The following is a 115,343-nucleotide window of genomic DNA, read 5'->3' as shown; positions in this document are numbered from 1 at the left end:
AGGTGCTGCACATGCGGTTCTTCGAGAATCGCACCCAGGCCCAGATCGCGGCCGAACTCAACGTCTCCCAGATGCAGATCTCACGCATCCTGTCGCGGACGCTGGCGCTGCTACGCGCCCGCGCCCTGCGCGACTGAGGGCCGTGGGCGGCACCACAGCGGCCGAGCGCCGCGGGGCGATCACCTCGCGGCGCTCATTTATTTCAGCAGGCTGCCGGCATCGACCGGTAGCGGCAACCCGGTGACGTAGCGCGCCTCGTCGGAGGGTGACTGCGCCCCTGACCCCGCGCCGCCCCCGTGATGAAGGAGACTTCGCCTTCGACTCGCCCTGCCATGGCACACCTCGTCCTGTCGCATACCGGGCGCGGGCCGATGATCGGTGCGCCCTCGACCAAACACATTTGATCGATCGATCAAACTTTGAACAGCGTCGGCTACCGGTGTCGACGGCGAACAGATCCCACCTCCGGCGAAATGCCGAATCCGAGCATCCACTGGGCCGCAGCGGAATGCGCCGCCACAAGTGGTCGAGCAGCCGAGGAGAATCCCGGCTCCCTCGGGCCGGCTTACGGCCGGACCGAGGCCCGGATCACTCGCCGCGCGTCCGGGCCGCGCCGGGCGAGGGCAATACGTATTGCTTCATGAGCCCCTCGACGAACGCACGCAACTCGGCATGCCCCTGCCGCACCCCCACCGCCCCCTCGTTGCAGAGGATGCGGGCCGCGCCCGTGAGCAGCATCGAGACCACCACGGGCGGGAACCGCTCCAGATCGACACCGTGCGTCCGCAGTACCAGGGTGACAGCCGCGGTCTCGATATCCCGGACCCGCTCGGCATACGCCTTGAGCTCGACTCCGACCGCTTTGCGATGGTTGGCCAGCGCCATGAATTCGGTGTTCAACCGGGTGAACCGGTCGTCGGTATTGATCTCCCACAGCGCCTGGAGCGGGTCGGCCGCGGTGAGTACCTGCCGCATCCGCTCCAGGGCACGCTCGGCACCCGCCCGCATGACGGCGACGAACAGGTCGTCCATCGTGGGAAAGTAGTAGTAGACCAGCGCGGATCTCACTCCGGCCTGCGCCGCGACCCGGCGCGATGTGGCCGCGGCGTATCCCTCTTCACGGATGATCTGAGCGGTCGCCTCCATGAGCCGCAGCCGCGTCCCGGCGTCGTCGGTCCTGGTCGCCCGTTTCGCGGCCACTCAGCGACACCACCCGGACGGGTTCCCGACGACCGCCTTCGCGCGCCCGGCCACACTTCTTGACCGGCGGAAGGGGCGCATGGTAATCATGGTGCACCTTAACATTTTATCGATCGATCAAATTCGGCAGGTCCTCGGTCCGCCGATCTCGGTCGACCGGATCCACGAGGCGCCGCGGCATCCCGGCACCGGCCCGCGGGGATCGGCACGAAAGGCCCGCGAGCGAATGACCGACCTTGCCGCCCTGGACTTCTTCTCCGACGAAGCTCTCGCCCAGAACCCTTACGAATACCTGGCCTTCCTGCGCAGCCGGAACCCGGTGTTCCGCGAACCCCACTACGGCGTAGTCGCCGTCACCGGATACCGGGAAGTCAACGAAGCCTTCCGCGACACCGAGGCGTTCTCGGCCTGCGTTTCGATCGGCGGCCCCTTCCCGCCGCTGCCTTTCATACCCGCCGGTGACGACATCACCGGTCAGATCGCCGAGCACCGCCACCTGTTCCCGATCTTCGAGCACATGGTGACCATGGACCCACCGGAACACACCCGCGCCCGGTCACTGCTCAACCGGCTGCTCACTCCTCGCCGGCTGAAGGAGAACGAGGACTACATGTGGCGGCAGGCCGACCGTCAGCTCGACGAATTCCTCGCCACCGGTCGCTGCGAGTTCCTCGCCGACTACGCGAAACCCTTTGCCACGCTGGTGATCGCCGATCTGCTCGGTGTCCCCGAGCAGGACCGCGAAGTCTTCCGGCAGACCCTGGCCGGACACGATTACCCGGGCAGCAGGGTCGGCGCGCTGGACCACGAACCCGTCGGACTCAATCCGCTGGAATGGCTGGACGAGACCTTCGGCGCCTATATCGCCGACCGCCGCCGCGCCCCCCGGGCGGACGTGCTGAGTGCCCTGGCCGCCACCACCTACCCCGACGGAAGCCTCCCCGAGATCATCGAGGTGGTCCGGCCCGCGACCTTCCTCTTCGCGGCCGGCCAGGAGACGGTGACCAAACTGCTCAGTTCGGCCGTGCGCGTCCTGGCCGAGAAACCGGATTTCCAGCGGATACTGCGCGAGGATCGCCACCTCGTCGCCGGCTTCCTGGAGGAATCGTTGCGTACCGAGAGTCCCACGAAGGTCGACTTCCGCCTGGCCCGCAGGTCCACGGCCCTCGGCGGGGTGGATATTCCGGCCGGAACGGTGGTGATGCTGTGCATCGGCGCCGCCAATCGCGATCCGCGCAAATTCGACGATCCCGACGAGTTCCGCCCCGAGCGCGCGAACGCCCGCGAGCACATCGCCTTCGGCCGCGGCGTACACACCTGCGCCGGTGCACCGCTGGCCCGGGTGGAAGGGCGCGTCACACTGAATCGGATGCTGGACCGGATGACCGAGATCGCCATCGACGCCGGCGCGCACGGACCCGCCGGGCAACGCGACTACCGATACGAACCGACCTTCCTGCTCCGCGGGCTCCGCGATCTGTTCATCACCTTCACCTCGCCCGAACCGGGTAGGTGATCGGGGACGCCGCCCGTCGGCGGTACTCACCGTCCGCCGATTCGGCGCCCGCCCTCACTCCCGCGCACGGTGACCATCCGTCGCGCCCCGGCTCACCGCACCGGCGGTCTCCCGGGTTCAGATCATCGAGCGGTGCATACCCTGCGGTTCCCCACCCAGCTGCGTCAATGCCGAGGCGTGGAATATGGAGCCGGGCACGTGGATCGCGTGTGCCAGCCCGGCGTGCGCGTCGCGGAAGAAACGCTGCATGGGGAACCGGTAGTGCAGCGCCCCGCCACCGGACCTGGCGAAGATCTCGTCCACCGCGCGGACCGCGCGCCAGGCCGCCGCGGTCTGGGTGCGCCGGCCGATCGCGCGTTCCTCGAAGCCGATCTCCCGGCCCCTTTCCGTACTGTCCCAGAACCGGTCGACGTTCTCGAGCAGTGCCGCCCGGGAGGCGGCGATCTCGGCGGCCGCCTCGCCGATCGCGAACAGCACGTACGGGTCCTCCTTGATCGGGATACCGGTCACCGCGACCCGCTCGCGCTGGGCAGCGATATGGCAGGCCAGCGCGCCCTCGGCGATACCGATCACCGCGGAGGTGATACCCAGCGGGAACATGCAGGAGAAGGGCATCCGGTACAGGGTTTCGGTGCGACCCGCCCGGCGCACGGCGGTACCGTCCATGACTTCCGCGGCCGACAGTGTGCGATAGGTGGGCACGAACGCGTTCTGCACGATCAGGTCCTTGGAACCTGTACCGCGCAACCCGATCACGTCCCAGGAGTCCGCGACGATCTCGTAGTCCGACCTGGGCAGGATCACATGCAGCGAATCCGGGGGCAGCACCGGTTTCCCGGCGGCGTCACCGACCAGCGCACCGAGGAACGCCCACTGGCAGTGGTCGGTCCCGGAGGAGAACGACCAGCGGCCGTTGAGCAGGTAGCCGCCGTCCACGGGGGTCGCCACGCCCATCGGCGCGTACGGTGAGGCCACCCAGGTGTCCGGATCGGTGCCCCAGATCTCTTCCTGCACGCGGGGATCGGCGAAGGCGAGTTCCCATGGATGCACCCCGACGATACCGGTGACCCAGCCCGCCGCCCCGTCCATCGCGGCGATGGCCATAGTGGTCTCCGCGAATTCCCGGGGGTGGCATTCGAGTCCGCCGTGCGTTTTCGGCTGCAGCATCCGCATCGCACCGGATTCGCGCAGTCGGCGCACGGAGGTGTCGGCGAGGCGCATGAGCCTGTCCCCCTCGGTACCCGCGGCACGGATCTCTTCCGCGTACTGCTCGATCCGGTCCGTTACCTGACCCATGGCTTCAACTTCCTGTTCGATGTCCCGCGGTCCGGCGATGAGCGCTGTCCGCGGTTGCGCGTAGACGCCGTACGCCCACGCCTTACCGTCGCCGAGGCTGCCGGACGTTTCGCTGTTCTGTCGCAGCGCCTTCCGGTGAGCGAGACGATCATCGGAAGTCCGCGGCTCAGTGCGAGCCCAACGCCTCCAGCGGTCGAACGCCTGTGGCCGGCTCCGCCCGGTCGTCCGGGCCGGGAAACAGGGTGCGCGAGATCTCGCGGGACAGGTTCACCAGCAGCGGAGCGACCCGATCGAGCCGGGCGGTGCGCGCGTCGCCGCACAACGAGACCGCGGCGACCGGACCGGCGTCACCGCGCACCGCGGCGCCGACACAGGCCACTCCGGGCGCCGATTCGCTGTCGTCGAAGGCGAGCCCGCCGCGCAGCCGGATGCGGCTGAGTTCATGGTGCAGAATCGAGCGCTCGGCGATGGTGTTGCCGGTGCGGCGGGGCAGCGCCGGGCGGTAGAGGCGGTCGACCGACTCCGGTTCCAGGGCCGCCAGGATCGCCTTTCCACCGGCCGTGGCATAGGCCGGGGCAGATCCGCCCACCCGGGAGGGCAGCCGGGCCGCGAACCGCCCGCCGACCTTGTCGAGATAGACGGTATCGCCGCCGTCGAGCACCGTCAGATGCACCACCAGTCCGGTCCGCAGGTGCAGTTCGTGCAGCAGCGGCGCCGCCGCCGCCCGGATCCGGTCGTGCCCGTCACCGCCGAGACCGCGGGCGCGGCGGCCCAGCGTGTACCCGAGGGAGGTGTGCTCGACCCAACTGGACTCGGTGAGCTGATGCAGGATGCGGTAGACGGTGGAGCGCGGCAGCCGCGCGCGCCGCGCGACCTCCTCGAGGGACAGCCGCGAGCTCCGGGTGTCGAACGCATCCAGGATCCGGGTCATCCGCTCGACCATGGACAGCGGCAGGTCCGGCTTGCCGATCTGCTCGGCAGTGGCGTTCCCCGAATCAATGATGGTCATCGACTTCTCCAAAAGAGCTGCTCAGAAGCCTTTCATAGGCAAAAACTGAAATTGATTCTCGCACCACAGTAACACCCGTCGACCGCCGCGGAGCGGAAACGACGAGTTACCCGCGAGCACAGCTCGTGACCCGGTCCGGACCAGTCCGGCGGCCGCCGCGTACCTCTCCCCGTGGACCTGCCCGCGCCCTCAGGACCAGCGCGCCTGACCCCCGTCCAGCGGAATCGTCGCCCCGGTCAAATAGCCCGCATCCGGTCCCACCAGGAACGCGACCGCGCGGCCGATATCGGTTTCGCAATCACCGATCCGGCCCAACGGGATGGTGGCGACGAATTCGGCCGCCTCCTCGGGGTTGTGCTCGGTCCACCATTTCAGGCCCGGCGACAGGGCGTGCGGGGCAACCGCGTTCACCCGGATACCGTCGCGGCCCCATTCGCTGGCGGCGGTCCGGGTCAGCGAGCGCATCGCCTCCTTGGTGGCCGCGTACAGACCGTATCCGCTGGCATCCCAGCGCACCGCCGCCGAAGTGACCATGTTGATGATCGACCCGCCGCCCCGGGCCTTCATATACGGATAGCAGGCCTGCATCAGGCGCAGTGTGGCGACCGGGCCGGTGGTCAGCGCCTCGTTCATGCGTTCCGGCGTGATCTCGAGCAGTGGCCCGAGCGCACTCTGGTTGGCGTTGTTGATCAGGATGTCGACCCCGCCGAAGCGTTCGCCCACCTGCTCGACCAGGGGTTCCAGCCGGTCGGTCTCGCCGATATCGCACACCATCGGCACCGCCCGCCCACCGGCCGCACGGATATGGTCGGCGGTGGCGCGCAGTTTCCGCTCGGTTCGACCCACCACTGCGACCGCCGCACCGGCCGCGGCGAGCGCATAGGCGATCCCCTGTCCCACGCCCTGTCCGCTCCCGGTGACGATGGCCACCTTGCCCTCCAGAGAACCCATTGCCACCGTCTCCTACTCCTCGATATGACGCGAATCGACGCGGCGCGCCGCGATGCCCGGACGCTAGCCGCGGGGTCGCGCGGATCGAGGACGGTCGTCTCGCTCAGTGGCAACGACCGCCGGACTTCGCGGCGCGCCGTGAGAGGTTGTCAGCCGCTACGCACCGTGAACGAGAGGGTCGCCACCATGACGACACCGGCAGACGCACAGCAGCGCCTCAACGAAGTCATCACGCGGCTGACCGGTCCGGGTGGCCGGTTCGAGATCATTGTGGAAGACGTGCTCGGCGCCACCATGCCCGTCATGCGGCATCGCGGGCGCGCGGTCGGCGACCTGGTGGCCGCGTCCCGGGTATGGCAGGACCGCGACTACCTGGTGACCGCCGACCGCCGTATCTCCTATGGGCAGCACGCGGAGGCCGTCGCCGCGCTGGCCACCGCGTTGCGCGACGAGTACGGGGTGGGCCGGGGCGACCGGGTCGCGCTGCTGGCCGCCAACTGTCCCGAATGGGTGACGGCGTTCTGGGCCACGCAATGCCTGGGCGCCGTCGCCGTCGGATTGAACAGCTGGTGGATGCCCCGGGAGATCGAGTACGGACTCGAGCACAGCCGGCCGCGCGTGCTGATCGTCGATGCCAAGCGTGCCGCTCTACTGGCCGATATCGATACCGCGGATATCGCCGTGCTCACGATAGAGGAAGACCTTCCGCGGCTGGTCGCGGCCCACTCCGGCGCCGAACTGCCCCGGGCAGACGTCGACGAGGACGATCCATCGGTCATCCTCTACACCAGCGGAACCAGCGGCCGGCCCAAAGGCGCCCTGCATTCCCAGCGCAACCTGCTCGCGGTCGTCGACTACCACCGGTTCTCCGACGCGCTGGCGGCGGCGTTCACCGGGCGCGCCTACTCCGACACCGAGCCGAGCCCCCTGCGCTATCTACTGACCTCACCGCTGTTCCATATCGCCAGCCTGCACAACCTGGTCGTGCCGCGCCTGGCGACCGGGAGCACCGTGGTGATGTACCAGGGCGCTTTCGCCGCGGATAAAGTGCTGGGACTGATCGAACGGGAACGGGTCACGAACTGGGGCGCGGTGCCGACCATGGCGGCACGCCTGCTCGAGCACGGCGATATCGACAACTACGATCTCTCGTCGCTGACGGCGTTCGCGCTCGCCTCGGCCCCGTCGTCGATCGCACTCAAAGACCGGCTGCGGCAGCGGTTCCCGTTCGCCCGCAACGCCCTGGTCGACAGCTACGGGCTCACCGAATGCAGTACCGCGATAGCGGTCGCCACGACAGCCGAGCTCGAGCAGTATCCCGGTACGCTCGGCCGGCCGATTCTCACGGTATCGGTGGAGATCCGTGACCCTTTCGGGGAGCGGGTCCCCGACGGCACCGAGGGCGAGGTGTGCGTGCGCAGCCCCTTCGTCATGCTCGGCTACTGGGCGGACGAGGCGGCCACCGCCGCGGCGATCACCCCGGACCGTTGGTTGCGCACCGGCGATTTCGGTGTCCTCGAGGACGGTCGGCTGCGGTTGACCGGCCGCCGCTCGGATCTGATCCTGCGCGGCGGCGAAAACGTCTACCCCACCGAGATCGAGCAGTGCCTGGACGAGCATCCCGCGGTCGCGGAGTGCGCGGTCGTGGGTGTCGCGCACGAGGATCTGGGGCAGGAAGTGGCGGCGATCGTCGTGCTACGCCCGGGTGCGATCGTCGACGAGGCGCGACTGCGCGAATACGCCGCTACGCGGCTGTCGTATTACAAAGTGCCGAGCCGCTGGCGGATCACCACCGACCCGCTGCCGCGCAACGCGACCGGGAAGGTGATCCGGCGCGATCTCACCGCCTGAACGACTCCGGCCACTCCGCGAGCAGCAGATCGCACGCCGTCCGCAGGTCCGCTTCGGCGTCGGCGATGGTGATCCGGCCGTTGAGACACGACTGGATGATGCCGAAGACCGAATGGATCAGTACCCGCAGCAGCCGGGCATCGCGTTCGGTCACCTGCTCGATCCCCGCGGCGTCGTACAGCAGTTGCCGGAAGTTCCGGTCCACCCCGGCTGTATCCGGCACCGCGGACGCCCGCGCCGCGCTGTTGGATTGGATCATCGCGGTGGCCAGCAGCGGCCGGCCCAGCAACACGCGCACCACCTGGAGCAACCTGTCGTGGACCGCGTCGCGGGGGCTCTGTTCCGGGCCGGGCCGCCGGGCGTATTTAGCCCGCATCCGGTCGATCTGATCGAGCATGACCGCTACGAACAAATGGGTTTTGGACGGGAAGTACCGGTACAGGGTGGCGACCGCGACACCCGCGAGTTTGGCCACTTCGTGCATCTGGACGCGGTCGAGTTCCTTGTCGGTGGCCAGCGTCGCGGCGGCGTCGAGGATCCGGCCCACCCGGGCGCGCTGCTCGGTGGAACTCGGTGCCGCGGCATCGCGCGTTTCGGCGATCCTCGGCATAACTCCCCTTTCCCGTCCCACCACCCGGTATCCGCCCGACGGCACCGGCCGCCCGAGACCGGCAGCGGGCTTGTTCCTCGGGTGGGACCGCCCGCCGCGGACTCGACGCTACCGAGCCGCCACCGCCACCCGGCGGTCGCGGTCCCGGCCAGTGAGAGCGCCGGCCGCGGCGCCGGCCGCGCATCCCTACCGTGAGTGCCGCGGACCGCGCGCAGGCCGGGGCCGCACCCACTGCCGTGCGCGGGCCGCGCACCCGAGGAGGACACCGATGTCACAGGAATTCCAGGGCCGGGTCGCGCTGGTGACCGGCGCCGCACGCGGTCAGGGTCGCGCACACGCACTCGCGTTCGCCGAGCGCGGCGCCGATATCGTCCTGTGTGATCGTTGCGAGGACAGTGCCGCCCTGGACTATCCGCTCGCCACCCCCGCCGACCTCGCGCATACCGAGGAACTGGTCACCGCCCTCGGCCGCCGGTGTGTGAGCGTGCGGGCCGATACCGCCGATCGGGCCGCGATGGACGAGCTGGTGCGGCGGGCCGAAGACGAACTCGGCTCGGTGGATATCGCGGTCGCCAACGCGGGGGTGACGGGAGTGGCGCCGATCGGGGAACACACCACCGAGCTCTGGCACGAAGTGATCGGCAGCAACCTCACCGGGGTCTTCAACACGCTGGCCGCGGTCACCCCGGGCATGATCGCCCGCAAGTACGGCCGCATCATCACCACCTCGTCGATGATGGGACGCGGCGCGAGCCCGGCCATGGCCTCCTATGTGGCCTCGAAATGGGGCGTGATCGGTCTGACCAAATCGCTGGCGATGGAACTCGCCCCGCACGGCATCACGGTGAACTCCGTAGCCCCGGGCAATATCGCCACCCCCATGGTGCAGAACGACGCCATGTACCGCCGGTTCCGGCCCGACCTCGCCGATCCCGCCTGGGAGGATGTGGCGCCGATCCTCGCCGGTCTGACCCACCTGCTGCCCGTCGCGGCCCTCGAACCGGAGGAGGTCTCCCGGGTCGTGCTCTTCCTGGCCGCCGAGGCGAGCGCCCACCTCACCGGCATGGTCTTCCCGGTGGACGCCGGAGCCGGCGCGAAGGGCAACGCCTGAGCCGCCCGGAGTTTTCGGCTGCCACCTGTCCGCGCCGAACTCTCCACGGCGGAATCGCCGCCGCGCGCCGGCCGAGCCCGCCACGGGCTCTCACGATCAGAAGCGTGACCGCCGGAAACCGCCCTCGGAATCGAGCACCTGCCCGACCACCCAGCGGCCGCGTCGGAAACCAGCCATTCGATCGGCCGGGCCGGGTCGTCGGGACGGCCGGCCGGCCGCGGGGAAACGCGGAGTGCACCTGTTCGACGAATTCCGGGGGCAGGTCCGTGGTGTCCGGGGCGAGGAAGCCCGTGTCGACCGGGCCGGGGTTGACGGTGTTGAGCACGATGCCCAGGTCGATCAGTTCTTCGGCGACCGTTGCCGTCATCCCCGCCGGCACCGATTTCGCCGGGCCGTAGGCGATTTCGGCGCGCATCGGCGCCAGATGCCGGCCGGAGGTCATCCAGATCACCCGGCTGCGATCGGCGACCTCGCCACGATCGGGACGGAACTGTCGTGCGAAGGTCTGGGTGAGCGGCAATACCGAGCGGGCGTCCACGGCCCGGTGCGCGTCCACTATCGCGGCGTCGATCTCGAACGGTGTCCCGTCACCGCCGCCGCGGGCGTGATTGGCGATCAGGATGTCCAAGTGCCCGAATTCGGCGACCGCGGCGGCCCCGACCTCCGCCGGTGCGGCGGGGTCGGCGAAATCGACACTGTGGTCCACTACCCGTGGCGCGGCGGACAATCCGCGGCGGATCGCGTCGATATCGTCCGCGCCCCAGGGCTGTTCCTCGTCGTGGGGCCGCCAATGGGTCAGGTGTAGAGCGCGGCGCCCCGGTCGGCCGGCCGCCGGGCGATCGCGTAGCCGATCCCGGCCCGGCGGCCCACTCCGGTCACCACGGCCACCCGTCCGGTGAGGTCTCGTTCGGCGTGCATCGCCGGCCATTGCAACTGTCCACCCGCCGTCGACGCAAGTAATTTTCCCGCGTGTGTCCCCTCTCGGTCCTCGTTCCGCGACAGCGCCTTCCACACGGCCGTGCACAGTCGGTGCGATGATCAGTGTGCAGTGCCCGGGTTCCCGCGGGCACAGTCGGAGAACGGAGACCACCGGGTGGGTATCGGAATTTCCGGGGTGAGTGTCGGCCACTGGACCGACGAGGTGGGCCGGACCGGTTGTACGGTGCTTCTGCTCCCGGTGGGCACCGTCGCCTCGTGCGAGGTACGCGGCGGCGCGCCGGCCAGTCGAGAACTCGACGCGCTGTCCCCGGACAAAGCCCGTGGTCTCCATCGATGCCGTCGTACTGACCGGTGGGTCGGCCTTCGGTCTCGCCGCGGCCGACGGCGTCATGCGCTACCTCGAGGAACGAGACCGCGGCGTCCCCACGCCCGCCGGGCGTGTCCCGATCGTCCCCACGCTCGCACTGTTCGACCTGGGCGCGGGCGATTCCACGGCCCGGCCCACCGCTGAATCCGGTTACCTCGCGGCCCTGGCGGCCGGCGGGGAGCAAATCCTGGTGGGCCGTGTCGGCGCGGGCACCGGCGCCTACACCTCCCAGTGGCGCGGGCCGGAGCTGCGCCGGCCGGGCGGCCTCGGTTACGCCGAGCGCCGGCTCGGTGATCTGGTGGTCGGTGCGTTGTGCGCGGTCAACGCTTTCGGCGATATCGACCTCGGTGCGGCGGATATCTCGCTGGACGCGGTGTTGCGGCTCGAGGGCGGGTTCGATTTCGCGCGTACCCGCGACCACACCACCATCGGCGCCGTTATCACCAATGCCCGGCTGGACAAACCGGGCTGCCGCATCGTCGCGCAAGGCGCCCACGACGGTCTGTCCCGGGCCCTGACGCCGCCGCACACCCGCTTCGACGGAGACGGTTTCATCGCCGCCGCCACCGGCGCCGTCGACGCACACGTCGATACGGTGCGGCTGATGGCGCTGGCCGCCGTCGTCGACGCGATCCGCTCGGTCGCCACCCACGAAATCTGAACCGACTCGGACAGTTCGCGCCAAGCGCGCCGCGGGACGTCAGCACCGGAAGCGGGCCGGGCGGCCGCCGCTGTGTGAATTCAGCGGCCGAACACCGTGTTCAGCACCTCCGCGGCGGCCCGGTTCAGCGGCAGGAGTACCCGGCGGTTCAGGAATCCGAGCGGGCGCACGACGACGAAGTCCCATACTGCCGCGAGCACACGCAGCACCGGCCGCAACACGGTCCGACAGACGAAAACACACGGCGCCACTACCAGCACCCGCACCACAGCGGTCGCCCCGCGCCAACCGTAGGACATGATCGTCGCGAAGAGCATCCCGCACGGCCGCAACACCCAGCGCCACAGCTGCCGCAGCGGCCACATCACACACCACCGCCACAGCCACTCCGCGGTCAACACGATCGCACCCAGCACCGGTCGCAGGACCCAGCGCCACAGCAGTTCGAGTCCGGGAAACAGCAGCCGCCGCCAGAGCCACCGTTCGATCGCGTGCCGCAGCGGCCGCAGCAGCAAGTCCATCAGCAGCGCCCCCAGCGGCGTGAGCACCATGCCCCACAGGACATGCTGGAGCGCCCACCCCCACACCACGTCCTTGACGAACAGCCACAGCGGCCGCACCACCCAGTACCAGAGGAACCGGCCCACCGGCACCAGTAGCCGTTCCAGTACATAGACGCCCGCCGCGACGACCGCCCGTCCGCACAACTTCACCCCCTCCCAGAGCAACCGCACCGGCACCAGCAGCACCACCGCCAAGGCCCGCGCGACCCATTCGCCGATCGACACCCGTGGCCGGGGTTCCCGTGGATCTGTCGAAGACATCGAATCCTCCTCCCGCCCGGAATCATCGCACCCCGGAGGACCTCCCGTTAACGGTTGGTTCCCTTGGGCAGTGGCCGAGTGCAGACCAGCGGGCCGGCGCTACCGGGGTCCCGGCGACGGCCGGCACCCGGGCCGCTCCACGCCTCGGCCGGTCGCCATCGACGCCGCGCCGGATTTGCAGGAGGCGGAGCGTCCGCGCGAATCCGTCGGCGAGCAGTTCGAAGGCGGGATCGGCGAGCGAGCGGCACAGCAGATGCACAGATATGGCGAGATGCCTGCATATCGGGCGCTACTGGACCGCGAGAACATCACCGACCCGGTCGAACTGGCCGTGATCGGTGACGAGCAGACCATGGCGGACGCGGTGTCTCGCCACGCCGAAGCCGGCGCCGACGAACTGATCTTCGCACTCACCGCCCTGGGTTCGGACCGTGACGAGGAGCGAACCTGGGCGTTACTCGGCGAGCTCAGCAGCCACTGAACACCCACTCCGGCCCCGGTGCGGTTCGCGGCTTCGAGAAAACCGTTGGCGCCGACCGCTGGAGTACGGGCGATCATGGCCGGTATGGACGTGCCGAATGTGGAAGATCCTGCCCGGATCGGGGAAACGAAGTTGCGAGACGGCCGCCGGTTGGCGTGGGCCGAGTGGGGCCCGGTCGACGGCCGCCCGGTTGTGTTCTGTCCCGGGGCAGGGTGGGGGCGCCGGCTCGGGTTCGGCTCCGGAGTGCCGGACCGGTCGGGCGTCCGGCTGGTCTCGGTGGAGCGGCCCGGTTCGGGGGAATCAACCGGGATGCCGGGGCGCACACTGCTGGATTGGGCCGACGATATCGAGCAATTGGATTTCGCCGACCCCGCGGTCGTGGGTTTCTCGCAGGGCGCCCCGTTCGCCCTCGCCCTGGCTGCGCGAGGGCTCACCTCCTCGGTGGCGATCGTGTCCGGCGGCGACGAACTCGCCTATCCGGGCACAACTCTGCCGGCGGAGGTCCGGCGGCTGGTCGAACTGGTGGCCGCCGACCCGGCCGGCGCCGAGCGCGAGTTCGCGCGTTTCGGGAGCGCCGAGACCCTGTGGCAGCTGAGCATCGAGGGCAGCTCCCGAGCCGACCGTGAGATCTACCTGCGACCGGACTTCGCCCGAGCCTTCCGTCGCGCGCTGGATGCCGGCTTCGCGCACGGCTCGGCCGGCTATGCCCGCGATACGGTTCTGCACTTCGCGCGCTGGCCGTTCCGAGTCGAGGAGCTGACTGCCCGCGTTCACCTCTGGTACGGCGGGCAAGACGGCAACCCCACCCATTCTCCCGACCACGGCGCCACTCTCGCCGGCCGGATCCCCCACGCAATCCGGCACTACCTGCCCGACAGCGGCGCCGCACTGCTGTGGACACACGGCTACGAGATCCTCGAACAACTCGTGTGATCGCCCGAGACCACGGGGTGGCCACCGTCGACCGGTCCCGCAGCGTGGACGTCGGCCCTGGGGCAGCCGGTGGAGTTCCACCACGCGGTGGCGGACACCACCGCGCCCGAACCATTTTCCGCGGCGGCGAGTTGCACGACAGTTTCACCACCGGCGAGATCCTGGCCTACGAAGCGCTCGGCCTCACCCCAAAGGGAACGGCGGAAAGGTTTGTCGTGGACGCGGCCAATACCTATAGCGGGCAGGTGGTGATCAATCCCTCCGGCGGCATGCCGGCCAAAGGCCATCCATTGGGTGCGACGGGAGTGGCGCAGTGTGCGGAGCTGGTCTGGCAGCTGCGCGGGCAGGCCGGTGCCCGCCAGGTCGACTACGCGAACCCGGCCCTAAGCGCGATGTCGGCCTCGGCGGCGCGACGGTGATGACACTGTATGCGAACACCACATCGATCCATCGCCGAACCGCAGGTCAACGATTGCGCACCCGGACCAGTGTGCGCGGCGCCGCAGCAGCCATATGGCTGGACAACACCATCAGCGTGAGCACGGCGAACCCGGCGGCAGCCGTCGCGTAGACCATCATGGGGAACCTCCTCGTACAGTTTCCCGGTCCACCTTTCCCGCCGAACCTGGCAACAACCTGTGCGCCGCTCGGCAATGCCGTGTGTGTTCAGTGGTGGCGGATACCCTCGCTGCTGACGAAGCTCGCTTCTTCCGGGCTGACCAGGCCCAGCAGGGTGAGTGGGCGCGAGGCGAACGCGTTGGTCAGATAGGTCAGCGTGATCGCCCAGCGGTTGATCCCCCGGGGTAGGGCGTAGGTGTGATAAGCGCGGGTCACCGCCTTGGCGGGCAGGCCGGAGAGCGGAATGCCCAGCGGATTCGCGACGGCGAACCCGGGCCCCAGATCCACGACCAGCCCCATATCGCGGTGTTTGTACACCGTCTGGGTGCCGATCCCCATACTGGCGGCCACATTATGGGCGAGGACCTTGCCCTGGCGGGTGGCGTGCTGCGCGGTCGGCGGGGTGATCTTACCCGGTTTCGTCAGGTCGGGAACGGCGGCCGCGTCACCGCCGGCGAAAACGTCCGGGTGACCGGGCACTCGCAGATCGGCGTCGACGGTCAGCCGCCCGCGTTCCATCGGCAGCCCGAGGGTGCCCAGCACGGGCGCGCCGGTCACACCCGTCACCCACGCGACCGTGTGGGTCGCGATCCGCGTGCCGTCGGTGAGCACGACATGGTCCTCAGCGAGCTCCTTCAGCGACATGCCGAGCCGGATATCGATACCGCGGTTGCGCAGCACGGTCAGGACCTTGTCGCTGAGCTTCTCGCCGACCTCCGGCATCACGCGGTCCGCCATGTCGAGCAGCACGAAACGAACCTCGGCGGGGTCGAAGCCGCGGCGCCTGGCATAGGTGTCGGCAAGGGCCCGCAACTGCGCGACGAGCTCGGTACCGGCGTAGGAGGCGCCGACCACGACCACTGTCCGGCGCGCCCGGCGTAGCTCCGGGTCTTCCTCGTGGTCGGCCAGCTCCAGCTGCCGCAGCAGCTGTTCCCGCAGGTACAACGCCTCGGCGACCGTTTTGAGGCCGCGGCCGTGCTCGGGGAGGCCGGGAATGTCGAAGAGCCGGGTCACCGACCCCGGGGTCAGCACGAGCCGATCCCAGGACAACTCCCGCGGAGCGTGGTGCTCACTGGTCACCGTGACCGTCTTGCCGGCCAGATCGATCGATTCGGCCGTGGCGACGACCAGCCGGACCCGGGGCAGGGCGTCGGCCAGCGACACCGCCACGAACCGCGGGTCGATGAGACCGCCGGCCACATCCGGCAGCAGCGGCGTGTACAGCATGTAGTCGTTGGGCGTCACCAGCACGACCTCGGTATCGCGTTCCTGCTTCGCCAGCAGGCGGCACAGGTTGCGAGCACAGGTGAACCCGGCGAAACCACTGCCCACGATCACCACCCGCTGCGGCCCGCTACTGCGTTCGACGGAGCTCTCGACGTCCGGCACGGCCACCTCCTCCTTCGTCTCGGTTCCCTCCGCGGTTCCCGCGAGATCGCCGCCGAAACATGCGGCGGCGACCCGGGCGGCAGCGCATATCAGTCGGTCTCGGCGAATTCGAACGGCAGGGCGTCGATCGCTTCGCGATAGCGCCGCTCCAGCTCGTCCGCATCGGGCGCACCGATGTAGAGGGTGGCGAGCTTGTACCGGTAGGCGTCCTGGTTGGGGAGTTCGGAGAGCCGGTCACCGGGCTGGACCTCGATATGCACCACCGTCCCCGGGAAACGGCGCTGCAATGCGGCGATATCGGCCTCGCCGGGCACCGCGCGCACGATCCCGTCCTCGTACCGGGGCACCATGCACTGCGCCGCGACCGCGAACTCACCCTTGCGATGGGGCATCCGCGGCCGGTCGCCCAGAGCGATATCGATGGCGACACCGTGGTTGGAGCTACCGTCGACCTTGGCGAACAGGTCGCTGTGCGACTGCGAGATACGCGTGTTGACCTCGATCAACCACAGTTTCCCGCTCTCGGAATCCCACATGAACTCCGAGTTGAAGCAGCCGTTGTCGTATCCGGTGTGCCGCAGATAGCGCTCGGTGACATCGATCATCCGCTGCTGGACGTCCTCGGGGACGGTCCGCGCCGGATAGTCCAGGTGATCGAAACTGTGCCCGGCCGCGTCCTTGCGCATATCGAAGACGCCGTGCACATGGAATTCACCGCGGAACATCGTGCCCTCCGGAGCGGCCTGGGTGCCGGTGACCACCTGCTCGGCGAGGCAGGTGCGTCCCCCCGCCACGCGGATCTCCTCCGGCAGGTCCACCCGCTCGAGCGCGCGGTCGAAGGGGTCGGCGATCCGGCCGATCTCGGCGCGGATCTGCTCGATGGCGGTGGCGAACACCTCGGCGTCGGTCACCTCGAATCCCAATTGCGAGGAATGGGATTTGATCGGCTTCACCCAGAAGGGGAACGGAATATCGATCTTGTCCAGCGCGTCGGGATCGAAGGGATCGAAGGCGCAGAAATCCGGTACACATTCCGGCACCGATTCTCGCTGCAATACCCGGCTCCAGTATTTGTGTTCGTTCTTGAGCACGCTTTCCAAACCGGGCGAGGGCAATCCGTATTCGGCCGCGAGGATCGGTACGAGCACACTGGTCGGGAAATCCCAGTGCGCGATGATCGCATCCACCCGGCCGTCGAAGGCGCGCAACTCCGCGCGGGCCCGATCGAGCAGCTCGTCGAAGTCGAACTCGTCGGCCGTGATCAAGGTGTCGTAATCGAGCAAACCGTGCAGAGAGAATCCACCCGGAACATCCACGGTCGAGATTTCATCGCGCTGGGAATCAGTCAGAGCAGGTACGAAAATATTTTTCCTCACGCAGACCGGCTAACCATATGTCCCGGACTCAAACACTTCGGCCGGTGAACGACAGTCGCGCCCTCGGAACCATCCGGCAAGCGAAGCGGCCGGGGGCACGAAGATCGTCACGACGGCGCACGATTCACGATTCGCACCAGGTCGCCCAGCGCCCGGCGGGCCTCCGGGATATCGGCCAGCGGCCAGGCATGGAACATTCCGGCGAATTCGTGATATTCGAGTGTGACGCCTTCGGCGGCACAACGCGCACGAAACCGGCGCGCGTCCGCGAGCAGGACATCCCTGGTGCCGATGAACACGCTCAACTCTCCGGGCGTCGCGGCCGGGGCGTACAGCGGACTGATCACCGGGTCGGTTCTGTCGAGGTCACCCGCGTACAGCCGGCCGGCCTCGGTCAGGCCCGCGACACCGAGGTAGGGGTCACTGGGATCGAGCTGCCGGGCCCACGGATCGGTCATGGTCACATCGAGCCAGGGGGAGATCAACACGACCTCCTTCGGCTCGTCCCCCTCCGCCGCGCCGATCGCACGGGCCAGCACCAGCGCCAGCGCTCCCCCGGCCGAATCCCCCATCAGCACCTTGTCCTGCGAGGAGGTGCCGGCGAATGCCTCGTCGTGCGCGGCGAGCACCATGGAGATGGTGTCGCGGGGGTGGTTGTCCGGGGCGAGCGGGTAGAGCGGAACCGTCACCGTGCATCCGGTCTCGTCGACCAATCGCGACAGGAATTTCCAGTGGTCGCGCTGGATCTGGTGGACGTAGGCGCCTCCGTGCAGGTACATCACGTGCCTGGAGGTACCCGCTTCCCGTGGCCGGATCGTGTAGACGGGCCGTCCGTGTATCTCCCGGCAGGTGACCCGGTGCCGCCGTCCCAGCGCGGCCGGCGGACGGTCCCGCGCGGGTCGCTGACTCTTGCGGATGCTCTCGCGCAGCGCCTCGGCGCTGGAGAACGGTTTACCGGCCCGGGTCAGCCGCAATGCGGCGATCAGCATCCGGCCTCGCAGACTCGTCGCGGCGGACTCCCGGGGAACCGCCGGCCGCACCTCAGACGTGGTCACGCGGGATCCTCCTGTCCCAGTTCCGCGAGAAGGTGCGCTGCTCGCCCTCGAAGCCGTCGAGTTCGGCGTGCACCAGGAAATGGGTGGGCGTACAGGTGACCCGGGTGCGGGTCTCGGTTCTGGTCCGCCACTCGCCGCGGCCGAAACTCATCGACCACGACGTTTCCGCGGTGGCCGAGCAGAAGTCGTCGGCCTGCCAGCCATAACGTTCCCGGACCTTGCGGTCCACTTCCAGCTCGTGCTCGTCGTAGCGGACCAGGCCGGCGTCCTTGACGATCTCCAGGGCGGACCGATAATCGACCAGGTCGCGGGAGACCGTCCATTTCTGATCACCGGGGCTGATATGGGTCACCGCCATCGGTTGCGCGCCCTCGGGCTCACCGAACGGCTGTACCGATCCCTCCTCGGCGCCCGCCATCGGCCGGATCGGCAGCCGCAGGCTGCTGCCCGCCGTGTGCACGGTGACCTGCGCCGGCTCCGGCGGCGGCCATGCCAGCGGCCAGTACGACGTGGACAGCGACAGCCGGATCCGGTGACCCGCCGGGAATGCCTGGGCCACGGCATTGAGCTGCACCGTGACGCGGTAGCGCTCACCGGGGTTCAGCGGCCGGGGATCGTCGTGACCGTCCCGGTGGGTCAGATTGAGCAGCCCATAGGTAACCCGTGTCGCCCGGCCGTCCGGCGCCACATCGGACAACCTGGCCGCGACCATGGCAACCGGTTTGTCCGCCGACACCTCGAGGCCCACCGTCGGCGCACCCAGTATCTCGCACCGCTGCGGGAGGGGGTCGGTCTCGAAGACCAGTGAGCCGCCGTCCTCCTCGCGCTGGTCGTAGGGCAGATCGGGCGGGGCGTTGTAGGACGCCCATTTCCCGGCGAATTGTCCCACCGACAGCGGCGATTCGACCGGCAGAGATACCTGCGCCACCTCCTCGCCGGGCTCGGCGATCCGGTACCGCCCCAGCGGGTATTCGGTGAACTCGATATTCGGCGAGGGCCATTCCGGCTCCCCCACCCACCGGCCGGGCCGGTCCTCGTAGGCGGTCGACGGCGGCACGCTCTCCTGCATCCAGGTCTGCAATACCGGTCCGTCCAGTACGCCGTTGTCGACATCCTTGAGCCAGTGATCCCACCAGCGCACGACTTCCTGGAGATATCCGATGGCGGGCCCGGGCTCGCCCAGATGCGGATACTTGTGCGACCAGGGACCGATCAATCCCTTCCGCGGGACGTCCAGATTGGCGAGCAGCCGGCCGACCGCGTTCGAATAGCCGTCGGCCCATCCGCTCGAGGCCAGGACCGGCACCTGGACGGCGGTATAGTCCTCACACACCGACGCCCGGCGCCAATAGTCGTCGCGCCGCTGGTGCTCGAGCCAGTTCGCCGCCCACAGACTGCAGTTCTCCAGCCGCTCGAACCACATATCGCGCCATCGGTCGCCGACCAGTGCCGGATCGGGCGGCAAGGTGCTGTAGGCGAACATGGTGGCGGATTCGGCGATATTGTCCGACAGCAGTGCGCCGCCCATGTAGTGCATATCGTCGGAATACCGGTCGTCGGTGAACGAGGAGATGACGATGGCCTGTAGGTGCGGCGGTTTACGCGCCGCGATCTGCAGCGAGTTGAACCCGCCCCAGGAGATGCCCATCATCCCGATCCGGCCGTCGCACCAGGGCTGCGCGGCCATCCATTCCATGACGTCCTCGGCATCGCGATGCTCTTGTTCGAGGTATTCGTCCACGAGTACGCCCTCGGACTCCCCCGTACCCCGCAGATCGACTCGGACACAGGCATATCCGTGGCCCGCCATATAAGGATGGTGGATCGAATCCCGTACCGCGGAGAGATCCCGTTTGCGGTAGGGGATGTACTCCAGGATGCCGGGGACCGGCCGGTCGTCGGCGGCGAGCGGCCGCCACACCTTGGCCGCCAGTCTGATTCCGTCCGACATCGGGATCCACAGGTGTTCGTCCACGGTGATCTGCTGGGGCAGCGATGTCACTGTCCGCATCGATCCTCCTCGTCGTGCTCACGATCCGCCCGGCCGCCGAACACGGCGACCCACCGCACGCGGACAGCGTCCCCGTGCGGTGGGCGGCGCGGATCTCCACTTCTCGTCGAACCCGCACACCGCCTACCCGCTCGCGCCCCCACTACGCAGGAGCACCGCGCGGCGTGCGCTGTAGCCGGTGCCGTCCCGGGCAGGACGGCACCGGCTACGACAACCCTCAGGCCGGGACGCTGTTGGTGTCCCGCTCCCAGATCCGGTGCCCCGCCAACAGGGTGGCGAAGGCTTCGGCGAAACCGTCGGACACCGTGTCCCCGCTGCGCAGTACACCGTCGGCGGGGGTGTCCGGCTGCGGAGGCTCGGCGATACCGCCTGCCCGCAAGACCTCGGTCCCCGCGCCCAGCACAGCGACCGGCTTCGCGTGCTTGTACGCCTCGGTGACGAAGTGCACGGCCGGGCCCGCCGCGGCCAGGGCGCGCGCGCACTCGTCGCCCCCGGCGACCACGACGGCGTCGTAGAGGACCGAGGCCATGGTCGCCAGGGTCCGGTCCACCGCCAGGGCACCCCCGCCCGATCCTCGCAGCTCGCCGCCGTGCGGGGCGAGGACCTCGGTGACGGCCCCGCGATCGGTGAGCGCGCTGCGCAACCGTTCCACACTCGCGGTATCCACGCCGTCGGCGGCCAGGATAGCGATCTGGCGGGTGGCGATGGTCTGCGGCGGATCCTTCAGTTGGGACAGCGCGGGTGAGACCGCGACATCGGACACCTCCCGTGCGGCCGGAGCCGGCAGTCCCAGCTCCCGCGCCACCCGGTCGCAGAGATCCGGATCGACCTGCACCAGCTCTTCCAGCACCCGGGTCCTGATCTCGACCTCTCGGCATTTACCGAGTTCGAAGGCGAACGCTTCGACGATATGGGTGGCCTCCGGCTCGGTCATACTGCGCCAGAACATCCGCGGCTGCCGGTAATACTCTTTGAAGCTCTCGCTGCGGGCCCGGACCGTCTCGCCCTCCACCCGGCGGGTGTAGTGGCGGTAGACATCCTCGTCGGCCAGCGCGGGGCAGCCGCCGCCGAGTGTGTTCTTGGTGTAGAACGCCCGGCCGTGCGGGATATCGTGCCGGCTGTATCCGTCCTGCTGGTGGGTGCGGACATCGGCCAGCGGGCGGTTCACCGGCAGATGCGCGAAATTCGGCCCACCCAGGCGGATCAGCTGAGTGTCCAGGTAGGAGAAGTTGCGCAGCTGCAGCAGCGGATCGTTGGTGAAATCGATACCGGGCACGATATTGGCCGTGTGGAAGGCGATCTGCTCGGTTTCGGCGAAGAAGTTGTCCGGGTTGCGGTCCAGCACCAGCTCGCCGACCGGGCGCACCGGCACCTGCTCCTCCGGGATGATCTTGGTGGCATCGAGTAGGTCGAAATCGAAATCGAATTCCTGCTCCTCGGGAACGAGCTGCACGCCCAGCTCCCAGCGCGGGAAATTGCCGGCTTCGATATTGTCCCAGAGATCGCGGCGGTTGTAATCGGGGTCGCGGCCCGCCACCTGCTGGCATTCGTCCCACAGCAGTGAATGCACGCCCAGGCTCGGCTTCCAGTGGAATTTCACGAAGGTTCCCCGCCCCTCGGCGTTCACCAGCCGGAAGGTGTGCACACCGAAACCCTGCATCATCCGATAGCTCCGCGGCAGCGCACGATCGGACATGAGCCACATGATGGCGTGCAGTGTTTCCGGCTGGGCGGCCACGAAATCCCAGAGTGTGTCGTGGGCCGACTGCGCCTGGGGGATCTCGTTGTGCGGTTCGGGCTTCACCGCGTGCACGAAATCGGGGAATTTGATGCCGTCCTGGATGAAGAACACCGGGAAGTTGTTGCCGACCAGATCGTAGTTCCCCTGCGGGGTATAGAACTTGGTGGCGAAACCACGCACATCACGAACCGTATCGGCGGAACCCCGGGAACCGGCGACCGTGGAGAACCGGACGAAGACCGGTGTGCGCAACCGGGGGTCGGTCAGGAACTTCGCGACCGTGTACTCCGCCATTGAATCGTCATACGGACGGAAATAGCCGTAGGCGCCCGCGCCGCGCGCGTGGACCACCCGTTCCGGGATGCGTTCGTGATCGAAATGGGTGATCTTCTCCCGGGCGTGGAAATCGTCGATGAGGGTGGGCCCGCGCTCGCCCACGGTCAGCGCGTCGTCGGTGTGGTCGACCCGCACCCCCTGCTGTGTGGTGAGATACCCGCTCTCCCGATCCTGCCGCAGCGGATCGAGCTGCCGCTGTTTCGGATCGTCACCCCCGCGCCCTTCGCCGAGCACCCGCTGCTGCGCATCGGATGCGGCAGGGTCGGCGGACGGCTGTGATGTTCGGTCCATAAGTGTCCTCCTCGCTGGCGGGATGACCTGGTCTCCCCGATCCGGGCGCAACTCGCCCTGGTCGGGCGGCTTCCCCGCAGCGGCCCCGCTAAACAGTGCCCGGTGAGCACCCGAATCCCTCGGTTCCCCGGGGCCGGGGCCCGGTCTCGCATGGCCGGGGCCCGTGCACCGCCCCGCGGCCGGGGTCAGTCGCTCGCGAGGCGCGCCCCGAAGGTCACCAGCGCCGCCCCCGCCACGGCGTCCAGCAACCGTCGCACCACCCGGCGGGCCAACCAGGGCCGGACCCGGTGTACGAATGCCGCCAAACACAGCAACCACAGCGAACCGAGCACGGCCACGGTGTAGGCCAGCAGCAAGGCGTGGGCGATACCGGAATCCGCGTGCAGGAACTGCGGCAGGACCGAGAGATACAGGGCCAGGATCTTCGGATTGGTGATATTGCTGAGGAATCCGGCCCGCAACGCCCGGTCACCGCCGCCCTCGGCCACCCATCCGGCACCATGTCCGCGGCAGGCCGACCACAGCGCCCGCGCCCCGAGGAAGCACAGATAAGCCGCGCCGAGCCACCGCAACGCCGTGAACACCGGTTGCGATCCGGTGATCAGCGCTCCCACGCCAAGCGCCGCCGCACTCCCCTGCACGAGACTGGCGGCGCAGATACCCGCCACCGCCCGGGCGCCACCGCGGAGCCCACCCAGCACCGAGTACTGGAGGGTGATCACCGTATCCGGCCCGGGCGCCACAACGACGAGGACCACAACCGCGAGGTAGCCGAAATATTCGTGCACTGTCACCTCGCCGGACTACCCCGGCAGGTGCGCACCGAATCGGCGACTCAGGAGACCTCTGGTGTGAGCAGACCGGATAAGTAATTCATCATTCTTCGCATTAAATGCTATTGAACAGGCTATATGCGTCACTATGTAAATACCTAATCCGTCGAGTGCAACCACCATGGATGCGGCCGCAGGCAGGCACCGCGGTGGAGTGAAGGACACCGATATGACCACCACGCCCGCCCCCGGTCTCGATGCCCGGCACGCCGATATCGTGCGTGCCACGCTGCCGCTGGTCGAGGCGCATCTCGACGCGATCACCGCCACCTTCTACCGCGACCTGTTCGAGCGGCATCCGCGGCTCGGCCGCGACCTGTTCAACCGCGGCGACCAGGCCCAGGGCACGCAGCCGCGCGCACTGGCGGCGTCCATCGCCCGTTTCGCCGCTCGGCTCGTCGATCCCGCCGCCCCGCAGCCGGATTCGATGCTCGCGCGGATCGGGCACAAGCACGCGTCCCTGGGGATCACCGCCGAGCAGTACGACGTGGTGCACGAACACCTCTTCGCCGCCATCGTCGCGGTCCTCGGCGCCGAGGTGGTCACCGAACCGATCGCCGCCGCCTGGGACCGCGTGTACTGGCTGATGGCCGACGCACTGATCGCCCTGGAGAACCGGCTCTACGCGGAGTCCGGGCTCGCACCCGGCGCGGTCTTCCGGGAGGCGCTGGTGACGGCCCGGGAGGACGATCCCGCCGGTGTCGCGGTGTTCACCGTCGAATCGACCGATCCGGGCCGGCCGTTCCCCGGATACGCTCCCGGCCAGTACATCTCGGTCGGCCTCCCGCTGGCGGACGGCGCTCGCCAGCTGCGGCAGTACAGCCTGCTGGGCCTGCCCGGCGACGGACGTCTCGTCTTCGCGGTGAAACGCGTCGATCCCGCGCCCGGGCGGCCCGCCGGAGAGGTCTCGACCCGGTTGTACGACCGGATCGGGATCGGTGACACCCTGACGGTCACACTGCCGTTCGGTGATGTCACGGTGGACCCCGGCGCCACGACACCCCTGGTCCTGATCTCCGCCGGTATCGGTATCACGCCGATGATCGGCATCCTCGAATGCCTGGCCGCCCATGCCCCGGACCGGCAGGTGCACCTGGACCACACCGACCGGTCCCCCGGCACCCGGCCACTGGGCAACCGGCTGTCCGCCCTGGCCGCCCGGCTCCCCGCGCTGGGCCTGCGCCGACGCTATCGCGACCACACCGATGATCTCGCACACGACAGGTTCGACCTCGATGTCTCCGCCTACCCCGGCGACGCCGAGTTCCTCCTCTGCGGCCCCACCACCTTCCTGCACACCGTCCGCGGCACACTGCTGGAGCAGGGCATCCCGTCCGGACGTATCCGCACCGAGCAGTTCGGCCCCACCGACTGGCGGGACGGCACCACGTAGCCGGACCGATCAGCCGTGCTCCGTCCGCAACAGCATGTGCAACGCGGCACCGGCCTCGAACAAAGCCGCGGACCGGGCGTCGAGTCCGGCGTCCCGCGCCGCCAGGGCCCGACCGATCTCGTCCCAGCCGTGGGCGCCCCGCAACCAGGGAATCAGTTCCCGCAGCGCGGCGATACCGTATCCGGCGAGGCGGAGCTGCTGGACCAGCCGCGCGATCCGGACGTCATCGGGCCGGTACCGGCGGGTCGCCCCCTCGGCACGCTGCGGCACGACCAGCCCCTCGGCGTCCCAGTGCCGCAGCGTCGAGGGCCGGACTCCGAGCGCGCGGGACAGTTCGGAGATGCTCATGGCATCGGCCGGCCGGATATCGCCGAGCGGCTCGCCGGCGATCGCCCGGGCAGCCTCCCGCGCGAACGCGAGGTCCCGGCGCTCCCGGTCCAGGCCGGCGTGCACGCGGTCGAGCAGCGCGAACAACCGGGACGGACCGTGCTCCCGCGCCTCGCGCAGAATCCGTTTCGCTTCGACCGGACCGGTACCGGCCGCCAGCGCGCGATAGGCCCGCACTGCCCAGAGATGGGTCTCGCCGTACATCCGGTACCCACCGGGCGTGCGCGGCACCGGCGGGAGCACGCCGTCACGTTCGAGGTTGCGGATCTGCTGAACCGAGTAGCCCGTGGTCCGGGCGATATCAGCGGTCCGCAGACCTGCGGAGTTGCGACTTCGGATCGCAGTTTCCGGCCATTTCACGCCACAACTCTCCATCAGCACTTCAATGTAACCCTCGAAGACATGACTTTCGACGAGATCATCGAATACCTCGGCGCCCGCGACGGCGTACTGATCCAGCAGCCCCGCCCCGGCGACGGGACCCCCGAGATCGCCTGGGGTGACGCGTTCTTCTACTACGCACCCGACGGCGCGGTCCCGGCCAACACCCAGCCCTTCGCCACCCTCGTCACCAAGAACTACCCAGGGGACGAACGGTCCCGGCTCGACCGGCCCGGCATCTTCCGGGTGAACATCCACGCCGGTAGGGAGTTGTTCACCACCTGGACCGGCCGCGCTCCCCGCGACCCGGAGCCCGCCGGCACCGACCCCGCGGTGACCGACACCGTGATCGCCCACCCGGTGTACGGCGAGCTCGGCTGGCTGGCGGTGGTGGCGCCGGGCCCGAACACCGCCGAAACCGTCCGGGAACTTCTGCAGGTCGCCTACGACCGTGCCCGGGCACGTAGCCACCGGCGGTCCGGGAACCGGTGACCTAACCGGCCGGGCTCGGAGGCGAGGGCGTCTGGAGGCCGTCGGCGTAAGCCTCGCGGCCTCACCGGCGCCACGCGGGCCCATCGACGAGACCAGCTGTCCCGGGCTCGGCTCGGCTCGGCTCGGCTGCCGCGGCTCCGGCGCTCAGGCCACGACCGGGCGCTGGGCGACGCCCACGACCGCGCCAGGTCGATCTGGACCTCAAAGCCGGTCGCCCGGCCGCGGAGCAGATCACGGCCGGTGCGTCCGGCATGCTGGGCGACCGCCAGGATCGCCGGAATATTGTCGCCGGGGTGGGAGTATTCCGCGGCCAGGAAGGAAGTACACACGGGCTCGACCCCTGAATTCTCTCCCCCTGAGTCGACCGCGAAAGTGGCGCGGGCTCATAGCCCGCTCGGACTATTCAGTGAGTACTGCTCGCCGGTGCATAGGGAGTATTCGCCGTACGGTTCTCGTCGGCCGCGAGCGGACGGCCGATCTGCGGGAACGCCCGCTGCGCGCACGCGGTGCGTTCACAGACCCGGCAGCCGGCACCGATCGGGACAGCGACCGCCGAATCGCCTACGGGAATCCCGTGCGAGTAGACGAGCTTTTCCGCGAAGGCGAGGTCGCAGCCGAGTCCGACGGCGAAATGCCTGCGGGCGACAGATAAGCGGAATTGCTCTCCCCGGTGGTGAGGGCCAGCCACAGATAGGTGCGCCCATCGGGCATCTCGGCGATCTGCGTACGGATCCCGCCCGGGGTCGCGAAGGCGTCGTGCACCACCCACAACGGACAACTCCCCCCGACCCGGGATAAGTGAAAAGCGGTAGCGGACTGCTGTTTCGAGATATTTCCCGCCCGATCGGTGCGGACGAGGAAGAACGGCACACCGCGTTGCCCGCGCCGCTGCAGGGTCGACAGCCGATGACAGGCCGTCTCGAATCCGACTTCGAATTGCGCGGAGAGCAGGTCGATGTCGTAACGCAACCGCTCGGCCGCATTCAGAAAACGCCCGTAGGGCAGACTCAGCGCACCGGCGAAGTAGTTCGCCAGCCCGATTCGCAGCCGCAGCGATTCCGCCGGTAGCGTCCCGGTCTCCGCGAGCAGTTCGTCGAGCACCTCGGACCGTGTGAGGAACGCCAGCTGAATGGCCAGCTGGAATGCCCGCCGGCCCGGAGTCAGCCGCCGCGCGAGCGTGAGGGTGCGGGCCTGCGGATCGTAAACTCGTTTGGGCCCGGGCCTGCCGGGATCCTCCGAACGGATCCGCACCGCCACCCCGACCTCCTCACGCAGCAGCCGCGCCAGCTGCAGATCCAACCCTGCGCACCGCGCACCGCGATGCCATACATCTTGTCCACCGCCGGCACCTTTCCTCGCAGAACGACTGACGAACCGCCCGAGACGGCGGTCCGGACGCAAACGACAGCGAGCCCGCGCCCATGGCACCGGCCCGCTCCGAAACCCAGGCGGCGCAGCCATCTTCCCGCCGAACAACTTCGAAGAGACCGGCACAGCGCACGCTCCATCGATAGCACCGACGACCACCACCCCGCGAACGCGCGACCGGACGCATCCGGGCCCGGCCCGGTGCGTAGAACGCCGGCATAACGCCCGATCCGCGAGGCGACAACCACCGGACACGGCGTGCCCGGCACAACCGGCAGGTCTTCGGACTCGCGGGCACCGACCTCACTCGGTCGACCCGGGTCCGCACCCGGGCTGCTACTACCACGCCGTCGCTTCCCGGACCCCGGCCCAGTGCGTGTGACGGCGGAGGCTCCCGCTCACCGCTGCGGGGCAGTCCCGGATTCCCACCGGGTTTCCTCTCACCCGCCACCCGGTGCCACCGACGCCGACCAACTGGCTTCGAAATCCCGCGGACACCGAAACAGCGCGGGATGAACCAGCTGCAACCGTCAGAATATGCCCGGCTCGAGCTGGGACCCGAGTGGGACGGCGGGCACCAACGGCCCCGGCGCGCACGGAACCACCCATCGGATGAGGTGGGGAACAGGGAGCTGACAGCGAAACGCCGCCGGGCAATGAGCCCAGCGGCGTCCGGTCGGGAAGTCGACGTCCAACAAGCGCCTCTCGGCGAGTGGTCGCTCGTAGCGACAAAGGGTGCGGCCCGGGGCTGTCCGGACGCCGACAGGGGATTCAACAGGCGGGGTCGGCGAGCTATTCCAGCGGACACGTGATGCCGACCACCAGCGATCCGAACGCGCGGAGAGTCGGCTGCCCGGGGCCGGACGGGGCAGCCCGCCGGTGAACCGACATCCGTCCGCTTCGGGAGAGCGCCCAGGGTTACGGCGCACGGGATGAGCCCCGATTCGCCGCGCCGATCTGCCCCGAGCCCTGAGCCGAGTAGCCGCGTCCGAGAACTACGGCCGAACCGAGAAGCAGCCGGGCCGGACGGGGCACATCACACGGCCGGAAGGCAGTCAGGAATCCGAAAACACCCCGGTCAACCTGCCGATTTCCTCTCTCGAACACCTCTGAGGTAATCTCATCGAGCGCCGGAACACACGGCGCAACGGGCTGTGGCGCAGTTTGGTAGCGCACTTGACTGGGGGTCAAGTGGTCGCAGGTTCAAATCCTGTCAGCCCGACACCTGAGAAAGCCCCTCTGACCAGCGTCGGAGGGGCTTTTCTCATCATCCAACCACCCGCAGAGCGGGACCAGAACGGGACCGCAGGTGCTTCGAGAGCTTGTCTCCTGCGCCGGTGATCTCCCGTTGATCGGGGTGTAGGTACCGCTCGGTCGTCCGGCTATCGGCGTGGCCGGCAATCTTCTGGAGCACGTGCAGGCTCACCCCGGCATCGGCCATCCACGTCAAACCGGTGTGCCGGAGATCGTGCCGACGCAGATGCTCATACCCGAGCGATGTGACGACCTCATCCCAGTGCGTGGCGTCCCGCAGGACACCGGTGGCGATTCGCCCTCCCCGTGGTCCGCGGAACAGGCGGGCATCGGGTTTGTCACGTCCGACCGCATCGAGCCGGTCGGATACCAGTTGCCGAACTTCTTCGATCAGCGGGACAGGCCGGGCACGGTTGCCTTTGGTGCCTTTGTCCTCCATGCCGCCCGGCGAGGGTGTTGTTTGACGCCGCACTCGCCACGTCCAGGTATCGGTGTCGATATCGCCGACGCGGCAGCCGGATACCTCGCCGATTCGGGAGGCCGTGCACGCGGCGAAGATCACCACGTCGCCCCACCCGCGATACCGATCTGCCGAACGCTGCACGAGGGCATCGGCCAGAGTCGTGAGGGCTGCCCAGTTCGGTAGCGCGAGGGCTCGCGGGTCGTCGAGTTCGTCCTCTATCCGCTGGTACAGCTTTTGCCAGCCACGCACCCGGGCCGGATTGGTCTCCCTGAGCCCATCCCGAACGGCTTGTTCCATCACGCGCACCAACACCGCGAGGCTGTTCTTCACTGTGGATTTCCCTGCACCGGCGTCGATCCAGCCCACCACCGCGCGATCCACTGCGCCATTGGTCAGCATTGCGACCGAGAGGTGCCCCAGCGTCGGCACCACCCGTTTGCGCCAACCCGCCATATAGGGGTCGGTGCTCTTCTTCTCCAGACCCCGCAGCGCCAGACCCATATTGGCCTCACCGTATTCGGACAACGTCATCGTGGCTGTCTTCGGGTCTACGCCCTGGGCCGCAAACCGGATCAGACGATCAATCCACGTCTCTGCTTCTTCCCGAGACTCGAACGGTTTTGAGAGCGAAGGCCGTTTCTTGGTGGCAGGGTCGATCCAGCGAACCCGAGCCTTGAACGGCCGCCGACCGTAATCCGATCGTTCTTCGATATCCGACGACAGCCGTACGCCAACAGGAATATTCACCCGGTCAGACATCATGCGGCCAGCTTGGCGGGGTCGGTTCGCTGCGCTCGAAGCCACACCTCGATATCATCCGCCGCGTATTTCACGACGCGAGCAGAAACCCGGACGAAGGCGGGCCCGTAGGGAGGGTTCGAGGTCCGCCACCGCCGCAAGCTCGACGCGTCGACACCAAGCAGCACAGCCAGTTCCGCGGTCGAGTACCAGCGACCATCGACCAGTTGAGGTTCCATAATGCCTTCCTATGCTGCTACCGGGATTGCTGAAATGTCTTGTCGTGCTGCGGGGCCGGCCTCGAGGAGTGCGCGGGTGTATTCCGCGCGCCAGGTCCTGCGCTGGGCGAGGGACGCCATGATCAGGTGATCTCGTGGCGGGGCGGAGCGGTCGCCGGGTTTGACCACCGACAGCTTCAGATGCGAGGTGTCGGGTTTGACGATCCCGACCGAGGCCAGCAGTTGCCGAACGAATTCGGCGCGGTCGGCCCGGTGATCGGGCAGGGTTTTGTTCGACCACTGCCGCGAGACCAGCACCCGCCGCCCGGGTAGCCCGAGGGTGTCTCGGCGATGCGCCTTGCCCTTGCAGCGGCCCGGGATCGTTTTCTCGTTGGCACCGACCGGGACGATGCCGTAGCGCAGCCAGACCGGGCACCGTTTCGAGCACGGGGTGTGCTGCAGCTCCGCGTGCAGGCGCGCGTAGTGGCGGCGGGTGCGTTCGGAGTCGGTGTCCAGCACCTCGGCGATGGACTTGGTCAAATATTTGGTGACATAGCCGACCGCCCGGTCGGCCTTCCGCCCGGGGACCAGGCCGCGGATATCGGCGCGGTCCATCTGCTGGCCGAACCGCACCACATGCGCCGGTGCCAAATCGTCCACATCCTCGAGGAGGTCTTGCGCATCGTCGAACCCGAGCAGCGCCGCCCCGGTGTCGGGGTCGACGAACGTCAGCTTGCTCGGGTCCCAGACCGGCAGCACGTCGCCGGGGTAGACCTCGCTGCCGCGGTCGTGCGGGGGCCACCACACCTGGTGATACGTGGCCGCCGTGACCTGGCGGATGATGTCGCGGGAGACGGTGCCGCGGATGAGGATGTGCAGGTGCGGGGCGCCGCGTTTCTGCGGTTCCACGGTGGCGAAGTATTGGATGTTCCAGCCCACCGCGCGGCGCAGGTTCTGGATCCACCGGTCGATCAGCGCGGAGAAGTGCACGATATCCCGCGCCGCCCGCTGATAGTCGTAGGACTCCGGGTCCCGGGGTGAGCCGTCGCCGATGGTTTCGCCCTTGTCGTTGACCGCGCCGTCTCGGTGGATCGCCCCATAAGACGGCATCGTCAACGTGATGAACATCGAGGGCCGATGCCCACCGGCGTATGCGCGGCCCACGGTGGTCTTTTCGACCTTGAGCCGCGGCAGGTTCGGCACGTCCTGGCGACGACGGGTGGAGCGGGTCCGCCGAGCCCGGGGCTGCGGGTCCAGGGCAGGGAGCCGGCCACGGAACCCGGACTCACGCATCTCGAGGTCGAGGTCGGCCACGACCTCCCGAACTCCGGCCATCAGCTCGTCGTCCCCGTCGGCTTTGGCCTGCTGGTAGGTGTCGAACAGGTCCGCCCGCGCCGCCAGCAACGCGGTTTGGGCCTCGGTGGGGTCGCGTTTGTCGGTGTCGGGTTCCCGGTCGAGGTGCCAGCCCTCGCGGCATTGGGTGATGCGCAGGAACCGGGCCTTGTCCGCGCACGCCGGGCACACCGAGGCGACGGTGGATTTGCACGGGGCGCCGATGTACTGCTCGGTGAGGGTTTTGGGGTCGTAGGCCAGCATCGGGATCGGCCGCACACAGATGTGTTCCTGTTCGGCCAGGGCATGGGCGACATCCCGGAAGTCCGGCAGGCTGCGACGCTCGGCCGCGGTCTGCCGGACCGGGACCCCGGCATCAGTCGAGGTAACAGGGTTCATCAGGCAGCATGTCCTTCCGGTTTGGTCCAGGAATCCACCCGCGGCAACAGCACCGTGTCGGCCATGGCGTCCCCGTGGCGGAAGCGCAGCTCGACGGTGGCGGGGCCGACGATCGAGGCGTGGCACTGCTCGGCTTTGAAGGCGTGGGCGATGGCCTCGGTGCGGTTCTCGTAGTCGGCGGGGCATTGGCCTTCCAGCATCCGCAGCCGCACCCGGTCGGTGCCTTCCCCGATGCCGACCGCCAGCAGTTTCGGGGCGACGGTGCGGGTGCCGAAGTTCGCGGTGAGGTGGCAGGCCTTCATCAACCGGGCCCAGTTGCGGCGATACCGCCACCAGGTCAGGAACCGGGTCCGGGCGCGGTCGGTGATCCAGCGGGCGAACGTCTCGGGGTGTTCGCGGCGCCACAGCAGCAGCAGCGCGGTGCACGCGATCGCGACCGCGACCCCGGACGGCCAGCCGACCAGCACCCCGACCCCGACCGCGGCGGCCAGCGGGACGGAGATGGGTGGGAACAAGATGGCCCAATGGATCGCGACCCCGGCCCCGATCACCAGATACCAGCCGGTGTTCAGGACCGCCAGGCCGAGCAGGTCGAACGGGTCGCGGCGCTGTTGGGCGCCGGTAGTGACGGTGGTCGTGGTCGAATTGCCGTGGTGGGCGGTGGACAGGGTCAGGCTCATGCCGCCCACCCCGAGCCGTCGCCGCCGTCGTCGTGGTAGGTGGTGAAGTCCCAGCCGGGGACATGGCCGGTTTCGGCGAGCAGGTGCACCGCCACCGATATCGGGTCGTGGCCGGCACGTTCCAGAGCGCAGCGGCGCCGGGCGGCCAGGTCGACCACATCCGCGGTAGCGGTGTGAGTACTGTTGCGGGTCATGGTTATTTCTCCGATCCATCGGCGGGGCGGGCAGGGGTGATCTCGGCGTAGATGCGGACGTGGCCGGTGCTGTAGCGGCTGGAATACATGGCCGAAGCGTCGATATCGGCTCCGAGAGCGGCGAGGTGGTCCAAAACGGCGGCCACCGATTCCGGGGTGCCGATCAACCGCATCTGAACCTGCGACCACTTGGCCCCCAGTCGAATGCTCATGCCGCCACCAGTCCCGGGTCGTCGTTGTCGTCGCCGAGGTCGTCGGGGTCGAACCCGGCATAGTCGGCCTGCGGGGCCAGGTCCGGTAGGGCCGGGGCGTAGGTGTCCACGATCCGGTCGGCGTCGGTGTCGGAGACCCAGTAGGCCCGCACCCGCACGAACTCCCGGGTCCCGTCCTCGCCGACATACCCGACGCCGGGGGTGTGTTCCGATATTTCGTCGCAGCGAGCCCCGCGGTCCCGGGCGCCTTGGCCGTGGACCATGGTGGTTTGGGTCGGCTCGTCCAACCGGAGCCCGATGCGGATCGGGAACAGCTGCCGGTTGGGCATGGTCTCCTTGGACGGGTCCTGCAACGCCGCGACCACCGACACCCCCGCGGCGCGGCCCTGGGACAGCAGCAGCCCGGTCAACCGGCGGAACTCGTTCTGTTCCTCGCGGGTGGCATACGCCGACAGGGACGCAGCCTCGTCGATGATGATCACGATGAGTGGTTCGTCCGCGGAGGGAACCAGCTTGCGCAGGCCAGCGGTCCGCATGCGGGAAAGCCGTTCCCGCATCACGTGTTCGGCCTCGGACAGCATGCCCAAAATGGATTCGGAGTCGACAGCGAAACGGACGAACAAGCGGTTCTCTCCGCGGCCGAACTCCGCGCCGCCCTTGGGATCGGCGAGCCACACATCCACGAGGCCGGCCTTGATGGCGGGGCCGAGACCGTTGAGCAGCGACCACAACACACTGCCCTTCCCGGAGCCGGTGGCCCCGGCCAGCAGGATGTGTCCATACAGGACTCGCAGCCGCCACACGTCGTGGTCCTCGGTGACACCGACCGGGACCGCTTCCAGGTCGACGCCGTAGGCCAGCAGGTCGGTCACCGGCGCCGGGTCGGCGAGGGTGTCGAGGGTGCGTAGGTGCAGGTGTACGAACCCCGGTGCCGGGGAGGTGACCAGGACTTCCGGGACCGCGAAGTAGTGCGCCAGCGCATCCCGGGTGGCGTCGCTGTTCCAGTCCCGCAGTGACTGGCCGCCCAGCATCTGAACCTCCACCAGCATCCCGAACCCGGTCAGGGTGGCGGCGGTGACGTTGGGGAACCCGGTTTCCCAGGAGCCCAGCCCGAGGGCGGGCCACATCACCGCCAGTTGGGCGGAGTCGGTGACGATCGCCACGGCCGGTTGCAGTTCGGGCGGGGCGGAGGCGGACCGGTCGGCGGGGTCGGGGTGCAGTACCCCGGCCGCGGAGCGCCAGCGCCACAGGGTGAATGCCGTCACCGCTGCCGAGCCGCTCCAGATCAGCACATCGGGCGAGATCATCACGCCTCTCCTTCCGGCTTGGCGAGCTCGCAGAACATCCGGCACCCCTGGGCATCGGCCGGAGGGGCGGGCGGCTCGGCGCAGAACATCGCGCAATCACCCGCGCTCGGCGGCCGGTCCTCGCAGAACATCGCGCACGGCACGGCCGGGGCGGATTTGGCCACGGCGTCGGCGGCCGGGACGGTGGCCAGCAGCGGCACGAGCACCGCGGTGGCCAGGACAGTGGTTTTGGACAACATCACAGACCCCCAACAGGGACAGCGATCGGCAGCATGGTTTGCGCCGGTCGCACGGAACGAACAGGAGGAGACGGCACCACGGGTGCCGGAACAGAAGGCGCCGCCACCGGATCGGCCACCGGCGCAGAAACAGGAACAGGAACAGGGGCAGGGGCAGGGTCGGGCGCCGGTTCGCTCACCGGTTCCGGAGCGGGAGCGTCCGGGGCGGTAGCCGCCGCGGGTGCGGGTACGGCCACCGGTTCGGACACGGGCTCCGGTGGTGCCTGGGCGTGGGCGCGTTGACGGGCCGCGACCCGGAACAACAGGGCCAGCCCGTGGGTATCGACCAGCAGCGAGACCGGGGACACCGCCGCCACCAACGCCGCCGCCCATCCGGGAAGCGGTTGGCCGGCCGCGACCGCGTGCACCGAGTTCCCGGCGACCGAGACCAAGGAACCGACGATCAGCACGCCGAGGAAGAAGCGGCGCTCACCCCGGTGGTGGGCACAGACCAGCAGCCCGAAGGTGGCCAGCAGGATCGTGCCATCCACGATCAGCGGGAACAACCAGGCATCGTCGGCGGGCATCCGCGCGAGGCGGGCGAGGTCTTCCAGGGTGGAAAACGACAGCCGGAACGCCGCCGCCCCCACCCCGAGGATGATCAGGGCGGCGGACCAGCGCGCCAGACGCATCCCCGCCGACTGATCCGCCGCCCGCATCACGCCGCCTTACCGGACGAGCGGGCCGCCCCCGGATCGGCCGGAGCTTGCCGCGCGCCGGAAGTGTCGCCGACGATGCCGGTCGCGCGGATGTTCCAGCCGATCGTCTTGAACTCGCCCTGCCCGGTGATCTTCGGCTTGACCTGCAAGCCCTCCAACACGATCGGCCGCATCCCCCGGGCCACCTCCGGCGCCGAGGGAACCGGCTGCACATCGGCGACGAACACCAGATCGAAACTGGCCTGCTTCGCGTTCGGCGCCGCCGGATCGGTCACCGTGGCCTTCCACAGGCGCTTGCCGGTGCCGTTGCCCTCGGCATCCAGGTCCAGACGCTGGCGCTTGGGGGCGTTGCGGTCGGAGTTGAACTCCGTCATCGGCGCGACCTCACCCAGCAGGAACAGTCCCATCGGGAACGCGTCATCGAACGAGGGGGTGAACCACAGATCCTTCATAGCCATCTCAATCACTCCTTGAAGTAGGCCAAATCACTTGACGACCAGTACTTTCCGGGAATTTCGATGTCATCAGGACCGCATACGTGGACTTCTAGGGACGTCATGGGTAACCTAAAGACGTCCCTGACGGTTCCCTGTGGTGGGAGATGAGATGGCAAATGAGCGACTGCGCGAAGCGCTGCTGAGGAACGGGCTCGACATCAGTCACGTTGCCGAAGCGACCGGTGTCGATCAGAAGACCGTTGAACGCTGGATCACGAAAGGGCGTGTTCCGTACCCGCGCCACCGGCACGCAGTCGCCGCGTTGGTGAAAGAGACCGAACGCTATCTGTGGCCCGATGCCATCGCGCCTGAGCGTCGGGAGGCTATTGCTGAATCGGAAGTCGTCAAGGTTTACCCGCACCGACACTCTGTGCCGAGCGACTTGTGGGTCCGGTTGCTGTCCAACGCGCATGACCGGATCGAAGTCTTGGTGTTGGCGGGGCTCTTCCTCGCCGAAGACCCGTCATTCGCCAAGTTGATCCGCCAGAAGGCGGCAGCGGGCACCTCGATCCGATTCCTGTTCGGGAACCCGGCCGCCGATGAAGTGGCCAAGCGCAGTAGCGAAGAGCGCTTAGCTGAAGGCACCGTTTCGGCGCGGATCAGGAACGCCCTGGCGCTGGTCGAACCGTTGGCCGGTATCGACGGCGTGGAACTGCGCTACCACGACACGACGCTGTACAACTCGGTGTTCCGGTTCGATGACGAGATGATCGTGAACATGCACGTCTACGGCCAGCCCGGCGCCTACGCCCCCGCGATGCACTTGCGGCGACTGGCAGGCGGGGACCTGTTCGACACCTACCTGACCAGTTTCGAGCAGGTCTGGTCACAAGCGGTGCCCAAGTCCGTGGCCGAAGGAGGCGCAGCATGAGAACCGATTACCTCAACGATCCCGCCGCACCGCCCGCGAACAGTCTCAAGGTCGCCGTCAGCGCCTTCGTCAAGGACGAGGCCGGCCGAATCCTGCTGATCCATCGCACCGACAACGACCTGTTTTCCCTGCCGGGCGGTGGGATGGAGGTAGGCGAAACAGTGGCCGAAGCCGTCGTCCGTGAAGTTGCCGAAGAAACCGGCATAGACGTACGTCCCATCGAAGTGGTAGGCATCTTCTCCGACCCTGGGCACGTTATCGCCTACACCGATGGCGAAGTCCGGCAAGAGTTCTCGATCTGCTTCGCAGCCGAACCGATCGGTGGGACCGCGCGAACGAGCTCCGAGTCGAAAGCCGTCCGATGGGTCGCCCCCGAAGAGCTGGGCGATCTTCACATTCATCCGTCGATGCGTCAGCGAATCGACCGCGGTCTCCAAGCGTCTGGTCGGACCTACTTCACCTGACCACTGAGCCGGTCTTCGGTACGTCGCGTCGCGGCACGGATGATCGGTTCGGCCTCGCGGATCGACCGAGCCACAATGTGTTCGGCGCCGTACCGGCGATAGATGTCGGCCAGCCGATCGTCCAAGGTGGTGGTCACGCCGTCCGCTGTAGTCGTCATATCCGCCCACCACAGCGCATCCCTCAAGGGACTCTTCTCGTCTTCCCAGCCGATCGTCAGTTCGCGGTTACGTGCCTCGATGCAGGCGCACGAGTGGTTCGCCACGAGCGCGCACAGTCGCTCAGACGCACCGATCGACTCGAGGAAGACCGCCCCATCAATCGGATGAAATCCGGTTCGCACCAGAGCGGGAGAGTAGCCGATGTCATGCAACCAACCGGCCGCTACCAGTAGCTCCGCGTCGTCTACCACCGGCCCCGCTAGCGCTGCACGATCCGCTACGCCCTCCACATGCCCCAGGCGCCGCGGCAGCACGGTCAGGTGCGCACGAGCAGTCTGCGCTGCCCAGCTAACGAGGTCCACAGCCATGACTCAACCGTATCGACCACATCTGATGAACGCTTCCACTGCCGAATTTCGCCATACAGAATCAAGAGCGGCGGCGCCTGCGCGCCGCCGCCACGCTACGGCGGGACCTGGCTGCGCTGGCGGCCCCACCGGCGCGTCGGCGGCACGCTGGCGCCACCCGCTTGCGACCCGAGATGGTTGATTTTCGATAACCGAGAAGTGTGGGCACGACGAGAGCCGTACCCGGCTTGCTCTCCCGCAGCCCGAGCACGAATCGGCCGGCAACGCCCGGGGTGACTGGCCGTGGTCCCGTCTCACCGAGTTGCCGAACACATGAACCGCCCAGTTCTTGAGGTGAGATGTGCGCGACCTCCGGCCGCGTGGCCCTGCTGACTGGCGGCCCGCATTGTGTTCCCGCGCCCCTCCACCCTCAAGGGCGCCTACGGCGTCAGCTCCGCTGATGGTTACGCCACCCTTGACCGCGGAGCCTCTACGCGAGAAAGGCAGGCCCTATGGGGCAGGCGGGGAAGCCAGGCCCTGTATGTGCAGACCACCACTCAGCAGAGCCAACGCGAAACGGCCCGTTGATCCGAAATATGCGAAGTGACAGCGGGACTTCAGGCGGATTCGTCATAATCCTAGGCTGTGAATCCCAGTGATGTCCCCATCCAGGTTCAGCAACCTAGTGGGAGGTTCTCGTGCGAGTGGTCCTTGCCCGATCCTGATGCAGACCAGGTACTTCGCCCTCACGGTGAAATATTCCTAGACGGCAGCAGGCCACCCGAGGGCACGGTATCTGGTGACGTTCCCGGTTCGCCGTTTGGCGGGTTCCCGAAGCGCTACGACTACGAGTTCCTGAATGGTCGCCTTGCTAACGGTGCTGGTGTACTGCTGATAAAACCCCGCTTGGAAGTCATGGGACATTTAGGATACTTCATGAACTTTCCCGCCGGTAATGCCAGAATATTTGCTGCAGCAGCGCTCGTGGGGCGCGGTGCGGAAGAAATCAGCGATACGCGAGTTTCCGAGATTCGCTTCCAGCTCACCCATCTAGATCGAATATTCCATACTTCTCCGATTGGAGAAAGAACTGCCCAACCCAGTCGATCGGATTCGGGAGAGGAGGAGTGGTCGGTTACGACCCGGCCGAGCGGACTTGAATGGCATGACGGCTCCACCCGGCTGGCCGTCACCTATATGCAGTCAAATACAGTGTTCTCAAGCTATGAATTCGGCATTCGGTTTACCCCAGTAATATGCATCAGTTTCGACGATCCTTTGGATTTTATGGAGGCCTACGATAAGTGGGTAAAGTCGATGTATCGAGTAATGTCCGTTCTCACCGGGAAGGAGGAGGATGTTTCGTATCTTGAGGTGAAGCCTGCGGGGGTAGAGCTGGCTAGATCACCTTTTCTGCAGGTATTCGCCAATACGGTTACCCAGTCTCCATACATGCCAGAACGTGGTCGAATTTCCCGTTTGAGCGATTCGGCTCTAAGGCTGGATGCAGATCAGGTTTCACTACTCGAACTGATCAAAGAATGGAATCGTCTTGAGGAGGAACAGAACCCGGTTGTGTACACCTACGAACCGTATGCCCTAGGGAATGAGCAGCATCCTCGCGCGCGATTCCTGCTATTGATTCAAGCTTTGGAAGGGATCTCTAATCGTGAGGCTAGATTGAACGATAGAGCCTCGTCGTTTGCAAGAAAGCGCGATCGAGCTATCAATGAGTGCATGAAATTCTTGACTGGGGCAAACAGGAAGTTTGTAAAGAATAACTTGAAGAAATCTCCGATCAATCTCGACGACCGCCTCAGAGACATGCTTGAATCCCTGCCCGTAGACCTCACCGAAAAGATCGGAAGCGCCACCTTGATCAAAAGGCTATGTAGTGAAAACAATTTAAAGCCGGAGAGTGCGCTCCGGTTGGTACGGAACGACCTGGCGCACGGAAATAAAACATACGACATCTACGAAATCGCTGAAATTGCGAAAACCTTGCAGGCTGTTGTGCGGGCTCACTGTCTTCGAATTCTAGGTCTCGACCTCGACATCCAACGGCGGGCACTGAATCTTGATGAGCTGTAGGTGAACAGGACTACCAGGCAATCTCGGCGGCGAAGAGTGACAGATCCGATCTGAAGGCAACGCCGACGACGGCGGATCCACTCACACCCTCCACGGCGCATAGTCTGGTCGCGGAAACGCCATGGTTGGCGACCCAGCCCGTGCCTGACAGTGTGGGGGCTGCGGAGAAGATTTTTGCAGGTGGAGAGCGGGACCAGAACGGGACCACACGATAGGAACGCAAGCGAACAAACCCCACGTCATTGACTTACCGCACACCATCAAAAATGGTCCGTGACCAGCTATTTCATCGCCCGGGCCGACCTGGGGGTCAAGTGGTCGCAGGTTCAAATCCTGTCAGCCCGACAAACAAAAACACCCTCCGACCTGCATCGGAGGGTGTTTTCGTCTCGCTGGAAGGCTCGTAAGGTGGGGCCGAATCGGGGCCAGTATCGCCGCGGAGATACCTGGACAACTTGATCGCGTCGGAGCGAATCGCCTCAATGTCGGATGGAGGCACCACTGGGTGATTCGGGGGTCGGCCTGGCCGACGACCCGCTGGAGCCGGCGCAGCTGCACACCGGCGTCGGAAACCCAGGCCAGGCCGGTGGGCCGGCGGTCGTGGCGACGGAGCTGCTCGTACCCGAGTTTTGTGACCACCTCATCCCAGTGGGTCGCGTCCCGAAGTCCGCCCGTCTCGATACGACCTCCGTCCGGCCCGACGAACAGTCGTTCGCCCAGATCACTCGCGCCGCTCGTGCTCGGTAGTGTTTTTCAGAGTCGGACCCGCGCACACTTGACTGAGCTGCGTTGATCCGACGCAGGACGAGTGGCCGGACCTTCTCTATGGGTGACGCGTTCGCGGCCCCACTGCGCCTGCATTCGGGCCTCGCTATCGAGCAGCCAGCGGTTCCGTCACAAGAAATCGTTCAAAGGACTGAGGCCGGTTCACCGGGCTCGCTCGTAATCCGGGCCGTCGCAACGTTCGAGCCACCACCATCCGCCGGTCAGCTCCATGGTGGGGCACACGGGAGTCCCGAAACCGTTGTATGGACCGGGTTCCGGAGTGCCGACGAAGTACCCGTAACCGTAGGTGTCCTCGAACACTTCGACGTAGTCGGCGATGTATCGGACCGGTGCTCCCTTGCTGTAGCCGAGTGTCGCGATCCGGCAGTTCGGTGCGACGACACACAAATGACCGGGCAGCCGGACACCGTAGAGGTCACCTTCGCCATGCTCGGGTACCTCCACCGCAGCCGCTGCGGCGAACGCCGGATACTCCGGCCAGAACCGCACCCTCCCGCTGGTCTTGGTGTCGACAAACAAGAACAACGACCCGCCGACACTCACGACCGCCAGCACCACCGCCGCGGCGACCGGCAATACCTGGGAGCCGCTGCGTGCAATAGCCCAGACCGACATGCCGGACACGATGGCCAGGAGCAGATATCCGAAGGCGAACAGCGGCAGGTACAGCACCCAGAGCCAGTGCAGGAAGAACTCGGCGTGCAGCGTCAGCACGATCGAGGTCACAGCGGTTACGGCGAGGACTCCCAGCGGCAGAGCCGGATGGGGCTTTTGACACGGCATCCCGGAAATCTAACTGGACGATCCGCGGAATAGGTGTGGGAAATGTGCAGATTCCGTGAGCCTGCGGGCACCGCACGCTACCTGCCGCCCCGCCATGACATCGGCGGTCTTCGAACGTAGTGTCCCCGAGCCGGCTGTCAGCGGCGCAGTCCGGCTCGTTGCCTCCGATCCACTTGCGGCACTACCGCGCGAGAAAGTGCCAGCCGACCCATGCCCACACGAGCACGCCGGCAATCCTCGCAACCCGACTCCGCGTGAGGTACGCGATTGTTTCGCCCAGAGGCGCGATCAGATCCCGGCGCACATACGTGAGCGCGACCATGCCGAGCGTGACCACCAGTATCAGCACGAACCCGACGATGACGATCACCCGATCGCTCATCTCGACACCAGCCACCGGCCGACGCCCAGCCACACCAGCCATCCGGCGAACCTCAACGGCCACTGCTCGAGTGCCGGATCCAACAGCGTCGACAATGTCGGGTGTACGTCGCTCGGCCGCATCCAATCCGGCTGCCGCGCAATGGCATACACTTCCCATATTGATGCAGTGACCAGCAGCGCCGACCAGACTGCCACTCCGCGCCGTAGCCGGTCGGTGTACGGAATCCGCTTGGGCCTCGCGCGGAACGCCAGCACCGACGCCACGACCGCCAACACCACCACCAGCAGGGTTGCCGACCAACCGAACGGTCGGGTGGCGGCCCCGCCCGCCGCCAGCACAGCACCGACGGCCAGCAGCGGCACCCGCCGCCGGAATGATCGCGCCGAGGGCTCCGGTTCCCCTGTCACATGGGCAGAATAAGGCCCTGAGCGCCGGAGCCGGGCTATCGGTCGCCCAGCGACGCCGCGACGATCTCGACCCGCTGCTCGACCGCACCGGATTGCTCGTCACGGTTACCCGGGTCGGAGACTTCGCCGACATCCCCGGCACCGAATATCCGAAGCCGATCCCCTAGAAGTGCTGAACGCGACCGCCGAGATGTACCCGACCCGTCTACCCCATCCAGCACCATCCCGACGTTCCACGCGCATGCCACAGTGTTGGGTCAAGCCACCGACCGCCACGGGAGCGATGTGGCCGAGCCAAAGCGAAGCCGATATCGACAAGTGATGATCGACGCAGACAGGCCGCAACAGGGATCGGAGTCAGTTGGTGAGCGACTGTCCTACCGATGCGATACGCCGGGAAAGTCTGGGTGCACGGTGCCGGGTGCGTCCAGTTGTAGATGGGGTCCTCCGTGCCATCCACTCTGTGCGGGCCGGCCCAGGCGGCTGTCGGCCGCCGGCACGCGCTGGTCGTCCAGTGTCGGGGGGGTAGCGCGCCGGGACGAGCTCGCGGACCTGGTACGCCACCGGCCTTCTTTGCTATGGCTGTAGCCGGGCGGGTGGTTCTGGATCACCTCAGAGATGTCGTGTCGTTGCCCCGATAGATCTACGGTGGAGATATGACCGCCTTGGGGCATCAGCCTTTGCTGGTCGTGCGGGACGTCGACACGGTGCGCATCACCATGAACCGGCCGGAGCGGCGCAATGCTCTCTCGGGCGAGTACCTGGCCGAACTGCTTACCGCATTCCGGGCCGCCGGCGAGACCGACGCCACCGGGATAGTTCTCGGCGCGAAGGGGCCGGTGTTCTCCGCAGGACATGATTTCGCCGACGTCGCGGCGCGCGACCTGCTCGGCGTGCGGGAACTGCTCACCCTGTGCACCGAGCTCATGTCGGCCATCGAGTCGGTGCCGCAGGTGGTGATCGCCCGGGTGCACGGTCTGGCCACGGCCGCCGGCTGCCAGCTGGTGGCCTCATGTGATCTGGCCGTAGCCGCCGAATCGGCCGGTTTCGCGCTTCCCGGCGGCAAGGGTGGCTGGTTTTGTCACACTCCCGCGGTTCCGGTGGCCCGCGCCGTCGGCCGTAAACGCCTGATGGAACTTGCCCTCACCGGCGACCCGATCGATGCCCGAACCGCCGAACAGTGGGGCCTGATCAACCGAGCGGTGCCGGATGCCGAGCTGGATACAGCCGTAGGCGAGTTACTCACCCGCGCCACCCGGGGCAGCCGGGCCAGCAAGGCACTCGGCAAACGCACTCTCTACAGCCAACTCGACCGCCCTGAAGCAGATGCCTACGCTCTCGCCCTGGAAGTCATGGCCGCCGCCGCTCAACTTTCCGGCGCCCGCGAAGGGATGGCGGCCTTCTTGGCGAAGCGCCCACCCGTTTGGCGCGATTAGCGCTGCCAGGACGCTCCCGACCACGTAGATCCCCGCGACTGTCGACCATCCTCTCGGCCGTCCCGTTCCACGCCTCCGGTTCGAAGGCGCTGCGGACGACCACTCGAAATCCACCATCATCGAACTCGGGTTCTGGCCCTTACCTTCGGGCTGGACTCCCGCCCACGTGCAGATCTCGTCGTAACAGGCTTGCGGGCGATCATGCCCGAAGCCGGTGCGGCGACCGGCATCGATGCGCAGAGTGGCGGAGTCGCCGTCGGGGTCGGCATTGACGAAGGGGCCATGGCAGGCAAATCGCCCCCAGGCGGTGGCGTCGGTGGCGTGTTCGGCGTGGCGACCGACGAGTTCGCACGGTACGGAGTCGCCGGATCCCGTATCGATCGGATCGCCAGGAGGGCGAAAACGAGCAAGGAACGGCTGTACGCGCACTTCCGCGGCAAACAGCAGCTCTATCGGTTCATCGCAGAACGCGAACTGGCCGCGATGACCGCCACCACCCGACTGGACGCCACCGATCTGCCCGGCTACGCCGGGCAAGTGCACGACCACTTCGTGGCCCATCCCGATCACCTGCGTCTGCTGCAATGGGGCCGGTTGGACATCGCCGGTATCGATGAATCCGATGATCCCTTCCACGATGCGGTGCGGCAGACCGTGCGCGAGGGTGTGGAGCAGTTACGGCAGGCGCAACTCGCCGGGTACCTGGACCCCGCGTGGGACCCGTTCGACATCATGGCCCTGGTCAATCAAATCGCGCTGACCTGGGCGGGAGCGCACGATCTCGTCGACATGGCGGAGGGACAGGTTCGCGACCCCTCCCCCGCCGCCCGCCGCGCCGCCGTCGTGGCGGCCGTTGCGGGCCTGTTTCCGGCGGTGGCCGCCGAGAGCGCACCGCCGACAATCCCTGGCACCGAGGGCACGACCTCGACGGCTGTGCACGGGGATCGAGGAGTTCGCTCATGCGCGAGTGGATAGTCAAGCTCAATACGATCGACGGCGGCGCCGCGGAAGCTCTGCGGGTGATCGAACGGAGCCCAGCAAATAGCTCACTCGATCATCGCCTTGGTGTCCGCGCCCACCACTCTGCCGGACGCGAGAGACTCCAACTCGCTGAGTGGCCAGCGAACCCACAGCGGGTCGCACACGGTATTCGTCCGCACATTCTCCTCGGGAGCCGGGGGTCGCAGCGGCTGCTTTTCGGCTGCCCACCGGGCTTCCGGAACCCCGCGGGAACGACTCGGCTGAAACTGTTGTGCATTCATGGGTGTTCCCCTACGGCTTTGCATGAGCTGATACTCAGCTTTGCGCACCGTCCGCCGATCGGCGACGGTAGATCCACGTATGCGGATACCTGTATTCAGGCTTCCACGTATCCGGTGTTTGCCGATCCAGAGCCCGGTCGCGCAACCGGGCGATCTGTTCGGTGGTCAGCGCCGGCGCGCGACCGGTGTAGGCACCGCGGGCCTTCGCGGCGGCAATGCCTTCGTTCCGGCGCTCCAGAATCAGGGCGCGCTGTGAGGGTGGTGGCCGCCCGGCGGTTGTGGTGGTGGACGACGAGGCCGTCCGGATCGGTATCGGTGGCGGATCCGGATGCGTCGAGCAGGATGCGGCCATCAGCCGCGATTTGCCAGTCGTTGTCCGGAAGCGTGGGTAGTCCGTCCGGCGGCGAGAACAGGAGCCGGGAATCGACACATGTGCTGCGGCCCGAGGACGCAGCCCCTCAGTGCATACCGACCGCGCGTTCGGCCCGCATATCGTGCTTACCGCGCCCGGACCAGGACCGGCACGCGCGATGGTGAACTCGTCCCGGAGTTCCGGGGGCAGAGGAATTGGGGGCATGTTCGCAGGGCCGCCGGTTGATAGCTTTTCGCCTGGATATCCGGCAGGTGATATCCAGGCGAGGACGGGCTGTACATGAGCGAGGAAGGTACCCCGCCGCATCCGGATCTGGTGGAGCGGCTGATGCGGTTTATCGGTGTGGTCACGGCCACCCGGCTGGGACCGGACGACGACTATTTCGATATGGGTCTGGTGAATTCGCTCCGGGCACTGGAGATCGTCGCCTATCTCGAGCGTACTTTCGACATCGAGATCGATATCGACGACCTGGATCTGGACAATTTCCGGACGGCGCGGCGCGCGGCCGCCTTCGTCACCCGCAAATGTGGTCCCACCGCCGGCCTCGGTGCGGGCAGGTGAGCCGACTGGAGTCTCTACTGCGCCGCGCCGCCGAGGGTGCGGCCGAATGGGACAGCACGGGAATGCCGCGTGAAATAATCGCCGTCGCAGCGGAAGCGGGCGTGCTCGGCATGGATCGGCCGGTGCGTTACGGCGGTCGCGGCGCGGATGCTTCGGCAACCGGCCGGACGGCCGCCGAATTGGGCGCGGTGTGCACGTCGCTGCGTTCGTTGTTCACGGTGCAGGGCCTGGTCGCTGCGACGATCGATCGCTGGGGCACCCCCGAGCAGCGTACGCACTGGTTGCCCGGGTTGACCGGTGGTGAGCTGGCCGCGGCTCTCGCGGCGACGGAATCCGGGGCAGGCAGCGACCTTTCGGGAATCAGCACCCGCTTCACGGGTACCGGGCCCGAGCGACATGTGTCCGGCCGCAAGCTATGGGTCACTTTCGGGGCGCTGGCCGATGTGGTGCTGGTGGTGGGGCGTTCGGACGACGGCCCGGTCGCCGCGCTGGTGGAGATGGATCAGCCCGGCGTGCAGGTGGAACCGGTGACCGATCAGCTGGGCATGCGAGGCGCGCGCCTCGCGCACCTGACCTTCGACGCGGCGCGGGTGCCCGCCGGGAACATACTCGGCCGAGCGGGTTTCGGCCTGTCGCATGTGCTGGGAACCGCACTCGACCACGGCAGGTACACGATCGCGTGGGGCTGCACCGGCATGGCGCGGGCGTGCCTGAACGACGCCGCGGCGCATGCGTACGACCGGACCCAGGGCGATGTCCGTCTCGCCGACCATCAATCGGTGCGTGCCGTGCTCGGACGCAGCTGGGTGGACGTGGCGGGGGCGGAGGCGCTGTGCACCCGCGCGGCGGGTGACCGCGACGACCGCGAGCCGACCGCGCACCTCACCACCATCGCCGCGAAATACGCGGCGGCCCGGGCAGCGTGCGCGACGAGTGAGCGCGCGGTGCAGATGCTGGGTGCCGCGGGCTGCGCCCCCGGCAACCGGGCCGGCCGCTTCTACCGCGACGCCAAGGTCATGCAGATCATCGAAGGCGCCCGCGAGATCGCCGAACAGGATCTCGGCGAGTTCGTGCTGCGGTCCGTCGGGGAATCCCGCGCCGCGGCGGCCCTGGTGTCGGAGAGCTGACGGCGATACCCATGATCTCCCTCGGTCCGGTGTCGACCGCTTTTCCTGAAGCCACCGTCGCGACAGCCGATCTCGCCGAGCTGTCGGAACTACCGCCCGCTCGTCGCGCGCACGCACTGTCGCTCGGCATCACCTCCGTGCGCTGCGCCGGCGACGCCGCGGAACACGATCTCGCCGCCGAGGCGGCCTGCGGGGCAATCGACCGCGCGGGGCTGGCGGCGAGCGATCTCGACGCGCTGCTGGTGGTCGGTGGACGCGCGCCGCGCTATCTGCTCGCTTCCGAAGCCACGCGCCTCCAGCAGCGCCTCGGCGCGGATCGCGCGTTCGTCGCCGGGATCGGCGAGCTCGGATGCGTGTCGATCTCGGCCGCGTTCACCCTCGCGGCGGCGTTGCTGCGCGGGGACACCCGGTGCCGCACCGTACTCGTCGTCGCCGCGGCGACCGCGCCGACCCGATTCCGCTATCGCGCGCCGATGACGATCCTCGGCGACGGAGCCGCCGCGGTGGTGCTCGGTGCCGGACACAGGGGCCGGTATCAGCTGGTCGACCATGAGGTGCGCAGTGACGGCCGCTACGCGGACCTGTTCCGGATCGACTACCGCGACCTGCCTTCGGATCAGTGGCGCGAGACCTGCGCCGACGAGGCCACCTACAGCTTCCGGCTCGCGGTCGAAAGTCGCAAACGGTTCACCGTGATGAACAACGAAATACTGTCCCGCAACGGGTTACGGCTGGCGGACCTGGGTTCGGTACTGATGCAGAACCTGTCGGCCGGCGCGTTCGCCTTCTGGGAGGAGGCGCTCGGCGTCGGCATCGATCCGGCCTGCCACCGCAATCTCGCCGGATTCGGCCACCTCGGCTCGGTGGATGTGCTCGTCAACCTGGACCTCGCGGCGCACACGCGCGCGCCGGGGGATCACCTGTTGCTACTGAACAGCAGCCCGGTCGCGGCGTGGAGCACCAGCCTGCTGCGTCGCCTGCCGGACGGCGATCGGGGAGGGATGTCTTCGTGAACACGATCGTGAAATGCCTGGTGTGGGATCTGGACGACACACTGTGGGACGGTGTGGTGCTGGAAGGCGACGCCCGCGCACCGCGTCCGGAAGCGCGCAGGGCGCTGCGGCTGCTGGACGAGCGTGGCATCGTGCACGCGGTCGCGAGCCGCGGCGAACCCGCTCCGGCGCTCGCGCATCTGGAAGCGCACGGGGTCGAGGAGATGTTCTGCGCGACCCAGATCGGGTGGGAACCCAAATCGTCGGCGGTGCGCCGGATCGCGGAGTCGCTGAACATCGGCCTGGACGCCGTCGCCTTCGTCGACAACGATCCGGTCGAACGCGCCGAGGTGGCGTCCGCACTGCCCCAGGTGCGCTGCTATACCGCCGAGGACGTAGCGGATCTACCGGATCTCGCGGAGTTCAGCCCGGCGGTCGTCACCCGCGACGCACGCGAGCGCAGGCAGCGCTACCGTGCCGAAGCGCGCCGACGGACCAGCGAGCAGTCCTTCGCCGGTTCGAACGCCGAATTCCTGCTCGGGCTCGGGCTGGTGATGACCGTGCGCCGGGCGCGTGAGGAGGACCTGGACCGTGCGCACGAACTCACGGTGCGCACCCACCAGCTCAATACGACCGGGCGCACCTTCGATATCGGGCAGCTGCGGGAGCTGAGCGCCGATGCCGACCACGAGGTGCTGATCGCGACCTTGCGCGACCGGTTCGGCGAGTACGGCGCGATCGGGCTCGCGGTCACCGAGGTGCGCGGCACGGATTCGGTACTGCTGCTGATGCTCATGTCCTGCCGGGTGATGTCGCGCGGGGTCGGTGGCGCGCTGCTGGCGCACCTGGTCGAGCGGGCGAGTGCGCGTGGACAGCGCTGTGTGGCGGAGTTCGTGCCGACCGAGGTGAACCGGGTCATGCTCGTCACGCTGCGCTTCGCCGGATTCGTCGTGCTGGAACAAGGCCCGGAACGGGTACTGCTCGGTCACGACGGGCGCACAGTCGCGCCCCACACCGCGCACGTGCTCGTGCGGTCGGCCGATGCGCCGACGCCGCCCGGCGATCTGATCGGCGGTCTGCTGCGGCGGGCCGCCGAGTTCCCGGATCGGTGCGCGCTGATCTCCGGTGGAGAAACATTCACCTTTCGTGAACTCGTCGACCGCACCGCCGCTCTCGCCGGGCGTCTGGTCGGGGCGGGTGTGCGTCCCGGCGACGTGGTGCTGTGTCTGCTACGGCAGGACGCGTGGACTGTGGTGGCGATGCTGGCCGTACTACGCGCAGGAGCGGCGTGGTGTCTGGTCGAGCCCGGGCGGGTCGGCACGCAGGTGCGTGCACTGGTCGACGACTTGGCTTGTGCCGCTGTGATATTCGACGAGCACGCACCCCCTACACCGCACGGGGAAGTGGAGGCACTGCTCGCCCCCGCGTCGGCCCGGCCCGCCCTGGTACCGCTGGGCGAGACCTCACCGGCCGGTCCGCTGCCCGCGTCGCCGCCCGCGTCGGCGCCCGCCTATGTCATCACCACCTCGGGATCCACTGGCGCACCCAAGGCAGTCGTGGTCAGCCGCGGCAACCTGGCCGCGATGATCTCCGGACGCGACTATCCGTGCGAAGACAGCGCATTGGTCACGCTGTCGACCTGCCCACTCACCGCCGACGCCGCACTGCTCTTCGGCCCGTGGGCCCTCACCCGGGGCGGGACCGTGGTGGTGCCGACCCACCGGGAGCTGCCCGACGCCGCGGCGGTCGGTGCGCTCGTGGCCGGGTCGCGGGTGAGTCACCTCGTCGCCACGCCGTCGTACTACCGGCTGCTGCTGCCGATTCTGGCCGAGGCGGCAGCCGCGCCGACGGTGGTCGCCCTCGCGGGCGAGACGCTGTCCTCGTCGCTGGCCGCCCGGCATCGCGAACTGCTGCCCGCCACCGTCCTGATGAACGAGTACGGCCCCACCGAGGCGACCGTGACCTGCGTATGGCACGTTGTCACCGATACCGCGACGGTACCCATCGGCCGACCGCTGCCGGGCAACACCGCGCGGGTGCTCGGGCCGGAGCTGACGGTGACGACCGCCGGAGACATCGGCGAACTGTATGTCGGCGGAGATCAGATCACCATGGGCTACGCCGCTCGTCCGGGGCAGACCGCGGCCCGTTTCGTCGCCGACCCGTTCGCCGGCGAACCCGGCGCGCGGATGTATCGCACGGGCGATCTCGCGCGACTCACCACCGCGGGCGAAATCGACTATCTCGGCCGCGCCGACGGCCAGGTGCAGATACGCGGCGCGCGGGTGGAACGACACGCAGTGGAGGCGGTGCTGGAGACCCATCCGGAGGTTGCGCACGCGGTGACCGTGGTACGCACCGGTCGCGATGAGATCGACGACCTCGTCGCGTTCATCGTGCCCGCCGCCGGCACCGCGCCGCCCGGTCGCCGGGAACTGGCCCGGCACTGCGCCGAACGGCTCTCGCCGCTGGAGGTGCCGGGCCGGTTCGTGCCGATCGACACGATTCCGATCGCCGCGGCGGGCAAGCTCGACACAGCCGCTCTGCTGGCCAGGGCCGACGATCCCCCGCTGCCGGGGCCCTCGCGCGCCGATTGGACACCCGGGCAACGCAAGGTCGCCGAACTGTGGTCCGCCGCGCTCGAACACGACGACTTCGATCTCGACGATTCGTTCTTCGAGATCGGCGGCAACTCGCACCGGGTGGTCGTGCTGCATCTACTGCTCGAGCAATACCGGCCGGGCGCGGTGCGCGTCGGGCAGCTGTTCGATCTGCGCACGATCCGCGACCAGGCCGATGCGCTCGCGGTCGGCGCCGCGGTGCCGGCCGAACCCTTGGTACCCGTCTCCACTCGAGCTTTCGAGCTGTGACCCCTCAGGAGTACACCGTGCCGGACCCCGGCATCCACGCCACTGCCCGCCCACGTGACACCGATATCGCGATCGTCGGTATCGGTGCGCGCTTCCCCGACGCTGCCGACCTCGCGGAATTCCGGGCCAACCTGGCCGCGGGGCGCGATTCGGTGGGGCCGATGCCGCGCGAACGGATCGCCGCCACCGGCCTGGACGACACCGTCACCTACCTGCCGATGGGGCACCTCGCCGAGATCGACGGATTCGACTACCGCTTTTTCGGGATGTCCCGCCGGGAGGCGTGCGTCACCGATCCGCAGCAGCGGCTCGCCCTGCTGCTGGCCCAGCGCGCGATCGAGGACGCCGGTTACACCACGCAGCGGCTGGCCCGCGCGGTCACCGCCGTCACGCTGAGCGCGGCGCAGTCGAGTTACCACTCCGCCGCGGTGGACCCGGGTCCGTTGAGCCTGCTCGGAAACGCCACCTTCGCGGGCCCGGCGCGCATCGCGCACCGGTTCGGATTCACCGGCGCGTGTTTCGGTGTCGACAGCGGATGCAACAGCGCGCTCGTGGCGGTGCACCAGGCCTGCCGCGAATTGCGCTGCGGCGACGCCGATTACGCACTCGGCGGCGGTGTGATCGTGCGGGTGCACGGCTCTCCGTCCTGGGGTGGGGGAAGCTTTTCCGAGATCATGTCGCCCACCGGCGTCTGTCGCGCATTCGACGCCGACGCCGACGGCACGGTGAACGGCGAGGGCGGCGCGATCCTGCTACTCACCACGGTGGCCCGGGCACTGGCCGACGGTGCCCCGATCCACGCGGTGATCCGCGGCAGCGCGACCCGGCACAACGGAGCGGCCGCCGCCACCATCAGCACACCGAGCGCCGCCGCCCAGAGCGCCGTCATCGCCAAGGCGTGGGAGGCCGCCGGACTCGATCCGCGCGCGGCCGGTTATCTCGAGACCCACGGGTCCGGGACGCGGCTCGGTGACGCGGTGGAACTGGAATCGATCAGCGCTGTTTTCGGTGGCGGCCCCGGCCTGCCCATCGGCTCGGTGAAGACGAACATCGGTCACCTCGATCATGCCTCGGGTATCGCCGGCCTGGTCAAAGCCGTGCTGAGCGTGTCGGAGGCGCAGCTGTTCCCGTCGCTGCACTTCACTAGGCCGACCGGCGACTTCGACCTGGCGGCCGCCGGTATCGACGTGGTGACCGAGAGCCGCCCGTGGCGCGGTGACGCGGTGCGCGCCGCCGGAGTCAGCTCCTTCAGCCTGGGCGGCAGTATCGCGCACTGCGTGGTGTCGCAGGCACCGCCGGTGCCCGCCACCCCGCCGTCGCGCCGCACCCACTTGATCGGCGTTTCCGCGCGCACGCCCGAGGCGTTGAGCGAGCTGTGCGCCCGGCTCGCCGAGGCGGTGCGCAGCACCGATGGCACGCTGGACGAAGTGGCCGCGACTCTCACCCTCGGTCGGGACCAGTACGAGCACCGGGTCGCCGTGACCGCATCGGACACGGCGGAACTCGCCGAGTCGCTGGACAAGGCCGCCGTGTGCGCGCACCGCGTGCCGACCGCGCCGCGCGTGGTGCTGTTGCTGTCTCCCGACGCCGCTGCGGTCCCACCGGGTCCGGCCGGCACCGTCGCGGCGCAGCCGCCCACACTGCCCGCCGAGCTGCCCGCCACCGGAACGACGGCGTCGGTGCTGGCCGGGCAGATCGCGGTGCACGAACGGCTCACCGCGTGCGGGGTCCGGTTCGCGGCACTGCTGAGCGCGGGATCGTCACGCTTCGCCGCCCGGTACCTGCTCGGCTCCCGTGACGGGGTCGAACCGGCCGACCTCGTCGACGCGGCGCCCACCATCGACGGCGACCGGCTCCTCGGCGCGGTGCGCACCCTCATGGCCGAAGGGCCCGTGGTGTTCGTGGAGCCCAGCCGGGACGGCAGGCTCGCCGGGCTCATCACCGACGCGGTACCGGACGCCGAGATCGTCTCCGCAGCCGCCGATACCGCCGACCTGAACGAACTCCTGGGCCGGTTGTACGAATACGGTGTCGACCTCGACTGGTCGGCCGTCGCGCCCGTCCACGCCCGCCGGATACGTTTGCCCGGCCATCCGATGCGCGAATCCGGCTGCTGGGTCGACCTGCCCCGCGCCGCGGCGTCCGTCGTCGTACCGCCCGCCGTGCCCGTCCCGCCGCACGACCACTCCGATCCGGTGCGCTGGCTGCGTCGAACCCTCGCCGAACTGCTCTACACCGACGACGAGATAGACGAAGACGCCGACTATTTCGCCCTCGGTGGCAATTCGCTGATCGCGGTGCAACTGGTGGACCGGGTCGAGGAGACCTACGGTTTCCGGCCGAAACTGCTCGACGTCTACGAGCGTCCTCGGCTGGCCGATTTCGCCGAGCTTCTCGCGACCGGGCGCGCCGCCGGCACCGCGCGCGCACCGATCCCGGCTCTGGTCGCACACGACGAACCGGTCATGTCGTCGGGGCAGGAACGGATGTGGTTCCACCACCAGTTCGATCCGCGGACGACGCTGTACAACTATCCGGTCGTGCAGCTGTTGCGCGGGCCGATCGACCCGGACGCGCTGCACGGTACCTTCGACGACCTCGTCGAGCGTCACGAGACCCTGCGGTACAACTTCGCCGAAGTGGACGGCGTCGCGGTGTTGCGCATCCGTGATCGGCTGGACGACTATGTCCGCCGCGTCGACGTCTCCGCCGAACCCGATCCGCTCGCCGCGGCCCGCGACCTCGTGCGCGCGGCCGCCACCGAGCCGTTCGATCTCGCTGTCGACGCCCTGTTGCGGGTGTTGCTCATCACCGTGGGACCGGATACCCATGTACTGCAATTGACCTGCCATCACGCCGTCACCGACGGTGCGACGCCGACGATTCTCGGACGCGAGCTGCCGGAGCTCTACGCCGCGCGGCGCGAGGGCCGGCCGCACCGCCTGGCGCCACTGCCGATCCGGTACCGCGACTACGCGGCCTGGCATCGCGCACTGCTGGCGAGTTCGGCGCTCGACCACGAACTCGACTACTGGCGTGACACGCTGGCCGACGCGCCGGTGCTGCAACTGCCCACGGATTTCCCACGACCCGACCGCAAGACCTATGTCGGCGACCTACATCCGTTCACCATCCCCGCGCAACTGCTCACCGATCTGCGTGCGCTGGCGGGTCGAGCCTCGGTCTCGCTGTTCGTGGTCCTGCTCAGCGCCTTCTATCTGACTCTCGCGCGGCACAGCGGCCAGCGCGATATCGTCGTCGGCACGCCGACCACCGGACGCGGCCGAAGCGAATTCCAGGACCTGATCGGCTATTTCAACAGTACGGTCGCCTTGCGCACCGACTTCACCGCCGACACCACATTGCCGGACCTGCTGACCCGGGTGCGCTCGGTCGTTTTCGATGCGCTCGAACACCAGGAGATCCCGTTCGACCGGGTGGTCAATGCCGTGGCGCCGCAGCGCGACCTGTCGCGCACACCGCTGTTCGATGTGCTCTACATCCACCAGGTGACGCCACGAATGGAGCGAATCGACGAGGCGGGCGCGGAACTGTTCGATCTCGATCACGCCGCAAGTAACGAATTCGGCGGATTGCCGACCGGTACTGCCAAATTCGACCTGACGCTGATCACCTTCGAATACACCGACAGCGTCGCACGCGATATCGGCGCGTGCCTGGAGTTCAGCACCGAGCTGTTCACCACGCAGACGGTGGCCGCGCTCGGCGACGCGTTCCTGGAGATCCTGACGGCGATGGTGTCGGACGCCGGCGCGCCGCCGGTCGAGGAGCTGATCGCCGGACCCCGGCGGAACCCGGACGTGACGGCGTCGATACCCACCGATCGACCACGCGTCGGGAACACCGTGGAATACGAAGTGGTCACGCGTGCGATAGAACTGGATCGCGCCGAACTCGACCGCTTCGAGACCGCGCTGTTCGACGCATACACGGTTCTGCTCGGCTGGTACAGCGGCGGTGACCGGTTGCGTATCGGTATGCCCGACGGACCCGATGGTGCGCGAGACGTCATCGTGAACGTCCGCCCGGACACCACCTGGCGGATATTGCGCGACGACCCGCCGGAATCGGCCGCGAGTACCGACGCGACGACCCTGCGGTACCTCGGCCACGCGCGGGTCGCGCCGGCGGACACCGAACTCGCGCTCGCATGGACGCCCGACTCCGCCGAGTTACATGTGCACTACGCGACCGCACTGTTCGACCGGTCCTCCGCCGAGGCCATCGCCGACGAACTGGTCGCGCTGGCGCGGGCCGCGATCGACAGACCGGACGAACCGGTGCACGACGCCGTGCTCGGCATCGAAGCCTTCCAGGACGAACAGGAGATCCACCCGTGACCGCACAGCACCGGATCGGCGTGGTCGGCGCGGGCACAATGGGCGCGGGTATCGCCCAGTGCGTGGCCGCAGCGGGCATGCCCGTCACCGTGGTCGATCCCGATCCCACTGCTGCCGAACGCGCCCGGCGCGGCATCCGCGCGGCGCTGCGTTCGAGCGTGCTGCTGGGCCGCGGTCCGCGCCCCGGCGAGCTCGCCGGGATCACCGACCGCATCAGGTGGTCGCAGCGCGTCGAGGAGCTGCGCGAGGCCACCCTCGTCATCGAATCCGTTACGGAACGAGTCGCACTCAAGTACCGCGTACTGGCCGAACTCGACCGTGTGTGTGCGCCGTCGGCTGTGTTCGCGTCGGGGACCTCGGCCATCCCCATAACCGACCTGGCCGCCCGCACCACCCGGCCGGAGCGGATGCTCGGACTGCATTTCATGAACCCCGCGCCGCTGACCGAGGCGGTGGAGGTGATCACCACCGCGCAGACCGCACCCGGCACCCTGGCCACGGCGCTCGACTTCCTGAGCGCACTCGGCAAACGCGGCATCGTGGTCGGTGACGGGCCGGGATTCGTCATCAACCGGGTGCTCATGCTCGCCATCGCGGAGGCCGCCGCTGTCACCGAATCCGGAACCGACGCCGCCACGGTCGACGCCTTGTTCGAGGGCTGCCTCGGCCATCGGATGGGACCACTGCGCACCGCGGATCTGATCGGCCTCGACAATGTGGCCGACACCCTCGCGGTGCTGCGCGATACCACCGGCGACGGCCGCTATCGCGTGCCGAATGTGCTGGCCACGCTGGTCGAGAACGGGCATCTGGGCCGCAAATCGGGAAGGGGATTCCATGCCTACCCCTGAGACGAGCACACTCGACCACCCGCTCGAGCAGACGCCGGGGCTGGGTCCGCTGGCCCGGCGCAGCGGCGGCGGGACAGCGGCGGTCGTGCTGGCCGCGCTGGCGGTGTACACGCATCGCCGGACGGGCGCGGACCGGGTGACCGTCGGCTACCGGTCCGGTACCACCGCGATCGGGATCCGTGTGACGGTGGCGGCACGCGACGACTTCCGCAGCGTCGCCACCCAGGTCGGGGCGCTGCTCAGGCAGCGCACGACCACCGCTGCCGGACCGGAATGTCCGACCGCGGTGTACGACAACGACGACGGGTGGCAAGTCGGGTTGCCCGAGGTCGAGTTGGCCATTTTCACAAAGCTTTTCGCGAGACTCGTAGCCGCGCCCGGAACGCCGGTTGCCCGGGTCGATCTCACCGCCGAGGAGGACCGCGCGCGCATTCTGCGCCGCGGCGGCCCGGTTCGCGCCCGGGACCCGTATGTCACCACCCTGACCGGTTTCGAGTCGATCGCGCGCCGGTCGCCCGAGGCGATCGCACTGGTGCACGGTGCGGAATCGGTCACCTACGGTGAGCTGGACGCCCGCGCGAATCGACTGGCACGCGGTCTGATTCGGCGTGGTGTCGGCCCGGATACGGTGGTCGGCGTTGCGATGGTCCGTTCGATCGGAGCGGTCGTCGCGGTGTACGCCGTGCTGAAGGCGGGCGGTGCGTATCTGCCGCTGGAACCGGGTCATCCGGCCGAGCGGCTGAATCGAATCCTGACAGTGGCCCAGCCGGTGCTGGTCCTGAGCACGCGCGGGGCCGGCTTCGCCACCGATGCCGTGCCCGTCCACTACCTCGACGAGCCGGATTATGGGGACGAAGACGGCGCACCGCTGGACGATGCCGACCGGCACGCGCCCCTGCGCTCCGGCAATCTGGCGTATCTCATGTTCACTTCCGGCTCGACCGGCGTGCCCAAGGGTGTCGCGGTCCCGCATGCGGCGGTGGTGGACCATCTGCGGTGGATGAGTGAGCACATCGGCCTCGACGAGACCGACACCGTCCTGCAGAAGACGCCGGTCACCTTCGACGTCTCGATCTGGGAGCTGTTCTGGCCCGCGAGTACCGGAGCGACCCTTGCCATCGCACCGCCGTCGGCGCACACCGACCCGGCCGAACTGACCCGGCTGATCGCCGCACACGGGGTGACGACCCTCCAGTTCGTGCCCTCGACACTGAGCAATTACCTCACTGTGGTGTCCGGGCTTCCGGCCTGCGTCCGCCGTGTGCTGACCATCGGGGAGACGCTCACACCCGCCCTGGCGCAGCGTTTCGGTGCGGCGAGCCCCGCGCGGCTGCACAACCTCTACGGGCCGACCGAAGCGACCGGCGCCGTCACGGGATACCCGGTGAACCTGCCGGCTTCGGTGTCGATACCCATCGGATCGGTCGCCACGAATACGCGGGCGTACGTACTCGACGCGCGGCTGCGCCCCGTACCCGACGGGCTGCCCGGCGAACTGTATCTCGCGGGCCCACAACTGGCGCGGTGCTATCAGGGCGAGCCCGGACGTACGGCCGAGCGTTTCGTCGCGGACCCTTTCGTACCCGGTGCGCGGCTGTACCGCACCGGCGATATCGTCCGGTGGAATGCGGCGACCGAGCTGCTGGAGTACCGGAGCCGAGTCGATCTTCAGGTCAAACGCCACGGCGTGCGCATCGAACTGGGCGAGGTGGAGGCCGCGCTCTCGGCGTGCGCGACGGTCGCGCAGGCGGTGGCGACGCTGCGCCCCGACGGAAGGCTCCTCGGTTATGTCGTGCCGGTAGCGGGCGCGGTCTGCGCTCCGGACGCACTCCGCACGGAATTGTCCCGCGCCCTCCCGGCCGCCATGATGCCCGACGATATCGTCGTGCTGGACGCGTTCCCCGCCACCACGGCCGGCAAGGTGGACCGGGCGGCACTGCCCGAACCGGCGCCACGGGACATCCCGTACCGTGCGCCGTCGACGCCGGTGGAACAGACGTTGACCGAGGTGTTCGGGCAGGTGCTCGGCCGGGATCGGGTCGGTGTCGACGAATCCTTCTTCGCCATGGGCGGCGACAGCGTCATGTCGATTCTGCTGGTCTCCCGGGCGAAATCGCGGGGCGTCCACATCACCCCCGCGCAGGTCTTCGAACGGCCCACCGTCGCGGGGCTGGCCACGGTCGCCACGACCGGAGCGCCCGAGCGGCATATGCTCGCCGAACTACCCGGCGCCGGGGTGGGCGAGATGCCGCCGACGCCCGCCGTCCTCGCGCTGATCGAGCGCGCTGCATCCGGTCGCGTGGCGTTCGACCGGTATGCCCAGCACATGGTGCTCGACCTGCCCGCGGGCATCACCGCGACCACGGTGCGACAGGTGATCGGCGCGGTCGTCGAACAGCACGACATGCTGCGCGCACGGCTCTACCGCGACGCGGGCGGCGAGTGGCGCCTGTTCGCCGACCCACCCGGATCCTTCGAGGTCGGGTCGGTTCTCCGCCGGGTCGATATCTCGTCGGCCGATGACGTCGAAGAGGCCGCGATCCTCGCTCGTGAGACGGAAGCCGCGATCGGCCGCCTCGACCCGGCGAACGGGGTCGTGCTGCGGTGTGTCTGGCTCGATCGAGGCCGCGGCGATCGCGGCGGGCTGCTCGTTGTCGTGATCCACCACATCGCGGTGGACGGTGTGTCCTGGCGCATCCTGATCCCGGACTTCGTCGCGGCGTGGGCCCGGCTCGAGTCGGGCCGGTCGCCGCGGTTGCCCGGCACGGGCACCTCGGTGCGGCGATGGGCACACGCTCTGCGCGACAGAGCAGATGACGTCGAGTTGCTCGCCCAGGCGGACAGATGGAGGGAGCTGCTGCGCGGGCCCGATCCGCTGTTCACCGATCGTCGGCTCGATCCGCGTATCGACGGCCCCGACACGATGCGCCGCATCGTCTGCGAGTTCGACGAGGCGACGACCTCCGCCGCCGTGACCACGCTGCCCCCGCGCTACGGCACCGATACCAACACCGTCCTACTGACCGCGCTGACCGTGGCGATGGTCGCGTGGCGCGGCGGTGACAGCTCCGTCGTCCCCGTGCGGATGGAATCCCACGGCAGGCACGGCGATCTCGTGCCCGGCGCCGATCTCGCGCGCACGGTCGGCTGGTTCACCGCAGCCTATCCGTGCCGTTTCGACCTGACAGGTATCGATATCGCGGACGCGATCGTGGGTGGGCGCGCCCTCGCCGATGCGGTGAAAACCGTCAAGGAACAACTACGTGCCGTACCCGAGGGCGGCCTCGGCTACGGATTGCTGCGCTACTTCGGTACCGGCGTCGACCTGCCGGCCGAGACCACTCAATTGTCGTTCACGTATCTGGGCGCGATCTCCGCGGCGAACGGCCCCTGGCTGCCCACGGCCCTCGCGAACAACCATGATCCGATCGACCCCGGCCTACCTGCCGAGGTGGCCCTCGCGATCGACACCGCGGTGGTCGGTGGTCGGCTCACCGCGGGCTTCTCGTTCCCCGAAACCCTGATCGGGCCCGAGCGCGTCCACGACTTCGCCGAGCTGTTCGGAAGGGTCCTGCGCGCCCTCGCACGGCACGCGGCCGATCCCGCTGCCGGCGGGTGGACACCCTCGGATTTCGCCCCCGCCGGCCTGCGGCAATCCGAGATCGATCGCTGGGAGCACCACTACGGCCGGTTGTGCGATATCCGGGCGCTCACACCGATCCAGGAGAAGTTCGCCGACCTCGCACCCGCGGACGGACCCGAGGTCCACACCCTCCAGGTGGTGCTGACCTGCGAAGGAACTCCCGATCTCGCACGCCTACGCACGGCCGCCCAGCATGTCGTGGATCGGCATTCCGCGCTGCGGGCAGCGTTCGTCCGCGACGGCGGCGGGCGGTGGCGTCAACTCGTCGTCGCGACCGCGCCGATCGAAGTCGAGGAAGTCGACCTATGCGAACGCGGCACCGAACTGGACGATGTCCTGGCCGCGGAACAGGTGCGCCCATTCGACTTGGAAACGCCGCCGCTCATCCGATTCCTGCTGATCCGGACCGCGGAGCGCCGCTGCGTGCTGTCGGTGACCAATCACCGGCTGCTGTTCGACGGCTGGTCCGCGCCGATCCTGATGCGAAACCTGCTGAGCGCCTTCGCGCTCGGTGTGGCCGGCCCCGGCGAGGTGGACGACGGGTTCGCCACCTTCCTGCGCTGGCGGGCCGCGCAGAACCGGGGGCCCGCCGCCGCGGCATGGCACGCTGCCCTGCACGACATCGCCGCGCCGACCCTGGTCGCCGCGCCGGGCGCCGCATCGAGGGATCCGGCGCGGTCGCACACCGAACACCTGGTTACGCTGACGGCCGCGCGCACCGCCGCGCTGGCCGGCGTTGCCGCCGCATCCGGTGTCACGCTGAACACCGTCCTGCAGTACGTGTGGGCGTCGGTGCTGGGTGATCTCACCGGGTCCGACGACGTCGTGTTCGGCGCGGTGGTCTCCGGACGGCCCGCGAGCATCCCCGGCATCGACGCCATGGTCGGCTCGTTCATCAACACCGTGCCGGTGCGGGTGCGCCGCCGCGCCGACCAGCCGATAGGCGCGTGTCTGCGGGCGGTGCAGGCCGAGCAGGCGGCACTACTCGACCATCACCATCTCGGTCCGGCCGAGATCGAGGACGCGGCCGGTGTTCCGGTGCGCGAGTATTTCGACACACTGCTGGTGTTCGAGTCGTATCCGGTCGACGTCGCGCCGACCCCCATCACCGTGGGTGACCTGGTGCTGACCGATCTGTCGTCGCGGGAGATCACGCTGTTTGCGCTGACCGCGACGGTCTGGCCGCGCGACCGGCTGACAGTGGCACTGAATTGGCACCGCGATCTGCTGGACGACGATCTGGCGCGCCGGGTGATCGCCCGGCTGGAAGCCGAACTGGAACGGGTCGCGACCCTGCCCGCCGACGGCGCGAACGGAGTGAGATGACGCAGACGACGCAACGCCGGATCGACTACCCGCTGACCGTCGCGCAGCAGGAGATCTGGGCCTACACCATCCTCAACGGCGCGGATCATCGCTATCGCCTGGAGGGCTACATCCACCTGCGCGGGCGCATCGATCCCGCCCTGTTCGAACGTACGCTGCGCGGTGTCGTCGCGGCCGCCGAGACCTTACGCATCCGGCTCGACACCGAGGGTCCCGAACCGCGTCAGGTGATCGAGGACTGCACCGAATGGATCCTGCATCGGGGCGATTTCGGTGCGGCAGCCGACCCGGTCGAGGCGGCACTGGCCTACCTGCGCGCCGCACTACCCACCTTCGATCTGACCGTCGCTCCGCTGTTCGACCACCATCTGCTGGACCTCGGTGCGGCGGGTCACCTCTGGGCCCTCCGCGCCCACCACATCGTCCTCGACGGCGGCGCGTCGCTGGCTCTCATCCGGGCGGTCGCGCGAGCCTACACCGCATTGATCGGTGGTGAGCCCGCGCCGGAAGTCGCCGATACCGTCGCGGGATATGTCGAGCAGGACCGGCGGTATCGGGCCTCGCCCCGGTTCACCGACGACCGTGCGTTCTGGTCCGAACGGCTCGCCGGGCTGCCCGACGCGCCGATGTTCGCCCATCCGCCGGTCGCCGTCGGCGTGTCCGGGCCGATACGGCACTCAGGTAGTCCCGGTGACAAAGAGTGGCGGGAATTCCGGCTGGCGGCAGCGCGATTCGGCGTGGACTCGCCGGCCCTGCTGGCCGCGACGACGGCGCTGCTGCTGCACGCCGATTCCGGTGCGCGGACCGTGGTCCTCGGTCTGCCGGTGCCGGCCAAACGATCCTGGCGCGCGCTCGGTATGACCTCGAACGTCGTCGGACTGCGCGTCGAGGTCGACCCCGGCGGGTCCATCGGCGCACTCGCCGCGGCAACGCAGGCGGAGCTGCGAACGGTGCTGCGCCACCAGCATTATCGGCGATTCGACCTGCTCGCCGACGGCACGTCCCCGGGCGGCGAGCACCGGATCACCGGCCCGGTGCTCAATATCCTGCCCGCTGCGCCCGATATCTACTTCGGTGATGTGGTCGCCACACCGATACCGGTATCGACCGGATACACCGAGGCATTCGGCATCGGCATCCATCTCGGAGACGGTCCGCCACGCATCGATATGGACAGCACCGCCGATCGGTGCGATTCCGCGGCGCTGGCGAGTCTGCACAGCCGCTTCCTGACCGCGATGAGCGACGTGGCGGCGGCTTCCGCGGATACGCCCGCCGGTCGGCTGACCCGCGCGCCCGCGGTGGCCGTGACGCGCAGCCCGCACGAGGATCCGGCGGGCGCGACGGATCGCGGTATCGCTGAGGTCTTCGATTCGGTCGCGCGTCGGCACCCCGAACGCCATGCGTTGTGGTACGAGGGTGAGCACGTCGGCTATCGCGAGCTGCAGGTTCGCGCGCAACGGTTCGCCCACCACCTCGCTTCCCGGCACGGTGTCGGGCTCGGGACTCCTGTGGGTCTGCGCCTACCGCGCACCCCGGAACTGGTCGTCGCGGCGCTGGCTTTGATGCAGCTCGGGGCGATCTGCGTGCCGCTGCACGAGCAGGACCCGCCCGACCGTGTCGCCTGGATGCTGTCCTACACCGGCACCGAACTCGTTGTCGACGATATCGCGCTGGTGCGCAGCGTTTCGCGGTCCGACGGGCCGGTCTCGACCACACCGGCCGGCTCGGTACCCGCCGACGCGGCGGCCTGGCTGATGTTCACCTCCGGATCGACCGGCGCACCGAAAGGCGTACTCGCCACGCACCGGGCGATAGTGACGCGCGCGGTGGACCGGATCGCCGCGGGCCCCGAATACGCACGGATGCTGATGCATTCGCCATACGCCTGGGACATGGTCGTCTGGGAACTCTGGATGCCGCTGTTGCAGGGGCACACCGTGGTGATCGCGACACCGGACCGGCTCGGAGCCGAGGACTTCCGCCAGGTGCTGCGGGCGGGAGAGGTCACCGCGGCGTTGCTGGCGACCGGGCTGTTCCAGGTGCTCGTCGACGATATACCGGATAGCCTCGGCCGGCTGCGCACATTGTCGACCGCCGGTGACATCCTGCCTCTCGATACCGTGCGCGCGATGCGCGCGGCGGCACCCGGACTGCCCATCGTCAACATCTACGGTCCGGTGGAGGCCACCGCCTACGCCACCGCCTACTCGATTCCGACCGGACCGCTGCCCGACGAGGCGATTCCGGTCGGCCGAGCCGTGGACCACACCGAGGTACTGATTCTCGACGCCTTGCTGCGCCCGGTACCGCCGGGCATGGTCGGCGAGATCTACCTGACCGGAGCGGGCCTCGCCCGGGGATATCACCGGATGCCCGGCCGCACCGCGACTGCATTCACGGCCAACCCCTTCGGCGCCCCGGGGGCGCGGATGTACCGCACCGGCGATCACGGCAGCTGGGGCGCCGACGGCGCCGTGCGATTCCTCGGCCGCGGCGACCGGCAGGTCAAGGTCAACGGCATTCGCGTGGAGCCCGGCGAGATCGAACACGCGATCCGGAATATGCCGGGGGTGACCGCGGCGGTTGTCACGGCGCACCGGGTGGCGGCGGGCAAGAGCCTGGTCGCCCATGTGGTCGCCGCCGAACCGATCGACACCGCGGTGATGCGGACCCGGCTGGCGCGAGTCCTGCCCGCTTATCTGCTGCCGGCCGTGATCGTGCAGATTCCCGCGCTACCGCTGACGGCCAACGGCAAGGTCGACCGCGCCGCGTTGACCATGCCCGCCTCGGCCGCCGCGGAGCCGCCGCGGACACCGCGTCGGCAGATCCTCGCCGGGCTGTTCGCCGATGCCGTCGGACAGCAGCGGGTCGGCGTGCAGGACGATTTCTTCCGTATCGGCGGGAACTCGCTCGCCGCGATCCGGCTCGCGGCGGCGGCGAGCCGGACCTTCGGTGTCGTGGTGAGTCCGCGCGATCTGCTCGATGCGCCCACCGTCGCCGCGCTGGAACGGCGCATCGCCGATCGCGGCGGCGATCCCGGCGCTGTCGACCGGGAATCAGTGGACGTCGCGTATCGGGAGAGCGACGGTAGCGCCTCTCTTCCCGAGGACGCGATTGCGCTCGCACCGAGCCAGCAGCGACTCTGGACGGTCAACTATCTCAGCGACGGCGCCGCCGATTACCTGATGCCCGCTGCTGTGGACCTCATCGGTCCACTCGACGCGGCGATCGTGCGGGCGGCGGTCCGCGATGTGGTTCGCAGGCATGAGATACTCCGGACCACACTGCCTTTCACAGCTTCGGGCCCGATCCAGCGGATCGCGGCATTCGACCAGGACGCTGTCGACTACCGCGAGGTCACCGACGTCGAGGACCTGAACCGATTGCTGGCAGCGGAGCTGGACCGCGGTTTCCGGCTGCTCACCGAGGCGCCGCTGCGGGCGCGGTTGTACAGGCTGACGCCCGATCATCACGTTCTGCTCGTGATCCTGCACCACTGCGCGGGTGACGCCGAATCGCTGGCGCTGTTGTTGCGCGAACTCGAATTCGCCTACCTCGCACGCGCCGAAGGCGCGGCACCCGGCTGGCCGACGCCGCCGGTCCAGTTCGCCGATTACGCCCGGTGGTTGCGTGACCACGGCGACGATCCCGTCCACGCGCAGTACTGGAGTGACCTGCTGTCCGGCCTGGAGTACACCCCGCCGCTGGCCGTCGACCACCCTCGGTCCGCTGCCGGTGGATACCCGGCGGCGCTGCTGCCGTTCACCCTGGACGCGGCCACCCACGCCGCGGTGCGGGACACCGCCCGTCGCCGCGGAGCGACCACCTACGCCGTCCTGCACGCGGCCCTCGTCCACGCCCTCACCGATATGGGCGCCGGACCCGATCTGGTCATCGGCACGGCACTGAGCGGACGCGATCGCCCCGAACTCGACACGATGCTCGGCTGCGCGGCCGATATCGTGCTGATCCGCACCGACCGCACCGCCGCACCGGCCGCCGCACAACTGATCGACCAGATTCGCGACCGCATCCTGGAAGCACACGAGAACAGGAGCTACCCGTTCGAGCGAGCCACGGCCGCCCACACCGGACCGGACCGCCCGCTGCCCCAGATCGTCACCACGTTCTTCCGCGATATCCCGGTCGCGGGCGGCGCGGGCGATATCGAGGTCCTGCCGCGCGAACTGCCACCCCAGCGAGCGGAGTTCGAGATCCTCATCCAGCTCGGAGAAGCCACCGGCCCCGGCGGCGAACCGGCCGGCATCCACGGCGAGATCCGCTACGCCGCACCGCTGTGGGAGGCCACGACGATCACCGCGCTCGCATGCGGCCTGCGATCCGCGATCACCGCACTGTCGAACGGGTAGGCGGCCCGGCGCCCTACTGTCCGGCACCTCGAGTGGCGATCAGTGCACCGGCCAGAGCCAGCATGGTCACCCAGACGGTCGACCCGGCGGCCAGCACGAGTGGGCGGGCACCGACGCGGGCCAGCGACCGCAGCCGCACGCCGGTACCCAACGCGAACATGGCGACAGTGAGCAGCACCGTCTGCACCTCGTGTGTCACGTCGAGTGCCGCGGAGGGAATCACGCCGGTCGACCTGACCGCCGCGCAGGCGAGGAATGCCAGTACGAACATCGGCACCAGCGGAGGCTTACGTGCTGAGTCCAAGGACGCGTCGGTACGCCCGCGCCGGATATGCCAGCTGATCGCGGCCAAGACCGGCGCCAGCAATACGACTCGGGCGAGTTTGACCACCACCGCGATAGTGAGCGCGGTACCGCCGATCGCTCCGCCGACGGCTACCACCTGCGCGACTTCGTGGACCGCGGCGCCGGCCCACACACCGCCGGCCGCCTCCTCGAGTCCGAGGGCATGCGCTGCGGGCGGAATGACAGCGATCAGCATGGTCCCGAACACCACGACCAGAGCAACCGAGGTCAGGACCTCTTCTTCGTCGGCATCGACGACTCCGTCCACGGCGGCGACCGCGGCGGCGCCGCAGATCGAGAACCCGCAGGCGATCAACAGTCGCTGGGTCCAGCCGATCCCGAGCATTCGCCCGAGCAGCATGGTGCTGGCGATTCCCGCGACCACGATGACGAATACGAGCAGCAGAATCGCGAAACCGAGTCCGAGGATGTCGGTGAACGTCACCTGCAAGCCCAATAACGCGACGCCGATCCGTAGCAGCCGCTTGGAACAGAACTGGAGTCCTGGCCGAATACGCTGTGGAATATCCACGATATTCGCAGCGATCGCACCGACCAGGATGGCGGCCAGTAGCGGACTGAGAAAGGAAGTCCGACGGGTGAGCAGCATGATGCCGACCACGACGACAGCCGTGAGTATCAGGCCGGGAGCGTACTCGCTACTCCAGCGTCGCGCTCGGCTCATGGGCGATCGGCGCATCGGTGCCGTCGGCGAGGGCGGTTCGCTCATCAGGTCGGACGTATTGGTCTGGGGCATGATCGAGGTGTCCGGTGCTTTCGGTCTCGGCAACCGTCCGACAATGGCCGACGGTCGACACGGGTATGACGGTCGTGCGCCGGCGCACCGGAGTCGCCTGACCCCGATACGCCGGCCGACGATGCGGGACTACTCGGCCGCGGCTGGAACCTGGGCCGGCTCTGTGCAGTACGTCAGCTCCGGCGGGCACGGAGCGAAGATGGTGGAGAAGTGCTGAATCGCGGAGAACAACGTGATCGGCCCGCTCGATCAGCGACCGGAGACTGTGACCCCGACGTCGGCCGCCGGGGGCTCAGCGCGCGCGGCGAGCTCGCGTTTCAGGATCTTGCCGCTGGCGGTCATCGGCAGATCGGCGGTGAATTCGACGACGCGCGGGTACTTGTAGGAAGCCAGCTGCTCCCGGCACCAGGCGATGAGAACATCCGCGGTGATGGTCGTTTCGCGTGCCGGCACGACGTAGGCTTTGATCTCCTCGCCGTAATGCGGGTCGGGTATGCCGATGACCGCGGCCAGGGAAACCGCCGGATGGGTGAGCAGTACTTCCTCGATCTCGCGGGGGTAGACGTTGAACCCGCCACGCACGATCATGTCCTTGGCTCGGTCGACGATGTAGTAGAAGCCGTCGGCATCACGGCGCGCGAGATCGCCGGTGCGGAACCAACCATCGCGCGTAACCTCCGCGGTGGCGTCGGGGCGGTTGTGATAGCCCTTCATGACGTTGTGCCCGCGCAGCGCGATCTCCCCGATCTCCCCGACGCCGGTGATGGTGTTCCACACCGGGTCGATCAGCCGGGCTTCGATGCCCCACACGGGTATTCCGATGGATCCGGGCCGGGGATCGCGGCCGGGGTCGGCGAACAGCGCCAGTGGAGAGGTTTCCGACAACCCGTACCCTTCGAGGATCTGAACCCCGAATCGCTGCGCGAACCGGAACAGCATCTCGACCGGAAGCGCGGCGCCACCGGATACGGCCCTGCGGAGTGTGCCCGCGATCCGCTCGACGTCGACGCTGTCGTCGAGCGCGTTGAGCAGTCCCCAGTACATGGTCGGCACCCCGGCGAAGAACGTGATGTTCTCCTCCGCGAGGATTCGCAAGGCGGTGACGGCATCGAAGCGTGGCAAGAGCACCAGCGTGGCGCCGACAGACAGACCGGCGTTCATGTCGATGGTCTGGCCGAACGAATGGAACAGTGGCAGGGTCACCAGGTGGGAGTCGCGGCGTTCGGGCCGGTTGTCGAACAGCCGGTTCGCGGCCAGGGCGTTCATCACCATGTTGGCGTGGGTGAGCTCGGCGCCCTTGGGGCGACCGGTGGTCCCGCTGGTATAGAGGATGACCGCGGTGTCATCGGGACGGCGGGTGATGGTGTCGAAGGTGGCCGGCGCCTCCGCCATGGCCTGCGACAGGGTGTCGACCCCTTCGTATGACGCGCCGGCTCGGGGATCGGCGGTGATCAGCACCATGTTCCGGCAGCCCGGTGCCTGCCGGAATCCCTCGCGCGCGTATTCGCCCATCGGAAGCTCGGGGCCGCCCTCGTAGCAGACGTAGACGCTCGCTCCGGAATCGGTGAGATGGTAGGCGATTTCGCGTGGGCGCAGCAGGATGTTGAGCGGGACGACGACCCCGCCTGCCTTGAGGATGCCGTAGTACACGACGACGAACTCCGGCAGATTCGGGCACGACAGCGCGACCTTGTCGCCGGGTCGCACTCCGCGCGTGACCAGTAGACGCGCCACCTGGTTGGCCCTGGCGTCGACTTCGGCGAAAGTCAGCCGCTCGGCGCCGAGCACGATCGCATCGTTGTCCGGGTGACGGCGCGCCGAGTCCTCCAGTAGAACAGCGAGATTGAGCACGAGATGACCTTTCGGGATTGTCCGCGCCGATACCGCATCGGCGTCGAGGGAATGCCGGGACGGATCAGTCCGCCGTGATCAGCGGCGCGGCGGTGGCCGCCTGGATCTCGGCCGTGGTGACTCCGGGCGCGCATTCACGCAATGCCAACCGGCGGGGGTGACGTCGATGACGGCCAGGTTGGTGATGATGCGCTGTACAACACGCTCACCGGTCAGGGGGAGTGTGCAGCGGGAGCCGATCTTCGGCGCGCCGGACTTGTCGGTGTGCTCCATGAGAACGATCACCCGCCGGGCACCGTGTACCAGGTCCATCGCCCCGCCCATGCCTTTGACCAGGTGTCCCGGAACCATCCAGTTGGCCAGATCGCCGGTGGCCGATACCTGCATTCCGCCGAGGACGGCGGTGTCGATGTGGCCGCCGCGGATCATGCCGAAGCTGCTCGCGGAGTCGAAGAAGGAGGCCCCGGCCAGCACGGTGACGGTTTCTTTGCCGGCATTGATCAGGTCGGCGTCGACCTCGGCTGCCGCCGGGTAGGGACCGGTGCCGAGGATGCCGTTTTCCGAGTGCAGGGTGACGTGCACGCCGTCGGGCAGGTGGTTCGGGATGAGGGTCGGCAATCCGATCCCGAGGTTCACGTACTCACCGGACCGTAGTTCACGTGCGGCGCGAGCAGCCATGGCCGACCTGGACCACCCGAGAATTACCGTGGCAGTGGACATATCAGCTCTCCTGGGCGACGGTGCGCTTCTCGATGTGCTTGTTCTGCCGACCGGTGTGCACCTGGCGGTCGACGAAGATGCCCGGCAGGTGGACCGTGCCCGGGTCGATCTCCCCCGCGGGGACGAGTTCTTCCACCTGCGCGATACAGACGCGTCCGGCCGTGGCGGCCGGCGGGTTGAAATTGCGGGCCGACTTGTCGAACACCAGGTTGCCGTCGGTGTCGCCGACGAGTGCGTGCACCAGGGCGTAATCAGCGGTGATCGCCTCCTCGAGCACGTAGCGCCGGTCCCCCCACCGGCCGCCGAAGGTGCGCACCTCTTTGGGCGGCGAGGCCACCGCGACCGAACCGTCGGGCGCGTACCGCCAGGGCAAGCCGCCGTCGGCGACGGGAGTACCGACGCCGGCCGGGGTGAAGAACGCCGGGACCCCCGCTCCGCCCGCGCGCAGTTTCTCGGCGAGAGTCCCCTGCGGTGTCAGCTCGACTTCGATCTCACCGGCCAGGTACTGGCGGGCGAACTCCGCGTTCTCCCCCACGTACGAGGCGACGATTCGGCGGATTCGCTTGGCTCTCAGGAGGATGCCCAGGCCGACCCGATCGGTCCCGCAGTTGTTGGAGATGACTTCGAGGTCGGTGACATCGCGTTCGGCCAACGCCTCGATGAGCGCGTCTGGTATGCCGCAGACTCCGAATCCACCCACAGCCAGGCTCGACCCGGAGGCCACATCGGCGACGGCGGCCGCGGCCGAGGAGACGACCTTGCTCACCGGGCCGCCTGCACGCCGGTCGCGGTGGCGGCGAGTAGTTCGTCCAGCAGCTCCTGCGCCCGGGGCCACTCGCCATAGCCGGAGGCGGGATTGAGGTGACCGACATCGCCGAGATCCACCAGGCGGCTGCCCCAGACCTCGGCCATGCCCGCCACGCGCCGATACGCCGCGAGCGGGTCGGTGGTGGAGGCGGCCACGATGCTGGGGAACGGCAGTTGCCTGCGTGGAATCGGCAGCCAGCCATCGGCCGCCAGCTCTTCCGGCGTCGGATACCCGCTCGGCATCGGTGTGCCCACATCGGCCGGGGTTGCCAGCAACGCCGCACGCACCGGTCGCTGGTTGTGCTGCGCCCAGTGCACGGTGATCATGACGCCGGCGCTGTGAGCGACCAGGACAACCGGACCGTCGACGTCCGCGACGACGGCATCGAGTGCGGCGATGCGGGCGGCGAGGCCGAGCTTGTCGTGCTCGAGCGGCGGGACCGTGCGGACCTTGTCCAGGCGTTCGGCGAGCAGCGTCTGCCAGTGCTCGGCTACATGGTCGCGCAGCCCTGGCACTATCACGATCGTGGGGTCGGCTGTGTCAGGCAATGGTTTTTCCTTTCGAGTTCAGTGCGCGGGAGTCCGGTGCGACGGCGGCGAGTTTGCGCAGTCCGGCGGGGTAGACGCGTTTGCCGAGCACCAGTGCCGCGATAGCGGCCAGGTAGGTCAGCGGTGCCAGCTGCAGTGCGGATCCCAATCCGATGCGATCGGCGAGGACGCCCACGACGAACGGACCGAGAGCGAGGCCGAGCAGGCTGTTGGCCAGCGTCAAGGTGCCGAACGCGGAGGCGCGTACCGACGCATGGGTCAGGTTGGCGACCATGGCCGCGGTAGGTCCGGACGAGCCACCGGAGAAGAACGCGCCGATACCGATCAGCAGTAGCTGCCCCGGGCCGGTTCCGAGACTGAAGCCGGACCCCAGGCACACAAGTGAGAGGCAGCAGAAAGTGATCGCCGCGGTCCATTTCCGCGACATGTCGGCGCGGCCGACGCGGTCGGTGATCATGCCGCAGCTCACCATCCCCGTGCCGACCAACAGCACGAACACCGAGGCGACCGCGCCCGCCCGATCCGGCGCCAGGTCGTAGTTGCGGTGGAAGAAGCTCGGCATCCAGGACAGCAGCACCGCCGCGGTGAAGATCTGCAAACCACTGCCCACGTAGGCGCACACCACCGCGGGGTTGGTGAACAGCGTCGACACCGGCGCGCGGAAACCCTCGACATGTGGCCCCGGTTGCCGGTCGGCGGCGTTCCTGACAAGTTTCGCCTCCGTCACGACCACGCTGAACAGAGCCGCCAGCAGCAGGCCGAAGATGGCCATGGCGGCAAACGACCAGCGCCATCCGAGGTGGACGGCGATGACACCACCCAGGCCGACGCCGAGTACGGAGCCGAACGAACCGCCGGCCATGAACGCGCCGCTCAGCGCGGCATGCATCCGGGGGGCGAAAACGCTGATCACCACGGCGATCCCGACGCTGCCGTAGGCCGCCTCGCCGACGCCGACGAAAAAGCGAGCGGCCAGCATCTGCTCGTAGTTCGCCGCCAGCGCGCACAGCAGCGTCGCGGCACTCCACAGCACTGCCATCAGCACCAGGCTGCGCACTCTCCCCCACCTATCGGCCAGTACGGACAGTGGCAGGGTGAGAATGCCGACCATCAGCGCGACCACGCTGGTGAGCGACGCCAACTGCGAATCGGACAGCGTCCATTCGGTTTTCAAGAAAGGGAAGACCGCGCTCAGCACCTGCCTCGACATGTAGTCGGCCAGCAGCAGACCGAACGCCAGCAGGAAAACGACCCACGCGTAACGCGGGCGGCGGGGGTTTCGATCCGCCTCGACCGGGGCGACGACCACATGGTCGTCCGCCCCGGCGACGGTAGTGTGCAACTCCATTGGTGCTCCTACAAATCCGGTGCGCCCAGACGGTGTGCGACGCACCGGAGCCGATGAGTTCGGAGACGTTGCCCTCTCGGCTACGTCAGGACGTGGGCGGGGGAAGGTCTTCCCCCGCCCATTGGCGCCTGTCTCAGGCGTGCTGGGTGAAGCCGACCTGGCCGGGCTTGCGGTTGGGTGGGTAGCCGAGCTTGGCGAGGGTCTCATCGACGCTCGAGTACTGCTCGCCGATCCGGTAGATGTCGCGCGCCTCCTTGCCGTCCGCGACACCGCGGCCCAGCTCCCCGGCGATTCGCACCAGCTGCTTCACCTGGTCCGCCGACTTCGTCTTCTCGCCCTTGCGGCCCCAGAGGGTGTCCTCGTTGCCGCAGCGGGTGTGCAGACCGAACGCGATCGCCATCGCGTTCACCGGAAGCACGCTGCGCATCAATGTCTCCAAGGTCAGGCACGCACCGTCGGGTACCCGCTGGATGAAGTTCATGATGTTGTAGGGATTGGGGCCGTCGAACCCGCCGCCGATACCCACCCAGGTCAGGTTGAGCGGACCCGAGTACTTGCCGCGGCGGATAAGTCGCTCGACCGTCTCGAGCTGCGGGATGCCGGAGAGCTGGAAGTGCGGCTGGATGCCGTTGGCGGTCAGGCGCCGCAGGTGCTCCTCGACCCACGCCGGGCCGGCGGGCACGGTCATTTCGCGGTAGGTCTCGTAGAGGTCGGGGCGCTGGATCGACGTTCCGGCGATATCGTCTTCGGTCATCAGCTCGACGATGTTCATCTGGCTGGTGTTGATCGCGATGGTCACCTGGTCCGGCTTCGGGTCGAGTTCGGCGAGCATGTGCCGGGTGTCGTCGGAAAGCCACTTCGCTTCGGCGCCTTCGCCTTCGGGGGCGAACGAGATCGACCCACCGACCTGCAAGATCATGTCCGGCACTGCCTCGCGCAACCCGACGAGCAGCTCGTTGAACTTCGACAGCCGCTTGGAGCCCTTGCCATCGAACTCGCGAACATGGATGTGCAGCACGGAGGCGCCTGCCTCGTAGCAGTCCACCGCGGCCTGGACATGCTCGTCCATGGTCAGGGGCAGGTCCTCACGGAAATCGTCCAATTCCCATTCCGGGCCGTAGGGCGCGGCGGTGATGACCAGTTTCTCCTGGTTCTCCGGGAAAAGCGCGTCGTCGTGGAAATGCATGAAATGCTCCGTTCTGAATCCGAGGAAAGAGTTGGGTCGAACAGCTGTCAGAAGGTCGCGTCGCCGACGATCCCGGCACGCTCCATTTTCCGCACCCCAGGCCAGTAGTCCTGAACCGCGTAATGCTGGGTGGACCGGTTGTCCCAGATCACGAAGCTGTTCTCCGTCCACCGCCAGCGCACCTGGTATTCCGGAATCGTGGCCTGCCGCATCAGGTAGTGCAGCAACTCGGCGGCCCCGGGCGCGTAGTCCGCGCCGAATCGCACGTTCTCCGGCGTGTGGTAATTGACCAGGTGAGTGGTGAAGGAATTGACGAACAGAATGCGCTCGCCCGTTTCGGGATGGGTGCGCACCACCGGATGCTCGGCGTCGGGATAACGCCGCGCGAGATCGTGGCGCCTGTCGTCCGGCATCGCCGCGCCGAAACTGGCCTCGATGCTGTGGCGAGCGCGCAGGCCCTCGATCCGCTCCTTGACCCGCTCGGGCAGGCGCCGATACGCCTCGACCATGTTCACCCAGATGGTGTCGCCGCCGACCGGCGGAGCTTCCACACAGCGCAGAATCGAACCCATCGGCGGGTTCGCCCGCCAGGTGGCGTCACAGTGGAAGGCGTTCTCGTAGTGCTCAGGGGGGCTGTCGAGGTCCTTGTAGATGCGCACGAGTCCGGGGTTGTCCGGGTCGCTGCCCAGGACCGGGTGGTCTTCCAGTGGACCGAATCGCTGTGCCAGAGCGATGTGATCGGCGCGACTGATGTTCTGGTCGCGCACGAACAGCACCTTGTACTCGAGCAGCAGAGCGCGCAATTCGGCGAAAAGCGCGTCGTCATGGGCAATCCGCGCGAGGTCGACATCGACCAGCTCCGCACCGATCGAACAGGTGAGTGGCGTGGCGGTGATCGCGCCGCGCGTCACCGAACCATGGGATGCAGCAAAGGTTGTCATCGTTGTCCTTCCAGGTGTGGAACCGGTGTCAGACGGTGAAGACCGAGGAACCGACGCCGCGACCCGATTCCATGTCGCTGTGGGCCCGCATCGCATCGGAGAGCTGGTAGCGCTGGTTGATCTCGATCCGGATGCGACCGGCCGCGACATGCGAGAAGAGCTCGCCGGCCAGTTCGGCTCGCTCCGCGGGATCAGCGATGTAGTCGGCGAGCGCGGGGCGGGTGACGAACAGCGAGCCCTTGACCGCCAGTTGCATGGCATCGATGGGTGGGGTCGGCCCGGAGGCGGTGCCGAAGCACACCAGCAGCCCGCGCCGCGACAGCGAATCCAACGACGTGGCGAAGGTGGTCTTTCCGATGCTGTCGTAGACCACCGGCACGCCCGCGCCGCCGGTGATCTCACGCACTCGGGCGGTGACGTCCTCGCGGGTGTAGATCACCACGTGATCGCAACCGTTGGCGCGGGCGATCTCGGCCTTCTCCTCGCTGGATACGGTGCCGATCACATTGACGCCCAGCAGCTTTGCCCATTGCACGAAAATCGACCCGACCCCACCGGCCGCCGCGTGGAGCAGGACCGTATCCCCTTCGCGCAGCGGATGGATGCGGCGCAACAGGTAGGCGGTCGTCAATCCACGCATCGTCATCGATGCGGCGGTGTCGAATCCGATCCCGTCGGGCAATGCGAGCAGGTGCTCGGCGGGCATCACCCGTTCGGTGCTGTACGCCCCCAGCGGGCTACCGGTATAGGTCACCCGGTCCCCCGCCTCGAACCCCTCGACACCCGGGCCCACCGCGTCGATCACACCGGCCGCCTCGACACCCATACCTGCGGGTAGCGCGGCCGGGTACAGGCCGGAGCGGAAGTAGGTATCGGCGAAATTCAGTCCTACCGCCTCGTGCCGCACCCGCACTTCACCGGGCCCCGGCTCGCCCACCTCGACATCCTCCCAGCACAGCACCTCGGGGCCACCGGTCTCGTAGAAGCGAACAGCTTGTGCCACAACAGATCTCCTCTTCGGTCGACCGCACTCACGGGTGCGACCGACAGTTGTGTCCGACGAATGGGTCTCCAGACAGTCACCGCGTGCTGCGGCGTCACAGTGCCGACCATCGATCGCGTGCTGCCAGTGGCGGGCCGCGCCGGGTGCGCTCACCGATCGCGACTTCCCCGACCACTGATCACCATCGCTGTGATGGGACCCACTGTAATCCGGGCCACCCCTCCATGCTTATCCTCAGGGGACTGGTTGCCGTTCAATTCGGGACAATGGAGTACCTGGTGAAACCACTCGCCCGCTATGCGGCACTACACGGATTCGTGGAACTCGGCCGCTCGCTGGGGCTGGACCCGGTCACCCTGATTCGCGCGAGCGGACTGGACCCCGCCGGTCTGAGCGTGCAGGACCGCTGGGTTCCCGCCGCCGCTATCGCGGATCTACTCGAACGCTGCGCGATCAGCTCCGGGCGTGAGGACATCGGACTGCGCCTGGCAGAACGTCGCCGCCTGGCCAATCTCGGCCCGCTCAGCATGGTTATCCGCGAGGAACCCGACGTCCGCAGCGCGCTGCGGACCATGTCCCGCTACGAGCACATGTACAACGAGGCGCTGCACACCCGACTCACCGAACGCAACGCCATCGCCACCATCCGCTTGAGCCTCGATCTCGGCGGGCCGGGTGAAACGCGGCAGCCCATCGAACTGGCGGTCGGCATCCTGCACGGACTCATGCGTCAATTCCTCGGCACCACCTGGCAACCGCTGGAAGTCCGCTTCACCCACCCGGCACCCGCGGACCCCTCCACCCACCACCGCGTCCTCGGTACCCATGTCGGTTTCGACCAGGATTTCAACGGAATCCTCATCTACACCACCGACCTCGACGCACCCAACGCCATGTCGGACCCCCAGCTGCGCACCTACGCGCAGCAGATCTTCAATGCGCCGTGGGCAACCTCGACCGCGACGACTGTGGACCGCGTCCGGGAACTGATCGAACTGCTCCTGCCGACCGGACGATGCTCGGCCGACCAGATCGCGCAAAGTCTCGGCGTCGACCGCCGCACGATCCACCGCCGCCTCGCTGCCGAGGGCGAAACCTACACCGCCCTGGTCGATTCCAGCCGAGTCGAACTCGCCCGGCACATGGTGGCCGGCAACCGCCACAGCCTGACCGAGATCTCCGAACTGCTCGCCTTCTCCTCGCCTGGCAACTTCTCCCGGTGGTTCCGCACCCGCTTCGGCCACAGCCCGAGTCAGTGGCGCGCCGCCCGCCCCGCAGCCCCGACCCAGCCTTTCCCGACCGACTCGACGCCGCAGCCCGAGCCACGCGCCACCGAGTAGGCATACCTCCGCCTTCGCTCCGGCCGTGCGCGGGCTGTGGATGGACCTCGTCCGACCGCGGACACGGCCCACAGTGTTGTCGGACTTATCGAGGATCACCGCCCGCGCGGGACTCGTGCATGAACCGGGGACGATAACTGCCGACCGACGCCGGCCCTTTCCGGGCCGGCGGACGGGAAGGCCGCCCACAGGGCGAAGGGTATGGCCACCGTGGCGTGGCCACTTCCCTCAATCGAGCCGAAACGGGCAATCGGAAGCGGATTCGGCTCGCGAATAACGAGCTGAATCCGCGAGGCTCACCAGCCGGAGCCCGAGCCACCCGATCCGGTATTGGCAAGGATGGTGCCGATGATCATCTGCAAGATTCCGGCGACAGAGCCCAGATATTCCACGGTGTTCCTCCGACTTTCTCATCGCCGACTGTCCGGCGTAGCGTGAATCTAGCCCAGAAGAGATCAGAAATGTTGTCTTTTCATCGAAAGTACTGGTCACCAGCTATCGCTTGGACACTCCTCCGCAATGCGACAGCTTCCACGCCCCGGCCCACTTCGATGTTCGAGCTACCCGAGGATTCTCCGGACCAGCCGATACGTCCGTCCGGGGGCGCTCGAGGCCAGTGCCTATTCCGACGACGAGCTGTTCGGTCCGAATGGTTCGTCGAGAAGATCGCGCCACTGAATCCGGGGGTGTGGCAACTACACAGCAGCAGCCGGCCGTCGATGCGCTGTGTTGCGGAGAGCCATACGGAATTGCCACCTCTCGCGACACCATGGTGCGTTCAGCGGCAAGGGCAGGTCGGTAGGGATCACGACCGGACGGCCGCGATGGTCGCCGGTTCACCCGAGCGTCCACCACGTCCGCGTCCCGTGCGCCCAGTACGGGTACCGCCGCGTCGACAACGGTCTCGAGGTGCCTGCTGTCCGGGTGGTAACGCGACTCGTCGACCGGCCGGCGGCACGTTCGACCGCTCGGCGCAGATCGCCGCGGCTCAGGTCCCCGGTGGGGACATCGGTAGCCGAGGACCGCTGTGCGGCTTGGATCTCTCGGGTGATGCGCGCGCGCCGGAATTGTCCGGTCCGGGAGCGGACGCGCTCACTGCGACCCGATGATTCCGACACGTGTACCCCGATTGATGGGACCATCTCGGCGGCCGTCCAGGGCCTTGACCAGGGGCTGCCAGGAAGCGTGGCAGCCGGCCACCGTCACCGGCAGTCCGTGTCCAGGACTCGCCGGCCGAAACCCGATCCTGGAGAGTCCGCTCAACTGGCGTATTCCTGTGCTCTCCCGGCCGCGAAAACCCGCCTGCGAATGGGAAACGGGACCCTGAGGGGATGTCGCTCTCCCGACTGTCGTCGTCGGTCTCGTACAGCACAGCGTGATTGCCGGCTTCTCTGAGAGTTGATGCAGCGAGAGACTGCCGATATCCAGGACGGGAGAGTCGGCGCCGACCGTTTTCGCGAAGCCCGCGCTGCGGGCGGGTAAGAACATGGCCGAAGGTTCCCGTCCACCGGGAAACGTTCTCGGGGGCCCGTCGAGCCGATCTTAGTGTGATTCCAGCCACTGGCGCGTCCCAGTTCGGCCCGACCCATACCCACGAGGAAGTCCCTATGAATCTGATGAAGTCTCGCCTGTTTGCGATGATCGGAGCGATCATCGCGGCGGTGGCGCTCATGGCAGCCGGAGCGGGTAGCGCGGCCGCGGCGCCGCAAACCGGTGAAATGTTCCTCACCTTTGTCCGCCACGGCGAATCGGCCGGCAATAATTCCGGTCTGATCGACACTTCTGTCCCCGGACCCGGCCTCACCGAGAAGGGGCGGACGCAAGCCGCTGCGGTATCCCAGCTGCTGGCAGATTGCAAGTTCGACGGCATATACGCGTCGACGATGGTCCGGACGCAACAGACGGCGGAACCGACCTCGCAGCTCTGTGGTCATTCCACAGTCGTCGAAGAGGGACTGCACGAGATCGAGGCCGGCATCTACGAGGGCACGCCGGAGCAGGACGCGCGCGAGGGCTACTTGGCCGCGCCGATCCAGTGGCTGCAGGGCAACCTGGATGCCCGGATCCCCGGCTCGATCAACGGCCACGAGTTCAAGAAGCGCATGGACGACTCCATCCAGGATATCCAGGACCGCCGTAGCAAGCGTGCGGTGATCTTTTCCCATGGCGGTGCCATCATGTTCTGGACACTCATGTCCGTCTCCAATCCTGACATGAGCAAGCTGCAGTCCGATCCGCTGCACAACACCGGCCGGGTGGCCGTGAAGGGCACTCCGGCGAAGGGTTGGAAGCTCGTCTCGTGGGACGGCCATCCCGCCGCCTGAAGGTCCTGCGCGGTCCACATCGGCGGGTGAGTTGGTGGTCGATTCGCCGACGCGAGTCGACCAGGGCATGGGCCGCTGCCGGCAGTGCCGGGCGGCGGCCCATGCCCTGGCGATGGCGGCAGGCCCTGCGGCACCCGCAAACGTCGTGGGCGGTACCGACTTTCCATAGCGGTCGCCGTGACAGGCGCATGACGACAGCTCCGGGCCTCGCTGCTGATGGGCATGCCCGGCTTGTCGAGCTACGACCCCGGTGGCAGCAACCGCCCGATATCGCGAGGCGGACAGTAGGCGCAGCAGCGCGGCGGCCCGGCCGGCCTACCAGGCCGGGCGCGTTGATTCGGCCCGCCGTCGTTGCGGGGCCACTCCCCTGCGCGTTTTCGACACCGACCGGTTCGCCCTCTTCGGCTTCTATGAGCCCTCGGGTCGGCGTGTCCCCTCCAGCTTCTCGAGAGCGTCTTCGATCACAGCGGTGATTTCGGCGTGCCCGGCATCGATGTCGAAAGCTTCTTCCATGCGCAGAAAGCGCGAGACGCTCGACATCAGCATGACAAGAGTCATCGGAGTCCACGGGTCCGGGCGCCGGCCCTGCAGGGCGCGGGAGACGATATCCAGCTGGAGTTCACGAAACCTTTTCGACGACTGCGCGATTTCGGATCGGATGGAAGGCCGGTGGGTCGCCAGCGAGACGAACTCCATGGTGAGCGCAGTACGGGACTGGTCGTGGATCGCGTCCCACAGAGCCCACAACGGCTGGTCGGCCGCCGCGGCCGCGGCCAACCGCTGATAGCTGCGTTCGGCGCCCCTGCGGAAAAGCGCGACGAACAAGTTGTCCATATTGCCGAAGTAGTAGTAGACCAGCGCGGAGTTCACTCCCGCCCGCGCACCGAGGCGCCGGGAACTGACGGCGGCACGGGCGAGCTGCTGCCGGACGACGCCGCCTCGGACCTGGTCGAGTCCACGTTCCACGATCGTCCGACCGCGATCATCGGTGAAGAAACGCAGACAGGCCAGACCCGCCTGCACCGCGCCCCACATCAGACCCTCGTAGATCGGCCACTGGTAGTAGTGGCCGGCATTGAACGACACCGACCGGATCGCGCCCGGATAGGTGCAGAGCCCGAGCGGCAGCAGCATGCAGGCTTCCATGATGAAATCGAGGACGAACGTGAAGTATGAGCCGCTGACCGGGCCCCGGCGCATATCCAGGCCCGTGGGCGGAGCCGGGCCGCGGATCCGCGGGCACGTCCCACGGCCGATAGCGGGAATCGAGGCCTGTGCCGCCTCGGCTGGGCACAGATGTGACGACAACTCGACCATGGCACGCAAGGAGACCACCCGGGCAGTGCAACCGGTGAACCCGATCATGGGTAACGTCGATGTTCGAGGAGGTGGTCGGTGCGGTGAACGCGGAAATAGTCCGGGCGAGGCAGGAGCGGCGGCGCGTGATCGTGGCCGCGGCGGCCGGGTTGTTCGCCGCCTGCGGTTATCGGGCGGCGAGTATGGACGAGATCGCCTGCCGGGCGGGGATCAGCAAACCGGTGCTGTACAAGTCGTTTTCGAGCAAGCTCGAACTCTATCTGGCGGTGCTGCACGAGGCGGTAGAGGTATTGGGGGCCACGCTCACCGCGGCATTGGCCCCTGCCGGGGATATGCGATCGATCGTGGTGGCGACGGTGACCGCGGTGTTCGACTTCGCCGACAACCATCCACGCAGCGCCGCCCTCCTGGCCGGCGCCGCCGACGCCGAGGAGCCGTCGGCGCAGCGTATGGCACGCCAGGCCACCATGATCTGCACCGAGGCCCTCCTGCAGGCAATGGCACCGTCGGCCTCGCGCCGGGCCGAGCGGGGATGGCTGATCGCGGCGGAGATAGTAGGGATCGCTCAGTCGTGCGCGCGCGACTGGGTGGTCACCGGTAAGCGGTTGCCCAAGAACGAGGCCGTTGCCACGACCGCCGGTTTGTGCTGGTCCGGCCTGGCCGGTGTCCAACTGGCCACGAAGAGCCCGGTCCCTGCGGCGGACTGAGCGGTCGCCGAGGTCGGGACAGAGAGTATTCGGCCGGATTATGCGAGTCATTCAGATCACAAGATGACCTGTCACGTTTCCCGGGCCTGCTCTGTCCGATAGGCGACCCCAACGGACGAGCCCTCAGGGAGTAAACGATGAACACCTACACCGCCCACGAGATCGTTGTCCTCGGAGCCGGCTACACCGGTCTGATCGCCACCGCCCGGCTGGCCCGCTACACGCGCAGGCTGAACACTCGCATCACTCTGGTGAACCCTTCTTCCCGCTTCACCGAGCGACTGCGCATGCACCAGGTCGCCGCGGGCCAGGAATTGACCGATTTCCGGATCCCGGATCTGCTGGCCGGAACTGGCGTGGAATTCCGCCGGGCCGCGGCGAGGGCCATCGATACCGCCACCCGCACCGTCACCCTCGACGACGGCGCAGTCCTGCGCTACGACCGGCTGGTCTACGCCCTCGGCAGCACCACCGATACGAGCTCCGTCCCGGGCGCGGCGGACCACGCCTGGACACTCGACAACCCCGCCCTGGCACATCACTTCGCGCAGCGACTGCCCGAAATCGCCGCGGTGGGGGGCACGGTCACCGTCTGCGGTGGCGGACTCACCGGCATCGAGGCGGCCGCCGAGATCGCCGAGGCGCACCCCGGGGCGACGGTCCGCCTGATCGGCTCGGCCGAACCCGGCGCCATGATGGGCGAGAAGGCCCGCGCCTACCTGAACCGGGTCCTGGACCGGCTGGGCGTGGTCCGCACGGCCGGGGTGAAGGTCACCAAAGTGCTCCCCGACGCCGTGCGGCTGGACACCGGCGAAGTCGTCCCCTCGGATCTGACCTTGTGGACCACCGGTGTACGAGTGTCGCCGCTCGCTGCCGCGGCCGGAATCGCGACCGACGCGAAAGGGCTCATCGTCACCGACGCCACACTGAGGTCGGTATCGCACCCGGAGATCCACGCCGTCGGTGACGCCGCCCACGTGCGGCAGGCGTGGGGACAGCTGCACGGCACCTGTCAGAGCGGTGTGGTCACCGCCGATTACACCGCCGCCGCCATAGCCCGCCTGCTGCGCGGGAGAACAGTGCAACCGCTGCGCTTCGGCTACTTCCACCAGCCGGTGAGCCTGGGCCGCAAGGACGCGGTCATCCAGTTCACCCACGCGGACGACACCCCGAACAGGTGGTATCTCCGGGGCAGGGCCGCGGCGATCTACAAGGAACAGGTCAGCAGCAGCCCGACGGTGGCCGCCCGGGCGAGCCGCTATGTGAGGATTCCGGTACAGCTGTCGAAGGGCGGCCGCGCCACCCGGAAGACCACATGAGCACCCGGGTTCCGCGGGGCCGGAGAACCGCACAGTCTCCCGGCCCCGTGGAATACGGCCCTCCGACCGTCAGGACAGCACAGTGCACGAGCGCGACACCCACCGGCCGCTCCCGGCCCCCGAACTGCCCGGGGAGCCCGTCGACCCGTTCGTCGAACACCGCCGGCTGCTCTTCGGTACCGCCTATCACCTCCTGGGCAGTGTGACCGACACAGAGGACATCCTGCAGGACGCCTGGCTCAAATGGCGCGCGGTGGATCGGGCTTCGGTGGTTCATCCGAAGGCCTACCTGGTACGCACGGTGACCAATCTCGCGCTGAACCATCTCACCTCCGCCCGGGTCGTCCGCGAAACCTATATCGGTCCCTGGATTCCCGAACCGGTTATCACCGCATCGACCGCCGCCGAGGAGAGCGAAATGGCCGATACCGTGTCGACCGCGATGCTGGTCGTCCTGGAAACCCTCAACCCCACCGAACGCGCCGTATTCGTCCTCCGTGAGGTCTTCGGCTACTCCTGTGCCGAAATCGGCGGCTTCCTCGACCGCCCCGAAGCCACCGTCCGGCAGATCCTGCACCGCGCCCGTTCGCATGTGCAGTCCCGCCGGCCCCGGTTCGACGCGGACCAGACCGCACGCGAACAGATCACCGAGAAATTCTTGGCCGCCTGCCACGGCGGCGACCTCAACGCGCTCATGGAACTGCTCGCACCGGAAGTGACGCTGTGGAACGACGGCGGCGGTATCGTCACCGCGGCCCGCCGCCCGCTCCACGGCCCCGACCACGTCGCACGCTGGCTACTGGGTGTCCTGGCCAAACCGGACTCTGCCGGTATCCGGCTCGAACCCGCGGTCGTCAACGGCGAACTGAGCATCCTCGGCGCACTCGGCGACCACCGCATCGGCGCGCTCACCTACGACATTCGCGACGGCCGCCTCGAGAACATTCGCTTCCAGGTCAATCCGGAGAAGCTGCGCGGGATCCAGTCAGCGGGCTGAACCGTCGCACCACCGAGGAAACCCGGTCGCCCGGCCCGGCACGAAGCGCCGCGATCAGCCCTGGTTGGTTTCGTCCACTATCCACGCCGCGATCTGGGCACGGGAGGTGAACCCCAGCTTGGTGAGGATGTTCTCGACGTGCCCCTGGGCGGTGCGCGGTGAGACGACGAGTTCGGTGGCGATCTGCCTGTTGCTGAGGCCCTGGGCGACCAGGGCGGCGACCTGCCGCTCGCGTTTGGTCAACCGGACCGCCCGGTCGGGGCCCTCGGTCGTGCCGGTGGATTGTTCGCGCAGTGCGTACGCTCGCGCCGTGGCGGCGCTCATCGTGCGGCCTCGTTCGAATGCCGCATCGAACTTCTGGTCGCCGAGAGTTTTCCGCGCCGACTCCTCGCACTCCTCGTGGAAGTGCGACAGCGTATCGAAGACGCGGCCGCGGCTGCCGCCCGCCGGCCAGAGGTGGCGAGCGGCGCCCATGAGCACCGCCGCCCGCTCGGCCTCCCGGCGGTGACAGGCGACCCAGGACGATGCCTCGAGGCAGAAGGTCAGCACCAGATGGCTGTTGAGTGGACGGTCGACGCGCAGCGCTTCCTCGATCAACTCCTGCGCCCGGTCGACATTGCCGCGACGCCATTCGGCGACACCCAGGCTCCGCAGGGCCAGCGCGCGATACAGTATTCCGCCGCACCCCTCGGTGATGTCGATCAGCCGCTGCTGGTGCTCGATCGCCTTCTCCGTCTCGCCGCGCATCTCATACGTCATGCCGAGCAGGGTCAGGGCATGAATATGGAGATGGCCGGTGGGGTTCGAACGGTAGACCTCGATGGCGGCGTCCAGGAGCGGTGCGGCACGCACGGGATCACCACTGAGCAGGGCCAGGACCGCCGCCGCGTGGTTCATCTGGGCCTGCAGCATCGGCGTCGGGTCGCGTTCGGCCAGCACCCGGCCCTCCTGGAGCAGTGTCGCCGCGGACCGGAAATCGCCCTGCGCCGCCGCCAGGTCGATCGCGACGCGCAGTGCCTTCACCCGATCGGGGATCGATCGAGCGCTGGGGTGGGCCAGCACCCGATCGATCCAGGACCGTCCCTCGCCATAGAAGCCGCGGAACACCCAGAATTCCCACAGTGCGGAGGCCGTCTGCAGTCCTGCCGACGCCGCTTCCTCGGTGTCCTCGGCCAGGGCGGATTCGAGGGCTTCGCGCAGATTGGGGTGTTCGCGGTCGAGCCGGGCGATCCAGCCGAGCTGCGCGCGGCCGATCCAGCCGGCCTCCGCGTCCAGCGCCAGACGCTGATACCAGGCCCGGTGCCGGCGGCACAGCTCCTCGTACTCGCCGGATTCCCGCAGCTTGGACCGGCCGTAGTCGCGCAGGATCTCCAGCATCCGGAACCGCACGACCGAACCCGACTGTTCCCGGATCAGTATCGACTTGTCCACCAGCCCGGCGAGCACATCGATGATCTCGGCGGGCGCCGATCCCACACTGCACACTTGCTCGGCCGCGTCCAGTCCGCAGCTGCCCGCGAACACCGAGAGTTGGGCCCACGCTCGCTGTTCGGTCGGCGAACACAGGTCGTAGCTCCAATCGAGGCACAGCTCGAGGGACCGTTGCCGGGTCGGCGCGGTGCGGAAGGCGCCGGTGAGCAGCCCGTATCGGTCGGCCAGCCGATGCAGGATCTGCTCCGGCGACAGCGTGCGCATGCGGGCGGCGGCGAGCTCGATCGCCAGCGGTACGCCGTCCAGTTCGACGCAGATGCTGGTCACCGCGGCCATATTGTCCTGGTTGATCTCGAACCCGGGTACGACCGCCGCGGCCCGCTCGGCGAACAGTGTCAGCGCGTCGTAACGGGGCAGTCCCTGCAGCGACGGTTGGTGATCCGGTTCGGGAACCGCGAGGGGCATCACCGATTGGGTCACTTCGCCGGCGATCTTCAGCGGCTCGCGGCTGGTGACGATGGTCCGCACCCCGGGACATGAGACGAGCAGCGTCTCGGTCAGCTCGGCGACCGCCTCGACGATGTGCTCACAGTTGTCCAGGACGAGCAGAGTTTCGCGCGAGTACAGGTAGTTCAGCAGAGTTTCCAGTAACGGCCGCGTCGAGTCGTCCCGTACACCGATCGTTGCCGCTACTGTGTCGACCAGCAGCCCGGCCTCGATCACGGCAGCGAGATCGACCAGCCACACACCGTCGGCGAAGTCACGCCGGACCTGAGACGCGGCCTTGAGCGCCACCCGCGTCTTGCCCACGCCTCCGGTACCGACGAGTGTGACCGAACGCGACCTCGACAGATGATTCTTGAGCTCGGTCAACTCGGCACGCCGATCGACGAGACCGGTCAGCTCCAGTGGCAGGTTGCCACCGGTGTTCTCACCGACGCTCTCCACCTGCCGCCCACCTGATGGTGCACTCTTGGGAAGCGAAAGTACGGGACCGGGCCGGGTCAGCAGGGCCGACTCGCCCGTCGGGCTCCCGTGGCGCCGTTGCACCCGGCGAATGTCCTCGCCCAACTCGGCGGCGGAGAGGCGTTCGCGGGGGTCCCGCCTCATTGCCGCTTCCACCAGGGCCGACACCTCGTCGTCTATACCGCTGCGCCGCAGGTCCGGCAGGGAATCGGCGGTGATCCGCAGGAACTGCGCCACCAGGTTCTCGTCCCTACGCCGTTCGAAGGCCGCATGTCCGGTCAGCGCGCAGAACAGGGTCGCGCCCAGCCCGTAGACATCCGCCGCCGGTGTCGACGGCTCCCCTTCGAGTACTTCGGGGGCGGTGAACGCGGGAGAGCCTGTCACTGTTCCGGCGGCCGTCTCGAACCCGCCACCGATATGCGCGATGCCGAAATCGGTCAACGCGGGCTCGCCGAAATCGGTGAGCAGAATATTCCCCGGTTTCACGTCTCGATGCACGATCCCGAGCCGGTGGGCTGTTTCGAGTGCGCCGGCGATCTTCGACCCGATCCGCAACCCGTCCTCCGGCGAAATCGGGCCGTGCCGACGGATGCATATATCGAGAGACCCGGAGGGGTAATAGGGCATCACCAGATAGGGGGAGCCGCCGGCGAGTGTGCCCGCTTCCAGGACGGTGACGATATTCGGGTGCCCGGTCGAGCGGCCCATCGCCCGCTGTTCTCGCAGAAATCGGGCTCGATTTTCCTCGTCCAGGCCCGCCGTGAGGACCTTCACTGCCACGGTCCGGTCCAGCTCCGGCTGCCGGCAGCGATACACCACCCCGAATCCACCCCGCCCGATTTCCACCGCATCGAGGTAACCGGCCGCGGCCAGCTCGGCGCGAAACGATATCGTCTCGCGCTGCGTGCGGAGAAGGTCTTCACCGCTCATCGGTGAAGACGCCCCAGGGCAGCGTTGTAGGTAGCGAAAGAAACCATGGGCTCACCTCTTGCCCGATCCACTATATCCCCGGCCGGAGAAATCCCCCGCTGCCCGGTTCGATATGCGGAAAAAGTGCTCAGCGTTTACGCACGCACCCGGCCCGCACCGCTTTCCCGGGTGTCGCTGCCCCACTTTTCCAGGCCGGTCGGGCAGGGTTTAGCCGGACGCAGCGTGGGTACCGGCGCGGGCATCAGTGGTTCGAACGCACACGGTGGCTCGGACGAAGGAGAGCATATGGCAGTGACACCGTCTCGGCCCGCAGAGCTCACCCCCACTCGCCCGTTTCCGGCGCGGGTGGGCCCGAAGGGTTCGGCCATCCGGAAGCTGGTGACCACGACCGACCCGAAACTGCTGGGCATCATGTACCTGGTCTCAGCGACCGCGTTCTTCCTGATCGGCGGGTTGATGGCGCTGCTGCTCCGCGGGGAACTGGCCCGGCCGGGTCTGCAGTTCCTGTCGCCGGAACAGTACAACCAGCTGTTCACCCTGCACGGCACGATCATGCTGCTGTTCTATGCCACACCGGTGGTGTTCGGTTTCGCCAACGCGGTGCTGCCGCTACAGATCGGGGCACCGGATGTGGCGTTTCCCCGCCTCAATGCCCTGAGCTACTGGCTGTATCTGTTCGGTGCCACCATGGCAACCGCCGGATTCGTCACTCCGGGCGGTGCCGCCGATTTCGGCTGGACGGCGTATGTGCCGCTCACCGATATCATGCACTCGCCGGGCGTCGGCGGCGATCTGTGGATCATGGGCCTGGCTGTTTCCGGTTTGGGCACGATTCTCGGGGCGGTCAACATGATCACCACCGTGGTGTGTCTGCGGGCCCCTGGCATGACGATGTTCCGGATGCCCATCTTCACCTGGAACATCGTGGTGACCAGCATTCTGGTGATCTTGGCATTCCCGATCCTCACAGCGGCGCTCATGGCGCTGGCCTACGACCGGCATTTCGGCGGCCATATCTACGATCCCGGCGTCGGCGGCGTCCTGCTGTGGCAGCACCTGTTCTGGTTCTTCGGTCATCCGGAGGTCTACATCATCGCGCTGCCGTTCTTCGGTATCGTCTCCGAGATCTTCCCGGTGTTCAGCCGCAAACCTATTTTCGGCTATACCGCGCTGGTCTTCGCGACGATCGGCATCGGTGGCCTGTCGATGGCGGTGTGGGCTCATCACATGTACGCCACCGGCGCGGTGTTGCTGCCGTTCTTCTCGTTCATGACCTTTCTCATCGCTGTGCCGACCGGCGTGAAATTCTTCAATTGGATCGGCACCATGTGGAAGGGACAGCTGACCTTCGAGACACCGATGCTGTTCTCGGTGGGCTTCCTCGTCACCTTCCTCTTCGGTGGTCTGTCCGGGGTCATCCTGGCCAGCCCGCCCCTGGACTGGCACGTACACGACTCCTATTTCGTGGTGGCGCACTTCCACTACGTGCTCTTCGGCACCATCGTGTTCGCCACGTTCGCCGGCATCTACTTCTGGTTCCCCAAGATGACCGGCCGGCTCATGGACGAACGCCTCGGGCGGCTCCACTTCTGGACCACCTTCCTCGGCTTCCACACCACCTTCCTGGTGCAGCACTGGCTCGGCGCCGAGGGCATGCCACGGCGCTACGCCGACTATCAGGCCGACGACGGCTTCACCGCCCTGCACACAGTGTCCACCGTCGGCTCGTTCGTTCTCGGCGTCTCGATGATCACTTTCGTGTGGAATGTCTTCAAGAGCTACCGCTACGGCGAGGTGGTCACCGTGGACGACCCGTGGGGATACGGCAACTCCCTGGAATGGGCGACCAGCTGTCCGCCGCCGCGGCACAACTTCTACGAACTGCCCAAGATCCGCTCCGAACGACCCGCCTTCGAACTGCACTATCCGCACATGTCCGAACGCATCCGCAAGGAATCCCATATCGGCCGCAGCAGCCACGGCGCCGGCGCGGAACTGTCCCAGCCCCCCAGCCCCACCACCGGCAGCGCCGCCTCCGACGGACCCGGTCACTGACACCGGCCGTCAGGCCGGATCAGCTGTCCCGCTGACCACCCCGCCCACCCGTGGCGGACTGCCCGAAGAAGAACCCGAGTATCAGCAGGATCATGTTCATCACGATCTCGGGGACCTTCGTATCCGTGAACATCGCGACCACCATCACGACACTGAACCCGACCAGCAGGACCGCGCCGATGAGAACGGCGATGGGTTCGCGCTGGAACAGCGACCACCGCATCCGCGAACGGCGCTCCTTCAGATCTCGCACCACATTGTGCAACTCGGTCTCCAATGCAGAATCCCGCGCGTCCTCGGTCACCGAGGATTTCGCCACCACGTCATGTGCCCGCTGGATCTGAGCCGCGACCATCTGCCTCGCCACCGGATCGTGGATCGCGGATTCGGCTACATACTGGATCTGGTCGAGTTCACGTCGCGCCGTGGTATTCCTCAGCCCGGCCTGCAACTCCTTACGGATGTCGGCGAGCCGGCGCAGCATGTACGCCTCCCCGACCACATCGGTCACGCCGTTGCTGTCGGTGATGTCGTACGGTTGCCGATTCTGCCGGGGGACGGTCTGCATCATGTTCTCGACCCGGGCCAACCATGCCGCGACATCGTCCGGTGTCGCGTCCTCGAAGGTGCGCGGGATGCCGAGCTCCTCCCTGATGTCGTTGCGGACGGCTTCGCGGTTCTCCGGCGAAACGTCCCGTTCTTCCCGCGGCTCTCTGCGACCCAACGCATTCCTCCCACACTGACCCATGTTTGCCGGACCAGCGTACGGGCTCCACGCCGGTGCAGGAACGGGATCCACCCTCCCGCAAGGAATCCCGGGGGTCGTGCGAGCCAGCGCCGCTCTCGGAAGCCGGTGGCGGCCGCGGCCGTATCGGGACCGGAGCCGGTGGGCAGCACCCGTCGGCCATCAGCCGCCGAGCGCGCTACCAGCAAATCCTCGGGCAGCACGCACTATGCGCCCACCTGTCCCGGTAACAGTTGACCGCCGGAAACGGTTCACCCGAGCCGACCGGCGAGGGCCGAGCTCCGCCCGGCATCGTCGCTGGGTTCGACCGCGTTCGGCGGGCCCCGCGGATTGACTTCGACCACAGCGGGTAGCACGACGGTCGACACCCGCTCCGCGAGTCAGCGAGGAGAAGCTATGGCCCAGCAAGTCTCCGACTATGTCCTGCGGCGCCTCCGCGAATGGGGGGTCGAGCAGGTCTTCGGTTACCCCGGCGACGGCATCAACGGCCTCGTGGCCGCGTTCGGCCGCGCCGACAATTCACCGCGGTTCGTCCAGGCCCGGCACGAGGAGATGGCGGCTTTTCAGGCGACCGGGTACGCCAAGTTCAGCGGCAAGGTGGGCGTATGTACCGCGACCTCGGGCCCCGGTGCGATCCACCTGCTCAACGGGCTCTACGACGCCAAACTCGATCATGTTCCGGTGGTGGCCGTCGTGGGTCAGACCGCGCGGAGCGCGATGGGCGGCAGCTACCAGCAGGAAGTCGACCTCCAATCGCTGTACAAGGACGTCGCCGCCGACTACCTGGTTGAGGTGAACGTCTCCAGCCAGCTGCCGAATGCCCTGGACCGGGCCTTCCGCACCGCCATCGCTCGCCGCTCCCCCACCGCGGTCATCATCCCGGCGGATCTCCAGGAGGAACCGTACGAGCCCCCGCAGCACGAGTTCAAACAGGTTCCGTCCAGCCCGCCCGCGGCACCGGTGACGAGTTCCGATCCGGCAGAGGACGAAATCCGGCACGCCGCCGATGTGCTCAACGCCGGGTCGAAGGTCGCCATGCTGGTGGGCCAGGGCGCCCGGGCGGCCGCGGCGGAGGTGCTCGAGGTCGCCGACCTGACCGGTGCGGGCATCGCCAAGGCGCTCCTGGGCAAGGACGTCCTGCCCGATGACCTCCCGTTCGTCACCGGGTCGATCGGACTGCTGGGCACCCGGCCCAGCTACGAGCTGATGCGCGACTGCGACACCCTGCTGATCGTCGGTTCCAATTTCCCCTACAGCCAGTTCCTGCCCGAACTCGATCAGGCACGCGCGGTACAGATCGACCTCGACGGCGCGATGATCGGCATGCGCTATCCCACCGAGGTGAACCTGGTCGGCGACGCGCGGACCACCCTGCGCCACCTGATCCCGCTGCTGCAGCGCAAACAGGACCGCTCCTGGCGCGAGGAGATCGAGAAGAACGTGCACCGGTGGTGGGCCACCGTGGAGCGCCAGAGCATGCTCGACGCCCACCCGATCAATCCGATGCGGGTGGTGTGGGAGTTGTCCGAGCGGATTCCCGGCAACGCCATCGTGACCGCGGATTCCGGATCCTCCACCAACTGGTACGCCCGCTGCCTGCGCTTCCGCGATCAGATGCGCGGATCGCTCTCGGGCACCCTCGCCACGATGGGCCCGGGGGTCCCCTATGCCATCGGCGCGAAGTTCGCCCATCCCGACCGCCCCGCGATCGCCCTGGTCGGCGACGGCGCCATGCAGATGAACGGGCTCGCCGAGCTCATGACCATCGCCCGCTATCAGCATCTGTGGCAGGATCGCCGGCTGATCGTCTGTGTCTTCCACAACAACGATCTCAATCAGGTCACCTGGGAACTGCGTGCCATGGGCGGCGCGCCGAAGTTCGAGGAATCGCAGAGCCTCCCCGATGTCTCTTACGCCGAGATCGCGCGGGCGATGGGTATCGAGGCGGTCGCGGTGGAGAAACCGGACGCGATCGGCGGAGCCTGGGATTACGCTCTCGCCGCGGACGGGCCGGTCGTTCTCGACGTCCGATGCGACCCCGAGGTGCCGCCGATTCCCCCGCACGCCAGCTACGAGCAGCTGAAGGAGATGGCCGCCTCGGTACTGCGCGGCGACCCGGACGCCTGGCATCTGATGGTGCAGGGCGCCAAGGCCAAGGCGCAGGAGTTCCGGCCCTGACCGGGAAGGCACCGGCACAGGCCTCGCCCATGCGGCCACTGCGACCGCGTGGGTGTCATGCCCAGGCGTGCGCCCCTGAACCGGGTGACAGCGGCGACATGAGCCGTCCCCAGAATTCGTGCCGGATCGCATCCCAGAGCCCGGCCAGTTCCGGATACAGTTCTCGTGCCCGCGCGAGGTCCGGATAGCTGCCGGAGGGGAAGTGGACCACCGGGGAGGCATCGGAGAGTTTTTCGACGACGACGATGGCGATGGCGTGATGCCGCAGCAGGCGCCAGGTGGCGCGGAGCCCGTCGACTTCCGTCCGGCACATACCTTCGTTCACCGACGCGCCGCCCGAACATCCGCCCTGCTCGATGGTCACCGCCGGGCCGGCGGATGGTTCCGCACCGCGACGACGCTGCCGATGCGGATCCTCGACACAGCCAGCCGGGTGTTCGTGCATGTCGTTGCCTCTCTGGATCGTCCGGTCCGCTGAGGGCGCCCCGAGGCGGCGCCACCGACAATCTAATACCTATGAAACCATATTTCAATGGCTTGGGCGATGTGGAGCGCGATCCTGGGATGAAAGACCGGTGGGGCGCCGACTCTCTATTGACTCCATAGTTCATATTTCAAATTCCGAGTCATAGAATCGATCCACATACCGCGCACCGGAGGAGTCGCGTTGTCCCAGCAGGAACGCGCGGGCCTGACCGCGCTCAGCGCTGTTCTGTCACCACTGGAGGGCAGTGGTCCGAAAACGGAGGCCGTGGTCCAGCGACTTTCCGCGGCGATCAGCCTCGGGGTGATGGTGGACGGCCAGCAGTTGCCGAGCGAACTGACCCTCGCCGATCAGCTGGGTGTATCGACGATGACGCTGCGCGAGGCACTGGCCGTCCTCCGGCAGCAGGGCATCGTCCGCACCAAGCGAGGTCGCGGGGGCGGTAGCTTCATCTGTTCGTCCGCGGAGGTCCTCGAACACACCGCGTCGGCCCGGTTGCAGCAGATGAGTCTCGCGGAATTACGCGACCTCGGCGACGCCCAGTTCGCCATCGCCGGGGCGGCCGCGGTATTCGCCGCCCGCCGCGGCGGCCGGGCCGATGTGGCCCGGCTCCATGCCCTGACCGACCGGTTGCGGACCAGCACCGAACCGGTCGCGGCCCGGCGGGCCGACAGCCGCTTCCACATCGAGATGGCCGTATGCGCGCAGTCCACCAGACTCACTCGGGCCCAGGTCGATCTCCAGGCCGAGCTCTCCGCACTGGTCTGGCTGCCGCGGGTGGAGCTGGATCCGGCCGCCGAGGCCTCGGTCCACAGCGATCTGGTCCGCGCCATCGAACGCGAGGATGATGCCGCGGCCCGGGAGCTGGCAGAATCACATAGTGAATCCCGCATCCGTCGCCTCGTCGCCCTACGTATGGAGCTCAGTGATCGATGACGGACAAACCGAGACCTCCGACCGTCGAGTCGCTCGCTTCTGTCGTGGCAGAGCTGGCCGAGCAGATTTTCTTGCCGCTGACGACGATAGGGAACGCGTTGACGAGCGTGTGGAACGAGGTCACCGGAAACCGGCGATCGGCTCCTCGTTCCGCCGACCTGACGTCGCTGCGTGAGCCCATCACCCGGGAACTGGAGCAGGCGGGCGACCTGTTCGACGGGGCGGGCGTGGTCATCGCCGACGGTGTACTCGCCGACCGGCCCCGGTTCCTCGAGTGGTGGCAGTTGCATCCGGCACACGAACCCCACCGGCTGGACCCCGAGCTGAATCCGCAGAGCGAATACTTCTACGACTACACCCAGATGGACTGGTATGTGGTCCCCCGTGACGAGCGGCACCGCTGGGTGCACGGACCCTACATCGATTTCGCGTGCACCGACCAATACGTGTGCACTTTCGCGGTTCCGGTCGTTACCGCCGCGGGACAGTTCCTCGGGATCGCCGGCGCCGATGTGCCGGTCGGCGCGATGCAGGAGGTCCTGCTTCCCCGGTTCCGGGCCTCGGTTCACGCCCTTGTGCTCGTCAACGCCGAGGGCCGCGTAATCCTGGCCACCGATCCGGGACTCCCCCCTGGGTCCAAGACCGGCGCCGGCCGAACCGGTATCGGAGTGCCGATCGACGCGTTACCCTGGTCGCTCCGTCGGCTGGAGAACACCGCACCGCACTGAGACAACCGCCGTTGCGGTACGGCACGACAGCGGTACCCACGCGCCGCGCGAACCCCGCGACGCCCGTCCGGATACGGCCGGGCTCCCCGGAGAGCACTTCAGGTGCGCGGAACTTCCGGCTCCGGGAGGAACCTCGCGCGGCCGTGGATGTGGAATTCGCCCTCGAGCGCCCGCTGGTCGGCTTCGGTCAGCGGTACGTACTTCGGTGCCCCCCGACCCACCCGGTGGAACACCGGTTCGTCACCGCGCCACAACTGTGCCTGCAATTCGCGCTTGAGCACCTTGTTCGATCCGGTGACCGGCAATCTCGCCGACACCCGCACGAACCGGGGCGCGGACTTGGTCCCGAGATCGTCCTGGCCGGCCAGGAACGCCGCGAACCGGCCCGGATCGAAGCCGGACACGTCGGCGACCTCGATCGCGGCCATGACCTGGTCGCCCGAACGCGGGTCGGGCACCGCGTACACACCGGCCGCGATGATCTCCGGGTGTCGCCGCAGAATCCGCTCGATCAGCAACGCCGAGATGTTCTCCCCGTCCACGCGGATCCAGTCGCCGCGCCGACCGGCGAAGTAGATGAACCCGGCTTCGTCGACATAGCCGAGATCACCGGTCCAGTACCAGCCGTGCCGGATCCGCTCGGCCACCGCGGACTCGTTCTTGTAATACCCCTCGAAACGTTGCGCGCCGCCCTTGTCGACCATCTCACCGATGGCCTGGTCCGGATTGAGAACCCGGCCGTGCCGGTCGAGCACCGCCCGGGCACACTCGCTCCGGGTCTGCGGGTGTACGACGACGATGCCGTCGTGCGCCGGCCGGCCCAGTGCGCCCGGGGGTGTGTCCGGGTCGGGTTTCACCGACCCGGCGCCCTCCGAGGACCCGTAGCCCTCCAGCAATTCGGCTCCGAAGCGGCGCGCGAACTGCGCCCTGTCCTCCGGCGAGGCCTCGGTGCCGAACCCGCGGACGAGGGTGTTGTCGCTGTCGTCGGGCAGCTCCGGGGTGGCCAGCAGATAGCTCAACGCCTTGCCCACGTAGGTGAAGAACGTGGCGCCGAAGAAGCGCACGTCCGGCAGGAAGCCGGAAGCAGAGAATTTCGGTGTCAGGCAGACGGTCGCACCGTTGGCCAGTGCCGGCGCCCACAGCGCCATCAACGCGTTTCCGTGGAACAGCGGCATACAGCAGTAATCGACGTCGGCGCGCACATGGCCGTATTTCTCGGTGTTCGCGTACGCCAGGCGCGCCAACCGGCCCTGGCTGCATCGCACCGCCTTCGACGTACCGGTGGTTCCGGAGGTGAACAGCAGCAGCAACAGCGACGAGGCGTGCACCGCCGGACCGGCGGCGGGCTCCGCCACCCGGTGCGCGGCTACCCGGGCGAGATAGGACGGCGCGTCGACGAGGACGAAACGGTCCGCGCCGAGCCCCAGGTCGAGATCGGCGATACGCGCCATACCCGCGGTGTCGGTGACGATCAGCTGACAATCGACATAACGGATCTCGGCCTCGAGCTCGGCACCTCGCCGTGTCGGGTTGATGCCGACGATCACCGCCCCGGTCAATGCCGCGCCGCCGAGCCAGAACAGGAATTCGGGGGTGTTGTCGAGCAGCACGCCGATATGGAACGGGCCCTCGACGCGCAGAGCGGTGGCCAGCGCGCCCCGGGCCGCGCTCTCGCGCACCGTCTCGTCCCAGGTCCAGTCCCGGTCCCGGGTCCGTACGCCCGGATGGGCGTCGCCGAGGCGATCGAGCAGCATCTCGGCTATGGTCACGCGTTCCAACTCGGCTCCTGCCCTCGTACCGCATGCCATACGTTCCCGGCCGCTCGTCGGCATCCCGGGCCGACGCTATCCCCCGCGGCGCCCGCCTCGTCGGTCCGGTCCCGGCCAGTGGAAGGTGCGCGCGTACGCGGTGATCCGACAGCGGCGAACCCGGGGCGGTACCGGCGTTCTTCCACGCCCGGTATCAGGTCCCGAGTTGGGACAGACCGAATGCCGTCAGGAAGCCGGCCACGGTGATCAACCCGATCCAGATATGAGCGTGTTCGAACGCTTCCGGGATCATCGTGTCGGCGATCATCGCCAGGATCGCGCCGGCGGCCAACGCGGTGATCGCGGCCAGCACGGTCGCCGACGCACCGCCGAGCAGACCGTAACCGGCCATCGCCGCCGCGCCACTGACCACCGCGATACCGGCCCACAATGTGAACACATACCGGGGGCCGCGGCCGGCGCGGCGCATTCCCGAAGCGCTGGACAGCCCTTCGGGGACATTGCTGATGAACACCGCCGCAACGGTCACGGCGCTGACGGCGCCGCCGCCGAGCAGGGTGGTGCCGATGACGATCGACTCCGGTATCCCGTCCAGTAACGCGCCCAGGGCGATCGCGGTCCCGGAGCCGGATTGTTCGGATTCCGAGGGCTGCTGGTCGCCCGAGCGTTTGCGGTGCCGCGCCCCTCGCTGGGCCAGAACGATATTCGCGAGGGTGTAGACCAGGGCCCCGGAGATCGCGCCGAACGCGGTGGGCGCCATTCCACCTCGATCGTGCGCTTCGGCGATCAATTCGAACGACACCGCGGACAGCAGTACACCGCTGCCGAAGGCCATCACACTGGCGACGATTGCCACCGGTATCCGAACCAAGTACCCGACCAGGGCGCCCAGCAGCAGCGATGATCCTGCCAGCAGCCCCCAACCCCCCGCGATCAACACATCCCACACGCGCGCACGTCTCCTCACACACTGTGCCCGCGGGCACCGGTCATCGAGACCGGTGCTACCCGCGGCGTCCGCGGAGAAACCGGTGGCGGCCTGTAATAGCTACCCGATCGCACGGAAGCGGATTCGGCGCAACGGGATTCGCCAGGGTATCGCGGGCCCGGGCAGCCTACGCGGGGGTGACGGTGCTGCGGGGGCGAAAGCCGGCCGGGGTCTCCACGTGCACCCAGCAGCCGCTCGTGCCGTCGCCGAGGGTGGTCAGCGGCGGGGACAGGAACGACGGCGGAGCGAAGCGCACTTCGGTGCGCTGCGTGGCCGTCGTGACCACAGCGGGCTGTTCGGGTCCGCTCCATTCGCTGACCCACAATCCGCCCACGAACCACACCGGAGGCCTCGCGCCGTCAGCGAGTGCGACCGTCACCGGATCACCCACGTATTCACCCCACACCACCCACCACCGGCCCGGGGTATTGGCATTGATGGGCCCCGACACACCGACGGCCATATCCGCGCGCCCGGACCACGGCCGCCACAGCAGCTCGTCCTCCCCCGCCTCGGTCACGATCTCCCCGTTCGGCCGCGGCTGTGTCACCCGGAAGCAGCGGTCGGTGCCGCGCCATTGTAATTGAATTCCCGACAGCGGTAACACTTCCGACTCGAAGTTCGACTCGTGGTATCCGTTCGCCATCACGGCTCCTCACTCCTGCGCTGCTCCGCTCCTGTACTGCCCCGGAGCGCCGACATCGGCCGTGCTACCCCTCGTACCTGTTACTAAACCGTGATGATGGGGCCGCCGTTCGCGGTCGGCGCCTCGACCACCGGAGAGCGGCAGTGTCACCGGCTTTTGCGGTCACTGCCCGAACGCCGGCGGCGCGCGGGTCCGCGCCGCGTAACGCTCAATGCGGTCCGGCCCGCACCGCGAGTTCCACCGCGGTCGCCGCGCCGCCGGTCCAGGGCTCCCCGTGGCCCGGGAGCACCGAATGCGCTCCCGTATCGGCCAGCGCGGCCAGGGACGCCAGGGCCATGGGACTGTCTGCGGTGGCCGCACCCGCGACGATCTGCGGCCCTTTCCCGCCGGTATAGGGATCCAGCGTCACCAGCGCATCACCGGAGAGCACCACGTCGCGCTCGGGCAGGTGCAGGGCGCAGTGTCCGAGAGTGTGGCCCGGGGTGAACACCACCCGCGGCCTGCCCGGCACCGGAAGCCGCGAACCGGCCTGCAGGGACAAGATGTCGTCGAGCCCGCGCACGACCAGCGCTCCGGCCAGAGCCATCTTTCCCAGCACCGCCACCGAACGCGGGTATTTCAACGGATACCGCAGTGGATTGCGTTCGCGTTTGTATCGATAAGGGTGGGCGGCCAGCTCACGATCACCGTCATGGGCGAAGACGGGGACACCCCAGGTCTCGTGGGCACGCTTGGCCGACCCCACGTGGTCGAAATGCGCGTGCGTGAGCAGGACGGCCCGCACCTCGGCCGGCGTACGCCCCATATCCCGTAAGGCGGCGGTGATGTGGCGGAAGGTCGCGGGCAGACCTGTGTCCACGAGCGTGACACCGTCCTCGTCCTCGATCAGGTACACGTTGACATCGGCGTGTGTGATCCGGCGTATTCCGTCGGCGACCTCGCGTTTCACCATCCGGCCGACCTACCCGGCCGGGCGCGGGGCAAACCGGCCCGCCGGCCCCTCGGGATTTTCCGGTTCTGCATCATGGCCGCGAGCGAACCCGTCGGCCGCCGGAGGAACCGGCGGCCGACGGCGTTCACGGAGTGGGTGGGTCGGCCGGTTCGTCCGTTTTCCGGCCGCCGGCCATATCGCGGACTTTGTCCGTGGCGGCCGCCGCCAACCCGGCGGTCTTCTGAGCTGCCGGGCTGGACGGGGTTTTCGGGTGGGGGCGGGTGGGTGCCTTCTTCTTGGCCGCCGCCATCTTCTCCCCGAGATCGGCCATCTCCTCCGGTGGCTCGACCTCGGCGAACCGCGGCCACACCTGATTCTGCTCGTATTCGATGTGCTCGCGCATCGCGACGAGAAAATCGGTCAGTGCCTGCTCGAACTCCGGTGTTCCGGCTTCGGAGTCCTCGATCTGCTGGAGCAGTTGTTTACCCGACTCCTCCTGGTCGAGGCCGTGATCGGCGAGTTCGTCGCCCTCGGGCAGGATCTTGCGGACCGCGGGCCAGAAGAACTGTTCCTCGACCGCTTCGTGCTGCGAGGCGGCGATCACCAGGCTGGTGGCCAGATGTCCGCGGTTGCGCAGCTCGGTTTCGCTGGTGCCGCGGCCGCGTTCGAGTGATTCGATCATGCCGAGCACGCTTTCGTGGTCGGCACGTAGGAAAGTCAATGCGTCCATGATGTGCTCCCTGGCCCCACCGGTGCGGTTCAGGCGGGCCCGTGCTGTTCGTGGGTGAACGGTTTACTGCCCGCTACCGCGGGGCTGCCCTCGGGGTTGGTGGCCGGACCCCGGTTTTCCCGGTGACCGGTACCCAGCCAGTCACGCACCGGGTCGGCGACGTATTCCCATTCCACGCCGGCCGGCCACGGTCCCTGCCCTTCGTTCCACGGTCCGCGGGCGCTGCCGTCGCCGTTGGACATGTTGAAAGCCATGTTCTGGAAGCGGTCGTCGCCGGGCAGCGCGCCGGGCGGGAAATTGACCGGCAGTTCGTTGAGAGCGGCAGTGAACTGCTGGAAGTGCGCCACCTCCCGCGACATCAGGAACGAGAGGGTGTCCTGCACGCCCGGATCGTCGGTGAACTGTTTCAGGTATTCGTAGACGATCTTGGCGCGGGATTCCGCCGCGAGATTGCTGCGCAGATCCACCGACGGCTCGCCGTTGGAGTTGACATAGGCCCCGGTCCAGGGCACACCGGCGGAGTTGCCGACATCGGGTCCGCCGCCACGCAGCGCGAGGAACAGCGGATCGGTCGCCACCTGGTGGATCGCGTGTTCTTTTCCGTCGGCCGAGGCGACCACCGGCATCCAGTCACAATGCTCGTTGGCCTGCTTGAGGTCGTCGTTGAGGCCGTCCAGGAGCATCGTGATCATATTGCCGACGATTTCGAGGTGGCTGAACTCCTCGGTGGCGATATCCATGAACAGGTCGTACATCTTCGGATGTTTGCGACGCAGCACGAAGGCCTGGCTGAAGTACTGCATCGCGGCTTTGAGCTCCCCGTTCGCACCACCGAACTGCTCCTGCAGCAGGGTGGCGAAACGCGGGTCCGGGCGCTCCACCCGCACCTCGAATTGCAGATCCTTGTTGTGGATGAACACTCGCGCTCCTCAAGGTCGGCGCCGTGGTCCGTGTCGTCTACCCCGGACTGTGGCGGGGAAACAGCAAGCAAGGAAGGCCGGAGAAAAGTGGCGACGGTGCTCACTCGGAGGATCGACACTCGCGCATACACGATCCGAGTCGCCTGGTCGCCGGATGCGGTGCGCGCCGTCGAACCCGGCCGCACCGCATCCCTGACGCGTGCTGCCCACCGTAGGCGAACCCGCACCACCCGGCGGGGAGATCGCGGGTGCGTGTCCGGTTCCGCCACAGGCGGGCCGGCCGGTACCGCAGCCGACCCTGGGTGTAGAGATGCGGCCCGAAGTGAATCAGGTGATCTCCCGGTTCACCCGGCGCGGCATGTGGAGATCGAGGGGGGCCGGGTCCCGGGGGCCGGTGGGCGGATCGGCCGGGTCCGCGGCGGGAAGTCGGTCAGCCCGTGATCGTGCACGATCGGTATCCCGTATCGATGCTCGAACGCGGTCCGCAGTTCCGGGCCGGCCTGCGCTGTACTGCAGATGGCGATCCGCACCGACGAGATGTGCGACCGTATCCCGGCGGGCAGCTCGCACAGCTGCCGATACATCGCCGGGGTCGCCGCGAAACAGGTGGCGCCGGTGGACTCGATCCGGCCGAAGAATGTCGCGGGATCGCACGGGCCCGCGATGGTGGCACGACCGTCGGCGAGCAGCGGCGCCAAGATACCCAGGACGATGCCGTCGACACGGGACAGCGGCCGGATCGACAGACTGTGGTCGGCACCGGTGAGTGCGAAGATCTCGATCGCCAATCGGCACAGCGCGTTGAAGTTCATATGGTCGAGCACGGCGATCTTCGAATCGTCCCCTGATCCTCCCACGTGAACGAGCAGTGCCGGGGCGTCATCGCTCACCCGCGCCGGCTCGGCAGTGTCGGGATCGGCTGCGGCGAACCTGTCGGGACACACGATGGAGTGGACGTGATCGGCCGGGGCCGAGTCGTGCGCGGCGACCAGAACCCGGGCGCCCGCACGGGCCACACCCTGACCGGCTTCTGCGGCGGGTAGCGCCGGATCGAGCGGGGCGACGGCGGCACCAACCCGCCACGCGGCGAAGAGGGTGACGACGAAGGCGGCGGTGTCGGGCAGCATGACCGCGAGCACATCGCCTGCCGATACACCGGCGGCGCGCAGTGAAGTGGTCGCCCGCCGCACGGCGTCCAGAAACGCGGCATTGTCCAGTTCGGCGCTGTCATCGGCGACGGCCGCGGCGTATGGAGCGAGGACCGCACGGCAGTCCGGGAGTACTGCAAGGTTCATAGATGATCCTCGGGGGCAGTGGTCCAGGTGTCGTGCATTCACGGTAGGCATGCCCCGCCGTCGGGTCTCCGTCGCGCGCCGATGAAGTCCACGGTGCTCTTTGTCTCCGGAAAACAAGCGGATGCGCAGTTCCTGGGCGCGGCCGGGACGGAGGTACGGTTGACGGTGTGACGACCGCACGTCACGACACCGCGTACGCAGACCGCTTCATCGCGGCGACAGCCGCCCGGATGAATGTACGGGTGGGTGAGATCAGCGCGGCCATCCGCACCTACATCGAGGATGACATCGCCGATCTGCGCCATGATCGGCAAACCGGCGACCTGCTCGGTGAGAGCGTCGAAGCGAATATAGCCACCGCGCTGCACGCCCTGCGCTATCACCTCCCTGTCGCCGATATCCAGGCGGCGCCCGCCGCCGTGGACTACGCCAGACGCCTGGCTCAGCAAGGCGTACCGGCCCACTCGCTGGCTCGCGCCTATCGGATCGGGCAGCGCCGGCTGACCGAGATGGTGTTTGCCGAACTGCACACGATGGCCATCCCCCTCACCGAACGGATCGGCGTGGTCGAACGCGTCACCACCACGCTGTTCGAATACATCGACCACATCACCGAACAGGTTCTCGGCAGCTACAGCGATGAACGCGAGCAATGGCTGGAAAGCCAGAACAACGTCCGGGCGGTGCGGGCACGCGAGGTGCTGGGCAGCAGCAGGGCCGTCGATGTCGACGCGGTGACCGAGGTGATCCGCTACCCGCTGCGCTGGCACCATCTCGCCCTCGTCCTCTGGCGCTCCGAGAGCGAGCTCGACAGCGAGGCGGTTTCGAACCTGCAGCGGTTCGTCCGCGAGCTGGCCGGAGCCCTCGGTGCCGCCGCGAACCCGCTGGTTGTCGCCGCCGACCGGATCAGTGTCTGGGCGTGGCTGCCCTACCGCTCCGAGCGGGCGGGTCTGGTGGCCGCGGTGCGGGAATACGTATCCGCCCGCCGCGACGCTCCGAACCTCGCCATCGGCACCTTCGCCGCCGGGGTCGACGGCTTCCGCCGCTCCCACCGCAGCGCGCAGCGCGCCTGCTCCGTCGCCCTGGCACGCGGGCTCCCCACGCCCGGGGTCGTCGCCGCCGACGACCCCGGTCTGACGACCGCGGCTTTGCTCGGCGCCGATGTCGAGGAGGCCCGCTACTGGATGAGCGAGGTGCTCGGCGATCTGGCCGGTGACAATGAGAACGACGCCCGGCTGCGCGACACGCTACGGGTGTTCCTGCGCACCGGGTCCAGTTACAAGGCCGCCGCCACCGAGCTGAATCTGCATTCCAACTCCGTCAAATACCGCGTCGGGCGCGCCATCGCGCGACGCGGTCGGCCGATCGGCGCCGATCGGCTCGATGTGGAGCTGGCCCTGCTGGTGTGCCACTGGTACGGCCCGCCGGGCCAGCGGCCGGAGCCGAAGCAATAGGTTGCCGATTCGATCAGGCGCGGTTCACCTCGACCATGAAGAAATCGGCTTTCGCCGCTCCACAATCGGGGCACGACCAGTCGTCGGGAATATCGTCCCAGCGGGTGCCGGGCGCGATACCGTCCTCGGGCCAACCGAGCGCTTCGTCGTATTCGAAACCGCATTGCACGCACTGGAACAATCTGTAATCGGTGGTCATATCACTGTCCTTCCTCGCCGACGGCCGGTTCGAAGTCGATTTTTTCTCGCACACCGCAGTCCGGGCAGCACCAGTCGTCGGGAACCGCCGACCACGCTGTGCCCGCGGGAAAGCCTTCACGCGGGGCGCCGGTGGTCTCGTCGTAGCGGTAGTCGCACACCGGGCAGGAGAAGGCGGCCATCAGCCCGCGACCCCGTATCGGGAGAGCACTCGGTGCCGCTTGCTCGGCTGGATGTTCACGCGCGTGATATCGCCCCGGTAGTGGGCCAGCACGCGATGGTCCATCACTTTCCGCCACAGCGGCGGGAAGTAGGCGAGAGTGATCATGCTCGCGTAGCCACCGGGCAGTTCGGGTGCGCCGTCCATACTGCGCAGCGTCTGGTAGCGCCGGGTGGGCGCCGCATGATGGTCGCTGTGCCGTTGCAGGTGGAAGAGGAAGATATTGGTGACGATGTGATCGGAGTTCCAGCTGTGCTCCGGTGTGCACCGGACGTACCGGCCCGACTCCGTGCGCTGCCGGAGCAGGCCGTAGTGCTCGAGGTAGTTCACCGTCTCGAGTAGCGAGAATCCGTAGACGGCCTGGAGCAGCAGGAACGGCAGCACGCCCGGTCCGAACAGCACGGCCAGCGCACCCCACAACACCACGGTCATCGCCCAGGCATTGAGCACATCGTTGCGGATGGTCCACGGCCCCTTGCCCGAACGCTGCAACCGCGTTCGCTCCAGCGCCCATCCCGATCGCAGTCCGCCCCAGACGCTGCGCGGCAGGAAACTCCAGAACGTTTCGGCGAACCGGGCGCTGGCCGGGTCCTCCGGTGTGGCTACCCGGACGTGATGGCCGCGGTTGTGCTCGATGTAGAAATGGCCGTAGCCGGTTTGCGCCAGCGTGATCTTGGACAGCCAGCGTTCCAGCTCGTCCTTCTTGTGACCGAGTTCGTGGGCGGTATTGATACCTACACCACCCATGACACCGACGGTCAGTGCCACCCCGATCTTCGACCACACCCCGAGCCCGCCCTCGATTCCCAGCCAGGACAGATCCGGCGCGGTCCACAGGTAGGCGGCGAACACCAGGCTCGCCAGCTGGAACGGGATGAAGGCGTAGACGCACCAGCGGTAGTAACGATCGTGCTCCAGTTGCTCCATCACCTCCTCGGGCGGATTCTGGCCGTCCGGCCCGAAGAACCCATCCAGGATCGGAAGCAGCACATAGACCAGCAGTGGGCCGATCCACCACCACACCGCCGCCGACCGATCCCAGCCCAATTGGTGAAACGCCCACACCAGTACCGAGGCCAGGCCGAGCGAGGTGGGTGCCACCAGCCCGAACAACCACAGGTAACGCTTTCGATCACGCCACTGCGGTGTCACCTCGCCGTGCGAACTCTGCTCGGACGTCGTCATCGTCGCCCTCCTCACTTCCGTGCGGCCGCCGCTCCGGACGGGCGCTCGGTCGGCCCAGGGACGCAACCTCACCGGCACCGGCCGTTTACACTTTTTCGATAAGTGTATTTATTACATACACATTGCATCGATCTGTCAATAGCGGGACATTCATACATGTGATGTAAGGTGATTGCCGTGGCTGACGCGCCGAACTTCCAGAACGAGATGCGCCGACTACTGCGGGAGCGGGTGATCGACACCGCGCGCGAGTTGGTCTGCACCGAGGGGTGGGGCGCGGTCAACATGTCCCGGGTGGCCAAGGAGGTCGGGGTGAGCCGCCCTGTGCTCTACAAGGAGATCGGCACCAAACAGGACCTGGCCGAGGTCGTCATCGCGGCGGAACTCGACTCCTTCCTCGCCGGCGTCACGGAAACCGTCACCGCCGAGCCCGGCGACCTCCTCACCGGAATCACCGCCGCCGCCGAGTACACCCTGCGCACCGCGGCCGACAACACCTTGCTCAAGGCCGTACTGGCCGGCCGCTCCGGGGCCGACACCTCCTTGCTCCCCACCCTGATGACCGAACCCGAACCCGTCCTGGGCCGGGCCACCGCCGCGTTCACCGCCATCCTTCGCGCCCGGTACCGCCTCGACACCTTCAGCGAGACCGAGATCGACACCCGGGTCGAAGCGGTGGTACGCCTCGTACTGAGTCATCTTTTCCAGCCCGCGGGCACCATCGACCACGCCGTCGCCCAGATAGCCCTGGTCGCCGGGCCCCTGTTCCACCGCGAGCCTTAAGAGCGGAGCCGACGACCGCTCACGATCCAGGGCCACCGGACCGCGCGCCGGCGGCTACTCGATCGCGATCATCCGACGGGTGCTGCGTCCTTCCGTACCCGCCCCGCACCGCCCGTCGGCCCCGGGTCGGCCGGAATCGCGGCCGCCGTGCTGTGCGCGCGCGTTCGACGGCCCGCCCTGGAGGCCCTGCCGGCGGCTGCCGCCCGACAGCTCACGAACAACACGGTCCCCGGCCGGCAAGAAGTGACGGGCTTCACGTCACGAATAGGTATACCCCGGGTCATTCGACCGTGATGGAGACGACTCCCCTCGGGGCACGCTGGAGGAATCCGTCGGCCCCCTCAGCGAAGGTCCAGGTCTCCATGTATTCCTCTGCTCCGAAGCACACCGGCACCAGCGGTGACGCAGGCGCTCCGCCCCGGGAAGACATCTTGATGATCCGCAGATGCGCACGATGCGACAGACTGTACGCACCGCTGACCGTGGACTGCGCATCCTGCGCCTCCGACAGCCTGGAATGGGTGCCCTCCCGCGGCGCCGGTTCGATCCTGTCGTGGCGGGTGGTGGACCGGAGCGTCATCGGTGGGCGCGGTGAGACAAAGCCGCTGACGGTCGCCGTGGTCGAACTCGACGAAGGACCGTGGGTCTACACCTCGATCGAGGGCACCATTCCGCTGGTCGCCGGCGGCCCGGTGCGGGTGCGTTTCCGGCCGCGGCCCCAGGACGGCAGATTCCCGGTTTTCACGGTCGCCGCCGAGACCTATACCCCCGGCCACCGCACCGCCGACCGCTCCGGAGGCGAACATGCCCGCACCTGACCGGCCGCACACCGACTTCTCCGTTGCCACCGCATGGGTGCGTACCGCATTGCGGCAGTGCGCTGCCCTGGACGCCACGAGATCCTTGCTTCCGGGGACGAAGCCGGTGCTCGTCTTCGCGATCCGCTGGGCTCCGTTCGGCGGTCCTACCGCCGAGGAACTCTTCGTGAATTTCGGAGTCACCCGGCAGGAGTTCATACGGATGACCGGTGCGGCGCCGGCCGCTCGACGGTCCGACGATCCGCGAACGTCTCAGTTGAAACAGCACCTGCTGATGTTGCTGACCCGGGCCTGGCGACCGGACTGCGACGCGGAATCGACTCCGGTGACCGCGACGTCGAACAGAGGCGACCACACGTCGTGAACCCGGCGCCTCGGCGCACCGCGCGCGTCGCGGGTCACACGCCGGGCCGGGGCGGCGTGTGGACCGCGAAGAACGCGTCCGCGACATCGCGCAGGGTGGCGACCGGGTCGGCGCCGAGCGGGTACACGCCCACCTGGTTCGCCCCGGCCTCCAGATGCGCGGTGAGGCCCGCCGCGACGGTGGCGGCGTCTCCGTGCGCGGTCAGCGCGTCGATCAGCGCGTCACTGCCGGAGCCGGTCAGGTCCTGGCCGGTGTAGCCGAGCCGGCGCAGATTGGCGGCGTAGTTGGTGACCCCGAGCGCCTGTCCCGGTGGCCCGGACCTGGCGGTCGCACGGGCCCGCTCGATATCGGCGTCCAGCACCGCGAAGTGTCCGGGTAGCAGCAGACGGTCGGCACCGAGGATTGCCCGGGCACCGCGCGTATGGGCGGGCGGAACCAGGCAGGGGACGGTGCCCGCGGTGCGGTCGCGGGCCAGTCGCAGCATTCGGGGGCCCAGCGCGGCCAGGACGATCCGGTCGGCGGGCACCTGCGCGCCGTTCAGCACGTCCAGGTAGGAGACGAGCGTGTCATACGGCGCGGCGTACTCGGTATCGATCTCCCGGTGGCCGATACCGACGCCGAGAAGAAACCGCTCCGGGTGCGCCGCCTCGATGCGATGGTAGGAGGCCGCGACCGTCACCGGGTCGGCGGTCCACACATTCACCACGCTCGTCGCGACGGTCAGCCGGGTCGTGGCATCCAGCAGTCGCTGCACCAGCGCCAGGTCCGCGGGCGGTGACGCGTCCAGCCACAGCGTCCCGTACCCGGCCTCCTCGACGTGCCGGGCGGCCTCCGGACTCACCTCGTGCTCCCGCAGATGCGCGCCGAGCAAACCTGTTTCGATTGTCATACAACGACTTCAGCAGGTGGGCGGCGCCCGCAGCCAGACCGGAAACGCACGCGCAGCGATAAGCTGCGCTTATCGTTCGGCACGTACGGCGCAATTCCGGCAGGAGGACCGATGGAACTGCGGACACTGCGGTACTTCGTGACCGTGGCCGAGGAGCTGCACTTCGGCCGGGCAGCCGAGCGATTGCATATCGCTCAGCCCGCGGTCAGCCAGCAGATCGCCGGATTGGAGCGCGAACTGGGGGTCCGGCTGCTCGATCGTTCCTCACGCCGCGTCCGGCTCACCGCGGCGGGCACCCGAGTACTCGACGCCGCGCGGACAGCGCTCGCGGCCGCCGAATATGTCCGGCTCGCCGCCGGACCGCCCGCCGGTACTCTCCGCCTGGGCGCGGCCGCCGGGCTCACCGCCCGGCTGGAGCACGGAATCGACGGGTTGCGCGGTGCCGGCTCACCGTTCGAAGTGGTCCTGGTCGACCTGCCGCTCACCGCCCGCCTCAATGCCCTGCGCCGGGGCGAACTCGATCTGGTGCTGGCCCGCGGCGAACCCACCGAACGCGGGATCGAGGCGATTCCGACCTGGACAGAACAGCTCCTGGCGATCGTGTCCGCCCGCCACCCACTCGCGGGACGCGCCACCGTCGGACCGGACGAGCTGGCCGGCACCGCGCTACGGATGCCTGGGCGACGGCACGATCGGCACCTGCACGAGGCGGTCGCGGCCGCGCTGCGCGGCACCGGGGTGCGGCTCGAGCTCGGCCGCCCGGCGGGCACGGCCCGCACTACCGTGATCGAAATCGGCTCCGATCCGCGCAGCTGGACAGTGCTGCCCGCCGACCAGATCACCGAGATCGGTGCCACCCGGGTGGCCGCGATACCGTTCGAGCCGCCCCTGACGATCACCGGGTCCGTCCTCGTCCCCGAGGACGGACCCGGGCATGCCGCCCGGTGCGCGGCGCCCGCGTTCGGGGGCGCGCCGACCGGTCCGGCGCCGGTGAATTATTTAACGCCCCCATTGAATTCTCCGACAAGGTAATCCTTCAGCCGAGCCCCGTCGCGTCCAGAGTGGGCGCGTGGGCTACGCACCGCGTGCCCGGCAGCGCGCCGGTGAATCGCGGATCGGAGACCGGCGCGATCACCGCCGGCGCAACCCTGTGGGTGGTATCCCCTGCCGCCGACATGGATTCGCCGGCCACGATACGAACGCCTGGGCGGTGCAGCACGCGATCACCCGGCAGCTGGTCACCTTTGCGGACTCCACCGGCAAGCTCCGCGACGATACCCGGTTGACTCCCGACCTGGCCGAGTCGTGGGATGTGAGTGCCGACGGCACCGCCTACACCTTCCACCTGCGGGACGGCGTCACCTATTCCGGCGCCTCGACCCGGAAGATCGTCGCGCGCGACTTCGTCTACGCTGACCTGCGCGAAGTTCGGCGATGCTGACCTATCCGGCCGCTGCGCCGGGCTAGGGTTGGGGCCGCTGGGTGCCGGGCGCCGCTCGGACGTTCGTCGACCAACGCTGGCGAGGAGTTCTCATGGGTTCTGTTCGGTCAGTCCGCACTTCTCTGTCCGCAGTGGTCGCGGTGCTGCTGGCGGCGACCGGGTGTGTATCCGTGGTGTCCGCCGCCCCGGAACCCGTCGATCGGCGGCCCAATGTGGTCGTGATCCTGGCCGACGACCTGGATTCGGCGACCACACCGGTGTGGCAGGCGATGCCGCGGACCGCCGCACTCGTCCGTGACCGTGGGATGGAATTCACCGACGCGTTCGCGCCGATGCCGATCTGCTGCGCCGCCCGTGCCTCCATCCTGACCGGCGAGTACGGGCACAACACCGGTGTCCTCACCAATTCCGGCGAAGTCGGCGGCTTCGAGACCTTCCGCGCGCGGGGCAACGAATCCCACACCATAGCCACCGCGTTGCACGACGCGGGCTACCGAACGGGCATGGCCGGCAAGTATCTCAACGGACTCGAAGACGACCCCGGACATATCCCGCCCGGCTGGGACGACTGGCACGCCGGAGTCGACAATTTCCTGTACTCCGGCTACAACTACACGCTCAACGAGAACGGCAACTTCGTGAAATACGGGGTGGCGCCGCAGGATTACGAAACCGACGTGATCCGCGCCAAATCCGAGCGGTTCATCACCGACGCCGCCGCCTCGGGACGGCCGTTCTTCTGGTACGCCGCCTCCACCTCGCCGCACTTCCCGATCCCGCCCGCGCCCCGGCACGTGGCCGAGACCCGGCCGACCGCCGCGCCGCGGTCACCGAACTATCAGGAGCCCGACGTATCGGACAAGCCGTCCTGGCTGATCGACACCGCGAACCCACGGGCGGCGACCATCACCGTGACCAACGATCCCGACTACACCAATCGGCTCGGGGCGCTGAAATCCCTCGACGAAATGGTCGCCGGGATCGTCGAAACCCTCGACCGCACCGGCGAACTCGTCAACACCTACCTGATCTTCACCTCCGACAACGGTTACAGTCTCGGCGCGCACCGGCTGACCCAGAAGATGGCGCCCTACGAAGAATCCATGCGGGTGCCGCTCGCCGTCAGCGGGCCCGGCGTCCGGCCCGGACGCAGCGGCGCCATGGCCCTGTCCACCGATCTCGCCCCGACCATCTTCGACTGGGCCGGCCTCCCGATCCCCGAACGGATCGACGGCCGCTCGCTGACACCCGTACTGGCCGGCGAGACCACCGGGTGGCGTAGTGATTTCGTCGCCGAGTACGGGGGTCCGGGCAGCGCGGGCCGCGACGGCATCGCCCAGGAACAGATCCCGGGCACCGACACCCCGCTCATCTACACACTCGATATGCCGTCCTGGAGCGCCGTCCGCACCGACCGCTACCTCTACGCCCGCTGGTACGAACGGGAACGTCCGCTCGACCAGCGCGAATACGAGCTGTACGACCTGCACACGGACCCGTACCAGCTGACCAACCTCATCAAGACCCCCGAAGGCCGCGCCGCGCACGCCGACCTGGTCGCCACCCTCGACCGGCGCCTGGCCGTCCTCACCGCCTGCGCCGGGGTGACCTGCCGCTGAGGAACCGGAGCACAGTCACCGCGAGCGGACCGGCTCCGCGCCGCTCGGCGCCTCAGGCTCGATTCGACGATCGGCGGCCGCCGCGCATCCACCGTTTCCGCTCGCTCAGGTCGGCCATTTCCCGGTCATCCGGTGGTACGCGAGCACCCCGGCACGGTCGACGGATGCTTTGACCAGACCGAATACCGCGCCCTGGAGAGCGGCCGCGAACAGAACCTCACGCCAGCCGTAGTCGGGCGAGGTCGCCGCCGGGGCCTCGTCCTGACCGGCGGCCCGGCGCCAGAGCTGCCGGAACACCGCGTGCGCCGCGATCCCGCCGAGAACCCCCGCCACGGTGCCGATCGGCTTGTACAGCAGGTTCATGATTTCCTGCCTCGTACGATCAGCCAGGCCACCAGTGCGGCGGCGAGGGCCGCGGTCACGGCGGGTACCGGATAGCCGCGCAGGACTGCCGCCGTCTTCCGGCCACCCGCCGCCACAGGCTCGGGCGTCCCGGCTTCGGCCCGTTCGAGGAGGTGATGGGCCTGCGCCTGCACCTGACCGGCGCGATCGCGGACGGTGCGCTCCACCTCCCCGGCCCGGTGCCGTACCTCTTCGGCGGCGTGGTGCGCGGTGTCCTGCGCGCGCGCCCGCACATCGAACTTCCCGGCGAGTTCGTCCACCGTCTCCCGAAGTTCCTCCCGGACCTGATCGCGGTCGCGCCGCAATGCGTCCCGGTCGTCGTCGACGGATCGTCCTCCGTTCTCGGTCATCACTACCTCCGGTGGGTGACGGTCGCGATATCGGCGCGCGCCCCCGCCAGGGCGTCCGTGGGCACCGGCGGCGCGCTCGCCGTGATATTCCGCTTGCCGAGCCAGGTGAGGGCGGCCCCACCGGCGAGTAGTACGGCGCCGACGATCAGGGCCGCGGCCCATCCCGGCAGGGCCAGTGCCAACGCCAGGACCACGGCCGCGATCACTGCCGCACCGCCGTAGAACATCAGCAACCCACCCGCGCCCGCGAGCCCGGCGCCCTTGGCCGCGGCGCTCGTCTTCTCCTGCATCTCCAGCCGGGCCAGGCGCATTTCGTCACGCACCAGCCTGCTCACCTGGATGGTGGCCACATCGACGAGTTCGCCGACCGACCGGTCGTCCCCTGACTGCCGCGTAGGCGGCTGTGCCGTCCGAGTCATGTGCTACCTCCTGTCCGGCGGGCGGATACCCGCCGGACCCCGGGCCAAACGACACCGTGACCGGACAGAATTCCACCCGGTTCGCGGCCGGTCCCCTGACCACGGGCCGGGCGGTCACCGCTACGCCGCTGCCACGCACTCGCCGGCGGCCACTCCGGACGTTATGACGGCCTACCCGGGCTCGGACTCCCGCAGACCGTCCGGAGGTCTCACGCGGTGACGGCGGACGGCCCCGGCGACCGGCGCACCGCACTGGTCGCCCGTCACATCCGGAACACATAGTCCGGTGTCGGCGGCACCCAGCACAGCTGCTGGGCCTGGCCGAGATCGTCCCGATTCGCCCAGTGCTCACGCACCGCGCCGTCGGTGATCCGGAACCAGTGGGTCTGGGTGACGGCGAACGATCGGCCGGTGGCCGGGAACGCCTGCTCGGGGACGCCCTGAGCGTCGTAGACCACGAACGTGCCGACCTGCCGGCCGGACATGGTGGTGTGCACGGCCGCGATGTCCTGAGAGGCGGTCGCCTCGTGGCCGGGCGTATTACCCAGGCATACGCGGTACGGGAAGGCGATGATCGCACCGCCGCCGTGGTCGCGAACCTCCCGGACGCCCCGGGTTCAGCCGGTGCGCTACGAACTCAGCGGCGCGGCAATCTCTTCCAATGACTGCCGTTCGGCCCGCACTCCGAAGAACAGCTCGACGATTCCACCGAGCATCATCATGACCGCGCCGATGGTGAAGGCCAGCGCGGTGCGACCGGGGTCGCCGTCACCGGTGAGTTCCGCGAATACCAGCGGTCCGGCGATACCGCCCGCGGCGGTGCCCAGGGCGTAGAAGAACGCGATGGCCATCGCCCTGGTCTCCATCGGGAAGATCTCGCTCACCGTCAGATAGGCGGAGCTCGCACCGCAGGAGGCCACGAACAGCACCGCGGTCCAGCAGGCGGTGAGCGTGACGGCGGTGAGGTCGCCGCGTACCAGCAGTAACGCGGTGAGCAGCAACAGCACTCCCGATCCCAGGTAGGAGCCCGCGATCATGCGTTTGCGGCCGACGGTGTCGAAAAAACGGCCGAGCAGCAGCGGTCCGAAGAAACTGCCCAGGCACATGACGGCATAGAAATAGCCGGTGCGATCACTGGGTACGTCGAAGGATTCACCGAGGATGACGGCGAAATTGAAGGTGACCGCGTTGTAGAGGAACGCCTGTCCGATGAACAGCGCCAGCCCGAGTACGCTGCGGCGCGGATACTTCCGGAACATGACCGAGGCGATCTCGCCGAACCCGGTGGAACGCCGCTGACGCACTTCGATGGTCTCCCCCACCGGGGGCAGGTCGGCACCGGTGTCCCGGCGCACCTGGTCCTCCACCGCGTCGACCAGTTCCTCGGCCTGGCGGTCACGACCGTGGATGAACATCCACCGGGGGCTTTCCGGAACATGCCGACGTACCACGAGCACCAGCAGACCGAAGAGCACGCCCATGCCGAACATGAGGCGCCAGCCGATATTCGGCGCGAACAGTTGCGGATTCAGTGCGGCCACCGAGAGCAACGCGCCGCCGGAGGCACCCAGCCAGTAGGTGCCGTTGATGACGATATCGATCCGGCCGCGGTACTTGCTGGGAATCAGTTCGTCGATCGCGGAATTGATGGCCGCGTACTCGCCGCCGATGCCGAGCCCGGTGAGGAACCGGAACAGGACGAACCACCAGACCGAGAAGGAGAACGCGGTCATGGCGGTGGCCACGAGATACACCACCAGCGTGACGATGAACAGCTTCTTGCGGCCGTAGCGGTCGGTCAGCCGGCCGAAGACCAGGGCCCCGATACACGCGCCCGCCACATACATCGCCGCCGCGAGCCCGGACACCTGGGCCGACGAAATGGCCAGACCGCTGTCGGGCTCGGACAGTTTCGCCGCGACACTGCCGACCACGGTGACCTCGAAACCGTCGATGATCCACACCGAGCCGAGCCCGACCACGATCATCCAGTGCCACCGTGCCCAGGGGAGCCGGTCGAGGCGGGCCGGGATCCGGGTGCGCACCGTCGTCATGGGGCGGGTCTTCCCGATCGCGGAAGTGACAAACCCGGTCACCCGCGCCGGGGTGGGCGAAGCCACTGGTGAGAGCGGTGCGCCGCGGGTATACGGGCGCTATGGCGACGACGTTGCGGCGCACCGTGCCCACCCACCTGCTGTACTTCTTCGTGCTCGGCGATGTACTGGGCGCGGGGGTGTACGTGCTGATCGGCGATATCGCCGCGCAGTCGGGTGGGGCGGTATGGGTGCCGCTGCTCACCGCGCTCGTACTGGCCTGCCTCACCGCGGGCTCGTACGCGGAACTGGCCACCCGGTTCCCGCGCGCGGGCGGCTCGGCCCACTACGTGACCCGGGCGCTGGGGCCGGCCGCGGGCGCCTTCATCGGGTTCTGCATGCTCGCGGCGGGCATCGTCTCGGTCGGTGCGCTGGCGCGCGGTTTCGCCTCGGATTATCTGGCCGAATTGATCACCCTGCCCACCGCGGCCGTCGTCGTGCTGTTCCTGGGCGCCCTTGCCCTGCTCAACATCCGCGGTGTCAAGGAATCGCTCGGCGCGAACGTGGTCGCCACGGCTGTCGAGGTCGGCGGGCTGCTCCTGGTCATCGGTCTCGGTGCCTGGGTGCTCGTGCGCGGCGACGGCGAGCCAGGGCGGCTGGTCGAACTGGGCACCGCCGAGCACGGCGCGGTCGGGGCCACCCTCGCGGGCGCGGTGCTCGCCTACTACTCGTTCGTCGGGTTCGAGACCTCGGTGAACCTGGCCGAGGAAGTGCGGGATCCGCGCCGGGCCTATCCGCGGGCACTGTTCGGCGCGCTACTCACCGCGGGTCTGGTGTACGTGCTGCTCGGGGTGGTCGCCGGGGCGGTCGTGCCCACCGAGGTCCTGGCGGAGTCGAGCGGTCCGCTGCTGGAGGTGGTCCGGGCGGCCGGCGGGGTACCGGAACGCCTGTTCGCCGTGATCGCGCTGGTGGCGGTCGCCAACGGCGCCCTGCTGACCGGCATCATGGCGTCCCGGCTCACCTACGGGATGGCCCGCGACGGTTTGCTGCCCGGGGTCCTGGCTCGGCTGCTCCCGCGCCGCCGAACCCCCTGGGTGGCCGTACTCGCGACCACGGCTCTCTCGCTGCTGCTGGCGTTGACCGGCGAGATCGCGGCACTCGCCGAAACTCTGGTCCTGCTCCTGCTGGTCGTGTTCACGGCGGTCAACGCGGCCGTGCTCCTGCTGCGCCGGGAACCGGACGGCACGGGCGCGTTCCGGGTGCCGACCGTGGTGCCCTGGCTCGGCCTGGCGTCCTGCCTCTTCCTGTTCACGCGGATCGACGGTGCGGTGTGGCTGCGCGGACTGCCCCTGCTCGGACTCGGTCTGGTGGTGGGCGCTGCCCAGCTCGTGCGCACGCGCCGGACCCGCGAATCCGAGCCGGTGCGTTCCGAAGTGCGCAGCGCCCCGAAACGGCGGGAGGGCTAACCCAGCTGCCGCTGCGCCGGCCACAGCTGCGCCCAGGGCGCGCGGAGGGTACGGCACACATACAGCGCCGCGCCTTGCTCGTCGTTGTCGATTCCGAGCCCGTTGTCGATCCGGCCCGCCGCCTCGGGAGCGGAATCGGCACAGAAACGCGCGACTTCCGCGCGGGTGAGGCCGACGGTGAGGACCGGGCGGGAATCGGCCGGTGGCCCCCACCACCAGTAGGCATTGTGACCGCTGTGCGGGACCGGGAGGCCGTACGAGGCGCCGAAACGCTCGATGGCCGCGGCTTCGCCGTAGTTGGCCGTGAGTATTTCCGCGTCCGGCGCCAGCCGAGCTCTGGCCTCCGCGATCCGGTCGGTGAACCGCGGCCAGCCGACCGTTTCGCCGGCGTCGTAGTTCAGGGCGAGGATCGGCGAATCGCGCAGGGCGGTCACGGGGAGCACCGGCAGGAACAATACCGCCGAGACCGCCGCGTTCAGCGCGACAACCGCCGCCGTCGCGGCGCGGCGCCAACGGGTGCGGGTCAGCACGGTTACCAGTGCGGTGGCGCCCGCGGCCAGCAGTACCGGGTACATCCCGCCCAGGTAGTAGGCCTTGCCCCCGGCGGCCAGATAGGCCACGAGAAGCACTGCGTAGGCGAGCGCGAAGGCGCGGTGGCGATTCCGGGCCAGCCACCACAGACCCGCGCCCCACAGCACCACCATCAGCGGTCCCATCAGGCCGAACTGCAGCAAGACGAAGGCGGCCGGGCCGTCCGAGGTGCCCGACGAACCACCCGCGATGGCCCGGCTCAATTCGACCTGCGGCAGCCCGTTGCGCACCTGCCACCACAGATTCGGCGCCCAGATCACCGCGGCGAGCGCGAGCGCGGCCGGAAAATACCTGGTGCGGAAAACCTCTCGGGGGCCGAGCAGCAGGAGTGCGCAGGCGAGAACCAGTAGCGGTAACGCCAGCAGTGTCTTGTTCTGCAGGCCGATCCCCGCCAGCACACCGACGAGCAACCACCGGCGCCGATCCGATTCCGGCCGCAACAGCCGCAGTACCGTCACCACCAGCGCCGACCACACCGCCAGATCGAAGATCACGGTGCCGAGCTGATGACCGCCGCCGAGCAGGAGCGCGGAGGAGGCCGCCGCCGCGGCGGCCAGGGTCTGCGCTCCCCGGCCGCCGCCCAGTTCACGGGCCACCCAGCCGGTACACACGATCACCGCGGTGGCCGCCGCGATCGCCGGGAGCCGCAGCACCACCAGCGAATCCGCGTCGATCGCGGCCATCGCCCGGGCCAGCAACGGCACCAGCGGCGGCTGGTCGGCATATCCCCAGTCGAGCCGCCGGCC

At 68.1% G+C, this 115,343-nt stretch carries 96 protein-coding genes, 1 tRNA gene, 5 pseudogenes and 1 riboswitch (1 of these 103 running past the window's edge); of the genes and pseudogenes, 41 read left to right on the top strand and 61 right to left on the bottom strand.

The window, feature by feature from the left end; all coding sequences use genetic code 11:
* A protein-coding gene (locus NS4_RS01680; RefSeq protein WP_063057674.1) for a SigB/SigF/SigG family RNA polymerase sigma factor crosses the window boundary here: on the top strand, positions 1–137 show its 3' portion. It extends 685 nt beyond the left edge of the window; 137 of the gene's 822 nt are visible here — the last part of the coding sequence; its start codon lies off the left edge, out of view; it ends in the stop codon at positions 135–137.
* 451 nt (positions 138–588) lie between these two features.
* On the opposite strand, the gene NS4_RS01675 is transcribed toward NS4_RS01680, so the two are convergent.
* On the bottom strand, positions 589–1,146 hold the full coding sequence (locus NS4_RS01675; RefSeq protein WP_084486591.1) for a TetR/AcrR family transcriptional regulator: 558 nt from the start codon (positions 1,144–1,146) through the stop codon (positions 589–591).
* A 280-nt stretch (positions 1,147–1,426) separates the two neighbouring features.
* On the opposite strand from NS4_RS01675, the gene NS4_RS01670 reads away from it, so the two are divergent.
* On the top strand, positions 1,427–2,716 hold the full coding sequence (locus NS4_RS01670) for a cytochrome P450 (protein WP_063057892.1): 1,290 nt from the start codon (positions 1,427–1,429) through the stop codon (positions 2,714–2,716).
* Positions 2,717–2,833: 117 nt separating this feature from the next.
* On the opposite strand, the gene NS4_RS01665 is transcribed toward NS4_RS01670, so the two are convergent.
* The 3 genes from NS4_RS01665 to NS4_RS01655 all read right to left on the bottom strand — a co-directional run bounded on the left by NS4_RS01665 (position 2,834) and on the right by NS4_RS01655 (position 5,972).
* Positions 2,834–4,012, bottom strand: coding sequence for an acyl-CoA dehydrogenase family protein (locus NS4_RS01665; RefSeq protein ID WP_063057672.1), 1,179 nt, complete (start codon positions 4,010–4,012; stop codon positions 2,834–2,836).
* 166 nt (positions 4,013–4,178) lie between these two features.
* Positions 4,179–5,021, bottom strand: a complete 843-nt coding sequence (locus NS4_RS01660) for an IclR family transcriptional regulator (RefSeq protein WP_084486523.1) — start codon at positions 5,019–5,021, stop codon at positions 4,179–4,181.
* Positions 5,022–5,210: 189 nt separating this feature from the next.
* A complete protein-coding gene (locus NS4_RS01655; RefSeq protein WP_063057671.1) occupies positions 5,211–5,972 on the bottom strand; it encodes an SDR family NAD(P)-dependent oxidoreductase in 762 nt (253 codons plus the stop codon).
* Between the two features lie 186 nt (positions 5,973–6,158).
* On the opposite strand from NS4_RS01655, the gene casG reads away from it, so the two are divergent.
* Complete coding sequence (gene casG, locus NS4_RS01650; protein ID WP_063057670.1) at positions 6,159–7,823, top strand: steroid-24-oyl-CoA synthetase; 1,665 nt, start codon at positions 6,159–6,161, stop codon at positions 7,821–7,823.
* Here the strand turns inward: casG and NS4_RS01645 are convergent.
* A complete protein-coding gene (locus tag NS4_RS01645; protein ID WP_063057669.1) occupies positions 7,813–8,433 on the bottom strand; it encodes a TetR/AcrR family transcriptional regulator in 621 nt (206 codons plus the stop codon). The two genes, casG and NS4_RS01645, sit on opposite strands and share 11 nt — an antisense overlap.
* 268 nt (positions 8,434–8,701) lie before the next feature.
* On the opposite strand from NS4_RS01645, the gene NS4_RS01640 reads away from it, so the two are divergent.
* Entirely contained in the window at positions 8,702–9,544 is an 843-nt protein-coding gene (locus NS4_RS01640) for a mycofactocin-coupled SDR family oxidoreductase (RefSeq protein ID WP_063057668.1), read from the top strand.
* On the opposite strand, the gene NS4_RS33795 is transcribed toward NS4_RS01640, so the two are convergent.
* Together NS4_RS33795 and NS4_RS33600 are read right to left on the bottom strand one after the other, a co-directional pair.
* Positions 9,489–10,250, bottom strand: coding sequence for an SDR family oxidoreductase (locus NS4_RS33795; protein ID WP_218020277.1), 762 nt, complete (start codon positions 10,248–10,250; stop codon positions 9,489–9,491). The genes NS4_RS01640 and NS4_RS33795 overlap by 56 nt on opposite strands.
* Before the next feature lie 89 nt (positions 10,251–10,339).
* Positions 10,340–10,462, bottom strand: coding sequence for a hypothetical protein (locus NS4_RS33600; RefSeq protein WP_281218513.1), 123 nt, complete (start codon positions 10,460–10,462; stop codon positions 10,340–10,342).
* A 341-nt stretch (positions 10,463–10,803) separates the two neighbouring features.
* Here NS4_RS33600 and NS4_RS01630 point away from each other — a divergent pair, with 341 nt between their 5' ends.
* A complete protein-coding gene (locus NS4_RS01630; RefSeq protein ID WP_245664973.1) occupies positions 10,804–11,511 on the top strand; it encodes a P1 family peptidase in 708 nt (235 codons plus the stop codon).
* An 80-nt stretch (positions 11,512–11,591) separates the two neighbouring features.
* Here NS4_RS01630 and NS4_RS01625 read toward each other — a convergent pair whose 3' ends face one another.
* Positions 11,592–12,335, bottom strand: coding sequence for a hypothetical protein (locus NS4_RS01625; protein WP_157105841.1), 744 nt, complete (start codon positions 12,333–12,335; stop codon positions 11,592–11,594).
* A gap of 70 nt (positions 12,336–12,405) precedes the next feature.
* Between NS4_RS01625 and NS4_RS01620 the strand changes: the two genes are divergently transcribed.
* From NS4_RS01620 to NS4_RS01610, 3 genes and pseudogenes are all read left to right on the top strand, one after another.
* On the top strand, positions 12,406–12,816 hold the full coding sequence (locus NS4_RS01620; protein WP_063057666.1) for an LLM class oxidoreductase: 411 nt from the start codon (positions 12,406–12,408) through the stop codon (positions 12,814–12,816).
* 84 nt (positions 12,817–12,900) lie between these two features.
* Positions 12,901–13,749: an alpha/beta fold hydrolase gene (locus tag NS4_RS01615; RefSeq protein ID WP_063057891.1), complete on the top strand. Its 849-nt coding sequence runs from the start codon at positions 12,901–12,903 to the stop codon at positions 13,747–13,749.
* Between the two features lie 128 nt (positions 13,750–13,877).
* Positions 13,878–14,179, top strand: a pseudogene (locus tag NS4_RS01610) (thiolase C-terminal domain-containing protein); the annotation flags it as partial.
* Between the two features lie 236 nt (positions 14,180–14,415).
* Here NS4_RS01610 and NS4_RS01605 read toward each other — a convergent pair.
* The 6 genes from NS4_RS01605 to NS4_RS01580 all read right to left on the bottom strand — a co-directional run bounded on the left by NS4_RS01605 (position 14,416) and on the right by NS4_RS01580 (position 23,360).
* The gene (locus tag NS4_RS01605) at positions 14,416–15,756 is read right to left on the bottom strand and encodes an NAD(P)/FAD-dependent oxidoreductase (RefSeq protein WP_245664971.1); all 1,341 of its coding nucleotides are present in this window, start codon (positions 15,754–15,756) and stop codon (positions 14,416–14,418) included.
* A gap of 89 nt (positions 15,757–15,845) precedes the next feature.
* Positions 15,846–17,072 carry an ATP-binding protein gene (locus tag NS4_RS01600; RefSeq protein WP_245664969.1) on the bottom strand — a complete coding sequence of 409 codons (1,227 nt, stop codon included), beginning with the start codon at positions 17,070–17,072 and terminating at the stop codon, positions 15,846–15,848.
* A gap of 167 nt (positions 17,073–17,239) precedes the next feature.
* Positions 17,240–18,187 (bottom strand): alpha/beta hydrolase fold domain-containing protein, encoded by a 948-nt coding sequence (locus NS4_RS01595; protein WP_218020276.1) that lies wholly within the window; start codon positions 18,185–18,187, stop codon positions 17,240–17,242.
* A complete protein-coding gene (locus NS4_RS01590; RefSeq protein ID WP_063057662.1) occupies positions 18,174–20,198 on the bottom strand; it encodes a CocE/NonD family hydrolase in 2,025 nt (674 codons plus the stop codon). The genes NS4_RS01595 and NS4_RS01590 overlap by 14 nt, the downstream gene beginning before the upstream one ends.
* A gap of 217 nt (positions 20,199–20,415) precedes the next feature.
* A complete protein-coding gene (locus NS4_RS01585) occupies positions 20,416–22,566 on the bottom strand; it encodes a catalase (protein ID WP_084486521.1) in 2,151 nt (716 codons plus the stop codon).
* Positions 22,567–22,751: 185 nt separating this feature from the next.
* Positions 22,752–23,360 (bottom strand): LysE family translocator, encoded by a 609-nt coding sequence (locus NS4_RS01580; protein ID WP_063057660.1) that lies wholly within the window; start codon positions 23,358–23,360, stop codon positions 22,752–22,754.
* 208 nt (positions 23,361–23,568) lie between these two features.
* Here NS4_RS01580 and NS4_RS01575 point away from each other — a divergent pair, with 208 nt between their 5' ends.
* On the top strand, positions 23,569–24,792 hold the full coding sequence (locus NS4_RS01575; RefSeq protein ID WP_063057888.1) for a globin domain-containing protein: 1,224 nt from the start codon (positions 23,569–23,571) through the stop codon (positions 24,790–24,792).
* A gap of 9 nt (positions 24,793–24,801) precedes the next feature.
* Here the strand turns inward: NS4_RS01575 and NS4_RS01570 are convergent, their stop codons facing one another.
* Positions 24,802–25,539, bottom strand: coding sequence for a MerR family transcriptional regulator (locus NS4_RS01570; protein WP_245664967.1), 738 nt, complete (start codon positions 25,537–25,539; stop codon positions 24,802–24,804).
* A 42-nt stretch (positions 25,540–25,581) separates the two neighbouring features.
* Between NS4_RS01570 and NS4_RS01565 the strand changes: the two genes are divergently transcribed.
* Positions 25,582–26,052 (top strand): DUF6194 family protein, encoded by a 471-nt coding sequence (locus NS4_RS01565; RefSeq protein ID WP_063057659.1) that lies wholly within the window; start codon positions 25,582–25,584, stop codon positions 26,050–26,052.
* 176 nt (positions 26,053–26,228) lie between these two features.
* Here the strand turns inward: NS4_RS01565 and NS4_RS31185 are convergent.
* Positions 26,229–26,372, bottom strand: a pseudogene (locus tag NS4_RS31185) (MmgE/PrpD family protein); the annotation flags it as partial.
* 83 nt (positions 26,373–26,455) lie between these two features.
* Positions 26,456–27,513 (bottom strand): annotated as a pseudogene (locus NS4_RS01560) (helix-turn-helix domain-containing protein).
* A 163-nt stretch (positions 27,514–27,676) separates the two neighbouring features.
* A riboswitch (cobalamin riboswitch) is annotated at positions 27,677–27,897 on the bottom strand.
* Positions 27,898–28,568: 671 nt separating this feature from the next.
* Between NS4_RS01560 and NS4_RS01555 the strand changes: the two are divergent.
* Positions 28,569–28,642: transfer RNA gene (locus tag NS4_RS01555), tRNA-Pro, on the top strand.
* Between the two features lie 45 nt (positions 28,643–28,687).
* Here the strand turns inward: NS4_RS01555 and NS4_RS01550 are convergent.
* The 10 genes from NS4_RS01550 to NS4_RS01510 are packed head-to-tail and all read right to left on the bottom strand — an operon-like array spanning position 28,688 to position 35,612.
* The gene (locus tag NS4_RS01550) at positions 28,688–29,899 is read right to left on the bottom strand and encodes a tyrosine-type recombinase/integrase (RefSeq protein ID WP_245664965.1); all 1,212 of its coding nucleotides are present in this window, start codon (positions 29,897–29,899) and stop codon (positions 28,688–28,690) included.
* Complete coding sequence (locus NS4_RS01545; protein WP_063057656.1) at positions 29,896–30,114, bottom strand: helix-turn-helix transcriptional regulator; 219 nt, start codon at positions 30,112–30,114, stop codon at positions 29,896–29,898. Before NS4_RS01545 ends, NS4_RS01550 begins: the two co-directional genes overlap by 4 nt.
* A 9-nt stretch (positions 30,115–30,123) precedes the next feature.
* Positions 30,124–31,824, bottom strand: a complete 1,701-nt coding sequence (locus NS4_RS01540) for a replication initiator (protein ID WP_063057655.1) — start codon at positions 31,822–31,824, stop codon at positions 30,124–30,126.
* Positions 31,824–32,504: a hypothetical protein gene (locus NS4_RS01535; RefSeq protein ID WP_157105840.1), complete on the bottom strand. Its 681-nt coding sequence runs from the start codon at positions 32,502–32,504 to the stop codon at positions 31,824–31,826. Before NS4_RS01535 ends, NS4_RS01540 begins: the two co-directional genes overlap by 1 nt.
* Positions 32,501–32,698 (bottom strand): hypothetical protein, encoded by a 198-nt coding sequence (locus tag NS4_RS01530; protein WP_063057653.1) that lies wholly within the window; start codon positions 32,696–32,698, stop codon positions 32,501–32,503. The genes NS4_RS01535 and NS4_RS01530 overlap by 4 nt, the downstream gene beginning before the upstream one ends.
* 2 nt (positions 32,699–32,700) lie before the next feature.
* Positions 32,701–32,910 (bottom strand): hypothetical protein, encoded by a 210-nt coding sequence (locus tag NS4_RS31955; RefSeq protein ID WP_157105839.1) that lies wholly within the window; start codon positions 32,908–32,910, stop codon positions 32,701–32,703.
* On the bottom strand, positions 32,907–34,217 hold the full coding sequence (locus NS4_RS01525) for an FtsK/SpoIIIE domain-containing protein (RefSeq protein WP_063057652.1): 1,311 nt from the start codon (positions 34,215–34,217) through the stop codon (positions 32,907–32,909). The genes NS4_RS31955 and NS4_RS01525 overlap by 4 nt, the downstream gene beginning before the upstream one ends.
* Positions 34,217–34,456: a hypothetical protein gene (locus NS4_RS01520; protein WP_063057651.1), complete on the bottom strand. Its 240-nt coding sequence runs from the start codon at positions 34,454–34,456 to the stop codon at positions 34,217–34,219. The genes NS4_RS01525 and NS4_RS01520 overlap by 1 nt, the downstream gene beginning before the upstream one ends.
* On the bottom strand, positions 34,456–35,154 hold the full coding sequence (locus tag NS4_RS01515; protein WP_063057650.1) for a DUF2637 domain-containing protein: 699 nt from the start codon (positions 35,152–35,154) through the stop codon (positions 34,456–34,458). Before NS4_RS01515 ends, NS4_RS01520 begins: the two co-directional genes overlap by 1 nt.
* A complete protein-coding gene (locus NS4_RS01510; RefSeq protein ID WP_063057649.1) occupies positions 35,154–35,612 on the bottom strand; it encodes a hypothetical protein in 459 nt (152 codons plus the stop codon). Before NS4_RS01510 ends, NS4_RS01515 begins: the two co-directional genes overlap by 1 nt.
* Positions 35,613–35,760: 148 nt before the next feature.
* Here NS4_RS01510 and NS4_RS01505 point away from each other — a divergent pair, with 148 nt between their 5' ends.
* Together NS4_RS01505 and NS4_RS01500 are read left to right on the top strand one after the other, a co-directional pair.
* Positions 35,761–36,522, top strand: coding sequence for a DUF5919 domain-containing protein (locus NS4_RS01505; protein ID WP_063057648.1), 762 nt, complete (start codon positions 35,761–35,763; stop codon positions 36,520–36,522).
* Entirely contained in the window at positions 36,519–36,986 is a 468-nt protein-coding gene (locus NS4_RS01500) for an NUDIX hydrolase (RefSeq protein WP_063057647.1), read from the top strand. Before NS4_RS01505 ends, NS4_RS01500 begins: the two co-directional genes overlap by 4 nt.
* On the opposite strand, the gene NS4_RS01495 is transcribed toward NS4_RS01500, so the two are convergent.
* Positions 36,974–37,513 (bottom strand): HD domain-containing protein, encoded by a 540-nt coding sequence (locus NS4_RS01495; protein ID WP_157105838.1) that lies wholly within the window; start codon positions 37,511–37,513, stop codon positions 36,974–36,976. The two genes, NS4_RS01500 and NS4_RS01495, sit on opposite strands and share 13 nt — an antisense overlap.
* A 624-nt stretch (positions 37,514–38,137) precedes the next feature.
* Here NS4_RS01495 and NS4_RS31950 point away from each other — a divergent pair.
* The gene (locus NS4_RS31950; RefSeq protein WP_157105837.1) at positions 38,138–39,583 is read left to right on the top strand and encodes an ApeA N-terminal domain 1-containing protein; all 1,446 of its coding nucleotides are present in this window, start codon (positions 38,138–38,140) and stop codon (positions 39,581–39,583) included.
* Between the two features lie 927 nt (positions 39,584–40,510).
* Here the strand turns inward: NS4_RS31950 and NS4_RS01485 are convergent.
* From NS4_RS01485 to NS4_RS01475, 3 genes are all read right to left on the bottom strand, one after another.
* On the bottom strand, positions 40,511–41,152 hold the full coding sequence (locus NS4_RS01485) for a hypothetical protein (RefSeq protein ID WP_157105836.1): 642 nt from the start codon (positions 41,150–41,152) through the stop codon (positions 40,511–40,513).
* Between the two features lie 181 nt (positions 41,153–41,333).
* Positions 41,334–41,534, bottom strand: a complete 201-nt coding sequence (locus NS4_RS01480) for a DUF6186 family protein (RefSeq protein WP_063057644.1) — start codon at positions 41,532–41,534, stop codon at positions 41,334–41,336.
* Positions 41,531–41,944 (bottom strand): hypothetical protein, encoded by a 414-nt coding sequence (locus NS4_RS01475; RefSeq protein WP_157105835.1) that lies wholly within the window; start codon positions 41,942–41,944, stop codon positions 41,531–41,533. Before NS4_RS01475 ends, NS4_RS01480 begins: the two co-directional genes overlap by 4 nt.
* 656 nt (positions 41,945–42,600) lie before the next feature.
* On the opposite strand from NS4_RS01475, the gene NS4_RS01465 reads away from it, so the two are divergent.
* The 10 genes from NS4_RS01465 to NS4_RS01410 all read left to right on the top strand — a co-directional run bounded on the left by NS4_RS01465 (position 42,601) and on the right by NS4_RS01410 (position 65,122).
* A complete protein-coding gene (locus NS4_RS01465) occupies positions 42,601–43,380 on the top strand; it encodes an enoyl-CoA hydratase-related protein (protein WP_157105834.1) in 780 nt (259 codons plus the stop codon).
* 282 nt (positions 43,381–43,662) lie between these two features.
* Complete coding sequence (locus NS4_RS01460; RefSeq protein WP_084486587.1) at positions 43,663–44,355, top strand: TetR/AcrR family transcriptional regulator; 693 nt, start codon at positions 43,663–43,665, stop codon at positions 44,353–44,355.
* Positions 44,356–45,294: 939 nt separating this feature from the next.
* Positions 45,295–45,579, top strand: coding sequence for an acyl carrier protein (locus tag NS4_RS01450; protein WP_063057640.1), 285 nt, complete (start codon positions 45,295–45,297; stop codon positions 45,577–45,579).
* Positions 45,576–46,706, top strand: coding sequence for an acyl-CoA dehydrogenase family protein (locus NS4_RS01445; RefSeq protein ID WP_157105833.1), 1,131 nt, complete (start codon positions 45,576–45,578; stop codon positions 46,704–46,706). Before NS4_RS01450 ends, NS4_RS01445 begins: the two co-directional genes overlap by 4 nt.
* An 11-nt stretch (positions 46,707–46,717) precedes the next feature.
* The gene (locus NS4_RS01440) at positions 46,718–47,719 is read left to right on the top strand and encodes a 3-oxoacyl-ACP synthase (RefSeq protein ID WP_245664963.1); all 1,002 of its coding nucleotides are present in this window, start codon (positions 46,718–46,720) and stop codon (positions 47,717–47,719) included.
* Positions 47,716–50,568 (top strand): HAD-IIIC family phosphatase, encoded by a 2,853-nt coding sequence (locus NS4_RS33115; protein ID WP_245664961.1) that lies wholly within the window; start codon positions 47,716–47,718, stop codon positions 50,566–50,568. Before NS4_RS01440 ends, NS4_RS33115 begins: the two co-directional genes overlap by 4 nt.
* The gene (locus NS4_RS01425) at positions 50,565–54,929 is read left to right on the top strand and encodes a condensation domain-containing protein (protein ID WP_245664959.1); all 4,365 of its coding nucleotides are present in this window, start codon (positions 50,565–50,567) and stop codon (positions 54,927–54,929) included. Before NS4_RS33115 ends, NS4_RS01425 begins: the two co-directional genes overlap by 4 nt.
* On the top strand, positions 54,926–55,780 hold the full coding sequence (locus tag NS4_RS01420; RefSeq protein WP_245664957.1) for a 3-hydroxyacyl-CoA dehydrogenase family protein: 855 nt from the start codon (positions 54,926–54,928) through the stop codon (positions 55,778–55,780). Before NS4_RS01425 ends, NS4_RS01420 begins: the two co-directional genes overlap by 4 nt.
* Entirely contained in the window at positions 55,767–60,749 is a 4,983-nt protein-coding gene (locus NS4_RS01415; RefSeq protein ID WP_063057638.1) for a non-ribosomal peptide synthetase, read from the top strand. The genes NS4_RS01420 and NS4_RS01415 overlap by 14 nt, the downstream gene beginning before the upstream one ends.
* Complete coding sequence (locus NS4_RS01410) at positions 60,746–65,122, top strand: non-ribosomal peptide synthetase (RefSeq protein WP_063057637.1); 4,377 nt, start codon at positions 60,746–60,748, stop codon at positions 65,120–65,122. The genes NS4_RS01415 and NS4_RS01410 overlap by 4 nt, the downstream gene beginning before the upstream one ends.
* A gap of 13 nt (positions 65,123–65,135) precedes the next feature.
* Here NS4_RS01410 and NS4_RS01405 read toward each other — a convergent pair whose 3' ends face one another.
* The 9 genes and pseudogenes from NS4_RS01405 to NS4_RS01360 all read right to left on the bottom strand — a co-directional run bounded on the left by NS4_RS01405 (position 65,136) and on the right by NS4_RS01360 (position 74,629).
* A complete protein-coding gene (locus NS4_RS01405) occupies positions 65,136–66,224 on the bottom strand; it encodes a YeiH family protein (protein ID WP_281218512.1) in 1,089 nt (362 codons plus the stop codon).
* Between the two features lie 249 nt (positions 66,225–66,473).
* Positions 66,474–68,075, bottom strand: coding sequence for a long-chain-fatty-acid--CoA ligase (locus NS4_RS01395; RefSeq protein ID WP_063057635.1), 1,602 nt, complete (start codon positions 68,073–68,075; stop codon positions 66,474–66,476).
* A gap of 64 nt (positions 68,076–68,139) precedes the next feature.
* A pseudogene (locus tag NS4_RS01390) lies at positions 68,140–68,795 on the bottom strand (3-oxoacid CoA-transferase subunit B).
* Between the two features lies 1 nt (position 68,796).
* Complete coding sequence (locus NS4_RS01385; protein ID WP_063057634.1) at positions 68,797–69,561, bottom strand: CoA transferase subunit A; 765 nt, start codon at positions 69,559–69,561, stop codon at positions 68,797–68,799.
* Positions 69,558–70,151, bottom strand: coding sequence for an RBBP9/YdeN family alpha/beta hydrolase (locus NS4_RS01380; RefSeq protein WP_063057633.1), 594 nt, complete (start codon positions 70,149–70,151; stop codon positions 69,558–69,560). The genes NS4_RS01385 and NS4_RS01380 overlap by 4 nt, the downstream gene beginning before the upstream one ends.
* Positions 70,144–71,499 (bottom strand): MFS transporter, encoded by a 1,356-nt coding sequence (locus tag NS4_RS01375; RefSeq protein ID WP_084486513.1) that lies wholly within the window; start codon positions 71,497–71,499, stop codon positions 70,144–70,146. Before NS4_RS01375 ends, NS4_RS01380 begins: the two co-directional genes overlap by 8 nt.
* Positions 71,500–71,632: 133 nt before the next feature.
* The gene (locus NS4_RS01370) at positions 71,633–72,685 is read right to left on the bottom strand and encodes a beta-keto acid cleavage family enzyme (protein WP_063057632.1); all 1,053 of its coding nucleotides are present in this window, start codon (positions 72,683–72,685) and stop codon (positions 71,633–71,635) included.
* Between the two features lie 47 nt (positions 72,686–72,732).
* Positions 72,733–73,626 (bottom strand): TauD/TfdA dioxygenase family protein, encoded by an 894-nt coding sequence (locus NS4_RS01365; protein ID WP_063057631.1) that lies wholly within the window; start codon positions 73,624–73,626, stop codon positions 72,733–72,735.
* Positions 73,627–73,654: 28 nt separating this feature from the next.
* Complete coding sequence (locus NS4_RS01360) at positions 73,655–74,629, bottom strand: quinone oxidoreductase family protein (protein WP_063057630.1); 975 nt, start codon at positions 74,627–74,629, stop codon at positions 73,655–73,657.
* Positions 74,630–74,907: 278 nt separating this feature from the next.
* Here NS4_RS01360 and NS4_RS01355 point away from each other — a divergent pair, with 278 nt between their 5' ends.
* Entirely contained in the window at positions 74,908–75,969 is a 1,062-nt protein-coding gene (locus NS4_RS01355) for an AraC family transcriptional regulator (protein ID WP_063057880.1), read from the top strand.
* 1,607 nt (positions 75,970–77,576) lie between these two features.
* The gene (locus NS4_RS01350; protein WP_063057629.1) at positions 77,577–78,293 is read left to right on the top strand and encodes a histidine phosphatase family protein; all 717 of its coding nucleotides are present in this window, start codon (positions 77,577–77,579) and stop codon (positions 78,291–78,293) included.
* 408 nt (positions 78,294–78,701) lie between these two features.
* On the opposite strand, the pseudogene NS4_RS33590 reads toward NS4_RS01350, so the two are convergent.
* A pseudogene (locus NS4_RS33590) lies at positions 78,702–79,463 on the bottom strand (spirocyclase AveC family protein); the annotation flags it as partial.
* A 206-nt stretch (positions 79,464–79,669) separates the two neighbouring features.
* Here NS4_RS33590 and NS4_RS01340 point away from each other — a divergent pair.
* The 3 genes from NS4_RS01340 (at position 79,670) to sigJ (ending at position 82,633) form a co-directional block, all read left to right on the top strand.
* Positions 79,670–80,317: a TetR/AcrR family transcriptional regulator gene (locus tag NS4_RS01340; RefSeq protein WP_063057628.1), complete on the top strand. Its 648-nt coding sequence runs from the start codon at positions 79,670–79,672 to the stop codon at positions 80,315–80,317.
* A 137-nt stretch (positions 80,318–80,454) separates the two neighbouring features.
* Positions 80,455–81,636 (top strand): NAD(P)/FAD-dependent oxidoreductase, encoded by a 1,182-nt coding sequence (locus tag NS4_RS01335; RefSeq protein WP_063057627.1) that lies wholly within the window; start codon positions 80,455–80,457, stop codon positions 81,634–81,636.
* Between the two features lie 82 nt (positions 81,637–81,718).
* Positions 81,719–82,633: an RNA polymerase sigma factor SigJ gene (gene sigJ, locus NS4_RS01330; RefSeq protein WP_245664955.1), complete on the top strand. Its 915-nt coding sequence runs from the start codon at positions 81,719–81,721 to the stop codon at positions 82,631–82,633.
* Between the two features lie 54 nt (positions 82,634–82,687).
* Here the strand turns inward: sigJ and NS4_RS01325 are convergent, their stop codons facing one another.
* Positions 82,688–85,960 (bottom strand): protein kinase domain-containing protein, encoded by a 3,273-nt coding sequence (locus tag NS4_RS01325; protein ID WP_063057626.1) that lies wholly within the window; start codon positions 85,958–85,960, stop codon positions 82,688–82,690.
* 285 nt (positions 85,961–86,245) lie between these two features.
* Here NS4_RS01325 and ctaD point away from each other — a divergent pair, with 285 nt between their 5' ends.
* Positions 86,246–88,015: an aa3-type cytochrome oxidase subunit I gene (gene ctaD, locus NS4_RS01320; protein ID WP_063057877.1), complete on the top strand. Its 1,770-nt coding sequence runs from the start codon at positions 86,246–86,248 to the stop codon at positions 88,013–88,015.
* Between the two features lie 19 nt (positions 88,016–88,034).
* Here the strand turns inward: ctaD and NS4_RS01315 are convergent, their stop codons facing one another.
* Positions 88,035–88,739 (bottom strand): hypothetical protein, encoded by a 705-nt coding sequence (locus tag NS4_RS01315; RefSeq protein ID WP_063057625.1) that lies wholly within the window; start codon positions 88,737–88,739, stop codon positions 88,035–88,037.
* A 417-nt stretch (positions 88,740–89,156) separates the two neighbouring features.
* Between NS4_RS01315 and NS4_RS01310 the strand changes: the two genes are divergently transcribed.
* A complete protein-coding gene (locus NS4_RS01310) occupies positions 89,157–90,938 on the top strand; it encodes a thiamine pyrophosphate-requiring protein (protein ID WP_063057624.1) in 1,782 nt (593 codons plus the stop codon).
* 55 nt (positions 90,939–90,993) lie between these two features.
* Here the strand turns inward: NS4_RS01310 and NS4_RS01305 are convergent, their stop codons facing one another.
* Positions 90,994–91,302, bottom strand: a complete 309-nt coding sequence (locus NS4_RS01305; protein WP_157105832.1) for a hypothetical protein — start codon at positions 91,300–91,302, stop codon at positions 90,994–90,996.
* 303 nt (positions 91,303–91,605) lie between these two features.
* On the opposite strand from NS4_RS01305, the gene NS4_RS01300 reads away from it, so the two are divergent.
* Both NS4_RS01300 and NS4_RS01295 read left to right on the top strand, forming a co-directional pair.
* A complete protein-coding gene (locus NS4_RS01300; protein WP_063057622.1) occupies positions 91,606–92,358 on the top strand; it encodes a FadR/GntR family transcriptional regulator in 753 nt (250 codons plus the stop codon).
* Positions 92,355–93,086: a cache domain-containing protein gene (locus NS4_RS01295; RefSeq protein WP_157105831.1), complete on the top strand. Its 732-nt coding sequence runs from the start codon at positions 92,355–92,357 to the stop codon at positions 93,084–93,086. The genes NS4_RS01300 and NS4_RS01295 overlap by 4 nt, the downstream gene beginning before the upstream one ends.
* Before the next feature lie 98 nt (positions 93,087–93,184).
* On the opposite strand, the gene casI is transcribed toward NS4_RS01295, so the two are convergent.
* The 7 genes from casI to NS4_RS01260 form a co-directional block, all read right to left on the bottom strand.
* Entirely contained in the window at positions 93,185–94,894 is a 1,710-nt protein-coding gene (gene casI, locus NS4_RS01290) for a steroid-22-oyl-CoA synthetase (RefSeq protein ID WP_063057620.1), read from the bottom strand.
* A 154-nt stretch (positions 94,895–95,048) separates the two neighbouring features.
* The gene (locus tag NS4_RS01285) at positions 95,049–95,804 is read right to left on the bottom strand and encodes a ZIP family metal transporter (RefSeq protein WP_063057619.1); all 756 of its coding nucleotides are present in this window, start codon (positions 95,802–95,804) and stop codon (positions 95,049–95,051) included.
* A gap of 166 nt (positions 95,805–95,970) precedes the next feature.
* A complete protein-coding gene (locus NS4_RS01280; protein ID WP_063057618.1) occupies positions 95,971–96,489 on the bottom strand; it encodes a hypothetical protein in 519 nt (172 codons plus the stop codon).
* Positions 96,490–96,697: 208 nt separating this feature from the next.
* Complete coding sequence (locus NS4_RS01275) at positions 96,698–97,441, bottom strand: MBL fold metallo-hydrolase (RefSeq protein ID WP_063057617.1); 744 nt, start codon at positions 97,439–97,441, stop codon at positions 96,698–96,700.
* 124 nt (positions 97,442–97,565) lie between these two features.
* Positions 97,566–98,150, bottom strand: a complete 585-nt coding sequence (locus NS4_RS01270) for a hemerythrin domain-containing protein (protein WP_063057616.1) — start codon at positions 98,148–98,150, stop codon at positions 97,566–97,568.
* A gap of 29 nt (positions 98,151–98,179) precedes the next feature.
* Positions 98,180–99,070 carry a manganese catalase family protein gene (locus NS4_RS01265; RefSeq protein ID WP_063057615.1) on the bottom strand — a complete coding sequence of 297 codons (891 nt, stop codon included), beginning with the start codon at positions 99,068–99,070 and terminating at the stop codon, positions 98,180–98,182.
* Positions 99,071–99,414: 344 nt separating this feature from the next.
* On the bottom strand, positions 99,415–100,365 hold the full coding sequence (locus tag NS4_RS01260; RefSeq protein ID WP_063057614.1) for an AMP-binding protein: 951 nt from the start codon (positions 100,363–100,365) through the stop codon (positions 99,415–99,417).
* A gap of 167 nt (positions 100,366–100,532) precedes the next feature.
* Between NS4_RS01260 and NS4_RS01255 the strand changes: the two genes are divergently transcribed.
* Positions 100,533–101,819 (top strand): PucR family transcriptional regulator, encoded by a 1,287-nt coding sequence (locus NS4_RS01255; RefSeq protein WP_063057613.1) that lies wholly within the window; start codon positions 100,533–100,535, stop codon positions 101,817–101,819.
* Between the two features lie 13 nt (positions 101,820–101,832).
* Here NS4_RS01255 and NS4_RS01250 read toward each other — a convergent pair whose 3' ends face one another.
* From NS4_RS01250 to NS4_RS01240, 3 genes are read right to left on the bottom strand one after another with little or no spacing between them, the layout of a single operon-like run.
* Positions 101,833–102,018: a rubredoxin gene (locus NS4_RS01250; RefSeq protein ID WP_063057612.1), complete on the bottom strand. Its 186-nt coding sequence runs from the start codon at positions 102,016–102,018 to the stop codon at positions 101,833–101,835.
* Between the two features lies 1 nt (position 102,019).
* The gene (locus NS4_RS01245) at positions 102,020–102,199 is read right to left on the bottom strand and encodes a rubredoxin (RefSeq protein ID WP_063057611.1); all 180 of its coding nucleotides are present in this window, start codon (positions 102,197–102,199) and stop codon (positions 102,020–102,022) included.
* Positions 102,199–103,422 (bottom strand): alkane 1-monooxygenase, encoded by a 1,224-nt coding sequence (locus NS4_RS01240; RefSeq protein WP_063057610.1) that lies wholly within the window; start codon positions 103,420–103,422, stop codon positions 102,199–102,201. The genes NS4_RS01245 and NS4_RS01240 overlap by 1 nt, the downstream gene beginning before the upstream one ends.
* Before the next feature lie 177 nt (positions 103,423–103,599).
* Here NS4_RS01240 and NS4_RS01235 point away from each other — a divergent pair, with 177 nt between their 5' ends.
* The 3 genes from NS4_RS01235 (at position 103,600) to NS4_RS01225 (ending at position 105,387) form a co-directional block, all read left to right on the top strand.
* Positions 103,600–104,205 carry a TetR/AcrR family transcriptional regulator gene (locus NS4_RS01235; RefSeq protein WP_245664953.1) on the top strand — a complete coding sequence of 202 codons (606 nt, stop codon included), beginning with the start codon at positions 103,600–103,602 and terminating at the stop codon, positions 104,203–104,205.
* 521 nt (positions 104,206–104,726) lie between these two features.
* A complete protein-coding gene (locus NS4_RS01230; protein WP_245664951.1) occupies positions 104,727–105,023 on the top strand; it encodes an OB-fold domain-containing protein in 297 nt (98 codons plus the stop codon).
* On the top strand, positions 105,010–105,387 hold the full coding sequence (locus tag NS4_RS01225; RefSeq protein WP_157105830.1) for a hypothetical protein: 378 nt from the start codon (positions 105,010–105,012) through the stop codon (positions 105,385–105,387). Before NS4_RS01230 ends, NS4_RS01225 begins: the two co-directional genes overlap by 14 nt.
* 34 nt (positions 105,388–105,421) lie before the next feature.
* On the opposite strand, the gene NS4_RS01220 is transcribed toward NS4_RS01225, so the two are convergent.
* Positions 105,422–106,276 (bottom strand): TIGR03620 family F420-dependent LLM class oxidoreductase, encoded by an 855-nt coding sequence (locus tag NS4_RS01220; RefSeq protein ID WP_063057607.1) that lies wholly within the window; start codon positions 106,274–106,276, stop codon positions 105,422–105,424.
* Between the two features lie 111 nt (positions 106,277–106,387).
* On the opposite strand from NS4_RS01220, the gene NS4_RS01215 reads away from it, so the two are divergent.
* The 3 genes from NS4_RS01215 to NS4_RS01205 all read left to right on the top strand — a co-directional run bounded on the left by NS4_RS01215 (position 106,388) and on the right by NS4_RS01205 (position 109,336).
* Positions 106,388–107,308 (top strand): LysR family transcriptional regulator, encoded by a 921-nt coding sequence (locus NS4_RS01215; RefSeq protein ID WP_084486505.1) that lies wholly within the window; start codon positions 106,388–106,390, stop codon positions 107,306–107,308.
* 37 nt (positions 107,309–107,345) lie between these two features.
* On the top strand, positions 107,346–107,717 hold the full coding sequence (locus NS4_RS33790) for an ABC transporter substrate-binding protein (RefSeq protein ID WP_063057606.1): 372 nt from the start codon (positions 107,346–107,348) through the stop codon (positions 107,715–107,717).
* A gap of 92 nt (positions 107,718–107,809) precedes the next feature.
* Entirely contained in the window at positions 107,810–109,336 is a 1,527-nt protein-coding gene (locus tag NS4_RS01205; protein ID WP_063057605.1) for a sulfatase family protein, read from the top strand.
* Positions 109,337–109,441: 105 nt separating this feature from the next.
* Here the strand turns inward: NS4_RS01205 and NS4_RS01200 are convergent, their stop codons facing one another.
* The 5 genes from NS4_RS01200 to NS4_RS01180 form a co-directional block, all read right to left on the bottom strand.
* A complete protein-coding gene (locus NS4_RS01200) occupies positions 109,442–109,699 on the bottom strand; it encodes a DUF4235 domain-containing protein (protein WP_063057604.1) in 258 nt (85 codons plus the stop codon).
* Entirely contained in the window at positions 109,696–110,088 is a 393-nt protein-coding gene (locus tag NS4_RS01195) for a DUF3618 domain-containing protein (RefSeq protein ID WP_063057603.1), read from the bottom strand. Before NS4_RS01195 ends, NS4_RS01200 begins: the two co-directional genes overlap by 4 nt.
* A 2-nt stretch (positions 110,089–110,090) precedes the next feature.
* Positions 110,091–110,507, bottom strand: coding sequence for a phage holin family protein (locus tag NS4_RS01190; protein ID WP_063057602.1), 417 nt, complete (start codon positions 110,505–110,507; stop codon positions 110,091–110,093).
* A gap of 263 nt (positions 110,508–110,770) precedes the next feature.
* On the bottom strand, positions 110,771–111,055 hold the full coding sequence (locus NS4_RS01185; RefSeq protein ID WP_369690196.1) for an ester cyclase: 285 nt from the start codon (positions 111,053–111,055) through the stop codon (positions 110,771–110,773).
* A gap of 81 nt (positions 111,056–111,136) precedes the next feature.
* Positions 111,137–112,561: an MFS transporter gene (locus NS4_RS01180; RefSeq protein WP_063057600.1), complete on the bottom strand. Its 1,425-nt coding sequence runs from the start codon at positions 112,559–112,561 to the stop codon at positions 111,137–111,139.
* A 101-nt stretch (positions 112,562–112,662) separates the two neighbouring features.
* On the opposite strand from NS4_RS01180, the gene NS4_RS01175 reads away from it, so the two are divergent.
* The gene (locus NS4_RS01175) at positions 112,663–114,006 is read left to right on the top strand and encodes an APC family permease (protein ID WP_063057599.1); all 1,344 of its coding nucleotides are present in this window, start codon (positions 112,663–112,665) and stop codon (positions 114,004–114,006) included.
* On the opposite strand, the gene NS4_RS01170 is transcribed toward NS4_RS01175, so the two are convergent.
* The coding region (locus NS4_RS01170) for a glycosyltransferase family 39 protein (protein ID WP_063057598.1) at positions 114,003–115,343 on the bottom strand (1,341 nt) is incomplete at its 5' end. The genes NS4_RS01175 and NS4_RS01170 overlap by 4 nt on opposite strands.

The organism is Nocardia sienata NBRC 100364 (genome assembly GCF_001613205.1).
Classification (GTDB): domain Bacteria; phylum Actinomycetota; class Actinomycetes; order Mycobacteriales; family Mycobacteriaceae; genus Nocardia; species Nocardia sienata.
The sequence above is the reverse complement of the archived record's forward strand: the minus strand, read 5'-3'. Positions and strand labels throughout refer to the sequence as shown.

Coding starts and splice junctions, on each gene's coding strand:
- NS4_RS01480 (WP_063057644.1), bottom strand. CDS start 41,534: ATGAGCGATCGGGTGATCGTCATCGTCGGGTTCGTGCTGATACTGGTG.
- NS4_RS01575 (WP_063057888.1), top strand. CDS start 23,569: ATGACCACCACGCCCGCCCCCGGTCTCGATGCCCGGCACGCCGATATC.
- NS4_RS01220 (WP_063057607.1), bottom strand. CDS start 106,276: ATGACAATCGAAACAGGTTTGCTCGGCGCGCATCTGCGGGAGCACGAG.
- NS4_RS01365 (WP_063057631.1), bottom strand. CDS start 73,626: ATGACAACCTTTGCTGCATCCCATGGTTCGGTGACGCGCGGCGCGATC.
- NS4_RS01280 (WP_063057618.1), bottom strand. CDS start 96,489: ATGGCGAACGGATACCACGAGTCGAACTTCGAGTCGGAAGTGTTACCG.
- NS4_RS01485 (WP_157105836.1), bottom strand. CDS start 41,152: ATGCCGTGTCAAAAGCCCCATCCGGCTCTGCCGCTGGGAGTCCTCGCC.
- NS4_RS01520 (WP_063057651.1), bottom strand. CDS start 34,456: ATGTTGTCCAAAACCACTGTCCTGGCCACCGCGGTGCTCGTGCCGCTG.
- ctaD (WP_063057877.1), top strand. CDS start 86,246: ATGGCAGTGACACCGTCTCGGCCCGCAGAGCTCACCCCCACTCGCCCG.
- NS4_RS01615 (WP_063057891.1), top strand. CDS start 12,901: ATGGACGTGCCGAATGTGGAAGATCCTGCCCGGATCGGGGAAACGAAG.
- NS4_RS01335 (WP_063057627.1), top strand. CDS start 80,455: ATGAACACCTACACCGCCCACGAGATCGTTGTCCTCGGAGCCGGCTAC.
- NS4_RS01500 (WP_063057647.1), top strand. CDS start 36,519: ATGAGAACCGATTACCTCAACGATCCCGCCGCACCGCCCGCGAACAGT.
- casG (WP_063057670.1), top strand. CDS start 6,159: ATGACGACACCGGCAGACGCACAGCAGCGCCTCAACGAAGTCATCACG.
- NS4_RS01640 (WP_063057668.1), top strand. CDS start 8,702: ATGTCACAGGAATTCCAGGGCCGGGTCGCGCTGGTGACCGGCGCCGCA.
- NS4_RS01240 (WP_063057610.1), bottom strand. CDS start 103,422: ATGACGACGTCCGAGCAGAGTTCGCACGGCGAGGTGACACCGCAGTGG.
- NS4_RS01270 (WP_063057616.1), bottom strand. CDS start 98,150: ATGGACGCATTGACTTTCCTACGTGCCGACCACGAAAGCGTGCTCGGC.
- NS4_RS01450 (WP_063057640.1), top strand. CDS start 45,295: ATGAGCGAGGAAGGTACCCCGCCGCATCCGGATCTGGTGGAGCGGCTG.
- NS4_RS01440 (WP_245664963.1), top strand. CDS start 46,718: ATGATCTCCCTCGGTCCGGTGTCGACCGCTTTTCCTGAAGCCACCGTC.
- NS4_RS01505 (WP_063057648.1), top strand. CDS start 35,761: ATGGCAAATGAGCGACTGCGCGAAGCGCTGCTGAGGAACGGGCTCGAC.
- NS4_RS01175 (WP_063057599.1), top strand. CDS start 112,663: ATGGCGACGACGTTGCGGCGCACCGTGCCCACCCACCTGCTGTACTTC.
- NS4_RS01325 (WP_063057626.1), bottom strand. CDS start 85,960: ATGAGCGGTGAAGACCTTCTCCGCACGCAGCGCGAGACGATATCGTTT.
- NS4_RS01340 (WP_063057628.1), top strand. CDS start 79,670: ATGTTCGAGGAGGTGGTCGGTGCGGTGAACGCGGAAATAGTCCGGGCG.
- NS4_RS01375 (WP_084486513.1), bottom strand. CDS start 71,499: ATGGAGTTGCACACTACCGTCGCCGGGGCGGACGACCATGTGGTCGTC.
- NS4_RS01460 (WP_084486587.1), top strand. CDS start 43,663: ATGGCAGGCAAATCGCCCCCAGGCGGTGGCGTCGGTGGCGTGTTCGGC.
- NS4_RS01190 (WP_063057602.1), bottom strand. CDS start 110,507: ATGACTCGGACGGCACAGCCGCCTACGCGGCAGTCAGGGGACGACCGG.
- NS4_RS01510 (WP_063057649.1), bottom strand. CDS start 35,612: ATGGCTATGAAGGATCTGTGGTTCACCCCCTCGTTCGATGACGCGTTC.
- NS4_RS01535 (WP_157105840.1), bottom strand. CDS start 32,504: ATGAGCCTGACCCTGTCCACCGCCCACCACGGCAATTCGACCACGACC.
- NS4_RS01200 (WP_063057604.1), bottom strand. CDS start 109,699: ATGAACCTGCTGTACAAGCCGATCGGCACCGTGGCGGGGGTTCTCGGC.
- NS4_RS01585 (WP_084486521.1), bottom strand. CDS start 22,566: ATGGACCGAACATCACAGCCGTCCGCCGACCCTGCCGCATCCGATGCG.
- NS4_RS01625 (WP_157105841.1), bottom strand. CDS start 12,335: ATGTCTTCGACAGATCCACGGGAACCCCGGCCACGGGTGTCGATCGGC.
- NS4_RS01660 (WP_084486523.1), bottom strand. CDS start 5,021: ATGACCATCATTGATTCGGGGAACGCCACTGCCGAGCAGATCGGCAAG.
- NS4_RS01565 (WP_063057659.1), top strand. CDS start 25,582: ATGACTTTCGACGAGATCATCGAATACCTCGGCGCCCGCGACGGCGTA.
- NS4_RS01545 (WP_063057656.1), bottom strand. CDS start 30,114: ATGGAACCTCAACTGGTCGATGGTCGCTGGTACTCGACCGCGGAACTG.
- NS4_RS01225 (WP_157105830.1), top strand. CDS start 105,010: ATGCCCGCACCTGACCGGCCGCACACCGACTTCTCCGTTGCCACCGCA.
- NS4_RS01350 (WP_063057629.1), top strand. CDS start 77,577: ATGAATCTGATGAAGTCTCGCCTGTTTGCGATGATCGGAGCGATCATC.
- NS4_RS01590 (WP_063057662.1), bottom strand. CDS start 20,198: ATGCGGACAGTGACATCGCTGCCCCAGCAGATCACCGTGGACGAACAC.
- NS4_RS01495 (WP_157105838.1), bottom strand. CDS start 37,513: ATGGCTGTGGACCTCGTTAGCTGGGCAGCGCAGACTGCTCGTGCGCAC.
- NS4_RS01465 (WP_157105834.1), top strand. CDS start 42,601: ATGACCGCCTTGGGGCATCAGCCTTTGCTGGTCGTGCGGGACGTCGAC.
- NS4_RS33600 (WP_281218513.1), bottom strand. CDS start 10,462: ATGCACGCCGAACGAGACCTCACCGGACGGGTGGCCGTGGTGACCGGA.
- NS4_RS01215 (WP_084486505.1), top strand. CDS start 106,388: ATGGAACTGCGGACACTGCGGTACTTCGTGACCGTGGCCGAGGAGCTG.
- NS4_RS01275 (WP_063057617.1), bottom strand. CDS start 97,441: ATGGTGAAACGCGAGGTCGCCGACGGAATACGCCGGATCACACACGCC.
- NS4_RS01260 (WP_063057614.1), bottom strand. CDS start 100,365: ATGAACCTTGCAGTACTCCCGGACTGCCGTGCGGTCCTCGCTCCATAC.
- NS4_RS01670 (WP_063057892.1), top strand. CDS start 1,427: ATGACCGACCTTGCCGCCCTGGACTTCTTCTCCGACGAAGCTCTCGCC.
- NS4_RS01370 (WP_063057632.1), bottom strand. CDS start 72,685: ATGCATTTCCACGACGACGCGCTTTTCCCGGAGAACCAGGAGAAACTG.
- NS4_RS01515 (WP_063057650.1), bottom strand. CDS start 35,154: ATGCGGGCGGCGGATCAGTCGGCGGGGATGCGTCTGGCGCGCTGGTCC.
- NS4_RS01195 (WP_063057603.1), bottom strand. CDS start 110,088: ATGACCGAGAACGGAGGACGATCCGTCGACGACGACCGGGACGCATTG.
- NS4_RS01250 (WP_063057612.1), bottom strand. CDS start 102,018: ATGACCACCGATTACAGATTGTTCCAGTGCGTGCAATGCGGTTTCGAA.
- NS4_RS01645 (WP_063057669.1), bottom strand. CDS start 8,433: ATGCCGAGGATCGCCGAAACGCGCGATGCCGCGGCACCGAGTTCCACC.
- NS4_RS01295 (WP_157105831.1), top strand. CDS start 92,355: ATGACGGACAAACCGAGACCTCCGACCGTCGAGTCGCTCGCTTCTGTC.
- NS4_RS01550 (WP_245664965.1), bottom strand. CDS start 29,899: ATGATGTCTGACCGGGTGAATATTCCTGTTGGCGTACGGCTGTCGTCG.
- NS4_RS01675 (WP_084486591.1), bottom strand. CDS start 1,146: ATGGAGGCGACCGCTCAGATCATCCGTGAAGAGGGATACGCCGCGGCC.
- NS4_RS01205 (WP_063057605.1), top strand. CDS start 107,810: ATGGGTTCTGTTCGGTCAGTCCGCACTTCTCTGTCCGCAGTGGTCGCG.
- NS4_RS01665 (WP_063057672.1), bottom strand. CDS start 4,012: ATGGGTCAGGTAACGGACCGGATCGAGCAGTACGCGGAAGAGATCCGT.
- NS4_RS01405 (WP_281218512.1), bottom strand. CDS start 66,224: ATGCCCCAGACCAATACGTCCGACCTGATGAGCGAACCGCCCTCGCCG.
- NS4_RS01245 (WP_063057611.1), bottom strand. CDS start 102,199: ATGGCCGCCTTCTCCTGCCCGGTGTGCGACTACCGCTACGACGAGACC.
- NS4_RS01525 (WP_063057652.1), bottom strand. CDS start 34,217: ATGATCTCGCCCGATGTGCTGATCTGGAGCGGCTCGGCAGCGGTGACG.
- NS4_RS01180 (WP_063057600.1), bottom strand. CDS start 112,561: ATGACGACGGTGCGCACCCGGATCCCGGCCCGCCTCGACCGGCTCCCC.
- NS4_RS01415 (WP_063057638.1), top strand. CDS start 55,767: ATGCCTACCCCTGAGACGAGCACACTCGACCACCCGCTCGAGCAGACG.
- casI (WP_063057620.1), bottom strand. CDS start 94,894: ATGGCATGCGGTACGAGGGCAGGAGCCGAGTTGGAACGCGTGACCATA.
- NS4_RS01410 (WP_063057637.1), top strand. CDS start 60,746: ATGACGCAGACGACGCAACGCCGGATCGACTACCCGCTGACCGTCGCG.
- NS4_RS01655 (WP_063057671.1), bottom strand. CDS start 5,972: ATGGGTTCTCTGGAGGGCAAGGTGGCCATCGTCACCGGGAGCGGACAG.
- NS4_RS01540 (WP_063057655.1), bottom strand. CDS start 31,824: ATGAACCCTGTTACCTCGACTGATGCCGGGGTCCCGGTCCGGCAGACC.
- NS4_RS31955 (WP_157105839.1), bottom strand. CDS start 32,910: ATGAGCATTCGACTGGGGGCCAAGTGGTCGCAGGTTCAGATGCGGTTG.
- NS4_RS01530 (WP_063057653.1), bottom strand. CDS start 32,698: ATGACCCGCAACAGTACTCACACCGCTACCGCGGATGTGGTCGACCTG.
- NS4_RS01310 (WP_063057624.1), top strand. CDS start 89,157: ATGGCCCAGCAAGTCTCCGACTATGTCCTGCGGCGCCTCCGCGAATGG.